The sequence below is a fragment of the Curtobacterium sp. PhB191 genome (assembly GCF_004346515.1).
In the GTDB taxonomy this organism is placed as follows: Bacteria; Actinomycetota; Actinomycetes; order Actinomycetales; family Microbacteriaceae; genus Curtobacterium.
Map to the genome: position 1 here is coordinate 230,687 of NZ_SMBV01000003.1, position 115,343 is coordinate 346,029.

Sequence of the window (115,343 nt, forward strand, 5' to 3'; positions counted from 1 at the left end):
GGTGCACGCGCTCTTCCGGGACCAGCTTCAGCACGGTCTCGTTGAGGGCCTGGGCGCTCGCGACGTCGGTGCCGAACGGCTTCTCGAAGGCGAGGGTGGTGCCAGCGGGGAGCTCGACCTGCTGCAGTGCCTCGCAGATGTCGGAGGCGATCTGCGGGGGCAGGGCGAAGTAGAGGATCGGCTCGGCCTCGGCCGCGTCGAGCAGTGCCGTGAGGTGCTCCGGGTCGGTGGGGTCGCCCTGGATGAACTGGGTCGACGCGAGCGTGGCGTCGACCTCGGGGCCCTTCACGTCCTGCGACGCGAAGGACTTCGTGACGATGTCCTTCCACTGCTCTTCGCTGCGGGCGCTGCGGCCCGTGCCGATGAGCTGGACGGGAACCGCTCGACCGCTCTGCAGGAACGTGCCGAGGCCCGGCAGCAGCAGGCGGGAGGCGAGGTCGCCCGTCGCGCCGAAGATGATGAGGGTGCGCTTGTCGGTCACCTGAGGTGACTCCTTTCGCTGTGGTGGGAGGTCCGCTCCAGTCAAGCCGCGGGCGGGCCCGTTTGTTCCGGATCGGGGACCGGAGATCGTGGGGCGCTGTGGTGTGCAGCGCCGGGTCGTGCGCTGCGTTGGCAGCGCCGGGTCGTGTGCTGTGGTCGTGCAGCGCCTGGACGCACTTCGGGCGGCACCGGATGTGGTGCCGCCCGAAGTGTCAGGTGCGTTGCAGCGTCAGGTCAGTGCCCGAAGTTGCCGCGGTAGTACTCGTAGACCCAGCCGACCAGGGTGACCGCCACCAGGGCGAGTCCGATCGGGACGATCCACAGCCCGGCTGCGACACCGAGGAAGCAGACGGCGACCGCTGCTGCCAGCAGGATGGGCCACCACGACCACGGGCTGAAGTGCCCGAGCTCGGCGTCGCCGTCCTCGATGTTGGCGTCAGGGCGGTCCTCGGGCAGCACGCCGCCCTGGGACGCCATGACCTTGCCGAGGTAGAAGGCGATGAACGCGGACATGATGCCGGTCAGGCCGATCGCCACGGTGCCGACCCACTCCGGGTGGCCGTAGTAGAGCAGCGCCCAGATCGTGTACGCGGCGTCCGCGAGGATGAAGAACCCGAAGAGGATCCAGAACAGGTTGGTGTTCGCGCGCATCGGCTTACTTCACCTCGCCCTTCGCGGCGTCGTAGGTCGGGGCATCCGGGGCGTCCTTCGCGGGGCCGACACCGATCGGCACACCTGCCTCGGGGTGGTTCAGGTCGAAGGCCGGGGACTCGGAACGGATCCGCGGGATCGACGTGAAGTTGTGGCGGGGCGGCGGGCAGCTGGTGGCCCACTCGAGCGAGCGGCCGTAGCCCCACGGGTCGTTCACGGCGACCTTCGGTGCGTTCCGGGCCGTCACGTAGACGTTGAAGATGAACGGCAGGAACGAGATCGCGAGGATCATCGAGCCGATCGTCGACAGCTGGTTCATCCAGGTGAAGCCGTCGTTCGGCAGGTAGGTCGCGTAACGACGCGGCATGCCGATGACGCCCAGCCAGTGCTGGATGAGGAACGTGGTGTGGAACCCGATGAACAGGAGCCAGAAGTGGATCTTGCCGAGACGCTCGTTGAGCATCTTGCCCGTCCACTTCGGCCACCAGAAGTAGAAGCCGGAGAACATCGCGAAGACGACGGTGCCGAAGACCACGTAGTGGAAGTGCGCCACGACGAAGTACGAGTCGGACACGTGGAAGTCGAGCGGCGGCGACGCCAGGATCACACCGGTGAGGCCACCGAACGTGAACGTGATGAGGAAGCCGACGGCCCACAGCAGCGGGGTCTCGAAGGTCACCGAGCCGCGCCACATGGTGCCGACCCAGTTGAAGATCTTCACGCCGGTCGGGACCGCGATGAGCATCGTCATGAGCGAGAACCAGGGCAGCAGGACGCCACCGGTGACGTACATGTGGTGCGCCCAGACCGTGACCGACAGGGCCGCGATCGCGATGGTCGCGTAGACGAGGGTCTTGTACCCGAAGATCGGCTTGCGGCTGAAGACCGGGAAGACCTCGGACACGATGCCGAAGAACGGCAGCGCGATGATGTACACCTCGGGGTGCCCGAAGAACCAGAACAGGTGCTGCCAGAGCAGGGCACCGCCGTTGGCCGGGTTGAAGATCTGCGCGTCGAACACCCGGTCGAGCCCGAGGCCGAACAGCGCGGTGGCGAGCACCGGGAAGGCCATCAGGACGAGCAGCGCCGTCACGAGGGTGTTCCACGTGAAGATCGACATGCGGAACATCGTCAGACCCGGGGCACGCATCGTGATGATGGTGGTGATGAAGTTCACCGCGCCGAGGATCGTCGAGAAGCCGGTCATGCCGAGTCCGAAGACCCAGAGTGTGCCGCCGAGCCCTGGTGTGAACGTCGTGTCACTCAGTGGCGCGTAGGCGAACCAGCCGAACGAGGCCGCACCCTGCGGGGTGAGGAAGCCGCCGACCGCGATGAGCGAGCCGAACAGGTAGAGCCAGAACGCGAAGCCGTTGAGTCGCGGGAAGGCAACGTCGGGAGCACCGATCTGGAGCGGCATGATCGCGTTCGCGAATCCCGAGAAGAGCGGCGTCGCGAACATCAGCAGCATGATCGTGCCGTGCATCGTGAAGAGCTGGTTGTACTGCTCCTTCGTCGCGACCACGTGCAGGCCGGGCTCGAACAGCTGGGCACGGATGACCAGGGCCATCACACCCGCGAGCAGGAAGAAGACGAACGACGCGATCAGGTACATGTACCCGATGGTCTTGTGGTCGGTGGAGGTGATCCACCGGACGATGATGTTGCCCTTCCGGCCCACCTTCGACGCCTGGAAGTCCGGCGAAGCAGTCTGGGTCGGTTGGCCGACGAAAGACGTTGTCATCTGACGAGCCCCTACTTGTTCTCGCTGGACGCCTCGACCGGCGCCTTGTTGTTCGGTTCGTTCGTGTTGGTGTTGTACTCGTCACCGAGGAGCCCGACCTTGCCCTGGTCCTTCAGGGTGTCGAGGTAGTCCTGGTACTGCGCCGGCGTGACGACCTTCACCTGGAAGAGCATCAGCGAGTGGTACTCACCGCAGAGCTCCGCGCACTTGCCCTGGTACGTCCCGAGCTTCTCCGGGATGAAGTACTCCCAGTTCGTCTTGCCGGGGAGCATGTCCTTCTTGTACAGGAAGTCGATGATCCAGAAGGAGTGGTCGACGTCGCGCGAGGAGAGCTCGATCGCGACCTTCTTGCCCTGCGGCAGGTAGAGGGTCGGCAGCTGCGACTCGTCGATGGCGCCCTTGGCGTTCTCTTCTTCCTGGGCCTGGATGCCCTGGTAGTAGACGCTGTCCTCGGGGTTGTCCTTGTTGATGTAGTTGAAGTCCCACGCCCAGCGCTTGCCGTACACGTGCACGGTGGCGTCGGGGTCGTCGAACGGCTTCTCGATCGCGGCCTGGTCCTTCGCGGTGAAGGCGAAGAAGCCGAGCACCAGGATGAGCGGCACGATCGTGTAGAAGATCTCGAGCGGCATGTTGTAGCGCATCTGCACGGGCAGGCCGGTCTGGCCCTTCCGGCGGCGGTACACGATGGCGGCCCAGATGATCAGGCCCCAGACGATGAGACCGACGGCGAGGAGCACCACCCAGCTGGTGGTCCACAGGCCGACGATGCGGCTCGTGTGGTTGGTGACGTCCTTCGTCTCCTCCGTGCCGGGGAGCCATCCGTTCATCTGCTGCTGCGTGCAGCCAGCCAGTGCGATGACCAGACCGACGGCCACCGGGACGGCCGCCCAACGTATACGGCGATTCGAACGCACTGTTACCTCTCGCAAAAGACGTGAGCCCGGAGCCGAACCCGCCGAGCCGCACGAAGGCGACACTTGGCTGGCTCCCAGCTTGATTGGAACACTCCTAGCTTACTCGCAGCTCGGTACCGCTCGCGCACACCCGACACGCTCATCGCCGCGATCCGCACTCCTGACCGGCCGTTTTCCCCGGTCACACTGCGACCGCATCCCCCGACGAACGCGAGCGGGGAGCGACCGTGTCGGTCGCTCCCCGCTCGCGTGTCGGATCGGCTGGTGATCAGTGGAAGCTGTCACCGCACGCGCAGCTGCCCTGCGCGTTCGGGTTGTCGATCGTGAAGCCCTGCTTCTGGATGGTGTCCTCGAAGTCGATCGTCGCGCCATCGAGGTACGGGACGCTCATCTTGTCGACGACGACCTCGACCCCATCGAACTCGGCGGTGACGTCACCGTCGAGCAGGCGCTCGTCGAAGTACAGCTGGTAGATCAGACCCGAGCAGCCCCCGGGCTGGACGGCGAGGCGCAGTCGCAGGTCGTCGCGGCCCTCCTGCTCGAGGAGACTCGCCACCTTGCCGGCCGCGGCGTCGCTCAGGAGGACGCCGTGCGAGGCCGCCTCGGTCACCGGTGCGTCGGTGGTGATGGTGTCGCTCATCGCGCGTCTCCCTCCGGGCGGTGCGGTTCACCGCGCCTGGCCTCGATTGTAAGCACCGTCAGCTGCGCGTCGCGAGCCTGGCGAGCAGGATCGCCTCGGACGCGATGGCCCGGTGCAGGACGCCGAGGTGCTGCGACTCGTTCGGGCTGTGGGCGCGGGTGTCCGGGTCCTCCACCCCGGTGACCAGGATCTGGGCCTCCGGGAACTCCGCGGCGAGGTCCGAGACGAACGGGATCGAGCCGCCGATGCCCTGTTCGACCGCCTCGGCACCCCAGCCCTCGCGCATGGCCGTGCGGGCCTCCTGGACGGCCCAGCCGGCCGTGTCGACGAGGAAGCCGTCGCCGCTGTCCGGCTCGGAGATCTCCATCCGGGCACCGAAGGGCACGTGTGCCCGCAGGTGCCGCTCGACGGCCGCGTACGCCTCCGTGGCGGGTTGGCCGGGTGCGACCCGCACCGACACGCGGGCGGAGACGGTCGGCAGCAGCGTGTTGGAGGCGTTCGCAACGCTCGGCACGTCCATGCCGGTCACGGTGATCGACGGCTGGAACCACATGCGCGACAGGACCTCGCCGGTGCCGATCGGTCGGACGCCCTCGACCAGGGCCGCGTCCACGGCGAGCTCGTCGTCGGTCCGTGCCGGGACGTCGGCATCGTACGAGGTGAGCCCGTCGACGGCGACCGAACCGGCGTCGTCGTGCAGCGACGCGAGCAGCTTGACCATCGGGATCATGGCGTCCGGCGCCGCTCCCCCGAACATCCCGCTGTGGCTGGCGTGCTCGAGGGTCGTCAGGGTGAGCTTGAAGGTGACGTTGCCGCGGAGCGAGACCGTGATCGACGGCACGTCCACCGACCAGTTGTCACTGTCGGCGACCACGATGACGTCGGCTGCCAGGCGCTCCTTCTGGTCGGCGAGGAAGGTGCGGAAGGACCGGGAGCCGAACTCCTCCTCGCCCTCGACGAACAGGACGACACCGAGGTCGAGGTCGTCGCCGAACTGCGCGTGGATCGCTCGGAGTGACGCGATGTGGGTCATCACACCGGCCTTGTCGTCCGAGGCGCCGCGACCGTACAGCCGGTCACCGCGGAGGGTCGGCTCGAACGGCGGCGTCTCCCACAGGGCGTCGTCGCCCTGCGGCTGCACGTCGTGGTGGGCGTAGAGCATGACGGTCGGCTTGCCGTTCCGGGCCGGGCGGACGGCGAGCACGGCGGGCTGACCGAGCTCGAGCGGCTCGTCGTCGCTGATGGCCGAACGGATGATCTCCACCTCGTCCTCGGCGAAGACACCGGTGCTCAGCGCCAGGTCCGCCACGGCACGCGCGCTCGCGAGCACGTGCGACTCGTCGAACGCCGACCACGACACCGACGGGATCCGCACCAGCGCGGACAGATCGGCGATCGTCGTGGGCAGTGCACCCTGCACCTGTTCGCGCAGGGCGTCGAGGAGAGCGGGGTCGGTCGCGGAGCTGGGCTGTGCGGTGTCGGTCATGCCCGGTAATCTAGAGGACGATCCCGCACGCACAACGCCGTTAGGAACGCACCGTGGCGAAGGCAGCCCCCAAGACCAACACGACCGTGAACCCCACCGAGGAAGAACTCCTCGAGCAGGGCAAGGGCCGCCCGACGCCGTCCCGCCGTGAGCGCGAGGCAGCGAACCGCCGCCCGCTCGTCGGCAACACGCCGGTCGACAAGAAGGCCGCCCGCGCGCGTCTCAACTCGGACCGCGAGCGTGCCCGCGTCGGCATGGCGAACGGCGAGGAGCGCTACCTGCCGGCGAAGGACCGCGGTGAGCAGCGTCGCTTCGTCCGCAACTGGATCGACGCACGCTGGAACGTCGGCGAGATCATGATGCCGGTGCTCGTGCTGTTCCTGATCGTCGGCTTCGCCGCCTCGCAGACCGCGATCGCCTCGTACTCGCTCCTGCTCGTGTGGGCGTTCGTGGCCCTGTTCGTGATCGACTGCGTGGTCCTCTGGCTGTCGATGCGTCGCAAGCTCACCACCAAGTTCGGCGAGATGCAGCGCGGCACGTTCCTCTACATCCTGACGCGCGCGTGGCAGCTGCGGTTCCTGCGTCTGCCGAAGCCCCAGGTCAAGCGCGGGCAGTACCCCGCCCTCTGACCCCAGGGTCGCTGTCCGAAGCGCCGTCCGGCCTCGCCGGGCGGCGCTTCGTCGTTCCGGCGTGCGCGCGCTGCCGAGGTTCCACGACTCGCCGCGTGCGCGTCGCCGAGGTTCCACAGACGGCCCGCCCGCGCGCCCAGGTTCCGAAATCTCGGACACTCAGCGGCCGCGGCCGGGCTTGGCCACGCACCGACGGACGGGAGGCCCGTGGCGGGACCGCACCGGGCCTCCCGTCCCAGGGGTGGCCGGCGAGGTTCCACGACTCGCCGCATGCACGCCGCCGAGGTTCCACAGACGGCCGCCGAGAGCCGCGAGATGCCGAGATTTCGGAACCTGGAGGGTGCCAGGCGGGACGGCCGGGAACGACGGGCGGGACGTCCGGGACGCGCCGGACGGCACGCGCCCGCCCGCCCGCCGGCTCAGCGCGCGGCGCGGCGCAACCGCTTGCGCCGCAAGCGGTTGATGCGCGTGGCCCAGCTCGGCCCCTCGTAGAGGAACGCCGTGTAGCCCTGCACGAGGGTGGCCCCGGCGTCGATGCGGTCCTGCACGTCCTGCTCGGTCGTCACCCCGCCGACGGCGATGACACAGAACTCGGCGGGCACCGCGGCACGGACCCGACGCAGCACCTCGAGCGAGCGCGCGGCCACGGGAGCGCCGGAGAGTCCCCCGGCACCCATTGCCTCGACGTCGGCCGGGTCCGCGGCGAGCCCCTCACGGGAGATCGTCGTGTTGTTGGCGATGATGCCCGACAGCCCGAGCGACACCGCGAGGCCGGCGATGGCGTCGACCTGCTCGTCGGTCAGGTCCGGCGCGATCTTCACCAGCACGGGCGTGTCACCGGCGGCGTCGCGGACGGCGGACAGCAGCGGTCGGAGCTGGTCGAGTTCCTGCAGGCCGCGCAGGCCGGGCGTGTTCGGGGAGCTGACGTTGACCGCCAGGTAGTCGGCGAACGGCGCGAGGCGTCGTGTCGACTCGAGGTAGTCGTCGATGGCGTCCTCGACGGCGACGACCCGGCTCTTGCCGATGTTCACGCCGATGACCGGGCGACCCGGGTTGCGTCGGGCGCGCTCGAGCCGTCGGGCAGCAGCACCGGCGCCGTGGTTGTTGAAGCCCATCCGGTTGATGAGGGCGCGGTCCTCGATGAGACGGAACAGGCGCGGACGCTCGTTGCCGGGCTGGGGCTTCGCCGTGATCGTGCCGACCTCGACGTGACCGAAGCCGAGCAGGCCGAGGCCGCCGATGCCGCGGGCGTCCTTGTCGAACCCGGCGGCGAGGCCGAAGCGCGACGGGAAGTGGATGCCCATCGTCGTGATGCCGTCAGCAGCTGCCGGGCGGGAGTACCGCTCGACCAGACCGCCGACGAACGGGACGTGGGGCAGCGCCTTGATGACGGCGAACGCCAGGTGATGGGCCCGCTCGGGGTCCATCTTGGCGAAGACCGACCGGAAGACGACGGCGTACCCGGACCGGACCAGGCCTTCCGCGACCCCGCTCACGCGCCGGCACCCGCCGGCGAGCCGGCGGCACCCGAAGGCGACGCGCCGGCACCCGAAGGCGACCCGGCACCCGCAACCCCAGCGGCCGCAGCACCGTGGTGGTCACGGCGGAGCTGGCTGATGGCGTCCTCGAAGTCCTCGAGCGAGTCGAAGGCCTGGTAGACGCTGGCGAACCGCAGGTACGCGACCTCGTCCAGCTCACGGAGCGGCGCGAGGATCGCGAGGCCGATGTCGTTCGCGTCGATCTGGCTCGAGCCGGACGACCGCACGGTCTCCTCGACGCGCTGCGCGAGCACGGCCAGGTCGCCGTCGGTGACCGGTCGCCCCTGGCAGGCCTTGCGCACGCCGGAGACGATCTTGTCGCGGCTGAAGGGTTCGGTGACGCCGTTGCGCTTGACGACGTTGAGCGACGCGGTCTCGGTGGTCGAGAAGCGTCGTCCGCAGTTCGGGCACTGTCGACGGCGGCGGATGGAGGTTCCGTCGTCGCTCGTCCGTGAGTCGACGACGCGGGAGTCCGGGTGGCGGCAGAAAGGGCAGAACATGTCGTCGCCCAGGCTATCGGTTCGTGCGCTCCGACACGGCGGCGCCGTGCGCGGGGAGCTGCTCCTCGGTCGACAGCGCGACGATGTGCGCGGCGACCTCGTCGAGCGCGGACGCCGAGTACCGGATGACCTGCTGCGGACGCAGGAACGTCGACGCGGACAGCCCGGAACCGAAGCGCGCCTGGCCGCCGGTGGGCAGCACGTGGTTCGACCCGGCCAGGTAGTCCCCCAGGCTGACGGGCGTGCTCGGCCCGACGAACACCGCTCCGGCGGCGTCGATGTCGGCGAGCACCGCGTCGTCGTCGGCCGTCTGGATCTCGAGGTGCTCCGGCCCGTACGCGTTGCTCACGGTCGCGGCGTCGGCGAGGGAGTCCACCAGCACGATCGCGGACTGCGGTCCGTCCAGGGCGGTCTGGAGGCGCGCAGCCGTCCCGAGCACCGCCGTGCGTTCCGGGATGGCGGCTTCGACTGCATCGGCGAACGTCGCCGACGTCGTCACCAGCACACTCCCGGCCTGCTCGTCGTGCTCGGCCTGGCTGATGAGGTCGGCGGCGACGAACCCGGGGTCGGCGGTCTCGTCGGCGATCACGAGGATCTCGGTCGCGCCGGCCTCGGCGTCGATGCCGACGACACCGCGCACCAGGCGCTTCGCGGCGGCGACGTAGTTGTTGCCAGGACCGGTGACCAGGTCGACGGGCTCGAGGTCGATCGCGGGGACGCCGTACGCCAGCGCGCCAATTGCGCCGGCGCCGCCCATCGCGTAGACCTCGTCGATGCCGAGCAGTCCGGCCGCGGCCAGGATCGTCGGGTGGACCGCACCGCCGTGGTCGCGCTGCGGCGGGGACACGAGCGCGATCGACCGGACCCCGGCGACCTGTGCGGGCACGACGTTCATGACGACGCTCGACGGGTAGACGGCCTTGCCGCCGGGCACGTAGAGGCCGACGCGGCGCATCGGCTGCCAGCGCTGGTGCACCTCGGCGCCGTCGGCGAGCGTGGTGACGGAGCCGGCCGGCACCTGTGCGGCGCTGGCGGCTCGGACGCGGCGGATGGCTTCGTCGAGCGCATCCCGCAGTTCGGGGGTCAGCCCGGCGACGGCTGCCGCGATCTCGGCGACCGGCACCCGGACGTTCGCCGGGGCGCCGCCGTCGAAGCGTTCGGCCTGGTCGTGCAGTGCGTCCGCTCCACGGTGTCGGACGTCCTCGACCAGCTCGCGGGCGGCGTCGACCGCGTGCGAGACGTCACCCACGGCGCGCGGCATGAGTCGGAGGAGTTCGGCACGGGCGGGCAGGCCGCCACGGAGGTCGATTCGCTGCATCATCAGGGGACAAGCCTACCGAGGTGCTCCCCCACGCCCAGTAACGTGAGGGTCGATGAACTTCGAGAAGGCACGGCGCCTCGTCAGCGACCTCGTCCGGGTGAACGAGCGGTACGCGCGGGACGGCCACTACCGCAACGACGTCCGCGAACGACTCGGGCGCACGGTGTCCCGCGTGGACGTCGGCGTGGCCCGGCGCGAGCGTGACCGCGCACCACTGGCTGCCCGACCGTTCGAGGGGCTGGTCGAGACGAGCCTCGCCCTGGCGGGCATCCGGACGGTCGGCCGGGAGCCCGAGGTGGTGCTCGTCGTCGACGAGCTCCGCGAGGGCGCGGCGTTCGCCGGGGTGCAGACGGCGCTGGCCGTCGCGATCGCGCTCGGTGCACGCCTGGGCCGGTCGGTCCGGGTCGTCATGGTCCGCTGGACCACGCCCGGCAACAGTGCGGCCGCGGCCGAGGCGCTCGTGGCGGACCGGTTCCCGGAGTCGCGGGTCGACGGCCGCCCGGGGGTCCGCGTGGTCCGACGCGAGGACGTCCTGGACACCGAGTTCGGCCGCGACGACGTCTGGATCGCCACGCACTGGAAGACCGCGCACCCGATCGACGTCGCCGTGACCGCCGGGGTCGTCCCGCGCGACCGGGTGGTGTACCTGGTGCAGGACTACGAGCCCGGCTTCAGCCCGTGGTCGACCGAGTACGCCGTCGCCGCCTCGACCTACCGCGCCGGCTTCCGGGTGCTCGTCAACTCGGAGCCCCTGCGGAAGTACCTGGCCGACGTCGAGGACCTGGACGTGCCGGCGGAGCGGACCTTCGCACCGCACCTGGACGTGGAGCTGCTCGAACGCGTCGCCACGGCCCGACGGCACGAGGACGTGGTCCGGGTGCTGTTCTACGGCCGCCCGAGCAAGCACCGCAACCTGTTCCGGCTCGGTGTCGCCGCCCTGCGCGTCGCGGTGCAGGAGCTCGCGGCCGACGGGATCCGGGTGGAGTTCCACTCGGCCGGCGAGCAGCACGGCGACGTCGAGCTCGACGGCGGCAGGGGCGACGTCAAGCTCGTGAGCCACGGCACGATGCCCTGGGACGACTACTTCCGCTTCATCGCCTCGACCAACGTCGTCCTCTCGCTGCAGCACAGTCCGCACCCGAGCCACCCGCCGTTCGACGGTGCGATCTCCGGCGCCCGCGTGGTCACGAACGAGTTCCGCGGCACCCGTGCGCACCTGCACCCCAACCTGACGGCCGTGCCCGCCGACGCCCGGTCGCTCGGCCTGGCCGTCGCCGACGCCGTCCGCCGCGCCGCGGCCGAGGGCCCCACCGGCTTCGCCCCGCTCGCCGAGCACGCGCTCGGCGGTCCGCTCGACGCGGCCGTCGACGCACTCGCGAACGCGCTCGAGCACGACAGTCGCGACAGCCACGACGACCAGCACGACCACGAGGAGTCCACCCGATGACCCGCACCACCCTCGTCGTCGTCCCCGTCTACGGAGACCTCGAGTCCCTGCTGCGCTGCGTGGACGGACTCGTCGAGCACCTCGACACGTTGGTGCACCGGGTGCTGCTCGTCAACGACTGCGGCCCCGACGCCGACGCGATCGAACGCGCCCTGCTCGAGCGGATCGACGGCCGGCCGGGGTTCCGGTACGAGCGCAACGACGGCAACCTCGGGTTCGTCGGCACGTGCAACCGTGCCGTCCTCGAGCTCGACCGCGGCACCGGCGACACCGGCACCGGCACCGGCACCGGCACCGGCACCACAGGAGAGGCCGTCCTGCTGCTCAACAGCGACGCCGTACCCACCGCGGGGTTCCTGGACGCCATGCTCGACGTGCTCGACGAGGACCGCACCGGCGTCGTCACGGCACGGAGCGACAACGCCACGATCGCGAGCATCCCGTACCGACTGACCAACCGGGGTGCCGCACGCACCGAGGAGCGCACGCGGGCCGTCTGGGGCGCGGTCGCCCCGCTGCTGCCGGTCTCGCAGGTCTTGCCCGTCGCGATGGGCTTCTGCTTCCTCACCCGCCGCGAGCTGATCACCGAGCACGGGTTGTTCGACGACGCGTTCGCCCCCGGGTACGGCGAGGAGAACGACTACTGCCTGCGCCTCGCCGAGCACGGCTGGACGTCGCGGATCGCCAACCGCGCGCTGGTCCTGCACGCCGGTGGCAAGAGCTTCTCCGGCAACCGCAACGCCCTCCGCGCTGCGCACCAGCGCGAACTCGAGCACCGCTACCCGTTCCTGCCGGACGCCGTCGCCGCCTACCAGCGGCACGGCTCGACGGCGACGGAACGCTTCGCCGACGCGCTGGTCCCCGCGGGTCCCCCGCCCCGCCTCGCCGTCGACCTGCGGCACGTCGAGGACGCCGGTGGTCTGGTCCGCGAGATCGACGCGGCCTTCGCGGACGGCTTCGACCTGGAGGCCCGGCTCGCCCCCGGCACGTCGGCCCCCGGTGAGTGGACGGTCACCTCCGACGCCCCGATCCCGGACGACCTCGTCACCGTCACGGTCCTCGTGGACCCCACACCCGCCGAGGTCGTCGCCGCCAACCGACGGTCGCTGGAGCTCGTGGTCGTGCGGTCCGCACCGACCGCCCTGCCGTGGTCATCACCCGCGCACCGAGCCGGAGCGGACCAGGTCGCCGTGCTGCTGGACCCGCACGTCGTCGCCACGACCCGCGGCGGACTCGTCGCGGCGCGCGAGCAACTCGACCGTCGCCTGACCGCGCCGCTCGCGTCGCGCTCCGAGGCCCTCGAGAGCCGATGGGCAGCGCTCCTCCCCCTCGACCTCACCGCCGCCGAGGTCGCGGTGGGGAACGCCTCCGACGAGGTCACCCGGCTCCGCCGCGAGCTCGACGACCTGCGCGCGAGCCGCTCGTTCCGCACCGGCCAGGCGATCGCCAAGGTCGCCGCACGGCTGCCGGGTCGCCGCTGATGGCCGAGGCGAAGGGCCTCGGCCGCGTCGCGCGACGCCTGGCGCGCCCGTTCCGTGGCCCCGAGAAGCCGTTGACCGTCACGGACCGGCTCGACCGCTGGGCCCGGCGGATCGCCGAGTTCGGTGTGCTCGACCGCGCGTACTTCGAGGCCCAGACCGGACGGACGTTCGACAGCGACGCCGACGCCATCGCGTTCTACGTGCACAACGACGGGCAGCGAGGGCTCTCGCTGCACCCGCTGATCGAGCACGAGTGGATGCGCGAGCACCAGCCCGTCCCGGCGATGTCCTGGTACGACGCCCTGCACCAGGAGGGCCCGGAGCTCTTCCAGACCGGACCGCTCTTCGACGCCGGCGTGTACGCCGCCTCGGTGCCGGAAGCCGACCGCCCGGCGTCCACGCTCGATGCGCTCCGCGACTTCCTGCGGAACGCGACCGACGCGACCACGCTCCCCGTGCCTCCCGGCCGCCGTGGCCACGCACCGACCTGGGGCGCCGCACGCGACGCAGCCGTCTCCGCTGCCCGCGCCTTCGCCGACGCGCAGCACCGGACCCGGCGCCGCTACCGGGCCACGTGGGACGGGCCCGACGTCGCCGAGGCGCTCGGCCGGTACCCGCGCGGTGTCGCGCGACGCGACGCGGAGCAACCGCTCGTGTCGATCGTGATGCCCGTGTACCGACGCGCCGACGTGGTCGGTGCGGCGATCGCCTCGGTGCGCGCGCAGCGGCACGCGAACTGGGAGCTCCTCGTCGTCGACGACGGGTCCGGCGACGAGACCGCCGAGGTCGTGCGTCGGATCGCCGCCGACGAGCCGCGCGTCCGCCTGGTCGAGCGGGAGAACGGCGGGGCGGGAGCCGCGCGCAACACCGGACTCGCGGCGGTGCGCGGCGACTTCGTCGCGTTCCTCGACGCCGACAACACCTGGCGACCCGAGCACCTGTCCGCCGCACTCGCCGGGCTGCTCGAGACGGACGGCCCCGGCGTGCACACCGGCGTCCGGATGATCGGCGCGAACAACGCCGACGACTCCACCGCCCCCGCCGAGACGTACCGCGGCGAGGACGGCACGCTCGACGACCTGCTCGCCGGCAACTTCATCGACCTGAACGCGCTCGTCGTCCGTCGTGACGTCGCCGCTGCCGTCGGGCCGTTCGACGAGACCCTGCGCCGCTGGATCGACTGGGAGTGGCTGCTGCGCATCGGGAAGCGCTCCGGCGTGCCCGCGTACGTGCCCGTGATCGGCGTCGACTACGACAACGTCCGCGACCCCCGACGCGTCTCCTCCGCACAGCCCGCGTCGTGGCAGGAGGTCGCGCTCGCCCGCCACCGCATCGACTGGGACGCCCTTGCCGAGGCAGCACCGGCGCGCGACGCCGGACTCGTCTCCGTCGTCGTGCCGGTGTTCCGCGACTGGACAATGACCCGGCGCGCCGTGGACGCCGTGCTGCACGCCGCCGACCACGAGGGCGACCGGGTCGAGGTGGTCCTGGTCGACAACGGCTCACCGCGCTCGGTCTCGGCCGTGCTCGGCGCCTGGTTCGGCGACGAGCCGCGAGTCCTGCTGCAGCGCGAGGACCGCAACCGGAACTTCGGACTGGGCAGCGACCTCGGCCTGGCCCGCTCCACCGGCGGCACCGTCGTCATGCTCAACAACGACACCGAGGTCACGACCGGGTGGCTGCGGCCGCTGGTCTCCGCGCTGGACGACCCGTCCGTGCTCGGCGCGCAACCGCTGCTCGTGTACCCGGACGGGGTCGTGCAGGCAGCGGGCACGGTGTTCGGCGGGGACAAGGTGCTGCCCTGGCACTTCCTCGGCGACCACCCGCGGCACGATGCTTCGCGGGCGTTGGCGGGTGCCGGGACCGCACGGCTGGGTGCTGCCGGTGGTCGCCGCTTCTCGGCGATCACTGCTGCTGCCGCTGCGTTCCGGGCCGTCGACCTGATCCGCTGGCACGGGTTCGACCCGGTGTTCGCGAACGGGCTCGAGGACGTCGACCTGTGCCTGCGGGCCCTCGATGCGTCGCCGGACGGCTCGGCGTTCGCCGTCGTGCCGTCGTCGGTCGTCGTGCACCACGAGAGCCGCACCCCCGGTCGCGACGACGCCCGGGTGGACAACCGGCGGGTGTTCGACGAGCGCTGGCGTGGGCGGTACCCGGCGGCGGACGCCGGAGCGCACTACGAGGCGGCCGGGCTGCGGTGGCTCGGTGTCGAGCCGGGGCTGCCGAAGGGGCACGCCGTGATGGTGCGGTCGTCGCGGCCGATCGTCGTCCGGGACTTCGCCGGGGCCGCTGGTCCTGCCGGCGCTGCCGGCGGTCCCGGTGCTGCCGGTCTTCGGGTCGCGGTGAAGCACGACGGGAGTCGGGTGGCAGACGTCACCGCGCTGGTGACCTCGCTCGAGGCTGCCGGTCACTCCGTGCAGATCGACCTGCCGACGTCCTGGTACCGGGGGTCGAGCGGACTCGACGACGTCACGGTGCTGGTCAGCGGCGGCGCGGGATCGGACGTCTCGTCGTTCGTGCCGCAGCCGGGCGCGCGGAACGTCGTGTGGCTCGCGGCGGGGCAGGTCGTGGCGGACGGGGACTTCGCCGCAGTGGTGCCGGCCGGTGCCGGTGCCGATCAGGTCGTCCGGACGCTCTGACCCGAGGCTTCGTCGCGTCCCAGGCGGATTCTTCGGGGTCGTTCACCCGCTTCCGAGGCGATCGCTCCCCGTTGTTCACCTTCGGCGCGCAGCATGGTCGCATGTCGCTCATCTCAGACGTCGTGCGGTCGACCTTCACGACCAAGTGCTCGGTGTGCGGTGCAGTCATCCTGAAGCGCGATGCGCTCGACCACGAGGGCCAGGCGTTCTGCTCGGTCCTGCACGAGGCCGAGTACATCGTCGCCACGCTCGACTGACGCCGCAGACCACGAACGGCAGGTGCGCTCCGCACCTGCCGTCACCCTCGCTCGATCCGTCACCGATCGTGCGCACGCGGGATCATCCGGCGCGCACAGGTGCCTCTCGTGCCTTCTGGTTGAGGCCGGACGTCGCGGCCGCCTGTCGGATGAACAAACGCATGCGAACTGCTGCCTCAGCGGAGACGTGCGGCAGCGGGTGTGTGCCGTCGTCACTCGACCCCCCACCCCACGAGTTGTTCGATGCTCGGGCGAAGGCGAAGGGGTCCGCGACGACCCACCCTCGCCGCGCGCCGAGGTCGAAGAGGTGCCGGTTGGCCACGACGCCGTTCGCTCGCTGGTTCACCGGCCCGTCGCTGTGGTTGCTCGGGGGAACCAGACACAAGAGTGCGGTCTGGCACTCGGCGAACCGGACGATCTTCTCGATGTTCGCCGTCATCTCCTCGAACGGGACGCTCTCGCGGACGTCGTTCATCCCGAGCATCACCACGAGGACGTCGGCCAACGATCGACGGACCTGCCCGAAAGCCCGTTCCGATGTCGCGCCGTCTTCTGCGAAGCCGCCCACCAACCGGAGACGGCGGTCTCCGAGCTGATCCCGCCACGAGTCCGGTCTGGCCGTCACGGAGTCTCCCGACACGGCGAAGGTCATCGATGAATCCGGGGTGATCTTGGCACGAGCTCTGAACATCCGACGATGCTATCCACCGCAGTGCCTCTGCGCCGTCCACGGACAGTGGAGACCGTCGCGCGATCACTCTGCGGCGAGCGTGATCGCCTCGTCGTCGTGCGCGCGCAGGATGAGTTCACGCATCGCGTCACCGAGCCGACGGTACTGGTCGGGCCCCGCCGGGTGCGTGCCGTCCGCACTGACCCCGTCGACCCAGGTGGACCCGTCGCGTGCGAACTTCCACGGGTCACCCCAGAGCCACCCCTCCGAGACCGCCAGCTCGCGCAGCGCTCGGTTGTACGCCGCAGCGGCATCGGGCTGCCAGTCGTACGGCGGGAGCGCCGCGATGATTACGGAGTGCGGGCGGATGGAACGCACGACGTCGCGGTAGGCGTCAGCTTCCTCGGCAAGGGTCCGGTGCAGGCGAACTGCGTTCGTTCCCGCGAGGATCACCAGGACGTCGACGTCCGGAACCGGTTGCACGTGCCGGGCCATCTGATCGGGCGTCGCCCCAGAGCGGGCCCAACCGCCCACGAACTCGATGTCGTCGCCCACCGCGGACGTGATCCACGTCCCGTCGTCGAGACCGTTGCCGAGGTACCGGGATGCTCCGGCACTGAGCGAGTCACCGACCACCGCGAGCCGGACCGGAGCGGACACCGCCGTCCCGACGGCCTGCGGCTGAGGGCCGTCGAGGGCCCGTGCCGACACCGCGAAGGCCGCGATCACGATCACCACGACCAAGAGGGCTCGAACCACACGCACACGTCCATCCTCCACGATCATTCGCCGACGACGTGTCCGAGGCCGACACGCAGCCCTCGTAGGATCGCTCTGTGGCAGCAACAGAGCGCTCGCGCCCTCGGGACGACGGGCGTCCCCCGCGACTCGCGGTCTTCCCCGTCTACCGCGACAACCCCTACGTGAACCTCATGCTCCTGGCGCCACGCGCCTCGGGGTGGGACGTGGTCGAGTCGGCGAGGCTCGAGCGCTTCGAGCGGGATCTCGAGCCCCTCGGCTCCGGCGACGTGGTGCACGTCCACTGGACTGCGCCGATCGTGCAACGGGCCGACGGGGCGGACGAGGCGGCCGAGCGACTCGATCGTTTCCGAGCAGCCGTGGACACGGCACGAAGGCGTGGAGCGAAGGTCGTCTGGACCGTCCACAACACGCTCCCCCACGACGTGCGACACGACGACCTGGAGATCACGCTCAACCGGTACCTGGCTTCGACGGCCGATGTGGTCCACGTGATGAACTCGAACACGAGCGACGTGGTCGCTCCGTACTACGACCTCTCCGGGCGATCCGTCTCGCACATCCCACACCCGAGCTACCGGGGCGTCTACGACGGCGTCGGCTCACGAGCGGATGCACGAGCACGATTCGGTCTCGGTGAGGACGATCTCGCGGTCCTCTTCTTCGGTCAGGTCCGCCCGTACAAGGGCGTCGACGTACTGATCGAGGCCCTGCAACAGGCTGAACGACCGGAACGTTTCGTCTTGTTGCTCGCGGGCAAGACATCTGCGGAGGACGTTGCGACCATCGATCGGTTGGTGCCGCCCGGCCTGCGGACGGTCCGACACCACGGCTACGTGGACGACGCGGACGTCAAGTCGTGGTTCGACGCGGCTGACGTCTCGGTGCTTCCGTACCGGCGGATCCTCAACTCCGGGAGTCTCCACCTCGCCGCGACGTTCGACGTGCCGACCGTGCTCCCCGACGAACCGCACCTGCGGGGTGACTTCGGGCACGAGCCGTGGGTTCGTTGGTTCGAGCCGGGCAACCCCGCTGCACTCGCGCACGTCCTGTCCCAGCCGTTGCCAGCTCGAGGAGCAGCGCACGACTTCAGCGCCAGGCTCGCCCCGTTCGCCGTCTCCAGACGCTACGACGCACTCCTCAGCGCGATCTCGAGCCTGCCGGAGCGGGTCGGGTCCGATCCTGAGGCATAATCGATCCTCGTCGTGCGCCTCGCTCGACTGGACGGAGAACAAGGTGTCACGGATCAAGGTCGGGATCATCGGCTCGTGCGTCACGCGAGAGGCCTTCATCACGCGGAACAACCCGCAGTACAAGGACGTCTACGACCTCGGCCCGCTCGCTTGGCAGACGGGTCTCGTGAGCTTCCTGTCGAAGCCGGTCGCCGGTGACGTCGCGGAGTCCATCGAGCCCGGGGCGAAGGTCAACGAGCACGGCGCCCGAACCATGGCGCGCGACATCGCGAAGACCGATCGGGCGGACCTCGAGGCGTTCGCTCCCGATTACCTGCTCTTCGACCTGTACTCCGACGTACGGTACGGGCTTGCGCGCATCGGGGACGCGACCATCACGAACAACCCGAACAGCTTCCGCAAGACCGACTACTTCGCCGCAGGCGAGGGCTTCACAACACTGCACATGGCGAACGCGAGTGCGGAGTACGTGCCGCTCGTCGAAGCTGCTGTCGACGACCTGGTCGAGTGGCAACGACGAACGCTCCCGCAGACGACCCTCGTCCTGAACTGCTTCCGGTACAGCTCCTACTACCGGACGAGCACCGGCGACCTCAACTTCGTGAAGTACCGCGGGGATCAGAAGCGGGACGACCTCTACCGCCGCCTCCTCCGGGAGAACGACCGCTACGACTCGCTGTACCGCTCGATCACGGCCCGACACGATCTCCGGACGATCGACAACCGGGATCGCTCGTACCACTCAGACGGAGACCACCCCTACGGCATCTCCCCTTGGCACTTCGGTCGTCCCTTCTTCCAGGACTTCATGGCCGATCTCGACCGCATGGTCCTCGACGACACGGTGGTCGGGACCCGTGCCGCCGCGGCCCTCGCGAGCGTCGGCTCCTGAGCTGATCGATCGCCTGTCGGTCACCTGCCGAGAGTGGCTCGCGCCGCTCGTAGGAGGCGTCGCGCGACTGACGGGTTCGGCGCACGTCGGTCGATGAGGAAACGCCAGCCGTCACTTCGATCAGCCAGGGGCTGGAGCCGCACGTCCTCCGCGACGGGCGGCAACGGCATCCGCGCGGTCACCACTGTGAACTCGAGGCGTTGGTCGCGGAACGCGATCCGGAACGCCGTGTGGTGCCGACCCGCGTGCACGTCGTCGTCCTCGACGCGGAGCCACCACCGAGCGTCGTCGTGGTCGAGTCCGAGCAGGATCTCGTCTCCGTCAGGGCCGGTGAGCGCCAACTCGAGGGAGGCTCCGTCGGGCACCGTCGCCCCCAACGGCCCAGCCAACGTCAGCAGTCCGACTCCGGGATCTGCTCGGTCCACGACGAGGGGCGCCAGGTGGCGTGCTCCCGACACGAGTTTCACGCCCACCGGGTCAAGCGCACGCACGGCTCCGGACACCGCCCGGAGGACCTCCGAACGGCCCTCGACGCCGGCAACCAGACCGACGAGGTCCGTCACGGCGGAGTCGAGGACCATCACGTCAGTGTGTTCGGCACGGTTGGCCAGGAGGACCAGCGGCCCGTCGTTCACGAGCTTCTCGCGATCGAGCGCGAACTCGGCCTCCTGACCGAGTTCGACGACCGTGCGGATCACCTCCGACCAGCCACGAACGATCGGCAGTGGAACGGCGTGGTCGTCCTGGCCCTCGTGCATCGCCGAAGCGAACCGCACGGCGACGTCCGCCGCTCCGTTCGCCAACAGGAACCAAAGTGCTCGACGTTCCGCGCGGACCGCCTCGCGATCGTCCCCTGGGATGACCCGCAACAAGCGACGCACCACGTCGATGACCGCGTCCAGCTCGTGCGCGGTCGGCTGCCCGCGGAGGAACCGATCGAGGTGGACGTACCCGTCGGCGCCGAGGACGACTTCGGCATGGGCACGGCGGACGTTCGGAGCGGCGTCCGCGAGCAGCGACGCCACCTCCATCTCCTGTCCGAGGTAGCTGGTCACGCCGTCGACGCTCGACGCTCGTGCGGTCATGGAGGACGTCCCCGGCCGTTCCCGGTAGAGGTAGACGACCTCAGACACGACAGCGATCCGGTCCGCCGCGACGTAGGCGCGGACCATCGGGACGATGTCGTTCGAGCGTGCCACGTCGGGAAACCGGATCCCCTCCGCACGCAGGAAGTCGGTCCGGAACACACGGTTCCAGCACGCCCGGTTGGCCACGAGTCTCGGCGTGGACTCGAGATCCGTGACGCCGCCGTCGTGAACGTCGTACCACGACGCCATCGGTTCCCACGTTGCCCCCGAGCTGAACTTGAGGTGCCGGCCCACCGCGATCGCCGCGTTGCTCGATTCAGCCGCCTCGACGAGGCATCGGTACGCACCGTCGGGCACGAGATCGTCCCCATCGGCGAACACCAGGTAGTCGCCCTGCGCGAGGTCGAGCCCCTGGTTGCGAGCGGCGCCGCCGCCCGCTGATCCGGACCGGTGGAGTCGCACCCGCTCGTCACGCAATGCGACTCGCTCCACCAGCGCGAAGGTGTCGTCGCTCGACCGGTCGTCGATGACGATGACCTCGAGATCGACGTCCTGACGCAGGACGCAGTCGAGTTGCTCCTCGATCCACGGAGCGACGTCGTGCACCGGCATGACGACGGAGAGCTGGACCGTCAACGGAGTCGCCCACTCCGCGCTCGGATGGCGTTCCTGACCCGGGTGATCCCCGACGGGGCCGCTGCGACCTCGACACGGTGCCGTCGACCACCGCTCAACGCGAACTCGACGGACCACAGGTCACCGGGGCGGGCGGACGACGCGACGACCGTGTCGGAGGACAGCATTCCCTGGTGGACGACCGTGGTCACCCCGTCGCGATCGCGGAGGATGCGCCCCTGTGCGGAGCCCTCGAGGCCCTCGAAGCTGATCCTGAGTGCGCCGAGGCGGCGATCGGCGACTGGGTGGACACGCCGGTTCCGACGCAGGAACGCGACATCCTCCACTGCTCCGTCGCGCAGAGCCGAGAGGACCCGCTGTTCGTTGTCGTCCAACCCGCCACCCACAAACGCCTCCCAGAACTCCACGACGCTCTCAGGGCGGATCGGGAGCACCTCACGCCGCTGCGCCGCGTCGAGGACCGGCCGGAACATGCGCTCACGCCAGAGGTCGGCAGCCAAGTCGCCACCGGATGCGATCGCGCGGCCGACTTCGGGGGCAAGGCGGCGCCATCGCTCGACGGCGTCGTCCGCGGGTTGGTCGAACGCCCTGACGAAAGCAGCGACGAGGTGGGTCTCGCGCTGCCGGAGCAGCGCGTACGCGGTCCCGGGGAACGCGCTGAGCTGCTCGAACTCGGTCGGCTCTGCCCACGATCCGATCCAGGCCACGAAGTCAGCGAGCACCTGTGCATCCGATGGGCTGAGCGCATCGATCGCCCGGACCCGTGTCCAGGCTTCTCGGCGGATCAACCGCCTGCCCAGTGCAGCGCAGGCTTCACGTGCACCGTGCGCTTCGTACGTCTCGACGGCTGCTCTGGTCTGCACGACCCAGTCGCTCAGGTCGTCACCACGACCGATGCCCGCCGTCACCGAAGCGTCGTGTCGACGATGGCGGTAGACGACCTCCGGAACGACGTCGACCGTCGCGCGCACCACGAGCTGCGCCCACCACGAGACGTCTTCGCACGTGGTGCGTGTGGCGAACTCGACGCCGGTGTCGAGCAACCACGTCCGCTTGAAGACCTTGTTCCACGGCGTGTGGTCGAACGCGAGGACTGGAGTGTCCGACAGGCGGAGACCGCGTCCACCCGTGGCCCAGAGTGCGTCGTCGACCGTCCAGTAGGTCGTCTCCCGGCCGTCCGAGGTGAACTGCTCTGCCCGTCCGCTCACCACGTCGGGGGCGGCCTGAGCGAAGGCGGCGAGCAGTCGCCGGTACGCGTCCGTCGGCACGACATCGTCGGCGTCCGCGAACGCGACGTACTCGCCGGTCGCCGCGCGCAGCCCGACGTTGCGCGCATTGCCCGCGCCGAGCCGCTCGTCGTTCTCGACCACGACCACCCGAGGGTCACGGGCCGCAACGCCGTGAACGGTGGTCCGCGCCGCGAGGTCGAGCCCGTCGAGCACCAGGATGATCTCGAGCTGCATGTGAGTCTGCGACCGCAGCGCCTCGAGCGCGAGGTCGAACCGGTTGTCGACTGTTCCCACCGGCACGACGACCGACAGCACGGGGAGGGGTCCGGTCACAGGTCTGTTCTCCAGGAGTTCAACACGTTCGAGTTGCAGAGTCCGCGACGAGCAGCCCTCGACTTCCGCCCTAAACTATCGCAGCACGTGCCACACGAAGACAGGAAGCTGATCCACCCCATGGCCTCAGGGACCCGGACAACACCACTCATCTCCGTCGTCGTCGCTGCGTACGACGTCGAACGGTACCTGCCCACACTCCTCCGCTCGTTCGAACGACAGACAGTGGACCGGGACCTGCTGCAGTTCGTGTTCGTGGACGACGGTTCGACGGACTCGACGAGCTCGCTCCTGGACGAGTGGAGTCGGTCCGCCGGCTCCGACGTGACCGTGATCCACCAGAGCAACGCCTGGATCGCCAGCGCGAGGAACGTGGGACTGGCGCAGTCCACCGGACAGTGGGTCACCTTCGTCGACGCGGACGACGAGCTGGACGAGCGCTACTTCGAAGAGGTCGCCAAGTTCATCGACCTGCACGCCTCCGACGAGGTGGCCCTCCTCGCCGCCCACCTGCTCCTCCTGGACGACGACGGCAACGTGACCGACGGCCACCCGTCGCGCAAGCGTTTCGAGAAGGGCTCGCGCATCGTCGACATGCGCTTGGACCCGATCGTGCAGACCGGGGTGAACGCGGCGTTCATGCGTCGCGATCTCATCGAGGCATCCGGGCTCGAGTTCGACGAGCGGGTCCGCCCGACGTTCGAGGACGCGCACTTCGTGGCCCGTTACCTGCTGCGGAACCACCTGCACAAGATCGGCCTGATGGCCTCTGCGAAGTACCGGTACCGGCAGCGCGGTGACGGCAGCTCCACCATGCAGACGAGCCACGACGACCGCAGGAAGTACACCGACGTACTCCGACACGGTCACCTCGGGCTCCTCGAGGAGGCTTCGGCGATGGGGGCGGTCGATCGTTGGGTCGCCAACACGGTCCTCTACGACCTCGTCGGGTACTTCCGGCGCGAACGTGCGATCCGCTCCCCCTCTGCGCTTGCTCCGGTCGACGCCTTCGACGAGTTCCACGAACTGGCGGCAGCAGTCCTCGACAGAGTCGGCTCCGAGGCCGTTCGCTCCTTCGACCTCCTCCCGGTCGAGTTCGCCGTCCGCCGCGCGATGCTCGTGGGGTACCGGACCGATGCCGATCGTCCGAGCACCGTCAACCTTGCCCAGGTCGACGAATCCCATCAGCTCGTCCAGCTGCAGTACTGGTTCACCCGCGACATCCCCGTCGAACGGATCACGGTCGACGGTCACGAGGTCACCCCCGAGTTCGAGACCGTCCAGGACTTCGTCTTCTACGGGCGCCCCTTGGTCCGCCGACGTGTCCTGTGGATCCCTCGCGGCTTCGTCACCGAGATGCACGTCGACGATCAGCAGGTCGTCTTCGCGCGGGGTGAGGTGCCGAACCACTACGCAACGCTGACCAGACGTCAGCTCGAACCCCAGATCCTCGCGCAGCGTCGAAGGGTGGTCGATCCGAACGAGGTGGAGCTGACGAACAAACAACACGTCTGGCGGGCCGTGCGCGAGCGCGCGATCAGCACCAGGAACTCCCTGCGGAAGACCGCCATCCGGAACGCCGTCGCGCCGGCACTCGCCCGCTCGCGGCGAGCCCGCGACAAGTTCGAAGGCGCGTGGGTGTTCATCGACCGGGACACGGATGCGAACGACAACGCGGAGCACGCGTACCGGTACGTGCGACGGCACCGTCCGGACATCAACGCCTTCTTCGTGCTGAACCGCGACTCCAGGGACTGGGACCGCCTGCAGCGCGAGGGGTTCCGGATGGTCGCGTTCCGCTCGCTCGAGTGGGTGCAGCTCATGCTCCACGCTGAACACGTCGCCTCGTCGCACATCGCGGACTTCGTCACGAAGCCCCTGCCGGTGTCGAAGTTCGGCCATCCTCGCTTCCACTTCACGTTCCTCCAGCACGGCGTGATCAACTACGACCTGTCGCGGTGGCTCAACTCGAAGCGACCGGACCTCTTCGTGGTCTCGACGCCGCAGGAGCGGGACGCGATCGCGGGCCACGGCCAGTGGATCTTCTCCGAGCACGAGGTCGTCCTCACCGGCTTGCCGCGCTTCGATGCCCTGCTCGAGAAGAGCCGGTCGAAGCACGAAGCCGAGCGCGATCTCATCCTCGTGATGCCGACGTGGCGCCACTACCTCGTCGGCGCGCAGGTCGCGGGTTCCGGCGCCTGGGAGCGTGACGACCGGTTCATGGAGAGCCGTTTCGCGAAGGAGTACACGGCGCTGATGTCGTCGCCAGAGCTCCGCGCGTTGGCGAAGCGGACCGGCAAGCGCCTCGCACTCATGCCGCACCCGCTCCTCCGCCCGTACCTGACGGACTTCAACCTGCCCGACGACGTGGAGATCCTCGACTTCGCCGTGGACGGTGTACAGGACGTCCTCGCGCGGAGCGCTGCCTTCGTGACCGACTTCTCGTCGCTGGCGTTCGACGCCGCCTTCATCGACGTCCCCGTCGTGTACTTCCACTTCGACCTCCGCGAGTTCTTCGGCGGATCGCACAGCGGTCGTCGCGGCTACTTCGACTACGACGACGCCGGGTTCGGCGAGGTCACCGGCTCCGTGCAGGAGGTCGAACGTGCGATCGAGCGGATCGCCGAGGCCGACTTCCGTCCGTCGGCGACGTTCCGGGAGCGTGCACGGCGGACGTTCGTCACACGCGATGGCCGCAACTCCGAGCGCGTGATCCAGATGATGGAGTGGCTGACGGGGGGACCGCGGGCGGACGAGCCTCAGGCGGAGCCGATCGCCGACGCTCAGTCGTCGGGGTCCGTCAGCTCCCAGAACGGCGAACGCTCGACGGTCGACGCGTCCGGCTTGTAGAAGGGTTCCTTCAGCGACAGGTGCGGTCGCTCCCAGGCGACGTCCCGTCGGACGACCTTGGCCGGGGTCCCGACGGCTATGCAGTTGTTCGGGACCTGGTTGGTGACGATCGACCCGGTGCCGATGACCGATCCCCGTCCGATCGTGGTCCCGCCGAGGACCGTCACCCCGAGGGCGAGCCACACGTGGTCACCGATCTCGATCGACTTCGAGACGTTGACCCGCTTGCCCGTGCGCACGTCGAAGATCGGGTGCGCGTCGTCCGCCCGGATCTGCACGTGCGAGGCGATCATGACGTCATCGCCGATCCGCACGGTCGTCCCCTCGGTTGCCGAGATGACGCAGTTCGCGGTCGTCGAGGAGTTCGCCCCGACGAGCACGGACGAGTCCTGGCCGATCCGGATGTTCGCGACGAACGCCGGAGCGCCGTGGTTCTCAGCGATCTCGAACACGCCGTTGTCGCAGTCCATGCTCAGCACGATCCGCCCGAGGCGAGCACGTTCGTGGACCCTGATGACGTTGTTCGAGCCGCGGAACGTGATCTTCACGTTGCCCCGCTTCGGGCCGCTGTACTCGATCCGGTTGCCCCGCTCGTCCGAGTACGCCGACAGCTCCTCAACATCCGTTTGCACGGATCAACCTTAGGGGCAGCGCGGGGTCAGACGGTGGCCTCGTAGGCCGACACGACCTTCTTCGTCGGACCGATCATCTTGAGCTCGCCTTCGTTGAGCCAGGCGACCTGATCGCACATGTCCTTGACGGTTCCCATCGAGTGGGAGACGAGGATGACGGTGCGGCCCTCGTCCTTCATCTCCTTGAACTTCGTCTGGCACCGCTTGCGGAACGTCGCGTCGCCCACGGCCAGCACCTCGTCCACGACGAGGATGTCCGGGGTGACGGCGACGGCGACCGAGAACCCGAGGCGGACGTACATGCCCGACGAGTAGTTCTTCACCGGCTGGTCGATGAAGTTGCCGACACCGGAGAAGGACACGATGTCGTCGAACTTCCGCGCCACCTCCTTGCGGCTCATCCCGAGGATCGAGCCGTTCAGGAAGACGTTCTCGCGACCGGAGAGCTCGGGGTGGAACCCGGAACCGACCTCGAGCAGCGACGCCTGCTTGCCGCGGGCGGTGATCGAGCCCTCTTCGGGCCAGAGGATCTTGGCCAGGCACTTCAGCAGCGTGGACTTGCCGGACCCGTTCTTGCCGATGAGTCCGAACGTCGACCCGTGCGGCACCTCGAACGACACGTCCTTGAGCGCCCAGAAGTCCTCGTGCACGGACTTCTTGCCACGCATGACCATGCTCTTCAGCGAGTCGTTCCGCTCGTGGTACATGCGGAACCGCTTGGAGATGTGTTCGACAGAGACGGCAGCATCGGTCACAGCAGTTCAGCCAGTTTCTTCTCGTTGCGGGAGAACACGAAGTAGCCGAGTGCGAGCGACACGCATCCTGCGAGGGCGCACGCGACCAGGTCGGTCCAGTTCGGGAGACGGTTGTCGTACATGAGGTTCCGGAAGACCTCGGAGAACCGCTCGATCGGGTTGAGCTTGTAGACGTGGATGATCCACGGGTGTCCGGCCTTGTTCGCGGCGTCCTCGACGAGCGAGAGCGGGTAGATGATCGGCGACAGGTACATCCACATCTGCAGGCCGATGCCGACGAGGTGCTGCATGTCGCGGAAGTGCACGTTGATGATCGACAGGATCAGTCCGAGACCGGCGGCGAACATGGCGAGGAACACCATCGTCAACGCGATCAACGGAAGGTAGATCCAGAAGTTCGACCCCGCGATCGCGAGGGCGATCAACAGCACACCCATCTCGACGAGCCAGGTGAAGCCGAACGACCCGACGGCCGCGAGCGGCAGCGTCATCCGCGGGAAGTAGACCTTCTTGATCAGCGAGCCGTTGGCCACGATCGAGGTCATGCCCGAGTTGATGACGTTGCGCGCGAAGATCCACGGCAGCAGGCCGCACATCAGCCACAGCGGGTAGATGTTCAGTCCGCTGGGGTCACCGACCTCGAGACGCGCCCGGAAGATGAACGAGTACACGATCGTGTAGATCAGCATCGTCGCGAGCGGGTTGATCAGGGACCACAGCTGCCCGAAGACCGTGCGGCGGTACTTGCCCTTGACCTCGCGCGCAGTGAGGTTCGCCAGCAGCTCGCGCGACGACATGAGCTCGTTCAGGTACGTCATGCTTCGGGTGCAGGCTCCTCCGGGGCGCAACGGAGCGCTCCTCACAGGGATTCGGGGACGAGACATTCTCGCACAAAGGTTGCACAACGCATGTTCGACGCGGTGACTTCTGCCCGCGGCGGGTGGCCGGAGCACGAACACTCCGCAAAATCTCAGTAGAGTTGGTGGGTGATCGTCAGCTTCGCCAACCACTCGACGGCGCCCGTCAACCTCGGCGGCGCGGAGCGGTCCCTCCTCCGGTTCGTCGAGGACTGGCTGGCGATCGACCCGACGATGACCCCGACCTTCGTCACGAAGGCCCCGAAGGGCAAGTTCATCGAGGCGCTCGACGACCGCGGCTGGTCCTACGACGCCCTGCGGTTCCGCGGGTGGGCGCTGCCGAGCCCGCAGCCGGCTCCGGCGGCGGAACGTGCTGCGTTCGCCACCGTCGACTACGCCGCGGTGAACGCGATCATCCGTCTGTACGAGCGGCAGCGCCCGGACCTGGTGGTCACGAACACCCTCGTCGCACCGTGGGCGTCGTTCGCCGCCGCGGTCCTCGGGATCCCGCAGGCGTGGTTCGTCCGTGAGTACGGCGACCTCGACCACGGGCTGCAGTTCCAGACCGGGCGCGCGGGTGTCCTCGGCGACATCGGCCTGCTGTCCGGCGCCGTCGTCACCAACTCCGAGGCGATGCGCGAGCACCTGGCGCAGTACATCCCCGCCGACAAGCTCTCCGTCGCGTACCCGACGGTCGACACCGAGCGGCTCCTGGCCACGAAGGACGACGAGCCGGCGGTCGCACCGTTCCCGCAGGCCGAGCCCGGCCTCCGGATCACGGTCCTCGGCCGTGTCGAGGAGTCGAAGGGGCAGCACCGGGTCGTGGACGCCCTCGGCGCGCTGCACGAGCGTGGCGTCGCCGCGAGCGTCTGCTTCGTCGGCAGCTGGAAGCACCCCGGCGAGGACCAGCGCCTGACCGAGCGCGCCCGCGCGCTCGGCGTCGCCGACCGTGTCGTGTTCGCGGGCGAGCAGCACACGCCCGCTCCGTTCATCCAGGCGGCGGACGCCTGCATCACGCCGTCGACGATCGAGGCCTTCGGCCGCACGACGGCCGAGTACATGACCCTGGGCAAGGCGGTCGTCGCGACCCGCCAGGGCGGGAGCGCGGAGCTGGTCGACGACGGTGTCACCGGCGTGCTCGTGGACGCCGACGACGTCTCGGCCCTCGCGGACGCGCTCGCGTCGTACGCGGCCGACCCGGACACGGCCAGGAGGCACGGTGCGGCTGCTCCGGACCGGCTCGCCTCGGTCACGGGCGCAGGCCACGACAACGCGGCAGCGATCGCACGCCTCGTCGCGCTGGTCGGCACCGAGGGCTACCGCCTCCCCCAGGCCGCGCGGTACTGGTTCGAGCTCCCGGGCGCGTACGCGTCGCTCGGTGCCACGAGTGCGCGCGCCGCGCTCGGCCTGCTCGCGAACCGGGTGCGCGCCCGCTCCGGAACGGTCGGCCGACTGCTCGCCCGACCGGGTGTGGTCGCACGGAAGCTGGCGCGACGATGAGCCGCGACCGACGTCCGGTGACGATCGTCGTCCCGATCTACGACGACCTCCCGGGCCTCGAGCGCTGCATCCAGGCGCTGCTGGAGACCGTCGACTTCTCGGTCGACCGGGTCCTGCTGGCCAACGACGTCGGGCCCCACGTCGACACGATCGAAGCCCGCGTCCTCGAGCTCGTCGGCGAGCACGCCGGTTTCGAGTACACCCGCAACCCGCGCAACCTCGGGTTCGTCGGCAACTGCAACCGCGCCGTGCTCGAACTCGACCGGACCGGCAACGACGTCCTGCTGCTCAACAGCGACACGGTGCCGATGCCCGGGTTCCTCGACGAGATGACCGCGGTGCTGGCGTCCGACGACGCGATCGGCGTCGTGTGTGCGCGGAGCGACAACGCGACCATCGCGTCGTTCCCGTACGCCCGGCGCAACCCGCGTGCGACGCTGCCGCCGCGCCGGACGCGCGAGCTGCACGGCCGCACGAAGTACCTGCTCCCACGCTCGACCGTGTCGCCGGTGGCGATGGGGTTCTGCTTCCTGATCCGGCGCGAGATGGTCGACCGCTTCGGCCTGTTCGACGAGGTGTTCTCCCCCGGCTACGGCGAGGAGAACGACTTCTGCCTGCGCATCAACGAGCACGGTTTCACGTCGGTCCTGGCGAACCGCGCGCTCGTCCTGCACACCGGCTCGACGAGCTTCAGCGGTGACCGCGGCCCGTCGCTCCGGCTGGAGCACGAGCGCATCCTGCTCGAGCGGTACCCGTTCTACGCCGGCGCCGTCGCCCTGTTCCTCGCTCGCTACCGCGACGCCGTCGACGTGTTCGCCGACGCGTTCCTGCCCGACGACGACGTGGTCCGCGTCGCACTGCACGTGCCGGCGGACCTGACGAACGAAGTCGTCGCTCGAGTCCTCAACACCCTCGAAGCCGCTCCGGACGACGTGGTCGTGACGGTCATCGTCGCGAAGTCGCAGATCCGGACCGCGCGGCAGGCCTTCCCCGGGGCCGCCATCGCCGTGGGCGGTCGCCCGCGGCAGATCTTCGACGTCGCGATCGCCCTCGGCACCCTGACGACGTTCGCACAGCTCTCGGCGCTCAACGCGAACGCCCCCCGCTGGATCCTCGTCGACCCGGTGTCGCAGGACGTGCGCTGGTCGCACGCCGTCGCGAACCACCGTGCCTCGGCGATCGACCGCATCCTGCGCCGCTTCGAGAACCAGAGCACCTCCTGGCGTGGCGGCGAGGGGCTCGTCGAGCTGATCCGGATGGCGGCCGCCACCGAGATCGACCCGGCATCGCTCCGTGCCCGGTGGCACGCCGTCTCCGACATCGCCGAGGCGACGGGCCTGCTCGTCCACCGCGCGACCGTGTCGCTCCGCCGGCTCACCGCGCTGAGCTTCGGGGCGCGCAACCCCCGCGTCGTCGCGCGGATCCGCGCGATCACCGGGCGCGGCGCCTGACACGACGCACCTGCTGACGGGAGGCCCGTGGCGGCCCCGCCACGGGCCTCCCGTCAGACGGCGACCACGTCGACTACCGGACGGTGGCGTGCGACGCACGTCGCGTCCCACGCGCCCAGCTGGTGGAGCGACGCGATGCGGAACACGAGCGCCCGGACCAGCAGCTGACGCCACTCCGGCTCGTCGTCGCCGAGCGCGTCGAGCCGACCGACCGGGACCCCGTGCCAGCACACCGCGTCGACGGCCGCGATCGCGGTGCCGAACCCCGCCGGACGCCAGTACGGCGGCCAGTCGATGATCGTCGGTGGCTGCCCGTCGGCGAACAGCACGTTGCCGAGCAGGTCCCCGTGGACCAGCTGCGACGGTGCTCGGACCGGGCGGAACGCCGCGGCGAGCCGGTCGAGGGTCGGGTCCGACGGCAGCGGTTCCTCGCCCCACGCCATCCGGTCGGCACGTGCCCACGGGTCGGTAGCGGCGCTGGATGCGGTGACGGCCGTGCCGGCGCCGGGATCCGTACCGAGGAACGCGGGTCGCTCCAGGCCGGCGATCGCGCGGTGGAAGGCACGACCCGCCCGGATCACGTCCTCGACGCGGGACTCGTGAGCCGCGCCGGGCACGAACTCCCACGCCTCCCAGTCCCCCGACCGCCAGCTGCCGTCGCGGGTGGCCACGGGTCGGGGTGTGCGGAACTCGGCCGGGTACTCGGAGCCCGCTGCGTGGTCGAGTTCCGCCAGGACGCCGGCACGCCAGTCGGTCACCGCAACGCCGTCGTGCGGCCGGAGGACGATGCCCCCGGCACGCCAGGTCAGCCCGCGCCCACCCGCGAGCGGCACGGGCGTGGACCCGGCGACCCCGAAGGCACGCAGCACCTCGGCGCCGGGAACACTCCCGCCGGCTCCGGTCACGCGGTCCGCAACACCTTCGCCATCGGACGGCCCTTCGCGACCTCGTCGACGAGCTTGTCGAGGTACCGGATCTGCCGCATGAGCGGGTCGTCGATCTCCTCGATCCGGACGCCGCAGATCACGCCCGTGATGAGCGGCGCGTTCGGGTGCAGCTGCGCGGCGGCGAAGAAGCCCTCGAACGTGGTCTCGTCCGCCAGGTGCCGTGCAAGCGCTGCATCGTCGAACCCGGTCAGCCACGTGATGACGGCGTCGAGCTCGCCCTTCGTGTGGCCCTTCCGCTCCACCTTCGCCAGGTAGTGCGGGTAGACCCCCGCGAAGGGCGTCCCGAAGATCCGGTGTCCGGCCACGGTCACGCCCCCGCTACACCAGGCAGCGCGGCCCGAGCAGGCTCTTCAGCTCGCCGAACAGGTCGGGTGTCAGGTTCACCGGGAACGGCAGCTCGAACGTGCGCGCGACGTCGTCCTTCAGCAGCTTCAGGCGGACCTCGGTCTCACCCTGGTGCCGTCCGAGCACGGCCGCGAGCTCCGTCACCGTGGACGTGGTGGCCTGCCGCTCCGGCAGCGACAACGTGAGCGGGCCAGAGCCCATCGCGTCGCCGATCGCCGGCTGGAACATGCTCACTGCGTGCAGGGCCTTGCCGTCGTCGCGGACGTTCACACGACCGCGCAGGACCACGATCGAGTCGGCCACGAGCGACGGACCGAACTCCTGGTAGGTCTTGCCGAGGAACATCACGCCGATCTGGCCGCCGAAGTCCTCGATGTCGACGATGCCGTACGGGTTGCCGCTCGTCTTCGCCACCCGGTGTTGCACGCTCGTCAGCAGACCCGCGACCGTGACGGTCTCGCCCTCGACCGAGTCGTCGGCCGCGATGAGGTCGGCGATGGTGATCGACTGGTGCTTCGCGAGCTCGATCTCGAGCCCGGCGAGCGGGTGGTCGGAGACGTAGAGGCCGAGCATGTCGCGCTCGAACGCGAGCTTGTCGCGCTTGGACCATTCCGGACGGTCAGGCACCTGTGACACCGGACCGGTGGCCGGCGATTCCTCGGCGACCTCGGCGAACAGCGAGTCGAAGTCGAAGCCGACGTTGCCGTGGGCCTCGTCACGCTTGACCTTGACGGCGCCTTCGACCGCGCCCTCGTGGATCTCGACCAGGGCGCGGCGGGAGTCGCCGAACTCGTCGAAGGCACCCGCCTTGATGAGCGACTCGACGGTCCGCTTGTTCGCCGACGAGATCGGGATCTTGCGCAGGAAGTCGTGGAACGACTCGAACGCGCCCTTGTCGGTGCGGGCATTCACGATGTCGTCGACGACGTTGAACCCGACGTTGCGGATCGCGCCCATGCCGAACCGGATGTCCTCACCGACAGCGGCGAAGAAGCCGATCGACTCGTTGACGTCCGGCGGCATGACCTTGATGCCCATGCGGCGGCACTCGTTCAGGTACAGCGCGAGCTTGTCGCGGGCGTCACCCACCGAGGTGAGCAGCGCCGCCATGTACTCGGCCGGGTAGTGCGCCTTCAGGTAGGCGGTCCAGAACGAGACCACGCCGTACGCGGCGGAGTGCGCCTTGTTGAACGCGTAGTCGGAGAACGGCAGCAGGATGTCCCACAGCATCTTGATCGCCGCGGCCGAGTAGCCGTTGTCCAGCATGCCCTTCTCGAAGCCCGCGTACTGCTTGTCGAGCTCGGACTTCTTCTTCTTGCCCATCGCGCGGCGGAGGATGTCCGCCTGGCCGAGGGAGAACCCCGCGACCTTCTGCGCGATGGCCATGACCTGCTCCTGGTAGATGATCAGGCCGTAGGTCCCGCCGAGGATCTCCGCCAGGGGCTCTTCGAGCTCCGGGTGGATCGGCGTGATCGCCTGCTCGCCGTTCTTGCGGAGCGCGTAGTTCGTGTGCGAGTTCGCACCCATGGGGCCCGGACGGTACAGGGCGATGAGCGCGGAGATGTCCTCGAAGTTGTCGGGCTTCATCAGGCGCAGCAGGCCGCGCATCGGTCCACCGTCGAGCTGGAAGACGCCGAGTGTGTCACCGCGTTGCAGGAGCGCGTACGCCTCGGGGTCCTCGAGCCCCATGGTCTCGAGGTCGAGCTCGATGCCACGGTTGTTCTTGATGTTGTCGAGGGCGTCACTGATGATCGTGAGGTTGCGGAGCCCCAGGAAGTCCATCTTGATCAGGCCGAGCGACTCCGCTGCCGGGTAGTCGAACTGCGTGACGACCTGGCCGTCCTGCTCCCGCTTCATGATCGGGATGATGTCGATGAGCGGGTCGCTCGACATGATGACGCCGGCCGCGTGCACGCCCCACTGGCGCTTCAGCCCCTCGAGCCCGAGCGCGGTGTCGAAGACGGTCTTCGCCTCGGGGTCGGTCTCGACCACGGTGCGGACGTCGACGGCTTCCTTGTAGCGCGGGTGGTCCTTGTCGAAGATCCCGGTGAGCGGGATGTCCTTGCCCATCACGGGCGGCGGCATCGCCTTGGTGAGCTTCTCGCCCATGCCGAACGGGAACCCGAGGACGCGCGAGGAGTCCTTCAGCGCCTGCTTCGCCTTGATCGTGCCGTAGGTGACGATCTGCGCGACGCGCTCCGACCCGTACTTCTCGGTGACGTACTTGATCGCCTCACCGCGGCGCCGGTCGTCGAAGTCGACGTCGAAGTCGGGCATCGAGACGCGGTCCGGGTTCAGGAACCGCTCGAAGATCAGGCCGTGCCGGATCGGGTCGAGGTCGGTGATACGCATCGCGTACGCGACCATCGAGCCGGCACCGGAACCACGGCCGGGGCCGACGCGGATGCCGTTGTTCTTCGACCACAGGATGAAGTCGGAGACCACGAGGAAGTACCCCGGGAACCCCATCTGGTTGATGATGCCGACCTCGTAGTCGGCACGCTCCTGCACCTCGGCCGGGATGCCGTCCGGGTACCGGTAGTCCAGCCCCTTCGCGACCTCCTTCTCGAACCAGGAGTGCTCGGTCTCGCCCGCCGGCACCGGGAACTTCGGCATGTAGTTCGCCGAGGTGTCGAACTCGACGTTGCACCGCTCGGCGATGAGCAGCGTGTTGTCGCAGGCCTCGGGGTTGTCGCGGAAGACGTGCCGCATCTGCTGCGGGGACTTCAGGTAGAACTCGTCGGCGTCGAACTTGAACCGGTTCGGGTCGTTCAGCGTCGAACCCGACTGCACGCACAGCAGGGCGGCGTGCGACTTGGCGTCGTGCGAGTGTGTGTAGTGCAGGTCGTTCGTGCCGACCAGCGGGATGTCGAGGTCCTTCGCCAGCCGGATCAGGTCGCTCATGATCCGACGCTCGATCTCGAGTCCGTGGTCCATGACCTCGGCGAAGTAGTTCTCCTTGCCGAAGATGTCGCGGTAGTCGGCGGCGGCCTTGACGGCTTCGTCGTACTGGCCGAGGCGCAGGCGCGTCTGGACCTCGCCCGACGGGCACCCCGTCGTGGCGATGATGCCCTCGTGGTACTCCTCGAGCAGCTCGATGTCCATGCGCGGCTTGAAGTAGTAGCCCTCGAGCGACGCCTTCGACGACAGCCGGAACAGGTTGTGCATGCCCGTCGTGTTCTCGGCGAACATCGTCATGTGCGTGTACGAACCGGCACCGGAGACGTCGTCCCCACCGCCGTCGCCCCACCGCACACGGGTCTTGTCCGTGCGGTGGGTCCGGGGCGTGATGTAAGCCTCGGTCCCGATGATCGGCTTGACGCCGCCGGCCTTGGCGGCCTTCCAGAACTCGAAGGCGCCGAACATGTTGCCGTGGTCGGTCACCGCCACAGCCGGCATGCCCTGCGCAGCGGTCTCCTGCACGAGGTCGCCGAGCCTGGCCGCGCCGTCGAGCATCGAGTACTCGCTGTGCACGTGCAGGTGGACGAAGGAGTCGGAATCCGCCACGGAACCTCCGGTCGAACGAGCTGCTTGCGGGACGCGAACAGCCTAACCGCGACCGCGGACAAACCCGCGCGTGTCCGAGCGGTCCGACGCCGAGGTCGCACGACACGCCGCGCGTAGCCCGGCGAGGGTGCAGGAACCGTCGCTCGGCGGGCCCGAAGCCAGCAGATCGTGTCCCCACGGCGGTGGAGCCCGCGCGTGGCGGACGGCAGGCACGGGGCGGCGTTGCCACGGGCCTCCCGGCCGATTCTGGACGTACGGATGCGGCACGGCCATCGTTCGCCCGTCGCTCCCCCGTCGCTCCCCCCTCGAGGTTCCACAACACGCCGCGTGCGCTCCGCCGAGGTTCCACAGACCGACGCACAGCGCGCCCAGATGCCGAGATTTCGGAACCTCAGCGGGACGACGCGACCGACGCGACGACGCACGACGCACGACGCACGACGCGACACGCGCGCCCGTCAGGACGAAGCGGCTCGGATGCGGTCGAGCGCGAGGCGCAGGTCGTCGGGGTACTCCGCCTGGAACGACACCCACTCGCCGGTGCGCGGGTGGTCGAAACCGAGTCGCACGGCGTCGAGCCACTGGCGGGTCAGCCCGAGCTCCTGCGCCAGGACCGGGTCGGCGCCGTACATCGTGTCGCCGACCAGCGGGTGGCGGGTCGCGGCCATGTGCACGCGGATCTGGTGGGTGCGCCCGGTCTCGAGGTGCACCTCGAGCAGGGTCGCCGACCGGAACGCCTCGAGGGTCTCGTAGTGGGTGACGCTCGGCTTGCCGTCGGCGGTGACCGCGAACTTCCAGTCGCTCGACGGGTGCCGGCCGATCGGGGCGTCGACGGTGCCGGAGGTCGGGTCGGGGTGCCCCTGCGCGAGTGCGTGGTAGACCTTCTCGACCGTGCGCTCCTTGAACGCCCGCTTGAGGTGGGTGTACGCGAGCTCGGTCTTCGCGACGACCATGAGTCCCGACGTGCCGACGTCGAGGCGGTGCACGATGCCCGCACGCTCGGCGGCGCCCGAGGTCGCGATGGTGAACCCAGCTGCGGCGAGGCCCCCGGGCACGGTCGGACCGTCCCAACCGGGCGAGGGGTGCGCGGCGACGCCGATGGGCTTGTCTACGACCACGATGTCCTCGTCGTCGTGCACGATCGTCATCCCGGGCACGGCCGCCGGCACGATGCGCGGCGGCTCCTTCGGGGACCACTCGACCTCGAGCCACGAGTCGGCGTGCAGGCGGTCGGACTTGTCGACGGGGACGCCGTCGACCCGGACCCCACCGGCGGCGACCACGTCGGCCGCGAACGACCGGCTGAACCCGAGGAGCTTCGCGATGGCGGCGTCGACACGCTCACCGGCGAGCCCGTCGGGGACGGGAAGGGAACGCGACTCGCTCACGTGGCGTCGTGCCCCAGCGCGTCGCGTCGGTCGCCGTCGTTCGGCCTGGAGGCGCGGGTCGGCTCGTCGACAGCAGCGTCAGCTGACGAGAACGCGGCCCCGCCGTCGAGCGGCTCCGTCGTGTCCGCCTGCGCAGCGCCGCGCTTGGCGGACACCGTGCGGGACCCGTCGAGGTTCACCCCGAGGATCACCAGCAGCACGAAGACCACCATGCTGATGCAGATGAACGAATCGGCGACGTTGTAGATCGCCGGCATCATCCACGGCGTCGAGATGAAGTCGACCACGTGGCCCCGGCCGAAGCCGGGCTCACGGAAGAGTCGGTCGATCAAGTTGCCGAGCGCGCCGCCGAGCAGCATGCCGAGCACGACGGCCCACCACATCGACCGGATCCGACGCGAGTAGATGATGATCGCGACGACGACGGCCGCCGAGATGATCGAGAACACCCACGTCATGTTCACCGCGAAGGAGAACGCCGCCCCGGGGTTCCGGACGTACAGGAACTGGAGCGCCCCGCCCAGGATCGGGACGGGGGTGCCGTACGGCAGGTTCGCGACGACCAGTGCCTTCGCGACCTGGTCGAACGCCACCACCACGACAGCGGCGAAGGCCAGTGCCGCGATAGCGCGGACACTGACCTTCGCTCGTGATGCTGGTCGCGACAACGTCAGTTGCCGAAGCCCTGCGCCGATGCCGGCGCCGGGGTGAGACCGGACTGCTCGTTCGAGGAGTCGAGCTCGGAGAGCTGCCCCTGGATGTAGCTCTTGAGCTGGGCGCGGTAGTCGCGCTCGAACGTCCGGAGCTCGTCGATCTTGCCCTCGAGCTGGCGCTGCTCCTGCTCGAGCACCTGGACACGCTGACGGTTCGTGTTCTCGGTGTCGGCGATGATCTGGCGCTGCTTGGCCTCGGCCTCGGAGACGAGACGCGCTGCCTGGGCGGTGCCCTCGGCGATGAGCGCGTCGCGCTTCTCGACGCCTTCGCGGACGTGCTCCTCGTGGAGACGACGCGCGAGCGTCAGGAGGTTCGTGGTGCCCTCGGTGTCCTTGTCCGCCGGGACCGTGGTCGCCGGGGCGGCCGCTGCGACCGGAGCGGGCTCGGGAGCCGCCTCGACCGGGGCCGGCACGGGCTCCGGCTCGGGTTCTGCCGCGGGAGCGGGCTGCTCGGCCTGCGCCGACTGCGGGGCCGACTCGGCCGCCTGCAGGCGCTGACGGAGCTCGTCGTTCTCCGCGGTCAGGCGACGCAGCTCGACCACGACCTCGTCGAGGAAGTCGTCGACCTCGTCCTGGTCGTAGCCCTCGCGGAACTTCGTCGGCTGGAACCGCTTGTTGACTACGTCTTCCGGCGTCAAAGCCATTGCCGTCACCTCAATAGAACTGCTGAACGTGTGGAACCACTTGCGTCGTGACCGAACCTACCAGTCACCACGTGTGGTGCGGATGCCGCGCCGGAGGCGAGCATCGATCCCGACCACCGTACACCGACGACGGGGAGGAACGACGACCACTGCATCGGCGCGGCGCGTGTCGCGGACCTGGATCGACCCTGGATCGGGTCAGACCGCGACGGCGATGCCGTTGACGACGACCCGGGCGATGATCACGACGAGCATGACGATCGTCCAGCCGAAGTCGAGTGCCACCGGCCCCATGCGGAGCGGCGGCAGGACCCGCCGAACCGCGCGGATCGGCGGATCGGTGATCGTGTAGACGAACTCGGAGACCACGAGCAGTCCCCCGCGCGGCCGCCAGGACCGGTTGAAGTTCTGCACGAGGTCGAGCGCGAACCGCCCCCACATGACGAAGAAGTACAGCAGGAGGGCGAGGGAGATGATCCCTAGGATCACGGACACGATGGGGCTCGCTCGTCTCGGGCGAGTGCCGTCATGCGACGACGCTCACGGGCGGGTGGCCGGGGGACGGCTCAGGACTGGGCGAAGAAGTTCGCCTCGATGTCGGACTCTACCTCAGCCGGCTCACCGCTCACTGCGACGTGTGCGGGCGACAGCAGGAAGACCTTGTTGGTGACGCGCTCGATCTTGCCGTACAGGCCGAGCGACAGGCCGGAGGCGAAGTCGATCATGCGTCGGGCGTCGTTCTCGGTCATCTGCGAGAGGTTGATGATGACGGGGATCCCGTCGCGGAAGCTCTCGGCGATGGACTGGGCGTCCTTGTACTCGCGCGGGTGGACGGTGAGGATCTCGTTCATTTCCTGGACCGGGGTCGCCTTCTGTGCGGTCGTGTGCGAGCGGCGGAGCGGAGTGACCTGGGCGCCGCGCTGGTGGGTGTGCGTCTTCGCGGGAGCGGCGGCCGGGGCCGCTGCCGGAGCTGCGGCGGCCGCGGGAGCGTCCGCCGGGGCGGGGGCATCCTGCGGTGCTGCGGCCGGAGTGGCGGGAGCCTGCTGGCGCGCGGGCGCGGCCTGCTGCGGCTGCTCGTCCTCGTAGTCGAGTTCCTCGTCGGCGAGGCCGAGGTAGACCATCGTCTTCTTCAGCGGGTTGGCCATGGTTCCTCCGGAGGTTGGTGCACGTGGATGCCCTGCAACGAGGCTAGGGTGCCGCCGGCCGATTTCGCGTGATTGCGGTACCGATCCGCAGGTGTGTCGCGCCCTCGAGCACGGCGTCGGCGTAGTCGCCGCTCATGCCGGCCGAGATGTCGGTGGCGCCGGGCTCGAGCGCCACGACCCGGTCCGAGATCGCCCGCAGCCGAGCGAACGCCGCACGGGGCTCCTCGTCCAGCGGCGCGACGGCCATGACCCCGCGCAACCGGATGGTGCCGGTCTCGAGCACGCGTGCGGCCATCGCCTCGACGTCGTCCGGTTGCACGCCGCCGCGGCCGGGGTCGTCGGTCAGGTTGACCTGCACGAACCCGTCGATGAACGGTGGATCCGGCTCGGCCTCGGTCGGTGCGAAGGCATCCACGACCGACGTGCGGTCGAGGGACTGCACGACGTGCGCGTAGCGACGGACCTGCCGGGCCTTCTTCGACTGCAGCTGCCCGATGAAGTGCCAGGTCAGGTCGAGGTCGGCGAGCTCCGCGGCCTTGACCTGTGCCTCTTGGTGGCGGTTCTCCCCCACGTCGGTGACGCCGAGTGACGCCAGCGCACGGACGAGTGACGCCGGGTGGTACTTCGTGACGACGATCAGCGTGAGGTCGTCGGCCGAGCGCCCTGCGGCGCGCGCCGCGTCGGCGATGCCGCTCCGGACGGACGCGAGACGCGCCTCCAGTCCGTCGTCGTGGGACGAGGCGGACGGGAGGCGCGGATCACCTGCCATGGAGGGGTTACTTCAGGAAGTCGGGGACGTCGAGCTCGTCGTCGTCGTCGAACGCCGGGTCGGCGGCGCGCTGCACCGGCGGCTGGTGTTCCTGCGAGGCCCAGGAGGGGCTCGACGTGCTGGAGTCCTCGATCGCACCGGTCGAGGCGGCGACGGGGGCCGTCGCGCTCGACTCGGGGTCGACGTAGCTCGAGCGACGCTCCTTCTGCTGCTGCGCCGGCTCGCCGCCGTCGAAGCCCGCGGCGATGACGGTCACGCGGACCTCGTCGCCGAGGGTGTCGTCGATGACCGCACCGAAGATGATGTTCGCCTCCGGGTGCACGGCTTCCTGCACCAGACGCGCGGCGTCGTTGATCTCGAAGATGCCGAGGTTCGAGCCACCCTGGATCGAGAGCAGCACACCGTGCGCTCCGTCGATCGAGGCCTCGAGCAGCGGCGACGCCACGGCGAGCTCCGCGGCCTTGATGGCGCGGTCGGCACCCCGGGACGAACCGATGCCCATGAGCGCGGAACCCGCACCCTGCATGACGGACTTGACGTCGGCGAAGTCGAGGTTGATGAGGCCCGGGGTGGTGATGAGGTCGGTGATGCCCTGCACGCCGGCGAGGAGCACCTGGTCGGCGGTGGCGAAGGCCTCGACCATCGAGATGCCGCGGTCGCTGATCTCGAGCAAGCGGTCGTTCGGCACGACGATGAGCGTGTCGACCTCGTCCTTGAGCCCGGCGACGCCGTTCTCGGCCTGCGACTGACGACGCTTGCCCTCGAAGCTGAACGGCTTCGTGACGACGCCGATGGTGAGCGCGCCGATGGACTTGGCGATGCGGGCGACGACGGGCGCACCACCCGTGCCGGTCCCACCGCCTTCACCGGCGGTGACGAAGACCATGTCGGCACCCGCGAGGGCCTCTTCGATCTCTTCGGCGTGGTCCTCGGCGGCACGACGGCCGACCTCGGGGTCCGCGCCGGCGCCGAGACCGCGGGTGATCTCGCGGCCGACGTCGAGCTTGACGTCGGCGTCGCTGAGCAGCAGCGCCTGGGCGTCGGTGTTGATCGCGATGAACTCGACGCCACGGAGGCCGAGTTCGATCATCCGGTTGACGGCGTTGACGCCGCCGCCGCCGACACCGACGACCTTGATGACGGCGAGGTAGTTGTGGTTCGTGGTCACGTCAGTCAGGCCTCCGGTTGAACCCTCAACCTCTACTTGAAGTTCAGGGGCAATGCTGGTAGATGTGGTGCTGGCTCCGACGCTACGGGTGGGTTCCGCGCACTGTCGCCCCGCCACGCCGCGTGTCGCCGATCAGGTCGGCAATTCAGTCCTTCGCGCGGATCACGCCGTTGTCCGGTGCCGACACGTCGTACTCGACGACGACGCCCGGGTTCCGCGCCGCGTGGTCCTTCACCAGGGCGGCGAGCAGCGCGGCCTTCGTGTCGGAGTCGTCGGGGCTCCCCCACACGACGGTCGAGCCGTCCTTGAGGGTCAGGGTCACGTCGTCGGCGGTGGACCCGGCGACCCGCGTGACCTGCGACCGCACCGTCGAGGGCAGCGCCAGCACGACCTCGGTCATGGTGCGGAAGCTCGAGGACCCGAGGCGCGCGCGCGCGATGTCGGCGAGCGGCATCGTGGCCGGACGCTTCGGCGACGACTGCACGACGATGCCGGCCGGGTCGACGAGGTCGAACGAGCTGCCGGACTTCACCGCGACGACGGGCGTGCGCTCGGTCACCGTCACGACGAGGGTGTGCGGCGGGGCCTCTTCGGTCACGTAGCTCTCGATGAGCGGGAAGCCGGCGATGTCCTGCTTGATCTCGTCGAAGTCGAGCCGCGCGAGCGGGGTGCCGATCTGGTCGGACAGGGCCTGCCGCAGCGCGGTCTCGTCGACGCGGTTGGTGCCCTTGACCTCGATCGTCTGCAGGGCCATCAGCGGCGAGAACACCGCCACCAGGATCGAGACGCCGAGCACGAGCACGATGCCGGCCGCGGTGATCCACGCGGCGCGACGGTGGCGACTGCGCCGGGTGAACCGCCGCACCTCGGCCCGCTCGAGCAGGCGACGGCGACGCTTCGCGATGCGCGCCTCACGCGCGGTCTCGGCAGCGCGGACGCCGGCACCGATGGGTGCGTCGTCGTACTGGACCGGCCGGGAGGCACTCCCCGCGTCGAGCACGTCGGTCACGGTCGCGTCGTGGTTCCGTGCACTGCCCGCCGCGCCCCCGGACGGTCGTCGCGCCCCGTCTCCTCGGGGCGCGTTGCCCGCGTCGGGGCGCGGGTCGCGGTGCTCCTCGTCCGGTGTGTACTCGCGCAGGCGGTCGGCGACGGCGCCGAAGCCGGCGCCGACGCGGCGGCCGGCCGCGCCCGCGAGGGCGCCGACGCGGTCGCGCGTCGAGTCTGCGGCATCGGTGGTCGGTTCCGCGCCCGCGGACGGCCGTCGCGCCCCGGTGCTCGGGGGCGCACCGACCGCTGGGGGGCGCGATCCGGAGGAACCGGGTGCGGGAGTGGCGGCCGGGGCCTCGTCGACCGCAGCCGACTCGTCGGGCGCGGGACGGGCCTCCCGGTCGTCGGGTGTGCGCCCGCGGAACGGGAGCCGCGGCATCGAGGGGCCACGACGCTGCCGGGGCGCGTCGGCGCCCTCGACCGGGGCGTCCCTGCGGGCGTCCCCCTCGTCGAACCCCTCGGGTCGCCTCACCGGCCCAACGCTCCCAGCACCTGCGGGATGATCCGGTACACGTCACCGCAGCTGAGCGTCATGATGATGTCGCCGTCGCGGGCGACCGCGGCGGCACGGGCGGCGGCCTCGTCCCAGTCCGGCAGAAACTCCACGCGGGTCTGGTCGGCGAAGCGCTCCTGCACCAGGGCGCCGGTGACGCCTGGCTCCGGGTCCTCGCGCGCGCCGTAGACGTCGAGGACGACCGTGTGGTCGGCGAGCTCCTCGTAGACCCGCGCGAAGTCACCGGCCATCAGACGGGTGCGGGAGTACAGGTGGGGCTGGTGGATCGCGATGATGCGGCCGTCGCCGACGACGTTGCGGGCGGCCTTGAGCGCCGCGGCGACCTCGGTCGGGTGGTGCGCGTAGTCGTCGTAGACCGACACCCCGCGCTCGACACCGTGCAGCTCGAAGCGGCGCTGGGTGCCGCCGAAGGCCTCGAGCCCGCGGATCGCGTCGGCGGCGCTCACGCCCAGGCCGGTCAGGACCGCGAAGGCACCGACGGCGTTGATCGCGTTGTGCCGGCCCGGCACGCGGAGGGTCAGGTGGTGTGCCTCGCCCGCCGCACGGAAGTCGACCTCGACGCCCGCGGCCTCGATGATCCGCTCGATGCGCACGTCGGCGTCGACGGCCTCGCCGAAGGTGACGACCTCGGGGGCGTCGGCGCGCGCGCGGATGCCTGCCGTGACGGTCTTCGCACCGGCGTCGTCGCTCGAGATGACGACGCGCTCGCTCGCCTTCGCGGCGAACTCGACGAACGCCTCGGTGAAGGCCTCCTCGCTGCCGTAGTGGTCGAGGTGGTCGGCGTCGACGTTCGTGATCAGGGCCACGGCGACGTCGTAGAGCAGGAACGAACCGTCGGACTCGTCGGCCTCGACCACGAACAGGTCGCTCGAGCCCGGCGCCGAGCTCGTGCCGAGCGACTGGATGACGCCGCCGTTGACGAAGCTCGGGTCGAGGCCGAGCTCGACCATCGCGGTGACGATCATGCCGGTCGAGGTGGTCTTGCCGTGCGCGCCGGCGACCGCGACGAGGCGGTGCTCGGCGATGAGGGCGGCGAGGGCCTGTGACCGGTGCAGCACCGGCAGGCCGCGGCGCTGCGCCTCGAGCAGTTCGGGGTTGTCCGGCCAGAGCGCGCTCGTGACGACGATCGTGTCCGCATCACCGACGTTCGCGGCGTCGTGGCCGATGTGCACCGCGGCGCCGAGGTCGCGCATGATGCCCGTCGTCTCGGTCTCGCGGGAGTCGCTGCCCGTCACGCGGTGGCCGGCGGCGAGGAACATCCGGGCGATGCCGCTCATGCCGGCGCCGCCGATGCCGACGAAGTGCACGGTGCCGAGGTCGTCCGGGATCGGCTGCGTCAGGTCCGGCTTGATGGTCATGGTTCCTCCGTGGTGCTGGCGGCGCCGTTGCCTCGTGCGGTTCCTCGTGCGGTACCTCGTTCGGTGCCTCGTGCTGCGTCCAGGACGAGGTCGGTCATCCGGTCCGCGCCGTCGCGGTGTCCGACGCTGCCTGCCCGGACCGTCATGTCCGCGATGCGGGCCCGGTCCTGCAGGATGGTCAGGAGCTGGAACGTCACCCAGTCGGGGTCGAATTCCCCGTCCGCCACGAGCACTGCTCCCCCGGCGTCGACGACGTCCTTCGCGTTGTGCCGCTGCTCGCCGTTGCCGACAGGGTACGGCACGAGCACGCTCGGCAGCCCGACCGCGGTGAGCTCGCAGACCATGCCGGCGCCGGAGCGGGACACGACGAAGTCGCTCGCCGCGTACGCCAGGTCCATCCGGTCGCAGTAGGCGAGCACGTGGTAGCTGTCGAGGTCGCTCGGACCGATGTCCGACGCGGCACCGACGACGTGCAGGACCTGCCAGCCGGCGCCCACGATGGTCGCCGCGGACTTGTTGATCGTGCGGTTGATGCTGCGGGCGCCCGAGGAACCACCCGTGACGAGGAGCACCGGGCGAGTCGGGTCGAGCCCGAACTCGGCGAGGGCCTCGGCACGACTGGCACGGCGGTCGAGCGACTCGATCTCGCGCCGGAGCGGCATGCCGACCACCCGGCCGTGCCGCAGTCGGGTGTTCGAGAAGGTCAGGCCGACGTGCTCGGTGAGGAACGCGGCGAGGCGGTTCGCCAACCCCGGCTTCGCGTTCTGCTCGTGCACGACGATCGGGGTGCCGGTGCGTCGGGCCGCGATGTACGCCGGCGCCGCCGCGTAGCCGCCGACGCCGAGGACGACCTCGACCTCGCGCTCGCGGATGATCTGCTCGGTGCGCTTGACGGCCGCGGCGAAGCGCTGGGGGAAGCGCAGGGCCGCGCCGTTCAGCTTCCGGGGGAACGGCAGGCGCGGGATCGTCAGGAGCTCGTAGCCGCGCATCGGCACCAGGCGGGACTCGAGGCCCTCGGCGGTGCCCAGGACGAGCACCTCGGCATCCGGCTCGCGCTCGGTCAGCCGGTCGGCGACCGCGAGCAGGGGGTTGACGTGTCCGGCGGTGCCCCCGCCGGCGAAGAGGTACTTGCTCACCGGAGTCGTCCGTTCGTGGTGGCGCTGTCGAGGGGCGGGTTCGTGGTGCGCGGGTCGTTCTTCCCGGGCAGGTCTCGGGCGAACGACAGCACGACGCCGATCGCCACCAGGGTCATGATGAGCGCGGACCCGCCGGCCGAGATCAGCGGCAGTGGGACGCCGAGGACCGGCAGCAGGCCGAGCACCACGGCGATGTTCACGAGCGCCTGGCCGATGATCCACGCCAGGATGCCGCCCGTGACGGTCTTCACGAACGGGTCGCGGGACTGCCGGATGATCTTGATCATGCCGACGGCGAGCACGACGAACAGTGCGAGCACGACGACGGCACCGATCAGGCCGAGTTCCTCGCCGATGATCGCGAAGATGTAGTCGTTGTCCGCCTCGGGCAGCCACGACCACTTCGCCTTGGAGTTGCCGAGTCCGACGCCGAACACGCCACCGGACGCCAGCGCCCACATGCCGTGCACGGGCTGCCAGCACAGGTCGGCGTACTGGTTCGAGTCGGTGCAGCCGGACAGCCACGCGCTGATGCGCACCTGACGGGACGACGACGCCATCGTGACGAACGGCAGCATGACCGCCATCGCCGCCAGGCCGACGAGCAGGTGCCGGGCGCGGGCCCCGCCGACGTAGAGCGCGCCGAGGACCAGGATGAGCATGATCATCGCGGTGCCCTGGTCGCCACCGAGGATCACGAGGCCGAGCGACAGGAGCGAGGCGATCCCGATCGGGATGAACACCTCTTTCCAGTCGTCGAGCTTGTCGCGCTTGACGTACATGATCGCGCCGATGCCGAGCACCAGGCCGAGCTTCACGACCTCGGACGGCTGCGCGGTGAACGAGCCGATGCCGATCCAGTTCCGGTTGCCCTGGACGTCGATGCCGAGCGGTGTGTACACGAGCAGCTGCAGGACGAGGGCGGCACCGAGCAGCCGCATCGCCCACTTCCGCCACAGCCGTGTCGGGATCCGGCTCGCGACGAGCATGAGCGGGACGCCGAGGACGGCGTACAGCCCCTGGCGGGACGCTGCGCCGAAGAAGTCGTGCGTCGCGGCGTACTGCTCGACGCTCGACGACGACAGGACCATCACGACGCCGAAGACGACCAGGAAGAGCGTGACGCCGAGGATCGTGTAGAAGGTGCTGGACTCGGCGACGAAGACGTTCTTGACGGCGACGAGGGCGCCGTTCGTGCGACGCGGGTTGCCCGTCGCCGGCGTGCTACGACTGTTCGGAAGATCCGTCGTCGCCATCGGCGTTGCCTCCCAGGTGCTCGTGGACCGCCGCCGCGAAACGACGCCCCCGGTCGGCGTAGGAGCCGAACTGGTCGAACGACGCAGCCGCCGGGGCGAGGAGGACCGTGTCGCCCGGCCTCGCGACCGATGCGGCATGCCGGACCGCCTCGGGCATGACCTGATCAGTGTCCGTCGTCTCCACCTGGAGCACCGGCACCCCGGACGCGTGTCGCGCGAATGCCTCCAGGACGGGGGTCCGGTCGGTGCCGATCACGACGACGGCACGGACCTCGGGGCCGAAGCGTGCGACGAGCCCGTCGACGTCGACGCCCTTGAACAGACCGCCGACGATCCACACCACGGTGTCGAACGAGGCGAGCGAGGCGGTGGCGGCGTGCGGGTTCGTGGCCTTCGAGTCGTCCACCCACGCGACGCCGGCCGACTCGGCCACGAGCTCCGTGCGGTGGTGGTCGGCGCGGAAGGCCCGGACGGCGGACTGGATCGCACTCGGCTGGACGGTGCCGGCACGGGCGAGGGCCGCGGCGGCCAGGACGTTCATCGTCATGTGCGGGCTGGCGAGCCCGGCGACCTCGAGGTCGGCGAGGGTCGACAGCTCGAGCGCGCTGTTCCGACGGTCCTCGTTGAAGGCGCGGTCGCACAGGACGTCCTCGACGATGCCGACGTCACCGGGCGCGGGCACCCCCGGCGTGAAGCCGACGGCACGGCAGCCCTCGACGACGTCGGCGTCCTGCACCATGTCGCGCGTGACGTCGTCGGCGGTGTTGTAGACGCACGCCATCACGGTGCGCTCGTAGACCTTGGCCTTCGCGGCGCGGTACGCCGCGGCGGAGCCGTGCCACTCGAGGTGGTCGTCGGCGATGTTCAGGCAGGCGCTCGCGAGCGGCACGACCGCGCCGTCGCCCGAGGTCGCCATGTAGTGCAGCTGGTGGCTGGAGAGCTCGACGACGAGCACGTCGTAGCCGTCCGGGTCGCGGACGACGTCGAGCACCGGCACGCCGATGTTGCCGCAGGCCACGGCACGCAGGCCGCCGGCCTCGTACATCGCGGTCGTGAGCTGCGTCGTGGTGGTCTTGCCGTTCGTGCCCGTGATCGTGATCCACGGTGCGGCGACGGGGCCGCGCACGACCTTGTCGCGCACGCGCCAGGCGAGCTCGATGTCGCCCCAGACCGTGCTGTTCCGGACGGACCACTCGACGGTCGCGTTGTGCGGCGGCAGGCCGGGCGACACGATGACGACGTCCGGTGCCTGCTCCTGCAGCGCGGCCGGCACGGCGTCGAGCGGCGTCTGCACGAAGCGCGCGCCGATGACGTCGAGCAGGTCGACGTTGTCCGACGGCGCGTCGGACGAGTAGACCGTCACCGCACTGCCGAGCTCCACCAGGGTGTCGGCGACCGAGAACCCGGTCGCGCCGAGCCCGAGGACGGCGACGTTCAGGCCCTTCCACCCCTCGGAGTACCAGCTGTCGAGGGACTGGAGGCGGGAGGACGTGGACACCGGGTCAACCAACGCGTGCGATCCATTCGAGGTAGAAGAGGCCGACCCCCGCGGCGACGAAGAGCCCCGCGATGATCCAGAACCGGACGACGACCGTCACCTCGGCCCACCCCTTCAGCTCGAAGTGGTGGTGCAGCGGACTCATCCGGAAGATCCGCTTGCCGTGGGTGATCTTGAAGTACGCCCGCTGCAGGATGACCGAGCCGGTGACGATGAAGAACAGGCCACCGATCAGGATGAGCAGGAGCTCGGTGCGGCTGAGGATCGCGAGACCCGCCAGCGCCCCACCGAGGCCCAGCGAACCGGTGTCGCCGAGGAAGATCTGCGCCGGCGAGGTGTTGTACCAGAGGAACCCGATGAGCCCACCGCAGACCGCGGCCGCGACGACCGCCAGGTCGAGCGGGTTGCTCACGGTGTAGCAGGCGTGCTCCGTGCTCGCGTCGAGACGGGCACCACCGCAGATCTGGTTGGACTGCCAGAAGCCGATGATGACGTACGAGCCGATCGCCAGGATGCTCGAGCCGGTCGCGAGACCGTCGAGCCCGTCCGCGACGTTGACGCCGTTCGACGTCGACACCGTGAGCAGCACGATCCAGGCCAGGAACAGCACGGTGCCGATGACCGTGCCGAGCGCCATGAAGTCGAGCCACGGGATGTCCCGGATCGCCGAGATCATGGTCGACGCCGGGGGCTTGCCGTTCGACGTCGGCACCACCAGGGCGACCGTGGCGAAGATGACGCCGACGATGACCTGGCCGAGGACCTTGGCCCACCCGCCGAGCCCGAGGCTCCGCTGGCGCCGGACCTTGAGGAAGTCGTCGATGAAGCCGACGAAGCCCAGCCCCACCATGAGGAACAGCACGAGCAGGCCGGACAGGGTGATCGAGTCACGTCCGACCAGGTGGCCGACGAAGTACCCGATCACGGCGCCGATGATGAGGACGATGCCGCCCATCGTCGCGGTGCCGCGCTTGGTGTGGTGCGACTGCGGACCGTCGTCACGGATGAACTGCCCCCACCCGAGACGGTGGAAGAGCTTGATGAAGAACGGGGTGAGCAGCAACGTGAACACCAGCGACGTAGCGCCGGCGATGAGGAGCGCGATCATTCGGTGACACCTCCGAGGCGGTCGCCGAGGAATCGCAGTTCGGCCGACTTCGAGGACTTGACCAGGACCACGTCGCCGGGGCGGAGCATGTCCTGGAGTGACCGGACGGCGTCGTCGACGTCCTCGATGAACACCGATTCGCCGTCCCACGATCCCTCGAGGGTGGCTGCCTGGTGGATGGGCATCGCGCCGCGGCCGACGACCACGAGCTGTCCGATGCCGAGACGGACGACGAGCCGACCGATGCGGTCGTGCTCCTCGGTCGAGAACTCGCCGAGCTCGGCCATCTCGCCGAGCACGGCGACGGTCCGCTCCCCCGGGCGCACGATCTGCGCCAGGGTCCGCAGCGCCGCTGCGGTCGAGTCCGGCGACGCGTTGTAGGCGTCGTTGATCACGGTGACGCCCTCGGGGCCGCCCTGCAGCAGCTCCATGCGCCAGCGCTCGGCGCGCGTCATCGACGCGAGCGCCGCGGCGCCGTCGGCGAGCGGGACGCCCCAGCGGTGGGCGACCGTCAGGGCGGCGGCCGCGTTCATCGCGTGGTGCTCACCCAGGATCGCGAGGCGCACGTCCACGTGATCCGGGCCTCCCGGTCGGCCTCCGTCTGCAGACGGGTCGCCTACGGGGACGGGAGGCGCGGTGAGGGTGAAGCGGGTGCCGCTGCGGTCCGTCTCGATGCCGGTGATGCGGTAGTCGGCATCCGCCGACGTACCGAAGCCGACCACCTGCGCGGCAGTCAGCTCGCGCATCGACGCGACCCGGTCGTCGTCGACGTTGAGCAGCGCGGTCGCGGAGGCGGGCAGGTCGGTGACCATCTCGGACTTCGCGCGCTGCGTCGCCTCGATGCCGCCGAACTCGCCGGCGTGCGCGAGGCCCACCTTGAGCACGACACCGACGTCCGGCTCGGCGATGCGCACGAGTGCGGCGATGTGGCCGACGCCGCTCGCACCCATCTCGACGACCAGGAACCGCGTTTCGTACGCGACCCGGAGCATCGAGATCGGTGCTCCGACGTGATTGTTGAAGGACCCCTGGGGCGCGACGGTCTCGCCGTGCTGCTCGAGGATCGTCCGGAGCATGTTCTTCGTGCTCGTCTTGCCGTTCGAGCCGGTGATGCCGACGACCTTGAGCGGTGCGGGACGCCCCTCGGCGTCGACGCGGTCGGCGGATGCCATCCGGACCCGGGTGACGACCTCGTGCGCGAGCGCGGCGAGTGCTGCGTAGCCGTCCGCGACGACGATCTGCGGCGCGGTGGTCTCGACGCGCTCGGGCGTGATGACCAGCGCGGCACCCGCCTCGGTCGCGGCGGGCACGAAGCGGCGCCCGTCCGTGACCTCGCCAGGCAGGGCGAAGAAGACACTGCCGGGGCCGACCAGGCGCGAGTCGGTCTCGACCGAGCCCTCCACCACCAGGTCGCCGGGCTCGGCGACGTCGGTCGCCTGGGCACCACCGATCAGCTCGCCGCCGACCGCGGTGGCGATCTCGGCGAGGGTGAGCGCGATCATCGGAGGTCCTCGGCCGGACCGGAGTTCGGCTCCCAACCGGCTTCGCGCAGGGCCTGACGGGCCTCGTCGCGTGCCGAGTAGGGGGTGCGGACACCGGCGATGTCGCGGTAGTCCTGGTGGCCGGGGCCGGCCCAGAGGATGGAGTCGCCTTCGCCGAGCAGACCGACGGCCAAGCGGATGGCGGCCTCGGGCGGGCTCACCTCGTGCAGCTCGTGGTCCGGGAACGCCTCGCGCGCAGCGTCGACCAGGGTCTTCCGGATCGACGCGGCGTCCTCGAAGCGGGGGTGGTGGTCGGTGACGACGAGGATGTCGCTACCGGCCGCCGCGACGCGGGCCATGTCGCCGCGCTTCGTGGTGTCGCGGTCGCCGTCGGCGCCGAACAGCATGAGGACCTTGCCGGACGTGAACTGGCGGACGGCCGCGAGGGTGTTCTCGAACGCGTCGGCGCTGTGGCCGAAGTCGACGTAGACGCTCGGGCCGTGCTCGCCCGAGACACGCTCGGTCCGGCCGGGCAGGTAGCACTCGATGGCGGACACGCGGCGCACGGCGCCGTCGCGGTCGCTTCGGGCCTCGTGCTCGTCGCGGTCGTCTTCGTCCGGGTAGCGGCGGTGGTTGCTGTCGAGCGCGTGCGCGATGGCACCGAGCTCGAAACCGCCCTCGACCAGCATGACGATCGCCAGTGCGGCGTTCGCGGCCATGTGCCAGCCGATCAGGGGCACACGGGTCGTGAGCTCGCGGCCCTCGGGACCGGTCAGGCGGAACTCGGTGTACGCGGCGTGCGCCTCGACGATGTCGACGTGCCACTCGGCCTCGACGTCCGGGTGCACGGTGATCGTCGTGACCGGGATGCGGGAGTCCTGCACCACGCGGTGGCCCCAGTCGGTGTCCAGCGAGACGACGCCGCGACGGGCGTGCTCGGGCTGGAACAGCGGGAGCTTCGCCTGGTAGTACTCCTCCATGTCGGCGTAGTCGTCGAGGTGGTCGTGCGACAGGTTGGTGAAGGCCGCGACGTCGAAGACGATGCCGTCGACCCGGTGGCGGCTGAGGGCCTGCGCGCTCACCTCGACGGCGACCGCGCGCACCTCGCTCTCGCGCATCCGGGCGAGGAGCGCGTGCATCTCGCTGGCCTCGGGCGTGGTGAGGCGGCTCGTCACGCTGAGCGTGCCGATGTGGCGCTCGGCGGTCGAGCTCAGGCCGGTGACCAGGCCGAGCTGCTTGAGGATCCCCTCGAGGATGTACGACGTGCTCGTCTTGCCGTTCGTGCCGGTGACGGCGAACAGCTGCGGCAGGTCGGTGGCCTCGTCCGGGTGGGTGCGGTAGACCCAGGCGGACACATCGCCCAGGGCTGCACGGGGGTCGTCCACGACGAGGACCGGCAGGCCGGCCGCTCGTGCGCTCTCCACGCCCGCGTCGTCGGTCAGGACGGCGACGGCACCGCGCTCGGCGGCCTCGGTGGAGAACTCCGCGCCGTGCCGGTTCGCACCGTGCACGCCGACGAAGACGTCACCCGGCTGCACCTCGGCGGCGCTCAGCGTGACACCGGTCGTCTCGACGGCGTCGAGGGAACCGACGACGCGGAGGCCGAACGCGTTCGCGAGTTCGGCGACCGCCCTCGGGGTCGGGTGTTCGGGCCGGAGGACCGGGGGGATCCGTGCGGACAAGTGTTCCTTCTTCCTCACCACGTGGACGGGTAGAGCTTCGCCTCGGACGCGGAGGGGGCTACTCGGTACTTCTCGAGCACCTGGGACATGAGTGTGCGGAACGCCGGAGCCGCTCCGCTCGACCACTTGTTGGTCTGCGGCTTCGTGAACGTCACCGTGACAACATACTGGGGGTCTTCGGCGGGTGCCATTCCGGCCACCGAGGTGATGCGCTGACCGCCGTAGCCCTTCGAGCCCTCGGCCACCTCGGCGGTACCGGTCTTCGCGGCGATGTTGTAGCCCGAGATCGGCTTCATGCCCACGAGCGTGCCGCCCGTGACCACGCTCTGGAGCATGTCGGTGACCTGGGTCGCAGCGTCGGCGGACACGACGCGCTGCTTCTGCACGTCGGGCGCGTCGATGGTCTTGCCGTCCGAGGTGGTGCAGCCCTTGACGAAGTGCAGCGGGATCCGGACACCGTCGTTCGCGATGGTCTGGAACACGCTGGCGACCTGGACCGCGGTCGTCGAGATGCCCTGGCCGAACATCGAGTTGATGTTCGTCTGCTGGTCCCAGTTCGGGCTCGAGCCGTAGTCCATCGACGGCTGGCCCGGGTAGTCGATCGCCGACTCCGGTTCGAACAGCCCGAACTTCTGCATGTAGTCGTACCGCTGCTGCGCGGTGAGGCGCGACCCGAGCTCGGTGATGCCGACGTTCGACGAGTTCTGCAGGATGCCCGTCAGCGTCAGGTTCTCGGTCTCGTGGAACTCGGAGTCGTGGATCGTGCCGCCCCAGGGGAAGGTGCGCGAGTACGGCACGACCGCCTGGTCGGTGGGACTCGACTTGCCCTGGTCGATCAGGGCCGCGGCGATGGCGGCCTTGATCGTCGATCCGGGCTCGTAGCTCGCCGTGAGCGCCCGGGAACCGTATGCACCCTTGTCGGTGGTGGCGTCCACGTCGTTCGGGTCGACGGTGGGGTAGTCGGCGACCGCGAGCAGCTCACCCGTCTTGACGTTCGTGACCGTGGCCGTCGCGGACTCGGCCTGCAGGGTCTTCGAGGCAGAGGCGATGGTCTGCAACGCCATGTACTGCAGGTCGCTGTCGATCGTCGTGACGAGCGTGCCGCCGTCCTTGGCCTGCTTCTTCGTCACGGTGCTGCCCGGCAGCTGGACGCCGTCCTCACCGCGCTCGTACGTCTCCGAGCCGTTCGTGCCCGCGAGGCACTTGTTGTAGGCGTACTCCAGGCCGGCCTGTGCGCCGTCGGTGCCCATGAAGCCGGTGACGTTGCCCGTGGTCGCACCCGTCGGGTAGACCCGCGACGCCTGCTGCTCCTTGTAGATCCAGGGGATGCCGAGGTCGGTGACCGCCTCGTAGTGCTTCACGTCGAGGCCCTTGACCAGGTAGGCGAAGTCCGACTTCGGGTTCGCGGCGATGTTCTTCCGCATGGTCGCGACGTCGCCACCCGAGGCCTTCGCCAGGGCGGTGAGCGCCGTCGACACGCTGATGTCCTTGACCCGGGTCCCGCCGAGCTTGCCCTTGAACTTCTTGACCAGGCGCGGGGCGGTGGTGATGTTGTACCGGGTGACGCTGTCGGCGAGTTCCGTGCCGTTGCGGTCGACGATCGACCCGCGGGTGCCGTAGATCGTCACCGGGATGCTGCGCTTCTGGGTCGACTGCTCGTTGAGGGCCGAGGCCTGCACGACCTGGATGTCGACGAGGCGGACCACGAAGACACCCACCAGGGCGATCACGGCGATCATCACGATGCTGTAGCGCAGTCGGCGGTTGCGGATCGTCTTCGTCACGCGGTGCGGTCCTTCCCGGATGGTGCTGAGGGTGGTTCAGACCCGCAGGTCACCGGGTGGAGGGCGCCTGGAGCTGGTTCGCGTCGGACTCTACGGAGGACTTCGAGGAACCCCCGTCCGACGCGCTGGCGCCGCTCGTCTTCTCAGACGCGGCGCTGCCGGCCGTGCTGCTCGTCGCGCTGTCGGCGGCGTCATCGGCCTTCGCGTCGGCGCTGCCGGCGGTGCTGGCGCTGCCGGTGGTCGAGCCCGTCTCCTTGCTCGTCGACGTGTCGCCCTGCTTCGCGGCGAGGGGGACGTCGTTCAGCAGGGAGTTCGGCACCTGGTTCTCCGTGCTCGCCGTGGCCGGGTCGGCGACCGCGGGCGTCGGCGTGCCGTACACCCGGCCCGTCTTGGGGTCGAGGTACACCGGCGTGGAGTTGGCGATCATCCCGAGCGACTGCGCGTTGCGGGCCAGGTTCTGCGGCGAGTCGAGCACCCGGAGTTCCTCGGAGAGCGACTGCTGCGTGCGGGAGAGGTTCGTCTGCTCCGTGCCGAGGGCGCTCAGCGTGTAGGCCCCCTGGCTGAGCACCATGCTGATGCCGAGCTGGGCGAGCAGCAGGACGCCGAGGGCGACGACCGCGGTGACGGCGTAGCCGATGCGGGGCCGCGCACGGCGCTGGGCCGCGGTCGGTGTGGCCTCGACGAGCTCCGGTCGGCTCTGGCGGTCCGGGCGCGGGGCGCGGGACGGGACGACGGCGGGGTCGACGAGTGCGAGGTTCGTGCTCATGTCACTTCCGGATCCGCTCGGCCGCGCGCAGGCGCACGGGTGTTGCTCGGGGGTTGGCGGCGCGCTCGGCCTCGTCGGCCAGCTCGGCGCCCTTGACGATCAGGGAGAAGGTGGGGGCGTGCTCGGGGAGCTCGACCGGCAGCCCGGCAGGGGCGCTCGACTTCGTGCGCGCCACCAGTGCCCGCTTGACGATGCGGTCCTCGAGCGACTGGTACGACTCCACGACGATGCGACCGCCGACCGCGATGGCGTCGAGCGCCGCCGGGATCGCGCGTTCGAGGACGCTGAGTTCGGCGTTCACCTCGATGCGGAGCGCCTGGAACACGCGCTTCGCGGGGTGGCCCTGGCGCTGGATCGCGACCGGGGTCGCGTCGTGGAGCACCTGCACCAGGTCGCCCGACATCTCGAACGGCACGCTCGCGCGGCGGTCGACGATGGCCCGGGCGTAGCGGCCGGCGAGCTTCTCCTCGCCGTAGCGCTGGAAGATGCGGCGCAGTTCGCCCTCGTCGTAGGTGGCCAGGACGTCGGCAGCGGTCTGCCCCTCGGTCCGGTCCATCCGCATGTCGAGCGGGGCGTCCTGGCTGTACGCGAAGCCGCGCTCGGCCCGGTCGAGCTGCAGCGAGCTGACCCCGAGGTCGAACAGCACGCCGTCGACCTGACGGAAGCCCTCGCCCTCGATCGCGTCGACGATGCCGTCGTACACGGTGTGCACCAGGCGGACGCGGTCGCCGAAGCGGGCCAGGCGCTCCCCCGCGATGCCGAGGGCGTCGGTGTCACGGTCGAGACCGATCAGCGTCAGGTCCGGGAACCGCTCGAGCAGCCCCTCGGAGTGTCCGCCCATGCCGAGCGTGGCGTCGACGACGACCTTGCCCGGTCCGTCGAGCGTCGGCGTGAACAGGTCGACGATGCGCTCGAGCATCACCGGCGTGTGCGGGAAGCGTGGTGTCCCGTTGTCGTTGTCGGCCATGTGCAGCCCCTCGTCTTCCGGGCCGCGGGTCCGGATCCCCATCCATGCGACCTGACATCGGGGAAGTGATGTCAGGGCTTCACGGCTGGGAGTCCCGATCCACGGATCAGAAGATCCCCGGGATCACCTCCTCGTCGTTGTCGGCGAACGCCTCTTCGGCTTCGGCGTAGTAGGCCTCCCACGCGGTGGTCGACCAGATCTCGGCACGGTCACCGCTGCCGATGACCGTCAGGTCCCGCTCGAGCCCCGCGTACTCACGGAGGTTCTGCGGGATCGTCACGCGGTTCTGCTTGTCGGGCTGTTCGGCGCTGGCCCCCGAGAGGAACAGGCGCATGTAGTCCCTGGTGCGCTTCGACGTCATCGGTGCGGTCCGGATGCGTTCGTGGAGTTCCTCGAACGTCCGGGCGCTGAAGACCACGACGCAGCGTTCCTGGCCGCGGGTCATCACGAGTCCCCCGGACAGTTCGTCCCGGAACTTGGCGGGGAGGATCACGCGACCCTTCTCGTCGAGCTTCGGGGCATGAGTACCGAGCAGCACGTCGGGCCTCCCCTCCGCTCCACCGGACCGTTGCAAGCCCCACTTTACTCCACTGCCCTCCCCCCGGCCAGGATTCCGCTCCCTTTTCGCCCCGTGGCACCCCTTTTGGGGCCGTTTCGGCAGCTTTAGGAGCCGCACAGCTGTGGCGGATGCCCGTCGTGCCGGGGATCCGGGCGGGTGTGGCGGCCGTGGAGGAAAGTGGAGGACTTTCGCAGCCAGTGGAGCGTCCCGTGGCGCGCCGAGGCTCACGGTCGGCTCCACCACGGCCAGCCGCCGGTCAGCGCACGGTCACGACGCGCTGCCGCCCCGACGCCGAGAGGTCACGAACCGTCGCTCGCGCGGACTGCAGCCGACAGTTCGTGGCCCCCGGGCAACCACCGCGCGGCATGTCGTGACCACTCGCGCGCACACGCGGCGACGGTTCACCCCCGGCCTGGAGGCCCACCCCACCTCCGCCACGTTGCTCACGTGGGCCAGCGGTCGGCTCCACCACGGCCGGCCGCCGGTCAGCGCACGGTCACGACGCGCTGCCGCCGCGACGCCGAGTGGTCACGAACCGCCGCTCGCGCGGACCACAGCCGACAGTTCGTGGCCCCCGGGCAACCACCGCGCGGCATGTCGTGACCACTCGCGCGCACACGAACCTGCCCCGCCCGATCCTGCCCGCCCCGGGAACGCGAAACGGGGCCGGCCCGAAGGCCGGCCCCGTCACGAGGGAGGAGTGTGGAGGGCTGCTACTGCCCCTGGTCGTTCCGCTTGTCCCAGCGGTCGTTCATGCGGTCCATGAAAGACCCGCCGCCACCGCCGCCGTTGGCCGGACGAGCCGAACCACCGGACGCCGGAGCACCCGGCCGAGCGGGCTTCGCCTTCGGGGCACGCATGCCCGGGCGCAACGCGAAGAGGACACCGGCGAGCATCACGACGAAGCCGAGGATGCCCAGCAGCGGGGCCTTGATCACGAGACCGACGATCACGATCGCGACGCCCGCGAGTGCACCGAGCACTCCGAGCGTGATGGCTGTGTACGTCGGACGACCCTGTCGACGTGTGACACGCGCCACGAAATCGGAATCGTTCTGGTAGAGGCTGCGCTCCATCTCTTCGAGAAGGCGCTGCTCCTGTTCCGAGAGCGGCATCTTGGTTCCCTCTGTTCCTGGGATCGACGCGGGGTTGAACAACCGGGCTGGAAAACACTCGGTTGAGTGGACCGATTCTATGTCCCAACCGCTCCACTAGGGTAGGGACTGTGGCTGAGAGTACGCGATTAGTGGACCTCGTATCGGCGCGTATCGACCGGGCACTCGACGAGCAGCGTGAACGGCTCCTCGCGATCAGCCCCGATCTCGCCCCGTTCGACCTGTACGCCCGAGATCTGCTGTCCGGCGGCAAGCGCTTCCGGGCGCTGTTCTGCTACTGGGGGTGGCAGTCGGTGGCGGGCCGATCGGGCTCGTTCGACCCGCTGGCGGAGGGCTCCCGCCAGACCACGGCCGAGGCGATCGTCACGGTCGCCGCAGCGCTCGAGGTCTTCCACGCAGCGGCCCTGGTGCACGACGACATCATGGACCGCTCCGACACCCGCCGTGGGCGTCCCGCAGCACACCGCCGGTTCGAGTCCCTCCACCAGGAGTCCGGCTTCGTCGGCGACCGCGGGCAGTACGGCACGAACTCGGCACTGCTGCTCGGCGACCTGCTGCTGTCCCTCAGCGACTCGGTGTTCGACGAGGGCCTCGCGCTCCTCGACCCGGTACGAGCCCGCATCGTGCGCCAGGAGTTCCACGCGATGCGCCTCGACGTCACCGCGGGCCAGTACCTCGACGTGCACGAAGAGACCGCCTGGCCCGTCATCGACGAGTCCGAGCACCTGCTCCGCGCCCAGCGCGTCATCGTCTTCAAGTCCGCGAAGTACTCGATCGAAGCACCGCTCGTCATCGGCGCGCTGGTGGCCGGCGCGAGCGACTCGCAGCTCGAGGGCCTCCGCGCCTTCGGGCTCCCCCTCGGCGTCGCCTACCAGCTGCGCGACGACATGCTCGGCGTGTTCGGTGACCCCGAGGTCACCGGCAAGCCCGCCGGCGACGACCTGCGCGAGGGCAAGCGGACCGTGCTCATCGCCTCGGCCCGCAAGGCGCTGGCCAGTGGCCCGCGGCAGCTGCTCGACGAGCTCCTCGGCGACCCCGACCTCGACGAGGAGCAGGTGCAGATGCTCCGCGCCACCCTCACCGAGTCCGGTGCGGTCGCCGCGGTCGAGCGTTCCATCGACCGGCACGTGCAGCGTGCGAAGGCGGCGCTCGACGCGTCGCCGTTGACGCCGTCGGCACGCGAGCAGCTCGCGTCGCTGGCCGACACGGTCAGCCGCCGGTCGTCCTAGACGCGACACCAGGACAGACGGGAGGCCCGGTGCCAGCTGGCACCGGGCCTCCCGTCTGCTCGGAACGCGTCTAGAGCAGCGACTGGGCCACGCGACGCACCTCGGCCTTGCGCCCGGCGCGCAGCGCCGCGATGGGCGAGACGCCCATCGAGTCGTCGACGGTGAGCATCCAGCGGACGGCCTCGTCGTCGGTGAAGCCGTTGTCGCTGAGCACGGTCAGGGTGCCACGCAGCTCGGGCATGGGCTCACGGTCCTCGAGGAACTCGCTCGGCACGCGCAGGACACCACCGACGCGGGCCGCCAGCAGGGTCTTCTCCTCGAACAGGCGGTGGATCCGGCCGGGGCTGGTGCTGAACAGGTCCACCAGTTCGGGGACGGTCAGCCAGCGCTCGGAGAGGGAGAGGTCGTCGACGGGTGCAGCACTCACACGCCCATGGTGCCAGAGCGGGGCACCGAGTGAGTACGCACCGTTCGTCACATTCGTCACACGCACCACATCCGGCTCTCTGGTTGACTTGGGAATCACACCATGCCAGCGTTGTGCCACCTGTGAGTGCGCGCATGCACGCGCACGGGACAGTCGAGATCAGGAGAAACCGTGGACAACGCTGCAGACGAAGCCGCCCGGCGCGCACGATCCGCCCGGTTCGCGACCATGCCCATCGTCCTCGCGGGCACGATCGCGGTGACCGCCGGCCTGACCGGCCCCATCGCGCACGCCGAACCGCGACACGACGACGCGGACTCGAACCACAAGCGTCACGTCGACCAGGACCGCAACGTCGGCAACCGTCCGGTCTTCGGCACCGCGGTCGCACGTCCGTCGCAGACCGTCGTCACGACGGTCGCCGCGACGACGAAGGCAGCCGCCCCCACGACCTACACCGTCCGTCAGGGCGACACGGTCTCGGGCATCGCCGCCCGCTTCGGCCTGTCGGCGCAGGAGGTCCTGGTGCGGAACGGCCTCGGCTGGAACACGATCATCCACCCCGGGCAGACGCTGCACCTGGCGTCGACGCCCGCGGTGACCACGGCGCGCACGACCACGAGCGCCGGATCGACGTCCGGGTCCGGGTCGGGGTCGAGCACCTCGAGCTACCACGTGAAGTCGGGCGACACCGTGTCCGGCATCGCATCGCGGGTCGGCGTGTCGACCACGGCGCTCCTCAGCGCCAACAAGCTCTCGCAGCGCAGCGTGATCTACCCCGGTCAGACGCTCCGGGTGCCGCACGGCTCGTCCGGAGGCGGCTCGGTGTCCACGGCCGCAGCGTCGTCCGGTTCGTCGGGCTCGTCGGGTTCGTCGAAGTCGAGTGTGAGGATCTCCTCGGGCGACACGATCGGCTCGATCGCCGCGTCCCACCACGTCTCCGTCGCCTCGCTGCTGTCGGCGAACGGCCTGACCTACACGAGCACGATCTACGCGGGCAAGACCCTCGTCATCCCGTCGTCGAGCACTGCGGCGACGACCGCCGCCGCCCCGTCGCGCGCCGCGGTGAGCGCCGCCGTCGGACTGAGTGCCGAGCAGCGCCAGAACGCGGCCACCATCGTCGCCGTCGGCCGCTCCCTCGGGGTGTCCGACCGCGGCATCGTGGTGGCCCTGGCCGCCGCGATGCAGGAGTCGAGCCTGCGCAACCTGCCCCACGGCGACCGCGACTCGGTCGGCCTGTTCCAGCAGCGGCCGAGCCAGGGCTGGGGCAGTGCGGCGAAGCTGCAGGACCCCGCGTACGCGACGAAGCTGTTCTTCGGCGGTCGCAGCAACCCGAACGTCGGCAAGACCCGCGGGCTGCTCGACGTGCCCGGGTGGTCGTCGATGAGCATCACCGACGCCGCCCAGGCCGTGCAGCTCTCCGCCTACCCCAAGGCCTACGCCAACTGGGCGAGCGCCGCCCAGGGCTGGCTGGCCACCCTCTGAGTCTCATCCGGAAGATCGAGATTGGGTCACGACCGGTGCGCCGGTGCGGTCCCGTGCAGTCTCGATTCGTAGAATGCCGCCGATGACCACCAACGCCGCCACGGATCCGATGATCGGTCGCATGATCGATCAGCGGTACCGCGTCCGCTCCCGCATCGCGCGCGGGGGCATGGCGACCGTGTACCTCGCGACCGACGTCCGCCTCGAGCGACGCGTCGCGATCAAGATCATGCACGGGCACCTGGCCGACGACCAGGCCTTCCGTGAGCGCTTCATCCAAGAGGCGAGGTCCGCCGCGCGGCTGTCCCACCCGAACCTGGTCGGCGTCTACGACCAGGGCGCCGAGGACGACACCGCGTACATCGTCATGGAGTACATCCCGGGCATCACGCTGCGGGACCTGCTGCAGGAGCACCACGCCCTGACGCCCGAGCAGGCGACCGACATCCTGCGCGCCGTGCTGGCCGGACTCGCCTCGGCCCACCGCGCCGGCATCGTGCACCGCGACCTGAAGCCCGAGAACGTCCTGCTCGCCGACGACGGCCGCATCAAGCTCGGCGACTTCGGCCTGGCCCGGGCGACGACGGCGAACACCGCGACCGGGGCCGCCCTGCTCGGCACGATCGCGTACCTCTCCCCCGAGCTCGTGACCCGTGGCGCTGCCGACTCACGCAGCGACATCTACGCGCTCGGCATCATGCTCTACGAGATGCTCACCGGCGAACAGCCCTACAAGGGCGAGCAGCCGATGCAGATCGCCTACCAGCACGCGAACGACACGGTGCCCGTCCCGAGTGCCGCGGTGTCCGGCGTCCCGCCCGAGCTCGACGAGCTCGTCGCCTGGTCGACCGCCCGCGACCCCGAGGACCGACCGCGCGACGCCCGCGAGATGCTCGACCACATGGCGGGCAACCAGCAGCGTGCCACGGGCCAGTACCGGACCGCCGTGCTGCGGCCCGAGAACGCAACCGCCATCCTGCCGTCCGGCGGCGGGACCGCTGCCGGTGTCGGCGCTGCTGCCGCTGGTGCCCGTGCTGCTGCCGCCGACGCACCGGCGGCCACCGATGCCACGGCGATCATCGACAGCCCCGACCGCGGGCGTCCCACGACCCGGAACCGCAACACCGGTCCGGGCCCGCGCCGCACGGGTGCGCAGCCCGGGGTGCTCTCGCCCGCGGGACAGCGCCTGGCCGACCTCTCCGCGAAGCGTCGCAAGCGCGGCTGGATCGCGCTGTCGGTCTTCGTCGTGCTCCTGCTCATCGGCGCGGGCTTCGGCTGGTACTTCGGGCCGGGGCCGGGTGGCAACGTGCGCATCCCCGAAGTGACGGGCAAGTCGGTCTCGCAGGCCCGGCAGCTGCTCGAAGCCCAGGGCCTGCACGCGGCGTCGAAGACCGGAACCCGGTTCGACGCCGTCGTCGCGAAGGGACAGGTGTCCATCACCAAGCCGGCCGCGAAGCGCGAGGTGCAGAAGGGCACGTCGGTGCAGCTCGTCGTGTCGAACGGGCCGAAGATGATCGCGCTTCCGACGATCGTCGGGCAGCCGATCTCCACCGTCACCGCCGCGCTCGACGACGACTTCGAGCTGCAGGACAACCGGTACGAGTTCTCGGCCGACGCCGCGAAGGACACCGTCATCGCGGCGACCGGCCGCGCGTCCGGCGGCAAAGCGCTCGACCTGACGTCGGTCAAGGCCTACGGCGAGACCGGCCCGGTCACGCTCACGGTGTCCCTCGGCGCCGTGCCGGACGTCGTGGGCAAGACCGTCGACCAGGCCTCCGCGGAGCTCGACGCGGTCGGCCTCATCCTCGGAGCCCGCACCGAGGAGTTCAGCGAGGACGTCCCCTCCGGGCAGATCGTCTCCGCCGAGGTGCAGGACTCCCCCGCCGTGCGCGGCACCGCGATCGACGTCGTCGTGTCGAAGGGCCCGACGCCGATCACCCTGCCCGAGGACGGCGTCGTCGGCTCGACCATCAACGAGGCCACCGCGACCCTCGAGGGCCTCGGGCTCAAGGTCTCCGTGCCCGACTGCACGAACATCCTGTGCGGGTTCTACGACTGGAAGTCGTCGCTGCCGGTGACCGGCACCGACCCGGGTGCCGGAGCCACGGTGTACCGCGGCGACACGGTCACGCTCTCCTACGACCAGTAGGCGGTCGGGCAGCCCGGCCGGTCCGGTCCGGTCCGCCGAAGCGACACCTGTCCGCACGGTCCCGCCGAAGGTCCCGCGAAAGCGACAGTGTGCCGCCGAACATCGGCGGCACACTGTCGCTTTGGCGGACCGGCGCGGGAAACGCGTCGCGGGGCGCGGGGTGGACGCAACCGGCACGGCGGACGGGAGGCGCGGGGCAGGGCCGCCACGGGCCTCCCGTCCGGCACGCGGAAGCGACAGAACCCCGCGAACGGTTCGCGGGGTTCTGTCGCTCTGGCGGGACTGACCCGACCGCTGCGCGCTACGCGCGCACGTGCGGGTGCGCGCCGAGCTCCTCGGCCACGAGGAACGCGAGCTCGAGCGACTGCATGTGGTTCAGCCGCGGGTCGCACAGCGACTCGTAGCGGGTGGCGAGGGTGGCCTCGTCGATGTGCTCCGACCCGCCGAGGCACTCCGTGACGTCGTCACCGGTGAGCTCGACGTGCATGCCACCCGGGTAGGTGCCGACCTGGCGGTGCGCCTCGAAGAAGCCGAGGACCTCGTCCACGACGTCGTCGAACCGACGGGTCTTGTAGCCCGTGGGCGTGGTCAGGCCGTTGCCGTGCATCGGGTCGGTGACCCACAGCGGATTGGCGTCCATGCCCTTGATCGCCTCGAGCAGCTTGGGCAGCTCGTCGCGGATCTTGCCGGCACCCATGCGCGTGATGAACGTCAGGCGGCCGGGCTCGCGGTTCGGGTCGAGCTTGTCGACCAGGGCCTTCATGTCGTCGACGCTCGTGGTCGGGCCGAGCTTCACGCCGATCGGGTTCCGCACCCGCGACAGGAAGTCCACGTGGGCACCGTCGAGATCACGCGTGCGCTCCCCGATCCAGATGAAGTGGCCGGAGGTGTCGTACGCCAGACCAGACCGCGAGTCGATGCGGGTCATCGGGCGCTCGTAGTCCATGAGCAGACCCTCGTGCGACGCGTAGAACTCGACGTGCTTGAGCGCCTCGAAGTCGGCACCGCAGGCGTCCATGAAGCGGATCGCGCGGTCGATCTCCTTGGCGAGGTGCTCGTAGCGGGCGTTCGCCGGGTTCGACGCGAAGCCCTTGTTCCACGAGTGCACCTGACGCAGGTCGGCGAAGCCACCCTGTGTGAAGGCGCGGACGAGGTTCAGCGTCGACGCGGCCGTGTGGTACCCCTGCACCAGGCGGCGCGGGTCGGCCGTCCGGCTCTCCGGCGTGAAGTCGTAGCCGTTCACGATGTCGCCGCGGTAGGCGGGCAGCGTGACGTCGCCGCGGGTCTCGAAGTCGCTCGAACGCGGCTTGGCGAACTGCCCGGCCATGCGGCCCATCTTGATGACGGGCATCGACGCACCGTAGGTCAGGACGACGGCCATCTGCAGGATCGTCTTGACGCGGTCGCGGATGGAGTCGGCGGTCGCGCCGGCGAAGGTCTCGGCGCAGTCACCGCCCTGCAGCAGGAACGCCTTGCCCTGTGCGGCGGCGGCGAGCCGCTCGCGGAGCTTGTCGACCTCGCCCGCGAAGACGAGGGGCGGCAGCGTGGCGATCTCTGCCGAGGCGGCCTCGGCCGCCGCAGCGTCGGGCCACGTGGGCTGCTGCTTGATGGGGAGGGTGCGCCAATAGTCGAGGCCCTCGATGACGTCCGGATCCTGCAGGGCGACGAAGTCGGTCGACTCGAACAAGGGCGTTACCTCGGTGTTCTGTGCGGGCGGCCCGCCTGTCCGCCGGAGGGCGGCAGAACGGGCGTCCTGGCGGAGTGCCGGGACCATCAGAGCCTAACGTGCGGGCGACGACTTCCGTTCCCGCATGACTGCCTCGCGCGCGGAGCTCGCGCGTTCCTTGACGCTCGTCGCGTAGACGTCGACGTACTCCTGACGGCTCAGCCCCGCGAGCTCGTGCATGACCTCGTCGGTGACGCTGCGCAGGATGAACCGGTCGGTCTCGAATCCCTGGAAGCGCGAGAAGTCGAGCGGCTTGCCGAACACCACGCCGACGCGCTTGATCTTCGGGAAGCGCTGCCCGATCTGCTGCACCTCACGCGTGCCGACCATGGCGACGGGGACGACGAGCACCCGGCCCTCGAGGATCATCCGCGCGATGCCGGTGCGACCGCGGTAGAGCTTGCCGTCGGGGCTGCGGGTGCCCTCCGGGTAGATGCCGAGCTGCTCACCGCGGGCCAGGACCTGCAGGCCGGTGCGGAGCGAGGCCTCGGACGCCTTGCCGCCGGAGCGGTCGATCGGCAGCTGGCCGATGGCGTTGAAGAACGTCTTCGTCGCCCAGCCCTTGAGCCCCCGCCCGGTGAAGTAGTCGCTCTTCGCCAGGAAGGACAGCCGCCGGTCGAGCACGGCCGGCAGGATCACCGAGTCGATGAACGAGATGTGGTTGGACGCGAAGATGACCGGGCCCTTGGCGGGGACGTTCTCACGGCCGACCACCCACGGGCGGAACAGGGTGAGGATGAGCGGGCCGAGCAGGAAGTTCTTCAGCAGCCAGTAGGTCATCGACGACTCCAGGTGGTGGGGTGGGCCTGAGCGACCCTACGCCGTGCGGGCCGGTACGCGGTTACGCCGTGCGGGCGTGGATGCGGGCCAGGTCGGCGGCGCCGACGACTCCGGCGTCGTTCACCAGCTCGGCGATCACGAAGTCCGGCTCGGGGTGGTAGCCACGCGCCGGCAGGTTGTTGAGGTACGCCTGCTTGATCGGGTCGAGCAGCCGGTCCCCCGCGCTGGCGACCCCGCCGCCGAACACGAACAGCTGCGGGTCGAGCACCGCGGACAGCGAGGCGCAGGCCTCACCGAGGTGACGGCCGAGGCGACGGAGCGCCGCGAGGGCACCCGGGTCGTCGGCCAGGATCAGGTCGCCCACGATGTGTCCGTCGAGCTCGCCGCCGTTGGCTTCGCGCGCGTCGGCCAGCGCGGATCCGATGCCGCCGGCGTCGGCGACGTCGTTCGCCATCCGCTGCAGGGCACGGCCGGAACCGTACTGCTCGATGCAGCCACGCGCGCCGCAGCCGCACGGCAGACCGTTCGGCACGATGCGCAGGTGGCCGATCTCGCCGCCGGTGCCGAACCCGCCGCGGAACAGGCGGTCCTCGGTCACGATGGCGCCGCCCACACCGGTGCCGATGGTGAGCATCGTCATGTCGGAGACGAGCCGGCCGGCGCCGAAGCGGAACTCGGCCCACCCGGCGGCGTTGGCGTCGTTGTCGACCGTGATGTGCAGGTCGCCGAGGCGCTGCTGCAGCTTCTGGCGCAGGGGCTCGTTCCGCCACCGGATGTTCGGCGTGTAGTAGACGATCGACTGCGAGGCGTCGATGAAGCCCGGGGCCGCGACGCCGACCGCGCCGACCTCGTGGCCTGAGCTGAGTCGCTCGACCATCGAGACGACGTCGTCGAGCATGGCGTTCGGGTCCGCAGCGTTGGTGGCCACGCGGTCCTCGGCGATGATCTCGCCGAGTTCCGTCACGACCGCTCCCGCGATCTTGGTGCCCCCGATGTCGATTCCGATGGCGTGCACGGTCCAAGAGCCTACCGGTTCACCGCGAACTCACGGAACGCCCGGTGACGCGTCCTATGCTGGCTGTGTCGCCTCGCAGGATGAGGCGCCCTCGAATCGAACCGGCAGACAAGGGAGTCACCGTGAACGATCAGCGACCCGAACGCGCCAGTCAGGTCCCGACCGGGAGGCACGCCTCGCGTCCGACGAGCGGCCCCGTCGCTCCTGACCACGGCTCCGCAGCGCGGCTGCTCGGCGACCGCGCCCGTCTGACGCCGTCGCGTCCGATCCTGGCCCAGCGCCACGGCGACACGTGGACGACGATCACCGCCGGCGAGGTGCTCGCACGGGTCCGCGGCATCGCGAAGGGCTTCGTCGCCGCCGGCCTCGAGCCCGGCGCCCACGTCGCGATCCTGTCCCGCACCCGCCTGGAGTGGACCCTCGTCGACTTCGCGGTGTGGACGGCGGGCCTGGTCTCCGTGCCCGTCTACGAGACGAGCTCCCCCGACCAGGTCCGGTGGATCCTCTCCGACTCCGAGGCCGTCGCGATCGTCGTCGAGCAGGAGGAGCACGCGCGTCGGGTCGCCTCGATCGCCCCGGACCTGCCGCACCTCGGGCAGCACTGGACGATCGACGGCGGCGGACTCGACGACCTGACCCGGCTCGGCGAGGACGTCACCGACGACGAACTCGACGCGCGGACGGCATCGGTGCACGGCCACGACGATGCGACGATCATCTACACCTCCGGTTCGACCGGACGCCCGAAGGGGTGCGTCCTGCGGCACGACAACTTCACCGCGACGGTCGAGAACGCCAGTGTCGCGATGCCCGAGGTCGTCGCGGACGGCGCCTCGACCCTGCTCTTCATCCCGATGGCCCACGTGTTCGCCCGCTTCATCGCGGCGATGTCCGTGTCGGCCGGGGTGCTGGTCGGCCACGAGCCGGACACGAAGGACCTCATGCACGCCGTGTCGTCGTTCAAGCCGTCCTTCCTGCTGGCGGTCCCCCGGGTGTTCGAGAAGATCTACAACGCCTCCGAGCAGAAGGCCGACCTCGGCGGCAAGGGGAAGGTCTTCCGGGCCGCTGCGGACACCGCGGTCGCCCACTCCGAGGCCTTGGCCGCCGGTCGGGTCCCGCTCGTGCTCGGCCTGAAGTTCAAGCTGTTCGACAAGCTCGTCTACGCGAAGCTCCGGAACGCCCTCGGTGGCCGCACCGAGTACGCGGTCAGCGGCTCTGCGCCGCTCTCGCCGCGGCTGTCGCACTTCTTCCGCTCGATCGGGGTGCTCATCCTCGAGGGCTACGGGCTCACCGAGACGACGGCCCCCGCGACCGTGAACCGTGCGGCGGACCTGCGCATCGGGACGGTCGGACCGGCACTCCCCGGGGTCGAGATCCGGATCGCCGACGACCAGGAGATCCTGATCCGCGGCGTCGACGTGTTCGACCGCTACTGGCGGAACGACGAGGCCACCGAGCGGGCGTTCACCGACGACGGCTGGTTCCGCACGGGCGACCTCGGACGGCTCGACGACGACGGCATCCTGACGGTGACCGGACGCGCCAAGGAACTCATCGTCACCGCGAGCGGCAAGAACGTCGCACCGGCACCGCTCGAGGACGGCGTCCGCGAACACCCGCTCATCGGGCAGGTCGTGGTCGTCGGCGAGGGCAAGCCCTTCATCGCCGCCCTCGTCACGCTCGACCGCGAGATGCTCCCGGGGTGGTGCGAGAGCCGCGGGATCACGCCGGCGCTCTCCGCGCGCGAGGCCGCGTACGACGAACGCGTGCTCACCGCCGTGCAAGAGGCGATCGACACCGCGAACGGCCGGGTCTCACGAGCCGAGTCGGTCCGGTCGTTCACGATCCTGGACACCGAGCTGACGGAGGGATCCGGACACCTGACGCCGAAGCTGACGATCAAGCGGTCGGTCATCCTGCACGACTTCGCGGCCGACATCGACCACATCTACTCGGGGTCGAAGGTGCAGACGACCGCGACGCCCGTCATCGAGGAGCGTCGCGCGCGCCGCGGGTAGCGCTCCGCCGTCTCGGCGTACCGGGGCGTTTCGGGCGTACCGGGTCGTTTCTTCCGACCAGGTACGCCCGATTCCGCCAGGTGCGCGCGGGGTGCGTGCGCGCGGCGTGCAGGTGCGCGCGGGGCTCAGGCCTCCGGCGACTGCTCCGTCGCGGGGGCGTCGAGGACGGCGGTCGAACCGGTGGCGACCGTGGTGTCGGCCGGACGACGGTTGGTGCGGGTGCGGTGCGAGCTGAGCTCGTCAGTCTGACTGGTCATGCGGGAGTCCTGGGGGGATGGGATGGTCGTCGGTGGGAGGCCGACGCGGATACGGTACCTCTTCGTCAGGACAAAGCGACAATCCCCCGTGGGGGTGTCATGAGCAGGCACTCATGACCAACGGATCAGTGGAACCACTCCTGCGCCCGGATGTCCCGCAGCGCCTGCCGTCGGACCTCTGGTTCGAGCGTCATCACGTAGACGGTCCCGTCCAGGTGGTCGACCTCGTGCTGCAGCGCCTCGGCCATCAGCCCGGTGCCCTCGAGCACCACCTCGGCGCCGTCGACGTCGACGCCACGGACCTTGGCGTACGGGTGCCGCCGGGTCGGGTAGCCGAGCCCGGGAACGGACAGGCACCCTTCCTCCATGAGTTCGGGCTCCCCCGAGACCTCGACGACCTCGGGGTTCAGGACGTACCCGACCTCGCCGTCGACGTTGTACGAGAACGCGCGGAGTCCGACACCGATCTGCGGCGCGGCCACACCGGCGCGGCCGGGCTCCTTGACGGTGTCGATCAGGTCCTGCACGAGGTCGCGGACCCCGCTCGACCCGAGTGCCGCCGGAGCGATCGGGTCCGCAGGCGAACGGAGGACGGGGTCGCCGAACAGGCGGATGGGACGGACGGTCAATTTACTGCAGCACCACCAGGAGGTCGCCGGCGTCCACCTGCTGGGTCGCCGGGATCGCGAGACGGCCGACGGTGCCCGCCACGGGCGCCGTGATGGCCGCTTCCATCTTCATCGCCTCGATGCTCGCCACGGCCGCTCCGGCCTCGACGACGTCACCGACGGCGACCTTGAGCGTCACCACACCGGAGAACGGCGCAGCGACGTGCTTCGGGTCGGACTTGTCGGCCTGCTCGGCGACCTTCGTCTCGACCTCGATCGACCGGTCGCGGACCGAGACCGGGCGGAGCTGCCCATTCATCGTGGCCATGACCGTGCGGATGCCCTTGTCGTCGACCTCGCCGATCGCCTCGAGCCCGACGAACAGGTTGACGCCCTTGCCGAGCGGCACGACGTGCTCCTGCCCGGGGCGCAGCCCGTACAGGTAGTCGACGGTCGGCACCACGGACAGGTCGCCGTACTGCTCGCGCACCCGCTCGAACTGGGCCGTGGGCTGCGGGAACAGCAGTCGGTTCAACGCCTGCTGGCGCTCGGGCCCCTGGGCGTCGAGGTGCGCGCGCTCGGCGTCCGGCACCGGGGTGATCTCGAGGCGGACGTCGCGGCCCGCCAGGACCTTCGTCCGGAACGGCTCCGGCCAGCCACCCGGCAGGTCACCGAGCTCGCCGGCCATGAACCCGACGACGGAGTCCGGGATGTCGTACTTGTCCGGGTTCTGCTCGAAGTCGGCCGGGTCGGCGTTCACCGCGGCGAGCTGCAGCGCGAGGTCACCGACCACCTTCGACGACGGCGTGACCTTCGTCGGGCGTCCGAGGATCCGGTTCGCCTCGGCGTACCAGTCCTCGACCTGCTCGAACCGGTCGCCCAGGCCGAGCGCGATCGCCTGCTGGCGGAGGTTCGACAGCTGACCACCGGGGATCTCGTGCTTGTAGACCCGACCGGTCGGACCCGGCAGCCCGGACTCGAACGGGGCGTAGGCCCGACGGACCGCCTCCCAGTAGGGCTCGAGGTCGCCGACCGCGTCGAGGGACAGTCCGGTGTCGCGCTCCGTGTGGGCCAGGGCGGCGACCAGCGCGGACATGCTCGGCTGGCTCGTCGTGCCGGCCATCGGCGCCGAGGCGACGTCCACCGCGTCCGCACCGGCACGCGCGGCGGCGAGGAGCGTCGCGAGCTGCCCACCGGCGGTGTCGTGCGTGTGCACGTGCACGGGCTGGTCGAAGCGCTCGCGCAGCGCGCCGACGAGCTTCTCGGCGGCGCCGGCGCGGAGCAGGCCGGCCATGTCCTTGATGCCGATGACGTGCGCGCCGGCCTCGACCATCTGCTCCGCAAGGCGGAGGTAGTAGTCCAACGTGTACAGGTCCTCGGCAGGATCGAGGAGGTCGGCGGTGTAGCAGAGCGCCGCTTCGGCGACGGCCGTGCCGGTCGCGAGCACTGCCTCCAGGGCCGGTCGCAACTGGCTGACGTCGTTGAGCGCGTCGAACACGCGGAAGACGTCGACGCCCGTGGCGGCGCCCTCGGCGACGAACGCGTCCGTCACCTCGGTCGGGTACGGGGTGTAGCCGACCGTGTTGCGGCCGCGCAGCAGCATCTGGATCGGGATGTTCGGCATCGCCTCGCGCAGCGAGGCCAGGCGCTCCCACGGGTCCTCGCCGAGGAACCGGAGGGCGACGTCGTACGTCGCTCCGCCCCAGGCCTCGACGCTCAGCAGCTGCGGCGTGAGCCGCGCGACGTACGGTGCGACGGCGACGAGGTCCTTCGTGCGGACACGGGTGGCGAGCAGCGACTGGTGCGCGTCCCGCATCGTCGTCTCCGTCACGGCGAGCCGGGTCTGGGCACGGAGCGCCTTCGCCCACTCGGCCGGACCCTGCGCCAGCAGCAGGTCGCGCTGGCCCTCGGGCACCGGGGCGCTGAGGTCGAGGGCGGGGAGCTTGGCGCTCGGGTCGGTGACCAGCGGCGACCGGTCACCGTTCGGCTTGTTCACCGTGACGTCGGCCAGCCAGTTCAGGACCTTGGTGCCGCGGTCCTTCGACACGTGGCCGCTGAACAGCTGCGGACGCTCCTCGATGAACTTCGTCGAGACGTCGCCGCGGGCGAAGTCCGGGTCCTCGAGCACGGCCTGCAGGAACGGGATGTTCGTGCTGACGCCGCGGATGCGGAACTCGGCGAGGGCACGCTTCGCACGGGCGACGGCCGTCGGGAAGTCGCGTCCGCGGCACGTCATCTTGGCGAGCATCGAGTCGAAGTGCGGGCTGATCTGCGCACCGGTGGCGACCGTGCCGCCGTCCAGGCGCACGCCGGCGCCGCCCGGGCTGCGGTAGGTGGTGATGCGGCCGGTGTCCGGCCGGAAGCCCTGCGTGGGGTCCTCGGTCGTGATGCGGGTCTGCAGCGCGGCCCCGTGCACGGAGACGGTGTCCTGCGACAGGCCGAGGTCGGCGAGCGACTCGCCCGAGGCGATCCGCATCTGCGACTGCACCAGGTCGACGTCGGTGACCTCTTCGGTGACGGTGTGCTCGACCTGGATGCGCGGGTTCATCTCGATGAAGACGTGCTGACCCTCGCGCTCGCCCTCGGTGTCGAGCAGGAACTCGACGGTGCCGGCGTTCACGTAACCGATCGAGCGGGCGAAGGCGACCGCGTCGCGGTGCAGAGCCCGGGCGATTGCGGGGTCGAGGTTCGGCGCCGGGGCGATCTCGACGACCTTCTGGTTGCGACGCTGCACGGAGCAGTCCCGCTCGAACAGGTGGATCGTCCCCGCTTCGGTGCCCGTCGCGTCGGCGAGGATCTGCACCTCGATGTGCCGCGGCCGGATCACCGCCTGCTCGAGGAACATGGTCGGGTCGCCGAACGCACTGTCGGCCTCGCGCATCGCTGCTTCGAGCGCTGCACGGAGTTCGGGCTTGGTCTCGACCCGGCGCATGCCACGACCGCCACCACCGGCGACGGCCTTGGCGAACACCGGGAAACCGATGGCGTCGGAGCCGGCGATGAGCTCCTCGATGTCGCGACTCGCCGGGGTGCTCGCGAGGACCGGGACGCCGGCCGCGATCGCGTGCTCCTTCGCGGTCACCTTGTTGCCGGCCATCTCGAGCACGTGTTCGCCCGGACCGATGAACGTGATGCCGGCTGCCGCGGCCGCGGCGGCGAGCTCCGGGTTCTCGGACAGGAAGCCGTACCCGGGGTAGATCGCGTCCGCGCCCGACTCGCGCGCCACGCGGATGATCTCGGAGACGTCCAGGTACGCCCGGACCGGGTGGCCCCGTTCACCGATCAGGTAGGCCTCGTCGGCCTTCAGGCGGTGCAGGGAGTTCCGGTCTTCGTAGGGGTAGACGGCGACGGTGCGCGCCCCCAGTTCGTACGCGGCGCGGAATGCGCGGATGGCGATCTCACCACGGTTCGCCACGAGGATCTTGCTGAACACGACGTCCCTTTCAGCCCGGGTTGAGGTGAGACAACCCTAGTGGCGGTAACGTTGCTGATCGTGCATGTACTCAGCGTGAGCTCCCTCAAGGGCGGTGTCGGCAAGACGACGGTGACGCTCGGCCTGACTTCGGCCGCCTTCGCCAAGGGACTGCGCACGCTGGTGGTGGATCTCGACCCGCAGTCCGACGTCTCCACCGGCCTCGACATCAACCTCGCCGGACACCTCAACGTGGCCGACGTCCTCGAGAACCCGAAGGAGAAGATCGTCCGTCAGGCGATCGCCCCCTCCGGGTGGACGAAGGGCTCGCAGGGCAAGATCGACGTCATGGTCGGGTCGCCCTCGGCGATCAACTTCGACGGGCCGCACCCCTCCATCCGCGACATCTGGAAGCTCGAAGAGGCCCTGGCCAACGTCGAGCAGGACTACGAGCTCGTGCTCATCGACTGCGCGCCGTCGCTGAACGCGCTGACCCGCACCGCGTGGGCAGCGTCCGACCGCGTCACCGTCGTCACCGAGCCCGGCCTGTTCTCCGTCGCCGCCGCCGACCGCGCGCTGCGAGCCATCGAGGAGATCCGCCGCGGACTCTCGCCCCGCCTGCAGCCGCTCGGCATCATCGTGAACCGTGCCCGCGTCCAGTCGCTCGAGCACCAGTTCCGCATCAAGGAACTCCGCGACATGTTCGGGCCGCTCGTCCTGTCGCCGCAGCTGCCCGAGCGCACCTCGCTGCAGCAGGCGCAGGGTGCCGCGAAGCCCCTGCACGTGTGGCCCGGCGAGTCCGCGCAGGAGATGGCGAAGAACTTCGACCAGCTGCTCGAGCGCATCATGCGGACCGGCAAGATCGGCCCCTACGCCGACGGTTCGGGTGCCGTAGGCGCGTAGGGCGCTGCCGCGCGGGCGCGACGCGCTGCTCACGTCCGCCGAGCGGTCACCAACTGTCGGCCGGCGGCCGCGCGGACGACGGTTCGTGACCACTCGGCGACGCGCACACGACGGTTCGTGACCACGCGCCGACTGCCAGGAGGCCCGTCTCTGCCCCGGCAGACACGCCCGGCCCCGGCTCGCCCAGCGGTCACAACATCCCGCTCACGTCCGCCGAGCGGTCACCAACTGTCGGGCGACGGCCGCGCGGACGACGGTTCGTGACCACTCGGCGACGCTCACACGACGGCGCGTGACCACTCGGGACGATCCGCGGGACGAGAACCGCGAGAACCTGGTCAGGAAGCGCGGGAAGCGCGACGCGCGGCGAGCTCGTCGGACGGGTCGGCCGCCGCGGAGGCGTCGAGCTCGACCAAGGAGGTCTCGACCTCGCGCAGGACCTTGCCGACCGCGATGCCGAAGACACCCTGACCGCGGGACACCAGGTCGATGACCTCGTCGTCCGAGGTGCACAGGTACACCGAGGCTCCGTCGGACATCAGGGTGGTCTGGGCGAGGTCGGACACGCCCGACTCGCGGAGCTGGTTCACGGCGGTGCGGATCTGCTGCAGCGAGATGCCGGTGTCGAGCAGGCGCTTCACGAGCTTGAGCACGAGGATGTCGCGGAAGCCGTACAGGCGCTGGGAACCGGAGCCGGCAGCGCCGCGGATGGTGGGCTGCACGAGTTCGGTGCGTGCCCAGTAGTCGAGCTGTCGGTACGAGATGCCGGCTGCACGTGCGGCGACGGTGCCGCGGTAGCCGTTCTGCTCGTCGTGCTCGGGGAGGCCGTCGGTGAAGAGCAGCCCGAGGTCGTACCGCGTCGTGTCCGACCCGGTGCCTGGGGTGTCGTTCCCACTCATGCGCTTGCCTTCCACGACGATCGAGCTCCCACCCGAAGGTTCAACGACGGGTTGAGAGTTGTTCCGAGGTCAACGGTAGCGACTCCGACCGCTCCCGCGCGGGACATCCGACTCGGCGCGTCCGGCGTGTCGAGGATACGCCCCACCCACTGACGCACAAGCCCCCGCGGAGCACCGGAACGGATCATGCGTCGAGACGACCGATCGCCGCGCGGATGAGGCTCGAGCGGATGACCTCGAGCTGGACGGCGATCTCGCGTGCGAGTTCCGTGGCCTTCGCCCGTGACGTCGCATCGCCCCGGCGGGACACGGGCATGAGCGCGGATTCGATGAGTCCGACCTCGCGCTCGGCGGTGCTGCGGAGCGTGCGCAGGTGCCGCGGCTCGATGCCGGTCCGCTGCAGCTCGACGAGTGCCTTGAGGACCGACACGCTGTCCTCGCCGTAGGTCTCGGTGGCGGGGAGCAGTGATGCGGAGACCGCGTCGGCCAGGAGCATCGGGGACGCGCCGGCCGCTCGGGCCGTTTCGTCACGGGTGTACCGACGCTCGCGCCCGAGGATCGAGGGACGTGGGGCGTCCCCACCGCCCGGCAGTACGGGCTCGCGCCCGGCGTCGAGGTCGGCGAGGTAGTCCTTGATGACCTTGAGCGGCAGGTAGTGGTCGCGCTGCAGGCCGAGGATCACCCGGAGGCGGTCGACGTCGGCCGCCGAGAACTTGCGGTACCCACTGGCCGTGCGGATCGGCGTGACGAGCTCACGCTCTTCGAGGAAGCGCAGCTTGGAACTCGACAGGTCCGCGAACTCGGGCTTGAGGCGAGCGAGGACCTGCCCGATCGTGAGCAGGTCCGGTGCCGCTGACCCCGCCCGGGCCGCAGCGGACCGTGCGGCCACTACGCGTTCGCCAGGCGCGCCAGGTCGACCCGGGACGCGTAGAACGTCAGACGGAACTTGCCGACCTGGACCTCTGCCCCGTCGGTGAGCGGTGCTTCGTCGATGCGGTCACCGTCGAAGTACGTGCCGTTGAGCGAACCGTTGTCCTTGACGGTGAACGCCGTGCCGTGGCGCAGGAACTGCGCGTGCTTGCGCGACACGGTGACGTCGTCGAGGAAGATGTCGGCGTCGGGGTGTCGGCCGGCGGTCGTGACGTCGGAGTCGAGGAGGAACCGCGCACCCACGTTCGGACCGCGGCGCACGACGAGCAGCGCCGATCCGGACGGCAGGGCGTTGACCGCCTCGCGCTCTTCCGCTGAGACACCGGACTCGGCGGTGAGCGCCGCGCCCATGTCCATGCTGAAGGTCAACGTGGTGTCGACCAGCCGCTGCTCCGGGGTCTTCTGACCGTCCGGCTGCGGGACCACTGGATCTGGCATCGGTGGACCTCCTCCTCTTGGCCCACCAGCGTATCGGAAAGGAGGGCTCCAGCGGCAGCCCCGAACTGGGCCTGTGGACGATCGTCCGCGGTGCGCGAACGCGCGGTCCGGGTTCAGCGACCGCGCGCGAGCAACCAGAGCAGGTACGGGGCGCCGACGACACCCGTCACGACGCCGACGGGCAGGGCGTTGCCGGGGATCGCGAACTGGGCGATGAGGTCGCTGCCGAGGGTGATCGCCGCTCCCACCGCGGCGGCCGGCCCGAGGGCGACGCGGCCGCCGCCGACGAGCCGACGGGCGATCGGCGCCGCCATCAGTGCGACGAACGACACCGGCCCCGCCGTGGCGACCGCAGCGGCGGTGAGGCACACGGCGGTGAGGAGCAGCAGCACCTTCGCGCGGTCCGGCCGGAGCCCGAGGGCCGCCGAGACCTCGTCGCCGAGCGTCAGGACGGTCAGGCGCGACGACTGCAGCAGGGCCAGCAGGAACAGCACGACGAACGCGACGCCGAGCACGCCGACCAGGTTCCGGTCGACGGCGTTCAGGCTGCCGGACAACCACAGCAACGCGGTGCCGGCCTGGGTGACGGTGCCGCTGGTGAGCATCCACCCCGTGATGCTCAGGCAGATCGCCGAGACGCCGATCCCGACGAGCACGACCCGGTTGCCGGTGATCCCCCGCCGCCAGGCCAGTCCGGCGATCACGATCGACACCACGACCGCGCCGACGAGCACGACCGAGAACAGGGTGCCGCCGGACGCCCCGAACAGCACGATCGCGGTGAGACCCGCAGCACTGGCACCCGAGGTGATGCCGATGACGTCCGGGCTCGCGATCGGGTTGCGGACGACGCTCTGCACGATGGCGCCCGCGACCCCCAGGCTGGCGCCGACCAGGACCGCACCGAGCACCCGGGGGCCGCGCAGCTGTCCGATGACGAAGTCCGAGATGCGGTCGCCCTGGCCGAACAGCGCGCCGACCACCTGCGCCGGGGTGAGCGGGATCGAGCCGACCCCGAGACCGACGAGCACCAGCGCGACGAGCACGACGACGACGGCCGCCAGGACCACGAGCTCGCGCCGGGCACCGACGAGCGCACCCCGAAGGGACGTCGACACCGTCACAGGCCCCGCACCGCCCTCGACCGCACGAGCGCGATGAACACCGGCGCACCGATGAGGGCCGTGACGATGCCGACCTGCAGCTCCCCCGGGTACGCCACGACGCGACCGATGACGTCGGCCACCAGCAGCAGCGCCGGCGCGACGATCGCGGACAGCAGGATGGTCCACCGGTGGTCGGGGCCGCTCAGCCGACGGACGGCGTGCGGCACGGCGAGCCCGACGAAGGCGATCGGCCCCGCTGCGGCCACGGCCGAGCCGGCGAGCAGCACGGTCACGAGCCCGCCGACGGCCCGGACGAGCACCACGCGTTGTCCGAGCGACGCCGCGAGCTCGTCGCCGAGGGCGAGGGTGTTGAGCGAGCGGCCCAGGCCGAACGCGATCGCGAGACCGATCAGCACCGGCGCCGTGATGATGCCGGCGGTGCCGAGGTCCTTGCCGGCGAGGGCGCCCACCTGCCAGAACCGCAGCTGGTCGAGCAGGCTCGCGTTCGTGACGAGCACCGCCGTCGTGATCGACGACAGCGCGGCGGCGACCACGGCACCGGACAGCGCGAGGCCGACCGGCGACAGTCCGCGCCGGGCGACGGCGGCGATCCCGTAGACGAGCAGTGCGGCCAGGGCAGCACCGAGGAAGGCGAACGGCAGGTAGGCGGCCGTGCCGCTCACCCCGAAGAGCGCGATGCCGGCGACCACGGCGAGGGCCGCCCCGGAGTTGATGCCGAGGACGCTCGGGTCGGCGAGCGGGTTGCGGGTCACGCCCTGCATCACCGCGCCGGCGACACCGAGGGCGGCACCTGCGAGGAGCCCGACGACGGTGCGCGGGACACGGTTGCCGAGCACGATCAGCCCGATCTCGTCGTTCCGCCCCGGGTGCAGGACGGTGTCGAGCACGGTGTGGAGCGGGATCGGACGGGATCCGAAGGCGATCGACAGCGCGCACGCCACGGCGAGGACGACGACGGCCAGCACGGTCGCCCCGACCAGACGGGAGACGGAGGCGGGCGCCGGTGGCGCGGACGTGGAGGAGCGCATGGGAAGTAAGGCAACCCTAACGCTCGAACCCCACTCGGCGTCCCCCGAGCAAGCCCGGAGCAGTCGCTGGGTCCGTTCATAGGCTCGTCATTGGATCGCCGCCTGTACTGGTCTCCATCGACACCCGCCCGGGTCGTCGAGGGACGACCGGAGAGCACCGATGAACGAGACCCCGAACCCCGCCGCCGACGCCGACCGCGAGCACGACGAGCAGGGCACCGCCCGGACCGACGGCACGCAGCAGCAGCGGCAGCAGCAGGCGTACGGGATGAGCTGGGAGGCACCCCACGCCGACCCCGCCACCCTCCGTCCGGCCTACGCCTTCGACGGCTCCGGCCCGTACCTGTACGGCCCGGACGGCTCCGGCCCCTACGCGTACTCCCCCGACGGCCGCGGCCCGTACCTGATCGGCAGCCCGGCGCTCACCGGCACCCACCACGCCTGGGCGCACACCGCGGCGACGGCGAACCACCCGGGAGCGGGCACGAAGCGCCCGCGTCGCCTCGGGCTGATGATCGGCTCCGGCATCGCGGCCCTCGCGATCGTCGGCGCCGCCGGCGGCACGGCCCTCGGCCTGTCCTCGCAGAGCACGACCACGACGTCGAGCCAGTCGCAGGGCACCACGACGCGGCCCGACACCGGCAGCGGCACGGGCAGCAGCGACGGCACGAACGGCTTCACCGTCCCCGGAGACGGCAGCGGCACCGGCAGCGGCACCGGCAACGGGACCGACGGCAGCGGCACCACCGGCAACGGCACCGACGGCAGCACCGGCACGAGCACCGAGTCCGCCGCCACCGCAGCGACCGCCGCCCAGAAGAAGGGCGTCGTGACGATCAACACCGTCCTGAACTACGACGAGTCCTCGCAGGCGGCCGGCACCGGCATGATCCTCAGCTCGAACGGCACGGTCCTGACGAACAACCACGTCATCCAGGGCGCCACGAGCATCACCGTCACCGACGAGACCACCGGCAAGGAGTACAAGGCGGACGTGGTCGGCACCGACGCCACGAACGACGTCGCCGTGCTGAAGCTCGAGGATGCCTCCGGCCTGTCCACCGTCACGCTCGACGACGACGGCGAGCCGAGCACCGGCGACACCGTCACCGACGTCGGCAACGCCGAGGGCACGGGCAACCTCGTCGCCGCCGAGGGCACCGTCACGGCCACCGACCAAGACATCCAGGTGCAGAGCGAGTCCGGCACCGGGACCGAGTCGCTGTCCGGTCTGATCGAGATCGCGGCGAACATCGTCTCCGGCGACTCCGGCGGCCCCGTCGTCGACAGCGAGGGCGAGGTCGTCGGCATGGCGACCGCAGCGTCCTCGGGCACCGCGGACGTCACCGGCTACGCCATCCCGATCACCACCGCGAAGGCGATCGCCGAGAAGATCCTGGCCGGCGAGTCCTCGAGCACGATCACCATCGGCCTGCCCGCGTTCCTCGGGGTCCAGGTCAGCAGCACCGCGAGCGCCACGGGCGGCGTCGCCGTCGCCGGCACGGTCGAGGGTTCCGGTGCCGCGAGCGCCGGCCTGGCCGAGGGCGACACGATCACGAGCCTCGGCGGCAAGACGGTCACGACCTCGGACGAGCTCACCGCGGCCGTGCAGTCGCACTCCGTCGGCGACAAGGTCGTGGTCGGCTACACCGACAGCACCGGCGCCGCCAAGACCGTCACCGTCACCCTGACCGCCGGCCCGGCCGCCTAAGCGGAAGGCAGCAGCGCCCGCACCACCGACCGGTACACGTTCGCCGGGGAGTCCGTCTGGAAGACGGTCTCCCCGGCTTCCGTCTTGCCCACACGGGCGAAGCCGATCCCCTCGGCACGCACGATCGTCACGGGCTTCGGCTTGCCCGGTCGACGCAGGTACGACACCGTCCACGGCGCCGCCCAGAAGCGTGCGAGCCGCGGGTCCGCCTCGACGAGGGCCTCCGGCAGGTCCGGTGCGTCGGAGCCGCCGGCCAGCCGGCGGCCGAGCAGATGCCCTGGGAGCGACCCCGTGCGGAACGGGAAGGTCCACGTCGGGCCGATGCCGAGCCTCCCGGCCGTCAGCGCGACCGCGCGGTCCGGCGTGACGGACGCGACCACCGCGCCCGCCTCGGCGGTCCCGTCCACGACGGTCTGCGACCAGGCCTGGAGGCGCGACTCGCCACCGTCTGGCAGGTGCTGTTCCAGCGTGACCGGCTGGGCATCGCCCTGCCACGGCTCGAGCAGGGTCTGGGTCGACTCCGGCAGCGTGCCGAGTCGGCCGACGAGGCCCGCTTCGATGAGTTCGCGGCCCGCCGCGGTGCGGAGGAGCGTCGGGTTCCACCGGCGTCCGGCGAGGCTCTTGAGCGTGCCGACCGCGTCGGCGCTCAGGCGGGGGCCGTCGAGCTCTGGGCCGGGCGCCGGGGTGGGCAGCGGCTCGAGGTCGCGCTCGGGGCGGACCGGGGACGGCTCGGTGGCGCGGACGCTCTCGAGGACCGCGAACACGAGCTCGTCGGTCTCGAGCAGTCGTGCCAGGGGGCGTTCGATCGTCAGGTCGACGCGGTGCCGCCCGGTGACGAACAGCAGGTGCGCACCCGCGACGTCGCCGTGTTCGTCGGGACGGACGTACTCGACCAGGCGCGCGGGAGCCCCGGCGGCGGTCCAGGTGTCGCACCCGACGAGCAGCAGCCCTTCGACGGAACCGGGCAGTCTCGCGAGGAGCCCCGTGTTCTCGTCGCCGATCGCGCGGTCGCTGGGTCGGGATCGGACGGTGAGGACGATGTCGTCGCCGGTGACGCGCAGGTCCGCCTGGGCAGAGTCCTCGCGGCGCCACTGGTCGGGGCGGCGGAGGGTGAGGCGGGCGGTGCGGTCCTCGGTGCCGAGCGGGACGGGGACTGCCATGGCACGAGGCTACGTCGGGTGCGGGCTGCGGAGGGGTGCGGCTCGCCGTGCGCGCGCGTCAGCGGCGGGGGCGCTGCGCGTGGCGTGCGCTGCGCGTGGTGCGAAGTTGACCACTCCGTGCCGCGCAACAACCTCGCACCGGGCGGACAACCTCGCACCGAGCCGCCACTCGCGCGCGTCAGCGGCGGGGCGCGCGCGGGGGTGGGGGCGGTGGGACGGGCTTCGCGGCGACGACGTCGTCGAGCCGGACGTCGACCGGGCCGCGGCGGGTGGCGATCGTCACGGTGTCGGGGGTGCGGGCGACGAGGTCCCCGAGGGCGTCCTGTGCGCCGTCGCCGTGGTGCGCCCGGACCACGAGCCGGTCCCCGATCACGGCATCGTGCAGCACGCCGAGCGCACGGGCCCGCGCGATCGCTGCCTGTTCCCCGGTGCTCACCCGCCCAGCGTAGGGGCCGCCTAGAGTGAGGGGATGGCCAAGGCTCGCGTGGACAGCTGGATCTGGGCGGTGCGGATCACCAAGACCCGCTCCGCTGCGACCGCCGCGTGCAAGGCCGGGCACGTCCGGGTGAACGGGGAGCGCGCGAAGCCCGCGCAGCCGATCGGCCCCGGCGACGAGGTCCGGGTGCGGCAGAACGGCTTCGACCGGATCGTCGTCGTCACGGGCATCATCCTGAAGCGGACGAGCGCCCCCGAGGCCGCGAAGCACTTCGAGGACAAGACCCCGCCGCGGCTGTCCAAGGAAGAGGCGGGGTTCGTGCCGATGCGCGACCGCGGTGCCGGGCGTCCGAGCAAGCGGGAGCGCCGCGACCTCGAGAAGCTCCGCGGCTACTGACGCCCGTCACTAGACGAAGCGGACGGTCTGCTGCAGTCGGTCGCGGATCTCGAACACGTCGACCGATCCGGGCGGGGACCACACGCCGTTCAGCACCTGCCCGAGCGCACTGCGGCGGACGACCAGGGCGGTCGGCTTCTTCGGGGAGCCGACGAGCTGCACGTCGACCTCGACCGCGGAGTCCGGCACGACGAGCAGCCGGCCGGTGAACCGCACCCGGGTCTGCTTCTGCACGGCGCGGGCGGCGCGGACGAGTTCCTTCACCGGACGCTCGCCGGGCGCCAGGGTCTCCCCGACGATGTCGCCGTGCTCGATCCGGACGGGTGCTCCCCAGTCGATCGACTCGACGGCCCAGAGCCCGCTCGGGGTCAGGACGGCGTGGTCGAGCTTGCCCTCGGCTCCGGCGTCGAGGTCGTGCCAGACGGTGACGCCGATGCCCATGTCCGAGACGATCGAGGCGGTGGCCTCTTCGGCGAGCGCTTCGCCGAGCAGCCGTCGGATGTGTCGGGGCGCCGAGCGGATGAGGGTGGGGTCGTAGGGGTCCTCGATGGGGTCGCCGAGTCCGACCCATTCGCGTTCTGCCTGCAGGAAGACCTCGCGGGAGCGTCCGCCGGGGTGTCCGTGGGACCGGGCGCGGGGGCGGGTGTCGCGACGGGCTGAAGGGGGTGCGTAGGCGTCGCGACCGGTGTCGGGCCTCCCGGTCGACGAACCGGACGCACCGGACGTGCTGAACGGGCCGGCGCCGCTGCTGCTGAACGAGCCGCGAGAGCCGGCGTCGTAGGCGCGGCGTGCTGCGGGCGTGCCGATGCGTTCCCAGGCGAGCTGGACGCGGCGGAAGTGCTGGGCGTCGCCGCCGAGGTCGGGGTGGGATTCGCGGGCGGCGCGCCGGTAGGCGCGGCGGAGCGCGTCGTCGTCGGCGGTCGCGGGGACGCCGAGGACTTCGTACGGGGTGGCGTCGGCCGGGCTGTCGGTCATGGCCCTGCGACATTACCCGAGGCAGGGTACGAGTCCGCCGCGTGGTTGCTGGGGACGGCCTGGAGGAACGGATGGACTCGACCCCACCGGCTGCGGTCAGCGGCTGGTCGCCTCCACCACCCCGAACGCGACTGGCGCGTCGAGGAACCGCGCGTACCGGGCGGCGGCCGCCTCGAGCGCGCGCACCGAGGCGACGTCGAGTGCCGCGAAGGGTGTGACGGTGACGGCCACCCCGCTGGCGCGCTCGGTCCGCTTCCAGGTGCCGACGACCCGCCCGCGGACGACGGCCATCGGCAGGAACATCCCGTTGGCCCCCGGGACGACCCGGTCGGCGTGTGCGGGGTCGAGCTGGGCGGAGCGGTCGGCGTACCCGAGCAGGTACTCGTCGAACCCGGGCAGCAGGTGGCCGGTGGGTGTGCCGCCGGTGGTGGGTCGGTCGGCGAGCGCGAGGAGTCCGTCGCCGAGGTCCTCGACGGCGGCGCCGGCGGCGGCTCGGGCACGGCGGAGGTCGCCGAGCGGGAGCTTCGTCCAGCTGGCGGCGTCGGCCTCGGTGGCGGGGCCCCGGCCGCGCAGGTACCCGAGCAGGACCCGGCGGAGTGCTTCGTCGCGGTCGGGGACCTCGGCGAGCGCCGGTGCCCACTCGTCGAGGAGCACGAGTCCCTGGCCGACGCGGGCGGTGGGCCCCCAGGCGACGAGTCCTTCTTGCGAGAGCTGCAGCAGCAGGTGGTAGCCGCGGCCGGCGGTGGGGTCGATGCCGGCGGCGCGGTACTCGTCGAAGAGTTCGTCGCGGACGAGGGCGCGGCCGCCGGACAGTGCGGCGACGGTGGTGTCCCGTGCTCGGTCGAGCAGGGGCTGGTCGATGCCGAGTTCGGTGGCGCGTCGGGCGATGCTGCGCAGGGTCCGTTCGGCGGTCAGGGAGAGCAGGAGCCGGAGGTCGTCGGGTCGCATGGCGTGCAGGGTGCCCCGCATCGGCCAGGAGCGGACGAGCTCGCCGCGGTCGAAGGCGGCGCGGACGTCGTCACGGGTGGCTCCGGGTGTGCGGACCCCGATGGCCCAGAGGACCTGGCCGAGGTCCTGCCCCTGCACGGCGACCATGCGTTCGACCGCACCGGTGGGGCTGAGGCCGGGGAGGGCGATCCCCTGCGCGGCGAGCCGCAGCGTGCGGAGCTGCGCAGGGGTCGGGGTCACGCGACGGCGGCGGCGATGGCGTCGGCGTGCTGTTCGATGTAGGCGACGTCGGCCCGGTACAGGTCGGCGTGCCCGTGCGCCAGGTCGCTGACGAACTTCGGGTTGCCGGCGGCGGCCTCGGTCTCCATGGTGGTGACCATCGCGACGAGGGACGCGGCCATCGTCTCGGCGAGGACGCTGCGGGAGCGGTCGTCGAGGTCGTAGGCGCGGCAGAACTCGGCTGCGCGGGCGAGCCGGTCGTCGAGGTCCGGGGCGGTCATGCCCTCGACGGCGCCGGTGGTGAACGGGGCGAACCGGTACACGGCACTCGCGACGTCCCAGACCCGGGGGCCGGGGTGTGCGGTGTCGAAGTCGATGAGCCCCACGGCCTGGATGCCGTCGTAGACGCAGTTGTAGGGGGCGAAGTCGCCGTGCACGATCGTCTCGACGGGGGTGCGTTCGGCCTGTGACCAGCAGTCGCGCGCCCCGTCACGCGGGAACGTGGTCGCGGCGTCGTGGAAGTGCCGGAGCAGTCGTGCGCTCGTGACGAGGGCGGCTTCGCTCGCGACGTCCTCGGTCCACGGGTACTCCCCCGCGACCCCGGGGACGAACGACACCGTCTCGAGGGTGTCGCCGTGCTCGATCGGTTCCGGTGCCGCGACGAACCCCTGTTCGTGCAGGTGTGCGAGCAGCCGGTGGACGGTCGGTGTCCACGGTCCGGCCGGGCGGTGGACTCGGTCGTCGGCCCTGGTGATCCGCTCCATGGGGAACCTCCTGTGTGTGCGTCTCCGTTGACGTCCGGCCAGCGTATCGACGTGCGCCGCCGCGTGTGACCCGGTGGTGTGAACAACACGTCACGTGACGGCATGCAGCGTTGCATGCAAGGGCGTACGATCGTTCACCGTGGAGCAGCACACGACGACCCAGGGCGCATCCGACCGCGCGTACGACCACGTCAAGCGGGCGATCATCCGCGGCGACCTCCCCGGTGGGACCGCGATCAGCGAGAACGCCCTGTGCCAGGAGATCGGGGTGTCCCGCACCCCCGTGCACGAGGCCTTCCTGCGCCTGGCCGCCGAGGACCTGCTCACCCTGGAGTCCCGCAAGGGTGCGGTGGTGCGCCCGATGTCCCCGAACGAGGCGGCGGACGTACTGGAGATGCGCGAGGCGATCGAGGCCACGGCGGCGACCCGCGTCGTGACCGACGGCCGCGTGGCGGACGTCACCCCGGGCCTCCAGGCCATGCTGGCGGAGCAGGAGCAGGCGGTCGCGACGGGCGACGTCGACCGGTTCATCGAGGTCGACGCGGCGTTCCACGGTGCGGTGATCGGCGCGTCGCGGAACGCGATCGCGGTGCGCTTCGCACAGACGCTCCGTGACCGGCAGAACCGGCTCCGACACCAGCTGATGCGGGTGCAGCCGTCGCAGCTGCAGGCCTCGCTCGACGACCACCGAGCCCTCGCGGCAGCCCTGGCAGCAGGCGACGCGGCCCGCTACGCCGAGGTCCTGCACGACCACGTCGCCTCGCACCGGGGTGCCCTGTGAGCGCGACGGGGAGCATCCCCACCACCGGCTCGCTGTCCGTCCCCTCGGCGCGCGTGATGCCCTGGGTCGCGGTGTGGGGCGCGGTGTTCGTCTGCTCGTGGGGCGGCAACCAGTTCTCGCCCCTGCTGCTCATGTACGAGGGCCGCGAGCACTACTCGTCGGTCGTCGTCAACGTCTTCCTGGGCGTCTACGTGCTCGGGCTCGCGCCGGCGCTGCTCGTCGCCGGGTCGCTGTCCGACCGGCACGGCCGCAAGCCCCTCATGCTCGCCGCCATCGTGTCCGCCGTCGTCGGCAGCGGACTGCTCGCACTCGGACCGCTCGGCCCCGGGTTCCTGGCAGCCGGACGACTGTTCTCCGGCATCACCGTCGGCATCGCGATGGCCGTCGGCAACAGCTGGGTGAAGGAGCTGTCGCAGGGACGCTTCGACCCCGCCGCCGACGCCGGGTCCGGTGCCCGCCGGGCCTCGCTGGCGTTCACGCTCGGTTCGGCCTCCGGCGCGCTGGTGGCCGGGCTCATCGCACAGTGGGGCCCGATCCCCGAGGTGCTGCCCTTCCTGGTCCACATCGTCGTCGCGCTGCCCTTCGCCGTCGTCGTCTGGCGCACCCCCGAGACCAACCGCTCCGGCGGGGTCCCCGGTCCGTGGTGGCGCCAGCTGCGGGTGCCGAGCGCCGGGCAACGACGGTTCACCCGGGTGGTGCTCGTCACCGCCCCGTGGATCTTCGGCTCGGCGGCGATCGGGTACGGCTACCTGCCGACCCGGCTCACCGGAGCCACCGGCGCGTGGGGCCTGCTGTTCGCCACCGCCGCGACCGTCGTCGCCCTCGGGGTGTCCAGTGCGGTCCAACCCCTCGCGCGGCGCGTGCACTCGCTGACCTCGGCCCGCGGGCTCACGACGGCCCTCGCGTGCATGACGGCCGGCATCGCCGTGGTCGTCGTCGCGATCGAGCTGCAGTCCGTCGTGGTCGGACTCGTCGCGAACGTCGTCATCGGCGTCGGGATCGGGCTCGCCCTGGTGTCGTCGCTGCTCGAGGTGCAGCGGATCGCCGGGTCCCGCGACCTGGCCGGACTCACCGGGGTGTTCTACGCGGCGGCGTACGCGGGGTTCCTGGCGCCGGCCGTGATCGCGGCGATCGCGAACGTGGTGGCGCTGCCGGTCGTCCTCTGGGTGATCGTCGGACTCGGCGTTGTGTCGTGGGGCGCGGTGCTCGTGTCGTCGCGGCGGTACCTGCCGACGGCGTAGGGGCGCGGGGGCGCGGGGGCACGTGGGCGGGCGTGCGGGGGCACGGGGGCGCGCCGCACCGTGCGCGGTGCGTCAGTCCGTGCGACACCGGCCGCTCGGTGCGAGGTTGATGCGGCGCACGGAGCGATCAAGCCAGCACCGAACGAACGACCTCGCACCGTGCGCCGGACGCCGGACGCCATGCACCGTGCGCCGAACGACCTCGCACCGTGCGCCGACGGCGTACCGCCGCTAGAACTGGTCGCGCAGCCAGGACGGCCCGTGCACCACGGCACCGAGCGCCTCGACGCGGGCACGGAGCTCGCGATCAGCCGTGACGACCACGACGGGACCGTCGCCGGCCTCGACCGCGGCACGAGCGGCGTCCACGATGGCGTCGTCCCCCGAACCCGGCGCTGCGACGACGTCGAGTGCACGGGGCAGTGCGCCGTCCGACGACCCGGAAGCACCCCGGGCCTCGCCCTCGAGCACCACGGTCCACCGCGGCCACCAGCGGGCGAACGGCAGCGCCAGCACGTCGGCGGTCACCCCGGACTCGGCGAGCGCCGTCACCGACGACAGCAGGCGTGCAGCGGCTCCCGCCCGGTCCTTCCACCAGCCGTCGGGCACGCTGCCGACGACGTTCGCCGCGTCGACGACGACGTGCGGGGTGGTGGTGAGGGACGCGCGGAGCGCCGGCCACGACCTCCCGAACCCGGGGTGGAGCGGCAGGTCGTCGACCTCGTCGACGGGGATCCAGGACAGGGCGAGGCTCTCGCGGTCCGCGATCACCGGTTCGAACGGCCGAGCGGCACGCCCCACCACGGTCGTGTAGGTCCAGAACCCGAGGTCGAGGAGTGCCGTGTGGCGCAGGTCGACGCCGTCGTGGGGCACACCGGCTTCCTCGGCGGACTCGCGGAGCGCACCGGTGACGGCCTCCTCGCCCTGGTGGCGTGCGCCCCCGGGGATTCCCCAGGTGCCGCCGTGGTGGCTCCACTCGACGCGGTGCTGCAGGAGCACGCGTCCGGCGCCGTCGTCGACGAGCAGGCCTGCGGCGCCGAAGAGTCCCCAGGCCTTGGTGCCGTCGGGACCGACCGCCCAGGCGTCGCCGGGGTCGCGGGGGCCCGGTGGCGGTCCGGGAGGCGTGGAGTCTGGCACACACCAACCCTGTCACACGGTGCAGGGCATGTGACCGGAGACGACGGGGCCGGAGACGACGACGCCGGAGACGACGGGCCGTGGCAGGGCACGGCTGCTCGTGTACGGTGTCGATCGAGACACGGGGTGCCGCAACCAGCGGCTGAGATCACACCCGTCGAACCTGCTCGAGCTCGTACTCGCGAAGGGATCGTCCATGGAAACCGCTGCGCCCTCCCCTGCCTGGGCCCACCGAACCGCCGAACTGCTCGAGGCCGTCCGGGCCCGGAGCCCGTTGGTGCAGTGCATCACGAACACCGTGGTGCAGAACGTCACCGCGAACGTGCTGCTCGCCCTCGGGGCCTCGCCCGCGATGGTCGACGTGGCGACCGAGGCGGGACCGTTCGCCCGGGTCGCCGACGCTCTGCTGGTGAACACCGGCACCCCGCACGCCGAACCCCGGGTCGCGGCGCTCGAGGCCGCGCACGCCGCCCGCGACACCGGTACCCCCTGGGTGCTCGACCCCGTCGCGGTCGGCTCGTTGCCGGTGCGCACCGCCCTGGCCCGCGACCTGCTCGCGCTGCACCCGACGGTGCTGCGCGGCAACGCCTCCGAGGTCCTCGCCCTGCTCGGCACGTCGGCCGGTGGCCGCGGTGTCGACAGCACGGTGGGCACCGAGGACGCCCGTGCGGCTGCGGTCGACGCCGTGTCCGGTCAGGCGGCCGGGAGGCTCGTGGCCGCGGTGGCCGTGTCGGGTCCCGTCGACCTGCTGGTCGCGCCGGGCACCGGTGTGGTCCGGGTCGCGAACGGCACCGAGCTGTTGACGCGGATCACCGGGGGCGGGTGCGCCCTCGGTGCAGTCGTCGCCGCGTTCACGTCGGTCGCGCCCGACGACGCCGGTGTGGCCGCCGTCGCGGCGACCGCGGTGCACACGATCGCCGCGGAGCTCGCCGCCCGCGAGGCCGGCGGCCCCGGCACCTTCCAGCCGCTGTTCCTGGACCGGTTGGCGTCGCTCACCCCGGAGGACGTCGTCCGCGAGGCCCGGATCACGGTCGAGGCCGAGCCTGCGTCCCTGGTGGTGCCGGCATGAGCGGGCTGCCGGAGGACTTCGGCGTGTACCTGGTCACCGACGGCGCCCTGGCCGACCGGCACGGTGTCGGTGTGCTCGGGGTGGTGCGCGCCGCGGTGCACGCCGGGGTCCGGATCGTGCAGGTGCGGGACAAGGACGCCTCGGCGCGCGACCTGCTGGCCTTGAGCGCTGCCGTGGCCGATGCCGTGGGCGACCGCGCCGCCGTGGTGGTCGACGACCGGCTCGACGTCGCCCTCGCCGCTCGGCACGCGGGACACCGGGTCGCCGGGGTGCACCTCGGCCAGTCGGACGTGCCGGTGACCGCTGCTCGTGCCCTGCTCGGGCCGGACGCGCACGTCGGGTTGACCGCGAACACCCCGGAGCACCTGGCGGTCGTCGCCCGCCTGCCCCGCGGCACCGTGGACCTGCTCGGCGTCGGGGTCGTGCACCCCACCGCGACGAAGGCCGACCACCCGCCGGCGCTCGGGCACGACGGCTTCGCCCGGCTCGCGGCGGCGACGGACGTGCCGTGCGTGGCGATCGGCGGGGTGACCCTCGACGACGTCGCGCCGCTCCGGGCAGCGGGCGCAGCCGGGGTCGCGATCGTGTCGGGCATCTGCGCCGCGGCCGATCCCGGGTCCGCAGCGGCCGCGTACGTGGCCGCGTGGAGCTCTGGACCCGGCCACGGGGCGGAGGCGAGGGGACCCGGTCAGGGTGATCCGGGCCTCCCGGCCGGGGCCTGGTCGTGAGCGTCCCGCGCGTCCTGGCCATCGCCGGGACCGATCCGACGGGCGGTGCTGGGTTGCAGGCCGACCTCAAGGCGATCGCGGCGCACGACGGGTACGGCATGGGCGTGGTCACCGCCCTCGTCGCGCAGAACACGCACGGGGTGCGGTCGGTGCACGTGCCGGACATCGCGTTCCTGCGGGAACAGCTCGACGCGGTGTCGGACGACGTCACGATCGATGCCGTGAAGATCGGGATGCTCGGCACAGCACCGGTCGTCCGCGTCGTGACGGACTGGTTGCGGGAGCACCGGCCGCCCGTGGTCGTCGTGGACCCGGTGATGGTGGCGACGAGTGGTGACCGGTTGCTCGACGAGGACGCCGCCGCGGCGATGGGGGCGCTGTTCGGGCTGGCTGACCTGGTGACGCCGAACCGGGCCGAGTTGCAGGTGTTGGCGGAGCTGGCCGGGGCTGGGGCTGGTGGTGCTCGTGCTGGTGCCGCTGGTTCTGCGGCTGGTGCGGCGCCTGCGTCGTTGTCGACGCTCGACGCTGCGCGGCTCGTGGCGTCGACGTGGGACGTGCTCGTGCTGGCGAAGGGCGGGCACGACGAGGGGCCGACCTCCGACGACGTGCTCGTGTCGCCGTCGGGGTCTACTCGGCGGTTCACCGGTCCCCGCGTCGCGACGGCCAACACGCACGGCACCGGGTGCTCCCTGTCGAGTGCGATCGCGACGCTCGCTGCGCGGCACGGGGACTGGGAACTCGCGGTCGGGGTGGCGAAGCCCTGGCTGACGGCAGCGCTGCGGGGAGCCGATGCCCTGGAGGTCGGGTCCGGCAACGGGCCCATCGACCACGGCGCCGTGGTCCGCGCGTTGCTGCCCGTGGTCCCCTTCACCGACGTGTGGTGGTCCGACGTCGACTCCGTGCTGCAGGCCACGATCGAGTGCGGGTTCCTGGTCGGGCTGCGCGACGGGACGCTCGACGCGGACGTGTTCGCCGGGTACCTCGCGCAGGACGTGCACTACCTGCGGGCCTACGAGCAGCACCTGGCGGCGTTGGCGGCGAGCGCTGGCGGCGCTGCGGGCGCTGGTGCCGGCGCTGCGGCTGCCGGCGCTGCGGCTCCCGGCGCTGCGGCCGCTGGCGCTGGTCGTGGTCCTGCGGCTGCCGCCTTCTGGACGGCGGCGTCCGAGGGGTGCGCCGCCGAGGCCCGCGACCTGCACCACCGACGCCTCGCCGGCACCCACGCCGACGACCCCGTCCACCCGACGTGCGCCGGGTACCTCGCACACCTGCAACAGGCAGCGGACTCCGGGTCGGCGGCCGTGCTCACCGCGGCGGTGCTCCCCTGCTTCCGGGTCTACGCGTGGGTGGGGGCGCAGCTCGGCGCGGCGCCGGACGGCCATCCGTTCGCCGACTGGATCACGGCCTACGGCGACCCGGGCTTCGCAGCGTCGAGTGCCGAGGCGACCCGTCTGGTCGAGGAGATGGCGGCGGCCGCGACCCCGTCGGAGCGGGGGCGGATGGCGCGCGCGTTCCGCCGCTCGACCGAGTGGGAGCTGGCGTTCTTCGCGATGCCGCTGGTGGTTCCGGGGGCGGGGGCTGCTGGCGCCGCTCCCGCGATCCCCGCGGATGCCGGCGCCGCGGTCAGTGCCGCGGAAGCGACACTTCCGCGCTGACGGGCGCCGACCCTCCCGCGAAAGCGACAGATGTCCGCCGATGTTCCGCGGGGATCTGTCGCTTTCGCGAACGGGCCAGGTCGCGTGGCCTCAGCGGGCCGGCGGCGGCAGGCGCACCAACTCGACGGCCAGGTCGGCGCCGGTCACCGTCCCGCGCATCCACGTGAAGTCCGGCTGCCGACGGCGATCGGTCGGCGAGCCGGGGTTGAGGAGCCGCAGCCCGGACGGTGCGACGGTGTCCCACGGGATGTGGGAGTGCCCGAAGACGAGCACGTCGACGTCGGGGTACTCGGCGGCCGCCCGGCGCTCCCGGCCTGTCGCGGCACCGGTCTCGTGCACGAGCGCGAACCGCAGGTCCTCGACCGCGAAGTGCGCGACGAGTGGCAGCCGGTCGTCGAACTCGGGGCCGTCGTTGTTGCCGCGCACGCCCTCGAACCGGTGGGATCGGGCCTGCACGGCGTCGAGGGTGGCGAGGTCGACCCAGTCCCCCGCGTGCACCACCAGGTCGGCGGCGTCGACGTCCGCCCAGAGCGCCGCGGGCAGGTCCTTCGCCCGCTTCGGCAGGTGCGTGTCGGAGAGCAGGACGAACGACGTGGTCACGTCGAGGATCGTCCGGGCATCGGCAGCCCGGCCTCGTCCGAGGCACCGAGCCGTTCGAGCAGTCCGGCGAGCAGGGCGATGTCGTCGTCGGACCAGCCGGCGAGCCGTTCCTCCAGCGCATCCCGGTGCAGCTGCACGGAGCGTTCGAGCGCGGTGCGACCGGCGTCCGTCGCCACGAGGGGCTTCGCGTTGCCGGTACCGCCGTCGGTCGTCTCGATCAGCTTCGTGGCGAGGAGCCCGGACAGCTGGCGCGAGATCGTCGAGCGGTTCAGGCGCAGGTACCGGGCGATGTCGATGGCCATGCAGCCGGGGTGCTGCACCACGAAGTCGACGAGGGACTGGTCGACGACGCTCAGTGCCTGGTCGGATCCGCGGGCACGGATGCTCGCACGTCGGGTGATCCGGGCGAGCTCGGTGTACGCCCGGCCGATCTCGCTGTTCCGGATCCCGGAGCTCGGGTGGTCCATCGTGGCTCCAGCCTTTCGGTGCCGGCGCCGGCCGGCGGTCTTCTGTGCCGACACCATACCGGTCGGTACGCGAGATTCGGGCTCAGTGACCTGCAGCTGCGGCACGGAGCGCGGGGATGTCGAGCTTCTGCATCGTCATCATCGCCTGGAAGACACGGGCGTTCGCCTCGGGGTCGCCCGACCCGGTCATGAGCTCACCCATCATCGACGGGGTCACCTGCCACGCGACACCCCAGCGGTCGAACAACCAGCCGCACATGCTCGGCTTCCCGCCGTCGGCGAGCAGGGTGTCCCAGATGCGGTCGAGTTCGTCCTGCGTGTCGACGTCGACCTGGAACGAGACAGCATCGGTGTGCGGGTGTCCGGGGCCGCCGTTCATCGCCCGGTACGGCTGCCCGAGCAACGTGAACTCGACGACCAGGGTCGCGCCGTCCGGGGTCTTCGCCACGCTGTCGACCGAACTACCGGGGAACAGGTCGACGTAGTACCGGGCGGCCTGCTCGGCTTGGTCGTCGTACCAGAGGAAGGGGGTGATGGTGGGCATGGGGCGCTCTTCTCGCGTCGGCTCAGTCCGCGGCACTGCGGATGAGCAGGTCTGACTTCTCGGGGTGCTCGTCGAACCACTTGCCGACGAACCAGCACATCGGCACGACCCGCTTCGTCGAGTTCGTCTCGACGTCGGCGACCGCGTACTCGACGAGCTCGGCCGCGTAGCCGTGCCCGCGGTGCTTCGGCACCGTGTACGTGTGCGGGAACGCGATCGCGTCGCCGTTCTCGCGGTAGTCGAGCACGCTCACGAGCTCGCCGCCGACGTACATCGCGTAGCGGTCCTGGTCGATCTCGTCGCGGAACTCGTGGTCCATGCCGCCATCATGCTCCGCCCGGGGCGCACGTGCCCCACCGGGAATGCTCGTGGCCGCCGAGCGTTGGATGGACACCATGACAACGATCGGCATCATCGGCGCAGGCAACATCGGATCCCAACTGGCACGGCTCGCGGTGCAGCACGGCCACCAGGTCGTGATCGCGAACTCACGCGGCCCCGAGACCCTGGCCGACCTGGTGGCCGAGCTCGGCGACCAGGCCCGTGCGGCCACCCGTGACGAGGCCGCCGCCGCGGGCGAGGTCGTCGTCGTGACGGTGCCGCTCGCGGCCATCGAGACGATCCCGGCGGAGCCGCTCGTCGGCAAGGTCGTCATCGACACGAACAACTACTACTGGGAGCGCGACGGCCACATCCCTGCGCTCGACGACCAGTCGACGACGACGGCCGAGCTGCTGCAGGACCACCTGCCCGGCGCCCGGGTCGTCAAGGCGTTCAACCACATCCGTGCCGCGGACCTGACCGGCCACGCCACCCCGACCGGCACGCCCGAACGCCGTGCCCTCGTGGTCGCAGGCGACGACGCCGAGGCGAAGCAGGTCGCCGCGGACCTCATCGACGAGTTCGGCTTCGACGTCGTCGACGCCGGACCCCTCGCCGAGGGCTGGCGCATCCAGCGGGACACCCCCGGCTACGGCCCGCGCCTGACCGCCGACCAGCTGCGCGAAGCACTCTCCGCCGCCACCCGCTGACGCGCGCGGTTTCGCGCTGAGCGACACATCACGGACTGCGGAGTCCGCGAACTGTCGTCCAGCGCGAAACCCGGCGCCGGGCCCGCCGACGGCCCGCCTACGCCCGGTCGAAGATCACCGTCATGTCGGCGATGTCGTCCTCGGTCGGCTCCCACGTGGTGCCGGCCTCGACGTTCTGCGTGATCTGCTCCGGCTTCGTCGCCCCCGCGATGACGCTCGACAGCCCCGGCTGCGCGAGCAACCACGCGAAGGTCGCCTGCAGCATCGTGACGCCGCGGTGGTCGCAGAAGCGCTGGTAGTCGTCGAGCACGTCCCACGGGGCGTCCTCGAGCAGCTGCGGCTTCGACGTCGACAGACGCCCGTCGGCCGGACCCCCGGCCTTCGTGTACTTGCCGGTCAGCAGCCCGTTGTAGAGCGGGAAGAACGGCAGGAACCCGAGGGCGTAGGCGCGGACGGCCGGCAGCACCTCGGCCTCGGCGGCTCGGGCGAGCGGGCTGTACTCGTTCTGCGCGGACACGAACGCCGTCGTGCCGGCGATCGACGCGGTCAGCTCGGCCTCGGCGATCTGCCAGCCCGCGAAGTTCGAGTGCCCGATGTAGCGGATCTTGCCCTCGCGGACCAGGTCGTCGAGGACCGACAGCGTCTCCTCGATCGGGGTCACGTCGTCGGGACGGTGCATCTGGTACAGGTCGATCCAGTCCGTGCCGAGGCGACGGAGCGACGACTCGACGGCCAACCGGACGTACCGCCGCGACCCGCGCACACCCCAGTCCGGGCCGTTCGCGCCCTGCATGTCCATACCGAACTTCGTCGCGAGCACGATCTCGTCACGCCGCCCAGCGATCGACCGGCCGAGCATCTCCTCGGACATGCCGGGCCGCCCGCCGTAGATGTCGGCCGTGTCGAAGAGCGTGACCCCGGCGTCGAGTGCCGCCCGCACGACGGCGTCCGTGCCCTCCTGCGACTCGGAGGCGGTCCCCGGCCGCCCGAAGTTGTTGCAGCCGAGGCCGACGGTGGAGACGACGAGCCCCGAGGGACCCAGTGGACGGTGTTCGATTCCGGTCATGCCCCGAACGTACCGGCGACCCCGGAACTGGGGCTGCGACATCCGCGACCGTTGCCGCTAGAACTGACGATGGATCAGTCGACGAAGGGAGCACCGCAGTGGCGTCGCATCGCATGCAGGATTCGGAACGGCCGCGCCGTCCCGTCCCGTCCTGGGTGACCGCACCGGTCGTCGAACCGGCCGCGTCCGCCGGGCGGGTCGCGTCCGACTCCGCAGCGAGCTCCGGCCAGGAGGCCCGTCCCACCCCCGCCACGTCGCGCGCCGCCCACGGTGCGCCGGCTCCCACCACCGTGGTCGGCTCCGCCCCGCGGCCGACGGCCACGCTCGACCCGACGGCAGCGCCGACGCCGGAGCCCGCGTCCATCGCCACCCTGGTCGAGGACGACGTCACGGTCCCCGACTACCCGCCGCAGCAGGACCTCCTGCCGCCGGCCCCGACCTCACCGACCGTGCACACCGTGCCGTTCGACACCGCCGCCGTGGCCTCCGCACCGGCCCCGGTCTCACCGATCGACGCCGCTCCCCGCACCGCACCGGCCTCCGCACCGTCGCCCGTGCCCTCCGCCGGACAGCCCCGGTTCTCCGTGCCCGGCCTGGAGCACGTCGTCGTCGAGGGCACCGAGCCCGAACCCGTCGGTCCGATCGGCTTCCGCACGCCCCGCCGCTTCGCCCACCAGCAGGCCGCCGCCACCGCCGTGACCCCGGCACCGACCCCGGCGTCCGCCCACGTGCGCTCCTTCGACGCGGTCCTGCAGGCGCCGTCGGTACCGACCGCCTCGTCGACCGCACCGGTGGCGCCGAACCCGGTCGTGCCCGTGACCGCACCCGTGGCGGAGGCGAGCGCGTCCGTCGGGGCCGAGCCGGGCCTCCCGACCGAACTGCTCGACCAGCCCGTGGCCGCAGCCGCCCAGCCGGAGCCGCGCCGTGCACTCGGTGCGACGCCCGGGGCGGTCCTGGGCGCCGTGGCGGGCATCGCGACACTCGGACTCGCGGCGTGGTGGTTCACCGCGCCGGCGACCGTGCACGGTGTCGGCATCGTGCTCGGACTCCTCGCGCTGGTGGTGTCGCTCGCGACCCTGCGCCACCGCGCGGCGACGTGGCAGCGGCCGGTCGCGCTGCTCGGCGCCGTGCTCGGTGGCGTCGGAACGCTCGTGCTGCTGTGGGCCGTCGCGTCGGCGCTGCTGCCGCTCGCCGGCGTGACGCTGCCCGACCTGACCGGGACCGGGACGACCCCGACCCTCGCGCCGTAGCGGGCTCGGTCTCCGGTTCGGCCCCTCGGCTGGCGGTCAGACGGCGCGGACGACCCCGCGCGACAGGATCGCGTTCGTCAGGGCGTCGATCGGCTCGCGCTGCACCGTCGGGTTGGCGATGAGGACGTAGTCGACCGCCGGCAGGTCCGGCAACCCGAGCCGCTGCGACACCTTCACCAGGTCCGCAGGGATGAGCGAGTGCGGGAACACCGCCACGCCGATCCCCGCCCGCACCGCCGCCAGCACGCCGTTCACGTCGCGGGTGTTGCAGGTGATCCGCCAGGTGCGGCCCGCTGCCTCGAGGGCGTCGATCGCCATCTGCCGGCTGATGCTCGGCGCCTGGTACGCGATGAGCGGCACGGGCTCGTCGCGTTCGACCGCGATGCCGTCCTGCGCCATCCACACCATCTGGTCGGTCGCGACCCGGGTCCCCTCGGCGGACTCCCCCGCGGTCTGCTTGATGAACACCAGGTCGAGCTGCCCGGCGTGCACCCGGCGCAGGAGCGGTGACGACTGGTTCACCGTCAGCTCGAGGTTCACCTGCGGGTGCAGCCGCCGGAAGTCCCGGAGGATGCGCGGCAACTGCGTGATCGCGAGGTCGTCGGCCGCACCGAACCGGAGGCGCCCACGGGTCGCCGACCCCGAGAAGTACGCATCCGCGGTGGCGTGGGCCGCGAGGATCGTCCGGGCGAAGCCGGCCATCGCGTCGCCGTTGTCCGTGAGGGTGACGCCACGGGTGTCGCGGGCGACGAGCGTGCGGGACACCGCGGTCTCGAGCCGCCGGACGTGCTGGGAGACGGTGGGCTGGCTGATGCCGAGGCGGGCTCCGGCCTGCGTGAAGCTCTGCGTCTCGGCGACGGCCAGGAAGGTCTGCAGCAGGACCGGATCGAGCACGGGCACCTCGTTCGTTCGCGCGGTCGTTCGCGCGGTCATTCGACATCGCAATGGATTGATAGCCACCATAGGGGTGTCGAATGGCCCGCGGCCACGTAGTTTCGTTGGGGTACCAGATCCGCAACGACGTCCGGAGAACCCCTCACCGTGAGTGCGTCATCGACGACCCTCCCCCCGCCCACCGAACCACTCCCGATCCAGGCCACCCGCCCGCCCTGGCGGCACACCCTCATCGCCCTGTCCGTGCCGAACTTCCGGCTGTTCACGGCCACCAACCTCGTCGCGATGACCGCCGGGTGGATGCAGCGCATCGCCCAGGACTGGCTCGTCCTGCAGCTGACCGGCTCGGTCGCGCAGGTCGGCATCACCGTCGCCTGCCAGTTCGCGCCGATGCTGCTGTTCGGGCTGCTCGGCGGCGTGCTCGTCGACCGGTTCTCGAAGCGCGCGCTGATGATGATCACGCAGGGCGCCTTCGCGGTGCTGTCCGCACTGCTCGCCGTGCTGACGCTCGCCGGTGTGGTCGAGGCCTGGCACATCTGGGTGATCGCGTTCCTGGTCGGCATGGTCACCGTGATCGACAACCCGGCTCGCCAGGTGTTCGTCACCGAGATCGTCGGACACCAGCACCTCCGCAACGCGATCAGCGTGAACTCGTCGGTGTTCCAGCTCGGCGGCATGATCGGCCCGGCGCTGTCCGGCGCGCTGCTCGTCGCCGTCGGGGCCGGGTGGTCGTTCGGCGTGAACGCGATCGCCTGCGTCGCCGTCGTCGTGACGCTCGGGTTCCTGAAGGTGTCGGAGCTGCACCGGACGCCCCCGGCGCCCCGCGGCAAGGGACAGCTGATCGAGGGGCTCCGCTACGCCGTGAACAAGCCGACGATCATCGTGCCGGTGATCCTCGTCGCGTTCTTCTCGGTGTTCGCCCTGACGATGCCCGTGCTGCTGTCGGCCTTCGCGTCACAGGTGTACGACGTCGGCGCCGCCGGGTACGGCGTGTTCAACTCGGCCGTGGCGATCGGTGCGCTCGTCGGCGCCCTGCTCTCCACGCGGCGGGCGGTCGTGCGGCTCCGGACCATCGTCGGCGGGGTGTTCTGGACCGGGGTGCTGCTCGTGGTCTCCGGGTCCATCCCCGTGATCGCGCCGTTCACCGTGGCGCTCGTCGCCGTCGGGATGTCGCAGCTGTTGTTCCAGACCGCGTCGAACTCGCTCGTGCAGCTGTCGTCGAACGTGGCGATCCGCGGCCGGGTGATGTCGCTCTACGTGCTCGTGCTGCTCGGCGGCCAGGCGATCGGCGGGCCGCTGATGGGCCAGGTCGTCGACCACTTCGGGGCGCACGTCGGGATGATGGTCGCCGGTGGGGTGCCCGCGGCGGCCGCTGCCGTGATCGCGCTCGTCCTCGCCCGCCGAGGTGGCCTGCACCTCGCCGTGCGCATGCGCCACCACGTGCCGCTGCCGGCCATCGTCGCCCACTGAGCGGGGCGGTGGACGCACCGGCGCGCCGACCGGGAGGCGCGTGGCGGCGTCGCCACGGGCCTCCCGTCCGCCGCGCGCCAAGGCGTTGCGCCCTGTTGCGGGCGTCGCGCCCCGACACACAGGGGCGCAATGCCCGCAACAGGGCGCGGACGCGGTCCCGGACGGACGGGAGGCACGGGGCGGCCCCGCCACGCGCCTCCCGTCCGGTGAGCGGTTGCCTCAGTAAGCCACGCCGAAACGGGCCTGGTGGTGCGCCGGGTTCGCGATCTCGTCGACGAAGGCCAGGCCGAAGTCGTCGCCGGAGATGTCCGAGTTGCCCTCGGAGTCGGTCAGCAGGACCTCGTCGGTCGTGCGGTACGTGCCACGACGCTCGCCCGGGTTGTAGCTGCCGTAGCCGGCGGCCGGGCTGACGTAGAACCAGTCGACGTCGGTGTCCGAGGCACGGAGCGCGTCGAGGATCTGCGCGTGGCTCTTCGCCTCGCCCTTGAACGCGTCCGGGAACTCGGCCGAGTCGAACAGGCGCGGTCCACCGTCGGCGACGAGCAGCGAACCGGCGCCGCCCACGATGCCGAGACGCGCACCGGCGCTGGCCGCAGCGTCGACGAAGTGCTGGAACTCGTCCTTGAGCTCACTGCCGTCGGCCTGGACCGCGTGCAGTGCGACGACGATGACGTCGGCGTCCTTCGTGACCTCGGCCACGAAGTCGGCGTCGAAGGCATCGCCCTGCGCCAGGGTCAGGCCCTCGGCGGCGTCGAGCTTGCTCGTGTCGCGCGCGACGGCGGTGACGGCGATGCCACGGGAGAGGGCTTCGCTGGTGATGGCGGAGCCGGCGTAGCCGGTGCCTCCGAAGACGACGATGCTGGTCATGCTGTTCCTTTCGTGGGGCTGGTGCAGCTCACCGTACAAGAGTTACTCTCTTTGAGTAAGTAGGCACCTCACGGTGCGTATCGGAGCGCGTTCGTCACGGAGGCCAGGCCAGATGTCAGCACTCGAGTACAGCCCCTACGCGGCCGACTGCCCCAGTCGCCAGCTGCTCGACCGCATCGGCGACCGGTGGAGCGTGCTGACGATCGGCACCCTCGCCGACGGGCCGCAACGGTACTCGGCGATCGCGAACCGGGTGCAGGGCGTGTCGCAGAAGATGCTCACGCAGACCCTCCGGGCACTCGAGCGGGACGGACTCGTCACCCGCACGGTGTTCCCCGAGATCCCGCCGCACGTCGAGTACGAGCTCACCGATCGCGGGCGGTCGCTCCGCCGGGTGCTCGAGCCGCTCGAGGCGTGGGCCACTTCGCACATGGACGACGTCGCGGTGTCGCGCGTGGAGTACGACGCGCGCTGACCTGGCGCGGCGGGCGCGGGCGGGGCGGGGGGCGCTTCGTGAGCAGAAATGGTCGGGTCCGCCGAACGCACCCGACCATTTCTGCTCACGAAGTGCCGCCACGCCCACACTCGGAATCCCCGACGGCGGCGAGTGGTTGCCTGGGGACATGCGATCGATCGTCTACACGAAGCCCGGTGACAGCAGCGTCCTCGAACTCGTCGAGCGGGACGTCCCCGAACCCGGCGCCGGCGAGGTCCGCGTCCGCGTCGTCGTCTCCGGCGTGAACCCGACGGACTGGAAGGCCCGGGCGGGCGGTACCTACGGCGACGGACTGCCCTTCCCCGAGATCACCCCGAACCAGGACGGCGCCGGTGTCGTCGACGCGGTCGGCCCGGGTGTCGAGGACCTCGCCGTCGGTGACCGCGTGTGGCTCTTCATGGCCGCCGCCTCGCGCCCGACCGGGACTGCTCAGGAGTACACCGTCGTGCCGGAGACCCGAGCGGTCCGCCTGCCCGACGAGACGAGCTTCGACATCGGTGCTTCGCTCGGTGTCCCGGCGATGACCGCGCACCGCGCCCTCACGACGCACGAGGACGGCCCCGCACGACTCGGCCCCGGTGCGCTCGACGGCGTCACGGTGCTCGTCGCCGGTGGTGCCGGAGCGGTGGGGCACGCGGCGATCCAGCTCGCCCGTTGGGCCGGCGCGACGGTGATCACGACGATCAGCTCGGACGACAAGGCCGCACTCGCCACCGCGGCGGGTGCCCACCACGTCGTGAACTACCGGCAGGACGACGCCGCGGCTCGCATCCGCGAGATCGCGCGGGACGGCGTCGACATCGTCGTCGAGGTGTCGATCCCCCAGAACGCCGAACTGGTCGCCGAAGTCCTCGCGAACCACGGCGTCGTGTCGATCTACGCGAACAACGGCGGCGACGAGGCCACGCTGCCGATCCGCCCGAACATGAGCGTGAACGCGCGCTACCAGTTCCTGCTGCTCTACACGATCGGTGACGAGGCCCTGGCCGCAGCAGCCGAGGACGTCACCGAGGCGCTGCACGACGGCGTGCTGCCGGTCGGCGCGGACGCGGGACTGCCGCTCACCCGCTTCGACCTCGCCCGCACCGCGGACGCGCACGACGCCGTCGAGCAGGACACCGTCGGCAAGGTGCTGATCGACGTGCCCCAGGCGTAGTAGCCCCGACGCCCAGACGACGAACGGCTCCCACACCCGTGGGAGCCGTTCGTGGTGGACGATGCGGGAAGGGTCAGCGACCCAGGCGCGCGGCGATGGCTGCGGCGACCCGGATCCGGGCTGCTTCGCGCTCGCGCTCGATGTTGGCGGCGATGACGTCGAGGTCTTCGTAGTCGGCGTCGGTGGTGGTGTCGTTCCAGTTCGGCGATGAGATCCGGGCACGCCCGAACGACGGCGGAGCAGGGTTCACGGTCGTCATGAGGGCATCGTACGTCGAGCGTCCGACAGAGCGTGTGAGCATCACGGGCCTTTCCTTGGATTGCGGTCGCGCTCGGGGAACGAGTAGGTCAACGAGAACGCCACGGCCATGAACGACGCCATCATCGCGATGTTCTTGGCGTCGAGTTCGGTGAAGGCGTCGGGGACCGGGGAGTCGACGGTGAGCATGCCGAACGAGTACTGGTCGGACCGGATCACCACCGAGACGTACGACGAGTAGCGCGGTTCGAAGCCCGGCACGTCCTGGTCCACGTCGACGTCGGCCGAGCGGTCGCCGACGATCCGGGGTGATCCCCCGACCAGCACCCACTCGAGGTTGCGGTCGCCGTAGGGCGTGCCCGCGCGGAAGACCCCGGCGGTGTCGCCGGCACCCCCGTGACCGATCGGCTCGAGCGCACGCAGATCGGTGGACAGCTGGTACACGTTGGCCCGGACGTCGGGCACCTTCGGCAGCAGGTAGAACGCCAGGGCCACGGCGACGCGGTCAGCGACGACGGAGAGTTCGCCGTGGCGCTCGGAACGGGGTAGTTCGGTGAAGCGGACGAGCCGAGTGGCGATCTGGCCGAACGCGTACCGGACCGCCGTCGACTGTTCGAGTTCGGCCCCGGTCGCGTTCTCCTCGGCCACCGCCCGCGCAGCGTCGCTGCGTCGGGTCCGGACCACCTGCACCGCCACGGCACCGGCCAGCACGACGAGCCCGAACACGACGAGCGACAGTCGGACCGCCGGGGTGACGAACAGGTTCGGCAGCTGGAACGCCGCAGTGGGCGCGGCCGCCACCACGATCGGCCACCCGACCGTGCCGACCCGTCCTGAACGCTGTTGCCCCATGACCACGACGCTAGGTCACGCCACCGACGCAGACGGAGTTGTCCACAGGTCGGTTCTCCACAGGATCTGTCGGCCTCCACCGGCCCGTCGCACGCACCTGGTAAGCAAGACCCATGACCGATGCCAGCACGCCAGTTCCCGGATCCAGAGCCCTCGTCCTGGGTGGCGGAGGTGTCGCCGGCATCGCCTGGGAGGTCGGCGTCCTCACCGCCCTGCAGGACGCCGGCGTCGACCTCGACGCCGCAGACCTGGTCGTCGGCACGAGCGCCGGCAGCGTCGTCGGCGCCTTCGTCCGGAACGGCGCGGTGCAGCAGGCGTACGACCAGCAGCACACCCCCGCACCGACGACCTACGTCGAGCCGCCGGCCATCGACACCGACGCCGTCCAGCAGCGGATCGGTGCCGCGCTCGAGGGCGCGACCGGCGAGCAGGACGCCCGCGCCCGCCTCGGCCTCGCCGCCCAGCAGGTCACCGACGGACAGTCCGACGACGAGCGCGCGGCGACCTTCACCGAGACCCTGCCGTCCACCGACTGGCCGGCGAAGCCGCTCGCGATCACCGCGGTCGACGCCACCGACGGCACGTTCCGACTGCTGACCGCGGCCGACGGCGTCCCGCTCCCCCGTGCGGTCGCCGCGAGCTGCTCCGTGCCCTTCGTGTGGTCGCCCGTCGGCATCGAGGGCCGACCGTACGTCGACGGCGGGGTCCGCTCCGGCACGAACGCCGACGCCGCCGCCGGACACGAGCGTGTCCTCGTGATCGCCTGCGGTCCCGAGGGTCCGTCGCCGGTCGGCCCGTGGCTCGACGTCGCGGTCGAGTCGCTCCGCGCCGGCGGCAGCTCGGTCGAGGTCGTCGTGGCGGACAGCACCGCGCAGGAAGCCTTCGGCACGAACTCGCTCTCGCTGGCCACCCAGGCGCCCTCGGCCGAGGCCGGCCGCGCCCAGGGCACGGCGGTCGCCGAGCAGATCGCCGCCTTCTGGGCCGATGACCTGGTGAGCGTGGTCGCATGACGACGCCGTTCTCCGACCTCGACCAGTACATCGCGCTCCCCCGGGTCGACGGGATCGCTATCAGCCCGAACGGTGAGCGCGTCGCCCTGACTGTCAGTGCGCTCGACCCGGACCGCACCGGGTACCGGCGCTCGATCTGGCAGGTGCCCGCCGGCAACGACACCGAAACGAACGCCGATGCCGACGCAGCGGGCAGCGCCGCAGCCGGTACCGCGGTCCGCCTCACCCGTTCCGCCAAGGGCGAGGGCGGCATCGCCTTCACCCGCACCGGCGACCTGCTCTTCGTCTCCGCCCGCCCCGACGCCGATGCCACCGACATCGAGGCCGCGCAGCTCTGGGTCCTCCCGGCGGCCGGTGGTGAAGCCCGCCCCCTGACGCGGCTCACCGGCGGGGTCGGCGGCGTCCTGGCGACCGCTGCGGCCGCCGACACCGTCGCGCTCACCGCCGACCTGCTGCCCGGCGCCGGTACCGACCCGGCCACCGTGATCGACGCCGACGCCCAGCTCCGGAAGGCCCGCACGGACACGAAGGTCCGCGCGATCCTGCACGAGACGTACCCGGTCCGGTACTGGGACCACGACCTCGGCCCCGACCAGACGCACGTCCTCACGCTCGACCTGGCCGAAGGCCTCACCGAAGACCACGCCGAGGACGCAGCCGCGATCCCCCGCCTCACCGACCGCACGCCGGCTCCCGGCCGGTCGCTGGACCACGTCGCCGGGGCACTCACGCCCGATGGTTCCGTCCTGTTGGCAGCCGTGGGTGTCCGGGAGGCCCGTGGGGACCGCTCGACGCTCGTCACGATCGACTGCACCAGCGGCCACCGCTCGGTGCTGTTCGACGACGCCGACGTCGACCACGAGATGCCCGCGCTGAGCCACGACGGTCGCACGATCGCCTGGGTCCGGACGGTGCGCTCCACCCCCGCCGGTGCGAACCAGCAAGAGGTCTGGACGGCCGGCATCGACGGGTCGGACCCGCGCCGCATCGCCACCGACTGGGACCGCTGGCCGAGCGAGCTCGTGTTCGAGCACGGCGACCGAGCGCTGCTCGCCGTGGCCGACCAGGACGGCCGGGCACCCGTGTTCCGCATCCCGCTCGACGGCGCAGCCGTCGAACAGCTGACCCACGACGACTGGGCGTACTCGAGCCTGCGCGTGGCGGAGGCGACGGGCGCGGTCGTGGCGCTCCGGGCCTCCTGGGCGGCACCGCTGCACCCCGTGCGGATCGCGACGGACGGCGAGGTGACCCCGCTCGCGACGCCTGCGCCCCTGCCCGAGGTCCCCGCGCACCTGGAAGAGGTCGAGACGACCGCGGCCGACGGCGCGCGCGTGCGCGGCTGGCTGGTCGTGCCGGAGGGTGACGGGCCGCACCCGCTGCTGCTCTGGATCCACGGCGGACCGCTCAACTCGTGGAACCAGTGGTCGTGGCGGTGGAACCCGATGCTCCTGGCGGCGCGCGGGTACGCCGTGCTGCTGCCGGACCCGGCACTGTCGACCGGCTACGGGCTCGACTTCGTGAACCGTGGGTGGAACGCGTGGGGGCAGGCGCCGTACACCGACCTGCTGGCGATCACGGACGTGGTCGAGGCCCGAGCGGACATCGACGAGACCCGCACGGCGGCGATGGGCGGCTCGTTCGGCGGCTACATGGCGAACTGGGTCGCCGGGCACACCGACCGCTTCCGCGCGATCGTCACGCACGCGAGCCTGTGGGCGCTCGACCAGTTCAACGGCACCACGGACTCGTCGCAGTACTGGTCGTCGATCTTCGACGCCGCCGGCATCGAGGCCAACGACCCGCACCGGTTCGTGGCGGACATCACGTCACCGATGCTCGTGGTCCACGGCGACAAGGACTACCGGGTGCCGATCGGCGAGGGGCTGCGACTGTGGTCCGAGCTCGCCGAGCACCACGCGGCCGACGACGGCACGATGCCGCACCGGTTCCTGTACTTCCCGGACGAGAACCACTGGGTGCTCTCGCCGCAGCACGCCGTGGTCTGGTACGAGACGGTGTTCGCGTTCCTCGGGCAGCACGTGCTCGGCCAGGAGTGGGAGCGGCCGGAGCTGCTCGGGTAGCGCGGGCGTGGCGGTCGACCCGGAACGACACGATCGACGTCGCACGACATCGAGAACGTCGTTCCGGGTCGGATCCACCCGACCGACCCGATCCGGGCGGGCTGCTAGACGAACGCGGCCTGCCCGGTGATCGCCCGACCGACGATGAGCGTGTTCACCTCGCGCGTGCCCTCGTACGAGTAGATCGCCTCGGCGTCCGCGAAGAACCGGGCGACACCCTTGTCGAGCACGATGCCGTTGCCGCCCTGCACCTCGCGACACCAGCCCACGGTCTCGCGCATCTTCGCGGTCGCGAACGCCTTCGCCAGGGCGGAGTGCTCGTCGCCCCCGACGCCGGCGTCCTGCATGGCCGAGGCCTGCGTGCAGAGCGCGATCGAAGCGGTGATGTTCGACAGCGACTTCACGAGCAGGTCCTGCACGAGCTGGTGCGACGCGATCGGCTTACCGAACTGGATCCGCTCGCGGGCGTACGCGAGCGCCGCGTCGTAAGCGCCGACCGCGATGCCGACGGCCTGCCAGGCCACCTCGGTGCGGGTCAGGCGGAGCACCTCCGCCGTCGACCGGAACGAGTCCGCACGCTGCAGTCGACGCGACTCGGGCACGCGGACGCCCTGCATGACGATGTCGGCGTTCTGCACCCCGCGCAGCGCGATCTTGTCCTCGATCTTCGTGGCGGTGAAGCCGGGGGTGTCCGTGGTGACCAGGAAGCCCTTCACCTGTTCGTCGGCGACGTCCTTCGCCCAGATGACGACGACGTCGGCGAAGGTGGCGTTGCCGATCCAGCGCTTCTCACCGTCGAGCACCCACGTGTCGCCGTCGCGGCGGGCGGTGGTGCGCAGGCCACGGGCGGAGTCGCTGCCGGACAGCGGTTCGGTCAGGCCGAACGCACCGATGAGCTCGCCGGCCGCCATGCGCGGCAGCCACTCGCGCTGCTGTTCCTCGCTGCCGGCGACGGCGATCGAGTTCATCGCCAGACCCGACTGCACGCCGATGAACGTCGCGACGCTGGCGTCGACGCGTCCGAGCTCGAGCGCAGCCCACCCGCGGTACACGGCCGAGTTCTCGAACTGGCGCACGAGCGGGATCCCCGGCCCGTACATCCCGAGCTCGGCGAGCGGGGCGATCACCTGCATCGGGAACTCGGCACGTGCCCAGTACCCGTCGGCGATGGGCGCGACCTCGCGCTCGAGGTACTCGCGGAGTCGCCCGATCGACGCGCGCTCCGGCTCGGTCAGCTGCTGTTGGAAGCCGTAGAAGTCCGATTCGAGGAGGCCCGTCGTGGGCGTCAGCGTTGACATGGAACCAACGATGCATCATTCTCGAAAACGTTGCAAGGGAGGACCGCGTGTACACATCGGATTCTGCGCTGCGCGCCTTCCGGGAGGCCCGCCACACGTTCATCGACGGCTCGCGGATCGACATGGGCGCGTTGGCTGCCGCACTCGGCGTGGACCGTACGTCGCTGTTCCGGTGGGTGGGCAACCGTGACCGGTTGCTGTCCGAGATCCTGTGGTCCCTTGCAGTCCCGACGCTCGACCGGGCGTCCCGCGCTGCCGACACGATCGGGTCGTCAGGAGCGGCGCGCATCGTCGACGTGCTCGACCGGTTCACCGCCGACCTCATCGAGGCCACCTACTTCCGCGCCTTCCTGACCCGCGAACCCGCGCGGGCGATGCGCCTGCTGACCACCTCGGAGAGCGACGTCCAGAGCCGGTTCGTCGAGCGGGTCACCGCGCTCGTGGTCGAGGAGCAGTCGTCCGGCGAGTTCGATCCGGCCCCGCTGTCCGCCGAAGAGCTCGCCCGGCTGCTCGTCCGGATCTCAGAGTCGTTCACCTACGCTGAGTTCATCTCCGGTGAGGCCCCCGACCCCGTCCGGGCACGCGCCGCGTTCGAGTACGTGCTGCGCCCCGCCGCCGATCACGCCACACCCGCACCTCCGATCGGAGACCGATGACCATCGACGAGTACCCGTTCCGCCGCCTCTACCCCACACGGTGGAACGACAACGACATGTTCGGGCACGTCAACAACACGATCTACTACTCGGCGATGGACAACGCGTCGACGTACTGGTTCCGCGAGGAAGCGGGCCTCGACCCCTTCACGTCGGATTGGATCGCGGTGCTGGTGTCGTCGAGCTGCCGGTTCGTCGAGTCCGCCGTGTGGCCGGACGTCATCGAGGTCGGGATGCGGTCCAAGCACCTCGGCAACACCAGCCTGTCGTGGGAGTTCGGCCTGTTCCGGCAATCCGACGGCGCACTGCTCGCCACCGGTGAGTTCGCGCACGTCATCATCGACCGCGAGGGCGCCCGCCGACCGATCCCCCTGCCGGAGTCGCTGCGCGCGCTCGTGACCGGCACGATGGTCGCCCAGGAGCCCGCAGTCGCCGATTGACCGCGCGCACGACGCCCGGTCAGGGGCGGTAGTCGTCGCGACGGGGCTGGTTCAGCCGCACAGCGAGGTCGTCACCCGCGGGCTTTGCGCCGTTCAGAGTCCCGAGCACCTTCGCCGCCGTCGACAACACGAAGCCGATCCCCCGGCCGATGGCTTGAATGAAGCGCATGACGTCCCCTCTCGTCACCCCATGCTAGCCCGCGGCCCGAGGACTGCTCAGGACTGCTCAGGACTTGAGGGCAGCGAGCTCGAGGTTGATGTCGTCGGGGTCCTGCACGGACAGGATCACCATGCCGGCGTCGCCGAGGTCGGTGACCTCGCCGTGCTCGACCCCCGCGGCGTCGAGGCGTGCAGCCGCCTGGTGCAGCTCGTCGACCGACCCCACGACGAAGCTCACGTGGTCGAGCCCGACGGCATCCGGGTCGAACGTCTGCCCTGCCGGGGCGACCGGGCGGAGACCGAAGACCTGGTCGCCGAGCCGGAACACGGAGCCGCCGTAGAAGCGCTCACGGTCCTCGCGCACGCCGGGCTCGTCGACCTGGTCGCTGAAGTCGATCGCCGGGTCGGTGCCGAGCAGCTGCTGGTAGAACGCCTTGCTGCGGTGGATGTCGGTCACGGTGACGCGGACGTGGGCGAGGGCGGTCGGACGTGCGAACGGTTCGGTCATGGTGGGGCTCCTCCGGGTTCGACCCGACGCCAGTGCTGTCGGGTGCGCGCCGTGGTTGCGACGCGCACCCGAGGCAACGCTCTGCCCCTCCGAAGCACCCGACACCGTGCGGCGACCGGACAGCGGCGCTGGACCCGAACGCCAGCGCCGCGATCCGGTCAGATGAGCTCGTCGGTCAGGTGGTTCGGCGTACCGAAGCGGTGCGCCGTGATCGACACCGCCTGCTCGCGGACGAACGGCAGGATCTCGAGCCGACCGGCCTCGGTCACGGGGCCGCCGTACACCGCGACGTCGGGACGCCCACCGATCGCCGAGTACAGCGCCGACGTGTCACCGCCGATGAGCCGGACACGCGTCGACGGACCCGCCGCGATCGACGACGCGAAGGACTCGTCGGAGACCGACTGCGACACGGAGCGCACGTTGGGCAACGATCGGATCGCCGCGGCGACGGACGACGGCAGCGCTCCGACCGTCGACACCTCGATCGTCGTGCCGGCTCGGAGTGCAGCGGCGACGACGCGCACGAGCTCGACCACCGAGGCGTCAGCGTCGGAGTCGGCAACCGCAGCGAGCCGCACCTGCACCGACGGGAACGGCAGGTACCGCGCGATGTTCCGCTCGGCGCTCAGGGCCGAGACGTCGGTCGCGGTGCCGAACAGCGTCGACCAGGCCTGCTCGTCCGACGCCAGCGACCGGTCGAGCACCGGCGAGGTGACCCCGGCCGCACGGACGAAGGCGCTGACCGGAGCGGAAGGAACGGACGCAGCAGTCGACGCAGCAGGCGCCCACGACCCGAGCCCGAGCAGGTAGTTCAGCCCGCCGGCCTTCGTGCCCGCGCCGACGGCCGACTTCTTCCAGCCACCGAACGGCTGCCGACGGACGATGGCGCCCGTGATGCCGCGGTTGACGTAGAGGTTGCCCGCCTGGATCCGCCCGAGCCAGGTGCCGATCTCGGCCGGGTCGAGCGAGTGCAGGCCCGAGGTCAGGCCGTAGTCGACCTCGTTGACGATGTCGATCGCTTCGTCGAGGGTGTCGGCGGTCATCATGCCGAGGATCGGGCCGAAGTACTCGGTGCGGTGGAACTCCGAGCCGCGGCGGATGCCCTGGCGGACACCCGGGCTCCAGAGCTTGCCGGTCTCGTCGAGCTGCTTCGGCTCGACGGCCCAGGTCTCCCCCGCACCGAGCGTCGTCAGGCCGGCGAGCAGCTTGCCCGACGCCGGCTCGATGATCGGGCCCATCTGCGTCGCGGCGTCGGTCGGGTAGCCGACGGTGAGCGAGGACACGGCGTCCAGGAGCTGGTTGCGGAAGCGCTTCGACTTCGCGACCGAGCCGACCATCACCACGAGCGACGCGGCCGAGCACTTCTGGCCGGCGTGCCCGAAGGCCGAGGCGACGACGTCCTTCACCGCGAGGTCGAGGTCCGACGACGGGGTGACGATCACGGCGTTCTTGCCCGAGGTCTCGGCGAGCAGCGGCAGGTCCGGGCGGAACGAGCGGAACAGCTCGGCGGTCTCGTAGGCACCGGTGAGGATCACCTGGTCGACCATCGGCGAGGCGATGAGCTGCTGGCCGAGCTCGTTCTCGGACACCTGCAGGAACGCGAGCACGTCGGCCGGGGCCCCGAGGGCGTCGAGCGCGGTCTCGATGATCGAAGCGAGGACGGCTCCGGAGCGCTCGGCGGGCGGCGCCGGCTTGAGGACGACGGCGGACCCGGCAGCGAGTGCGGCCAGGGTCGAGCCGGCGGGGATCGCGACCGGGAAGTTCCACGGCGGCGCGACGAGGGTCAGCGTGGCCGGGGTGAAGGTCGCACCGTCGAGGTCGTCGAGCTGCGACGCGAGGGAGCCGTAGAAGTGTGCGAAGTCGATCGCTTCGGACACCTCGGGGTCGGCCTGGTCGATGGTCTTGCCGGTCTCCGCGGCCATGACCTCGATGAGTGCTGCGCGGTTCGCCTCGAGTGCGTCGCCGACGGCGTGCAGCACCGCGCCACGAGCGGCACCGGACCAGGTCCCCCAGACCGCACCGGCGGCCTGGACGCGAGCGAGCGCCGAGTCGAGCGACGCGGCGGAGTCGACCCGGGCCTCCTGGACGGCGCGGACGCCGAGCGTCGACGACGCGATCCGGTCCGTGATGGCCGAACCCCACTGGCGCACCGACGCGACCGACGGGTCGCTGTCCGGCGTGTTCTCGAACCGGCCGGGTCCGGGGCGCCCAACGGCCGCGTAGCGGTCGGCGACGCGGTGGGACGCGGGAGCGGCGAGGCCCTCGGGTGTGGCGAGCGGCACGAGCGAGGCGCGGAAGCGTTCTTCTTCGCGGGCGAACAGCGGCGACGACGACACCAGCGAGAAGACCGCGGACATGAAGTTGTCCTGCGAGGCGCCTTCTTCGAGGCGGCGGATCAGGTACGCGATCGCGACGTCGAACTCGCCGGGGTGGACGACCGGCGTGTAGAGCAGGAGGGAACCGACTGTGTTCTTCACTGCCGACGCCTGGCCCTGCGCCATGCCGAGCAGCATCTCGAACTCGATGCCGTCCCGCACGCCCCGTTCGCCGGCGAGCAGCCAGGCGTGCGCGACGTCGAACAGGTTGTGCCCGGCGACACCGACGCGGACGTTCTCGACGCGCGACGGGGTGAGCGCCCAGTCGAGCACGCGCTTGTAGTTGGTGTCGGAGTCCTGCTTGGTGTGCCAGGTGGCGAGCGGCCAGCCGTGCACCGAGGCCTCGACCTGCTCCATCGGCAGGTTCGCGCCCTTGACCAGGCGGACCTTGATGCCGGCACCACCTCGGGCGCGGCGGGCGGCGGACCACTCCTGCAGCTGCTCCATCGCGGCGAGCGCGTCAGGCAGGTACGCCTGCAGCACGATGCCGGCTTCGAGCCCGAGGAACGCGGGCTCGTCGAGGAGCTTCGTGAAGACCGCGATCGTCAGGTCGAGGTCCTTGTACTCCTCCATGTCGAGGTTGATGAACTTCGCCGGGGTCGAGGCCGCGGCGCGCTCGAACAGCGGGCGGAGCTGCTCGACGATGTCGTCGACGGCGTGGTCGAACGCCCACGGCGAGTGCGGGTGCACGGTCGACGAGACCTTGATCGACACGTAGTCGACGTCGTCGCGTGCCAGGAGCTTGTGCGTGCCCTCGAGCCGGCGCGCGGCCTCGCGCTCGCCCAGCACGGCCTCGCCGAGCAGGTTCACGTTGAGGCGGACGCCGTCCCGCTTGATCTTCGCGATCGCCGGGCCGAGCTTCGAGTCGGTCGCGTCGACGATGAGGTGGCCGACCATGCCCCGCAGCACTCGGCGAGCGATGGGCACGACGACGCCCGGAAGCACCGGTGCCATGCCGCCACCGAGGCGCACGAGTCCGCGCATCGCGGCGGGCAGGAACCCGGGGGCACCGGGCGCGATCTGCCGGAGCTTGCGCGCGGCGACGGCGAGGTCTTCCGGGCGGACGACGCCGTCCACGAAGCCGACGGCGAAGTCCAGACCTGCGGGGTCGGCGAGCACCCCGGCGAGCTGCTTGGCGGAGCCGTCCACCGGGAACGACTCGGCCTCGGCCAGCCACTGTCGGACGAGTGCGACGGACTGGTCCGCCAGCGCGTCGTGGTCGGTGGCGGGGTGCTCCTGCAGGGTCGTCATGGGATCAGTGTGGAGGCCCGGGATACGGTAGCGGAAGCGACCGTTCCTGATGGGTACCGTTCAGTTGCACTACCGAATCTACGGCGGCCCCGCTACCGTCAGACCATGCTCGATGTCCGCCGCCTGGTCCTGCTCCGCGAGCTGTCGATCCGCGGCACCATCGCGGCCGTCGCCGAGGCCATGAACTTCACGCCGTCGGCGGTCTCGCAGCAGCTCAGCGCCCTGGAACGCGAGGCAGGGGTGCAGCTCCTCCGCAAGGCCGGCCGACGGTTGCAGCTCACCCCGCAGGCCGAGGTGCTCGTCGCCGCCGCCGGCCACGTGCAGGACGTGCTCGAGCAGGCCCAGGCGCAGGTCGAGGACACCCTGCCGTCGGTCCAGGGGCGAGTGCGCGTCGCCGTGTTCCAGTCCGCCGCCCTCGCGCTGATGCCCAACGCCCTGCACGAGATGGCCACCGAACACCCCGACGTCCGGGTCGAGATGGTGCAGCGCGAGCCGGAGACCGCCCTGAACGAGACGTGGGCGCGGGACTTCGACATGGTCATCGCCGAGCAGTACCCGGCGCACGCCGCCCCGCACCTGTCCGGGCTCGACCGCTCGGACCTGACCACCGATGCGGTCCGGCTGGCGCTGCCGCCGCTCGACACGGCGCTGTTACCGGTCTCGAGCCTCGAGGACGCCGAGGCCCTGCCGTGGGTGATGGAACCCCGCGGGACGGCGTCGCGGCACTTCGCGGAGCAGGTGTGCCGACGCTGGGGCTTCGAGCCGGACGTCCGCTACGAGACCGCCGACCTGCAGACCCAGATCCGACTGGTCGAGTCCGGCAACGCCGTCAGCCTGATGCCGGACCTGATGTGGACCGGACGCACGACGACCTGCCGCCTGCTCGAACTGCCCGAGCAGCCCCGCCGCACGATCTTCACCGTCGTGCGCGCCGCCGGGGCGTCCTCGCCCGCGGTCCGTGCGCTGCGCGCCGCCCTCGAACGCGCCGCGGCGGCCGTCGGCGACTGACGGGCCCCGTCCCCGATCCGGCTGACTGCACCGAGACCGAACCGAGACCTGACGGGCCGTCAGGATCGCGGGATCGACGACATCTCCTGGGTGAGGGCACTTCTCGGTGCCCCGTCCGGTATCCGAGGGGGATCCCATGAGTCAGCCCTGCACGTCCACTACGCGTCGCGTCGCCGCGATCGGCGCCGCCGTCGCCATCGTCGCCGCCTCGTCGGCCCTCGGCATCGGCGCCACGACCGCCGTCGCCGCCGAGGAACCGACCGCGACCAGCACCGTGACACCGGTGGCGACGAGCGCCGCGACACCCGCTGCGTCCGCCTCGCCCGAGGCGCCCGAGACGCCCGTCCCGACCGACGCCCCCGACGAGCAGCCGGGAGGCACGACTCCCGATCCGACGCCGGCTCCCGCCGACGAGTCGGAGACCCCACTGCCCGCTGCGCCCGCCGCCGACGACGGCAGCGACCTGGCGTTCACGGAGCCGTCGACCGCGGACGCCCCGCTCGTCCTCACCGCGACCGCCGGCACCCCGTTCTCGCACACCTTCGAGACCACCGGCGGCAACGGCACCGTGGGCTACGCCATCCAGGACGCCCCGTCAGCGGCGTACAGCGTCAACGTGGAGACCGGTGTCCTGAGCGGCACCCCGACAGAGGCCGGCACGTTCGACTTCGAGGTCGTCGCGTTGAGCGGCTCGACCCAGATCACCGAGTACGTGGAGCTCACCGTCTCCCCCGGTGCCCCCGTGGGCGTGACGTTCGGGGTCGCGACGCCGGACTACGACGGCCTCTGGCAGGTCGAAGCCGACGGCACGATCTGGGAGCAGGCCGCCGGGCAGGGCCGAGTCCGCATCGTGCCGGACATCCCCGTCGCCGAGGACACCCCGCTCACCCTCGCCGGGCTCGCCGTCGACGCCTACGGCAACCGGACCACCCCCGGCGGTGACGACGACTACCCGCGGTCGACGGTCACCAGCACGGACGACTCCGACGTGGCCACGTGGAACGACGGAGACTCCTCGACGACCGTGACCTTCGGCGGGACCGGTACCCGGACCGTGACGGTCTCGGAGGGCGGCGTCTCCACGGCGTTCGACGTGGTGGTCGGCGCCGAGGGCACCGGCGAACCCGCGGCTCCGGACACCATCATGTTCGACGAGCAGTCGACGCCGGAGTCCCCGATCCGCATCGAGACGATCGCGGGCGAGCAGGTCGAACGCACCTTCACCGCCACCGGGTCCTCGAGCGAGCTCCACTACGTGCTGCTGACCGGCGCGACCGCGTTCCCCGTCCCGGGCAACGAAGCCCCGATCGCGCCGCTCGGGATCGCCGTCGGTGACACGAGCGGGGTCCTGAGCGGCGCCCCGACGGTGGCCGGTGAGTACGACTTCCAGGTCATGGCGATGAACGGCTCCCGGGCGGCCACGCAGTACGTCCACCTGTCCATCCGTCCGGCCGCCACCGAGGAACTCAGCCTGCTCGTCGGGACGATCGGGTCCCCCAGGGGCTGGCTCCGCGACGGCCGGGGGCTGCGCGAGGTCTTCGCGGAGAGCGGGGAGTCGATCCCGTTCGACGCGGTCCCGGTGGCCCAGGGCTCGACGATGGCCATCCGTGTGACGGCGCTCGACGCGTTCGGGAACAGCACGCAGGAGTCGGACGGCGCACAGCCCGTCGTCACGAGCACGGTGTCGAGCGACGAGGTCTTGCTCCCCCACGGCCCGTGGGAGCCCCGCGTCGCGTTCCCGCACGCGTCGCCGCACACGATCACGGTCGCACTCGGTGACGTCTCGACCTCGTTCGACGTGGACGTGCAGCCCGCGGCCGCCACCGTCGGCACCACGCCCCCGACGGCCGGTACCGGCACCCTCGCGTTCACGGGCGCGGAGACGTCCGGCACGCTCGCCTGGGCGCTCGGCCTGCTGGCCGCCGGCGGCGGCCTGCTCGTCCACCGCCTGCGTCGCCGACGCGCCTGACGCGGTGCACCGCACCGGATGACGGACGGGAGGCCCGTGGCGGATCCGCCACGGGCCTCCCGTCCGACGCGGGTTTCCGCACGGACCCCCAACCATGGTCACATTCCGGTCACCGACGCCTGAACGGCCACGCAGCCGCACTACGATCCGAGCAGGCCGAAACTCTCGGCAGATTCTTACGATCCGGCCACCCAGCCGGACCTGAACATGGGGGGAACCCGTGCACCGCAGCACCTCCGCCGTTCGTCGCGCTTGCGCCGTCGGCACCACCGTCGCACTCGTCGGTCTGACCACCGGTCTCGGCATCATGTCGGCGACCGCCGCCAGCGCCGTCGAGCCGACCGACTCGACGCAGCCCGTCTCCTCGAACGAGACAACGGCCCCCGTCGCGACGGAGACGCCCGCACCGACCGACGAGCCGTCTGTCCCCGCGGACGAGACCACGGAGACCCCGGCCCCGGCACCCGCCGAGGAGACCCCGGCCCCCACCCCGAGCGACGACGCGACCACCCCGGCCGAC

At 71.0% G+C, this 115,343-nt stretch carries 104 protein-coding genes and 1 riboswitch (2 of these 105 running past the window's edge); of the genes, 34 read left to right on the forward strand and 70 right to left on the reverse strand.

The window, feature by feature from the left end:
• The 6 genes from EDF48_RS06805 to EDF48_RS06830 form a co-directional block, all read right to left on the reverse strand.
• A protein-coding gene (locus tag EDF48_RS06805; protein WP_123292491.1) for a glucose-6-phosphate dehydrogenase crosses the window boundary here: on the reverse strand, positions 1–481 show its 5' portion. It extends 893 nt beyond the left edge of the window; the window shows 481 of its 1,374 coding nt (coding positions 1–481); the start codon lies at positions 479–481; its stop codon lies off the left edge, out of view.
• Between the two features lie 233 nt (positions 482–714).
• Positions 715–1,131, reverse strand: coding sequence for a cytochrome c oxidase subunit 4 (locus tag EDF48_RS06810; RefSeq protein WP_111085768.1), 417 nt, complete (start codon positions 1,129–1,131; stop codon positions 715–717).
• Positions 1,132–1,135: 4 nt separating this feature from the next.
• Positions 1,136–2,872, reverse strand: a complete 1,737-nt coding sequence (gene ctaD / locus EDF48_RS06815; RefSeq protein WP_173168381.1) for a cytochrome c oxidase subunit I — start codon at positions 2,870–2,872, stop codon at positions 1,136–1,138.
• 11 nt (positions 2,873–2,883) lie between these two features.
• A complete protein-coding gene (gene coxB, locus EDF48_RS06820; RefSeq protein WP_111085770.1) occupies positions 2,884–3,786 on the reverse strand; it encodes a cytochrome c oxidase subunit II in 903 nt (300 codons plus the stop codon).
• 268 nt (positions 3,787–4,054) lie between these two features.
• Positions 4,055–4,426 (reverse strand): iron-sulfur cluster assembly accessory protein, encoded by a 372-nt coding sequence (locus EDF48_RS06825; protein WP_111085771.1) that lies wholly within the window; start codon positions 4,424–4,426, stop codon positions 4,055–4,057.
• 58 nt (positions 4,427–4,484) lie between these two features.
• Positions 4,485–5,912: a dipeptidase gene (locus EDF48_RS06830; RefSeq protein ID WP_131878960.1), complete on the reverse strand. Its 1,428-nt coding sequence runs from the start codon at positions 5,910–5,912 to the stop codon at positions 4,485–4,487.
• A gap of 53 nt (positions 5,913–5,965) precedes the next feature.
• Between EDF48_RS06830 and EDF48_RS06835 the strand changes: the two genes are divergently transcribed.
• The gene (locus EDF48_RS06835; protein WP_235035956.1) at positions 5,966–6,541 is read left to right on the forward strand and encodes a DUF3043 domain-containing protein; all 576 of its coding nucleotides are present in this window, start codon (positions 5,966–5,968) and stop codon (positions 6,539–6,541) included.
• Positions 6,542–6,960: 419 nt separating this feature from the next.
• Here the strand turns inward: EDF48_RS06835 and EDF48_RS06840 are convergent, their stop codons facing one another.
• The 3 genes from EDF48_RS06840 to hisD are packed head-to-tail and all read right to left on the reverse strand — an operon-like array spanning position 6,961 to position 9,900.
• A complete protein-coding gene (locus EDF48_RS06840; protein WP_131878962.1) occupies positions 6,961–8,037 on the reverse strand; it encodes a quinone-dependent dihydroorotate dehydrogenase in 1,077 nt (358 codons plus the stop codon).
• Positions 8,034–8,579, reverse strand: coding sequence for a transcriptional regulator NrdR (nrdR, locus tag EDF48_RS06845; protein WP_131878964.1), 546 nt, complete (start codon positions 8,577–8,579; stop codon positions 8,034–8,036). The genes EDF48_RS06840 and nrdR overlap by 4 nt, the downstream gene beginning before the upstream one ends.
• A gap of 13 nt (positions 8,580–8,592) precedes the next feature.
• Positions 8,593–9,900 (reverse strand): histidinol dehydrogenase, encoded by a 1,308-nt coding sequence (hisD, locus tag EDF48_RS06850; RefSeq protein ID WP_131878966.1) that lies wholly within the window; start codon positions 9,898–9,900, stop codon positions 8,593–8,595.
• A 52-nt stretch (positions 9,901–9,952) separates the two neighbouring features.
• Between hisD and EDF48_RS06855 the strand changes: the two genes are divergently transcribed.
• The 4 genes from EDF48_RS06855 to EDF48_RS19030 all read left to right on the forward strand — a co-directional run bounded on the left by EDF48_RS06855 (position 9,953) and on the right by EDF48_RS19030 (position 15,724).
• Positions 9,953–11,347, forward strand: coding sequence for a hypothetical protein (locus EDF48_RS06855; protein WP_131878968.1), 1,395 nt, complete (start codon positions 9,953–9,955; stop codon positions 11,345–11,347).
• Positions 11,344–12,828 (forward strand): glycosyltransferase family 2 protein, encoded by a 1,485-nt coding sequence (locus EDF48_RS06860; RefSeq protein WP_131878970.1) that lies wholly within the window; start codon positions 11,344–11,346, stop codon positions 12,826–12,828. The genes EDF48_RS06855 and EDF48_RS06860 overlap by 4 nt, the downstream gene beginning before the upstream one ends.
• Positions 12,828–15,467 carry a glycosyltransferase gene (locus EDF48_RS06865; protein WP_131878972.1) on the forward strand — a complete coding sequence of 880 codons (2,640 nt, stop codon included), beginning with the start codon at positions 12,828–12,830 and terminating at the stop codon, positions 15,465–15,467. Before EDF48_RS06860 ends, EDF48_RS06865 begins: the two co-directional genes overlap by 1 nt.
• 101 nt (positions 15,468–15,568) lie before the next feature.
• Positions 15,569–15,724: a hypothetical protein gene (locus EDF48_RS19030; protein ID WP_165900991.1), complete on the forward strand. Its 156-nt coding sequence runs from the start codon at positions 15,569–15,571 to the stop codon at positions 15,722–15,724.
• 82 nt (positions 15,725–15,806) lie between these two features.
• Here EDF48_RS19030 and EDF48_RS06870 read toward each other — a convergent pair whose 3' ends face one another.
• On the reverse strand, positions 15,807–16,415 hold the full coding sequence (locus EDF48_RS06870) for an SGNH/GDSL hydrolase family protein (protein WP_131878974.1): 609 nt from the start codon (positions 16,413–16,415) through the stop codon (positions 15,807–15,809).
• A 63-nt stretch (positions 16,416–16,478) separates the two neighbouring features.
• Positions 16,479–17,159, reverse strand: a complete 681-nt coding sequence (locus EDF48_RS06875; RefSeq protein ID WP_165932338.1) for an SGNH/GDSL hydrolase family protein — start codon at positions 17,157–17,159, stop codon at positions 16,479–16,481.
• A 71-nt stretch (positions 17,160–17,230) separates the two neighbouring features.
• Between EDF48_RS06875 and EDF48_RS06880 the strand changes: the two genes are divergently transcribed.
• Both EDF48_RS06880 and EDF48_RS06885 read left to right on the forward strand, forming a co-directional pair.
• Positions 17,231–18,346 carry a glycosyltransferase gene (locus EDF48_RS06880; RefSeq protein ID WP_131878978.1) on the forward strand — a complete coding sequence of 372 codons (1,116 nt, stop codon included), beginning with the start codon at positions 17,231–17,233 and terminating at the stop codon, positions 18,344–18,346.
• Positions 18,347–18,389: 43 nt separating this feature from the next.
• Positions 18,390–19,238, forward strand: a complete 849-nt coding sequence (locus EDF48_RS06885; protein ID WP_131878979.1) for a DUF6270 domain-containing protein — start codon at positions 18,390–18,392, stop codon at positions 19,236–19,238.
• Positions 19,239–19,258: 20 nt separating this feature from the next.
• Here the strand turns inward: EDF48_RS06885 and EDF48_RS06890 are convergent, their stop codons facing one another.
• Positions 19,259–20,962, reverse strand: coding sequence for a glycosyltransferase family A protein (locus EDF48_RS06890; RefSeq protein ID WP_131878980.1), 1,704 nt, complete (start codon positions 20,960–20,962; stop codon positions 19,259–19,261).
• On the reverse strand, positions 20,959–22,524 hold the full coding sequence (locus EDF48_RS06895) for a glycosyltransferase family 2 protein (RefSeq protein WP_131878981.1): 1,566 nt from the start codon (positions 22,522–22,524) through the stop codon (positions 20,959–20,961). The genes EDF48_RS06890 and EDF48_RS06895 overlap by 4 nt, the downstream gene beginning before the upstream one ends.
• Positions 22,525–22,644: 120 nt before the next feature.
• Between EDF48_RS06895 and EDF48_RS06900 the strand changes: the two genes are divergently transcribed.
• Positions 22,645–25,374, forward strand: coding sequence for a CDP-glycerol glycerophosphotransferase family protein (locus tag EDF48_RS06900; protein WP_131878982.1), 2,730 nt, complete (start codon positions 22,645–22,647; stop codon positions 25,372–25,374).
• Here EDF48_RS06900 and EDF48_RS06905 read toward each other — a convergent pair.
• The 3 genes from EDF48_RS06905 to EDF48_RS06915 are packed head-to-tail and all read right to left on the reverse strand — an operon-like array spanning position 25,308 to position 27,579.
• A complete protein-coding gene (locus tag EDF48_RS06905) occupies positions 25,308–26,006 on the reverse strand; it encodes an acyltransferase (protein WP_243698055.1) in 699 nt (232 codons plus the stop codon). The genes EDF48_RS06900 and EDF48_RS06905 overlap by 67 nt on opposite strands.
• A 26-nt stretch (positions 26,007–26,032) precedes the next feature.
• Positions 26,033–26,713: an ABC transporter ATP-binding protein gene (locus EDF48_RS06910; protein ID WP_110892815.1), complete on the reverse strand. Its 681-nt coding sequence runs from the start codon at positions 26,711–26,713 to the stop codon at positions 26,033–26,035.
• A 44-nt stretch (positions 26,714–26,757) separates the two neighbouring features.
• Positions 26,758–27,579, reverse strand: coding sequence for an ABC transporter permease (locus tag EDF48_RS06915; RefSeq protein WP_111103526.1), 822 nt, complete (start codon positions 27,577–27,579; stop codon positions 26,758–26,760).
• 168 nt (positions 27,580–27,747) lie between these two features.
• Between EDF48_RS06915 and EDF48_RS06920 the strand changes: the two genes are divergently transcribed.
• On the forward strand, positions 27,748–29,118 hold the full coding sequence (locus EDF48_RS06920; RefSeq protein ID WP_131878983.1) for a glycosyltransferase family 4 protein: 1,371 nt from the start codon (positions 27,748–27,750) through the stop codon (positions 29,116–29,118).
• The gene (locus EDF48_RS06925; RefSeq protein ID WP_131878984.1) at positions 29,115–30,569 is read left to right on the forward strand and encodes a glycosyltransferase family 2 protein; all 1,455 of its coding nucleotides are present in this window, start codon (positions 29,115–29,117) and stop codon (positions 30,567–30,569) included. Before EDF48_RS06920 ends, EDF48_RS06925 begins: the two co-directional genes overlap by 4 nt.
• Positions 30,570–30,622: 53 nt before the next feature.
• On the opposite strand, the gene EDF48_RS06930 is transcribed toward EDF48_RS06925, so the two are convergent.
• The 23 genes from EDF48_RS06930 to EDF48_RS07040 form a co-directional block, all read right to left on the reverse strand.
• A complete protein-coding gene (locus tag EDF48_RS06930) occupies positions 30,623–31,474 on the reverse strand; it encodes a hypothetical protein (RefSeq protein WP_131878985.1) in 852 nt (283 codons plus the stop codon).
• Positions 31,471–31,821 carry a DUF2200 domain-containing protein gene (locus tag EDF48_RS06935; protein ID WP_131879175.1) on the reverse strand — a complete coding sequence of 117 codons (351 nt, stop codon included), beginning with the start codon at positions 31,819–31,821 and terminating at the stop codon, positions 31,471–31,473. Before EDF48_RS06935 ends, EDF48_RS06930 begins: the two co-directional genes overlap by 4 nt.
• Before the next feature lie 13 nt (positions 31,822–31,834).
• The gene (gene dnaE, locus EDF48_RS06940) at positions 31,835–35,368 is read right to left on the reverse strand and encodes a DNA polymerase III subunit alpha (protein ID WP_131878986.1); all 3,534 of its coding nucleotides are present in this window, start codon (positions 35,366–35,368) and stop codon (positions 31,835–31,837) included.
• 458 nt (positions 35,369–35,826) lie between these two features.
• A complete protein-coding gene (locus EDF48_RS06945; RefSeq protein WP_123938308.1) occupies positions 35,827–36,756 on the reverse strand; it encodes an RluA family pseudouridine synthase in 930 nt (309 codons plus the stop codon).
• Positions 36,753–37,424, reverse strand: coding sequence for a signal peptidase II (gene lspA / locus EDF48_RS06950; RefSeq protein WP_279387365.1), 672 nt, complete (start codon positions 37,422–37,424; stop codon positions 36,753–36,755). The genes EDF48_RS06945 and lspA overlap by 4 nt, the downstream gene beginning before the upstream one ends.
• 2 nt (positions 37,425–37,426) lie before the next feature.
• Positions 37,427–38,113 (reverse strand): DivIVA domain-containing protein, encoded by a 687-nt coding sequence (locus EDF48_RS06955; RefSeq protein WP_165932339.1) that lies wholly within the window; start codon positions 38,111–38,113, stop codon positions 37,427–37,429.
• Between the two features lie 198 nt (positions 38,114–38,311).
• The gene (locus EDF48_RS06960; protein ID WP_111085780.1) at positions 38,312–38,608 is read right to left on the reverse strand and encodes a YggT family protein; all 297 of its coding nucleotides are present in this window, start codon (positions 38,606–38,608) and stop codon (positions 38,312–38,314) included.
• A gap of 71 nt (positions 38,609–38,679) precedes the next feature.
• Complete coding sequence (gene sepF / locus EDF48_RS06965; protein WP_123292468.1) at positions 38,680–39,258, reverse strand: cell division protein SepF; 579 nt, start codon at positions 39,256–39,258, stop codon at positions 38,680–38,682.
• Positions 39,259–39,301: 43 nt separating this feature from the next.
• Positions 39,302–40,027, reverse strand: coding sequence for a YggS family pyridoxal phosphate-dependent enzyme (locus tag EDF48_RS06970; RefSeq protein WP_131878987.1), 726 nt, complete (start codon positions 40,025–40,027; stop codon positions 39,302–39,304).
• A gap of 7 nt (positions 40,028–40,034) precedes the next feature.
• A complete protein-coding gene (ftsZ, locus tag EDF48_RS06975; RefSeq protein ID WP_111085783.1) occupies positions 40,035–41,195 on the reverse strand; it encodes a cell division protein FtsZ in 1,161 nt (386 codons plus the stop codon).
• Between the two features lie 145 nt (positions 41,196–41,340).
• Positions 41,341–42,714 (reverse strand): FtsQ-type POTRA domain-containing protein, encoded by a 1,374-nt coding sequence (locus EDF48_RS06980; protein ID WP_131878989.1) that lies wholly within the window; start codon positions 42,712–42,714, stop codon positions 41,341–41,343.
• On the reverse strand, positions 42,711–44,114 hold the full coding sequence (murC, locus tag EDF48_RS06985; protein ID WP_131878991.1) for a UDP-N-acetylmuramate--L-alanine ligase: 1,404 nt from the start codon (positions 44,112–44,114) through the stop codon (positions 42,711–42,713). The genes EDF48_RS06980 and murC overlap by 4 nt, the downstream gene beginning before the upstream one ends.
• A complete protein-coding gene (gene murG, locus EDF48_RS06990; RefSeq protein WP_243698056.1) occupies positions 44,111–45,250 on the reverse strand; it encodes an undecaprenyldiphospho-muramoylpentapeptide beta-N-acetylglucosaminyltransferase in 1,140 nt (379 codons plus the stop codon). The genes murC and murG overlap by 4 nt, the downstream gene beginning before the upstream one ends.
• Positions 45,247–46,506, reverse strand: a complete 1,260-nt coding sequence (ftsW, locus tag EDF48_RS06995; RefSeq protein WP_131878993.1) for a putative lipid II flippase FtsW — start codon at positions 46,504–46,506, stop codon at positions 45,247–45,249. The genes murG and ftsW overlap by 4 nt, the downstream gene beginning before the upstream one ends.
• Positions 46,475–48,004, reverse strand: a complete 1,530-nt coding sequence (gene murD / locus EDF48_RS07000) for a UDP-N-acetylmuramoyl-L-alanine--D-glutamate ligase (protein ID WP_131878995.1) — start codon at positions 48,002–48,004, stop codon at positions 46,475–46,477. The genes ftsW and murD overlap by 32 nt, the downstream gene beginning before the upstream one ends.
• A gap of 4 nt (positions 48,005–48,008) precedes the next feature.
• Entirely contained in the window at positions 48,009–49,112 is a 1,104-nt protein-coding gene (gene mraY / locus EDF48_RS07005) for a phospho-N-acetylmuramoyl-pentapeptide-transferase (RefSeq protein ID WP_123938314.1), read from the reverse strand.
• Positions 49,109–50,614, reverse strand: a complete 1,506-nt coding sequence (gene murF, locus EDF48_RS07010; RefSeq protein WP_131878997.1) for a UDP-N-acetylmuramoyl-tripeptide--D-alanyl-D-alanine ligase — start codon at positions 50,612–50,614, stop codon at positions 49,109–49,111. Before murF ends, mraY begins: the two co-directional genes overlap by 4 nt.
• On the reverse strand, positions 50,611–52,275 hold the full coding sequence (locus EDF48_RS07015) for a UDP-N-acetylmuramoyl-L-alanyl-D-glutamate--2,6-diaminopimelate ligase (RefSeq protein WP_131878999.1): 1,665 nt from the start codon (positions 52,273–52,275) through the stop codon (positions 50,611–50,613). The genes murF and EDF48_RS07015 overlap by 4 nt, the downstream gene beginning before the upstream one ends.
• 14 nt (positions 52,276–52,289) lie before the next feature.
• Complete coding sequence (locus EDF48_RS07020; RefSeq protein WP_123292460.1) at positions 52,290–54,059, reverse strand: penicillin-binding protein 2; 1,770 nt, start codon at positions 54,057–54,059, stop codon at positions 52,290–52,292.
• Positions 54,060–54,108: 49 nt separating this feature from the next.
• Positions 54,109–54,825 carry a hypothetical protein gene (locus tag EDF48_RS07025; RefSeq protein ID WP_131879001.1) on the reverse strand — a complete coding sequence of 239 codons (717 nt, stop codon included), beginning with the start codon at positions 54,823–54,825 and terminating at the stop codon, positions 54,109–54,111.
• Between the two features lies 1 nt (position 54,826).
• On the reverse strand, positions 54,827–55,792 hold the full coding sequence (gene rsmH / locus EDF48_RS07030) for a 16S rRNA (cytosine(1402)-N(4))-methyltransferase RsmH (protein WP_123292832.1): 966 nt from the start codon (positions 55,790–55,792) through the stop codon (positions 54,827–54,829).
• 106 nt (positions 55,793–55,898) lie between these two features.
• Positions 55,899–56,330, reverse strand: coding sequence for a division/cell wall cluster transcriptional repressor MraZ (mraZ, locus tag EDF48_RS07035; protein WP_071254530.1), 432 nt, complete (start codon positions 56,328–56,330; stop codon positions 55,899–55,901).
• A 734-nt stretch (positions 56,331–57,064) separates the two neighbouring features.
• Complete coding sequence (locus EDF48_RS07040; RefSeq protein WP_123292458.1) at positions 57,065–57,466, reverse strand: DUF3040 domain-containing protein; 402 nt, start codon at positions 57,464–57,466, stop codon at positions 57,065–57,067.
• Between the two features lie 131 nt (positions 57,467–57,597).
• Between EDF48_RS07040 and EDF48_RS07045 the strand changes: the two genes are divergently transcribed.
• A complete protein-coding gene (locus tag EDF48_RS07045) occupies positions 57,598–58,695 on the forward strand; it encodes a polyprenyl synthetase family protein (RefSeq protein ID WP_235036036.1) in 1,098 nt (365 codons plus the stop codon).
• Positions 58,696–58,765: 70 nt separating this feature from the next.
• On the opposite strand, the gene EDF48_RS07050 is transcribed toward EDF48_RS07045, so the two are convergent.
• Positions 58,766–59,122 (reverse strand): Rv2175c family DNA-binding protein, encoded by a 357-nt coding sequence (locus EDF48_RS07050; RefSeq protein ID WP_111085815.1) that lies wholly within the window; start codon positions 59,120–59,122, stop codon positions 58,766–58,768.
• Positions 59,123–59,293: 171 nt separating this feature from the next.
• On the opposite strand from EDF48_RS07050, the gene EDF48_RS07055 reads away from it, so the two are divergent.
• Both EDF48_RS07055 and pknB read left to right on the forward strand, forming a co-directional pair.
• Positions 59,294–60,607 carry a LysM peptidoglycan-binding domain-containing protein gene (locus EDF48_RS07055; protein ID WP_131879003.1) on the forward strand — a complete coding sequence of 438 codons (1,314 nt, stop codon included), beginning with the start codon at positions 59,294–59,296 and terminating at the stop codon, positions 60,605–60,607.
• 82 nt (positions 60,608–60,689) lie between these two features.
• Positions 60,690–62,756: a Stk1 family PASTA domain-containing Ser/Thr kinase gene (pknB, locus tag EDF48_RS07060; RefSeq protein WP_123939174.1), complete on the forward strand. Its 2,067-nt coding sequence runs from the start codon at positions 60,690–60,692 to the stop codon at positions 62,754–62,756.
• A gap of 301 nt (positions 62,757–63,057) precedes the next feature.
• Here the strand turns inward: pknB and EDF48_RS07065 are convergent, their stop codons facing one another.
• The 3 genes from EDF48_RS07065 to EDF48_RS07075 all read right to left on the reverse strand — a co-directional run bounded on the left by EDF48_RS07065 (position 63,058) and on the right by EDF48_RS07075 (position 66,277).
• Positions 63,058–64,443, reverse strand: a complete 1,386-nt coding sequence (locus EDF48_RS07065; RefSeq protein WP_123340362.1) for a 3-deoxy-7-phosphoheptulonate synthase class II — start codon at positions 64,441–64,443, stop codon at positions 63,058–63,060.
• Between the two features lie 93 nt (positions 64,444–64,536).
• Complete coding sequence (locus tag EDF48_RS07070; RefSeq protein ID WP_123292455.1) at positions 64,537–65,262, reverse strand: lysophospholipid acyltransferase family protein; 726 nt, start codon at positions 65,260–65,262, stop codon at positions 64,537–64,539.
• Between the two features lie 61 nt (positions 65,263–65,323).
• Positions 65,324–66,277: an ROK family glucokinase gene (locus EDF48_RS07075; RefSeq protein ID WP_111085799.1), complete on the reverse strand. Its 954-nt coding sequence runs from the start codon at positions 66,275–66,277 to the stop codon at positions 65,324–65,326.
• A 122-nt stretch (positions 66,278–66,399) separates the two neighbouring features.
• Between EDF48_RS07075 and EDF48_RS07080 the strand changes: the two genes are divergently transcribed.
• A complete protein-coding gene (locus EDF48_RS07080) occupies positions 66,400–68,295 on the forward strand; it encodes a long-chain fatty acid--CoA ligase (protein WP_243698057.1) in 1,896 nt (631 codons plus the stop codon).
• Between the two features lie 125 nt (positions 68,296–68,420).
• Here EDF48_RS07080 and EDF48_RS19540 read toward each other — a convergent pair whose 3' ends face one another.
• The 3 genes from EDF48_RS19540 to EDF48_RS07090 form a co-directional block, all read right to left on the reverse strand.
• Positions 68,421–68,552, reverse strand: a complete 132-nt coding sequence (locus EDF48_RS19540; protein WP_260095359.1) for a hypothetical protein — start codon at positions 68,550–68,552, stop codon at positions 68,421–68,423.
• A gap of 125 nt (positions 68,553–68,677) precedes the next feature.
• Positions 68,678–69,181 (reverse strand): peptide deformylase, encoded by a 504-nt coding sequence (locus tag EDF48_RS07085; protein WP_123292453.1) that lies wholly within the window; start codon positions 69,179–69,181, stop codon positions 68,678–68,680.
• 1 nt (position 69,182) lies between these two features.
• Complete coding sequence (locus EDF48_RS07090; RefSeq protein WP_131879005.1) at positions 69,183–72,593, reverse strand: pyruvate carboxylase; 3,411 nt, start codon at positions 72,591–72,593, stop codon at positions 69,183–69,185.
• Positions 72,594–72,653: 60 nt separating this feature from the next.
• On the opposite strand from EDF48_RS07090, the gene EDF48_RS07095 reads away from it, so the two are divergent.
• On the forward strand, positions 72,654–73,475 hold the full coding sequence (locus tag EDF48_RS07095) for a ParA family protein (protein WP_123292451.1): 822 nt from the start codon (positions 72,654–72,656) through the stop codon (positions 73,473–73,475).
• Between the two features lie 338 nt (positions 73,476–73,813).
• On the opposite strand, the gene EDF48_RS07100 is transcribed toward EDF48_RS07095, so the two are convergent.
• The 5 genes from EDF48_RS07100 to EDF48_RS07120 form a co-directional block, all read right to left on the reverse strand.
• The gene (locus EDF48_RS07100; RefSeq protein ID WP_131879007.1) at positions 73,814–74,374 is read right to left on the reverse strand and encodes a MerR family transcriptional regulator; all 561 of its coding nucleotides are present in this window, start codon (positions 74,372–74,374) and stop codon (positions 73,814–73,816) included.
• A gap of 184 nt (positions 74,375–74,558) precedes the next feature.
• Complete coding sequence (locus EDF48_RS07105; protein WP_123312968.1) at positions 74,559–75,263, reverse strand: MerR family transcriptional regulator; 705 nt, start codon at positions 75,261–75,263, stop codon at positions 74,559–74,561.
• Positions 75,263–75,742 carry an FHA domain-containing protein gene (locus EDF48_RS07110; RefSeq protein ID WP_123292449.1) on the reverse strand — a complete coding sequence of 160 codons (480 nt, stop codon included), beginning with the start codon at positions 75,740–75,742 and terminating at the stop codon, positions 75,263–75,265. The genes EDF48_RS07105 and EDF48_RS07110 overlap by 1 nt, the downstream gene beginning before the upstream one ends.
• Before the next feature lie 113 nt (positions 75,743–75,855).
• The gene (locus EDF48_RS07115; RefSeq protein ID WP_131879009.1) at positions 75,856–76,860 is read right to left on the reverse strand and encodes an iron chelate uptake ABC transporter family permease subunit; all 1,005 of its coding nucleotides are present in this window, start codon (positions 76,858–76,860) and stop codon (positions 75,856–75,858) included.
• Between the two features lie 2 nt (positions 76,861–76,862).
• Positions 76,863–77,897 (reverse strand): iron chelate uptake ABC transporter family permease subunit, encoded by a 1,035-nt coding sequence (locus tag EDF48_RS07120; protein WP_131879011.1) that lies wholly within the window; start codon positions 77,895–77,897, stop codon positions 76,863–76,865.
• 160 nt (positions 77,898–78,057) lie between these two features.
• On the opposite strand from EDF48_RS07120, the gene EDF48_RS07125 reads away from it, so the two are divergent.
• Positions 78,058–79,608: a trypsin-like peptidase domain-containing protein gene (locus EDF48_RS07125; RefSeq protein ID WP_243698058.1), complete on the forward strand. Its 1,551-nt coding sequence runs from the start codon at positions 78,058–78,060 to the stop codon at positions 79,606–79,608.
• On the opposite strand, the gene EDF48_RS07130 is transcribed toward EDF48_RS07125, so the two are convergent.
• Both EDF48_RS07130 and EDF48_RS07135 read right to left on the reverse strand, forming a co-directional pair.
• Positions 79,605–80,768: a hypothetical protein gene (locus tag EDF48_RS07130; RefSeq protein ID WP_123939179.1), complete on the reverse strand. Its 1,164-nt coding sequence runs from the start codon at positions 80,766–80,768 to the stop codon at positions 79,605–79,607. The two genes, EDF48_RS07125 and EDF48_RS07130, sit on opposite strands and share 4 nt — an antisense overlap.
• Positions 80,769–80,946: 178 nt before the next feature.
• Positions 80,947–81,204, reverse strand: a complete 258-nt coding sequence (locus EDF48_RS07135; protein ID WP_181437685.1) for a hypothetical protein — start codon at positions 81,202–81,204, stop codon at positions 80,947–80,949.
• A 33-nt stretch (positions 81,205–81,237) separates the two neighbouring features.
• Here EDF48_RS07135 and EDF48_RS07140 point away from each other — a divergent pair, with 33 nt between their 5' ends.
• The gene (locus EDF48_RS07140; protein WP_123292446.1) at positions 81,238–81,600 is read left to right on the forward strand and encodes an RNA-binding S4 domain-containing protein; all 363 of its coding nucleotides are present in this window, start codon (positions 81,238–81,240) and stop codon (positions 81,598–81,600) included.
• Positions 81,601–81,609: 9 nt separating this feature from the next.
• Here EDF48_RS07140 and EDF48_RS07145 read toward each other — a convergent pair whose 3' ends face one another.
• The 3 genes from EDF48_RS07145 to EDF48_RS07155 all read right to left on the reverse strand — a co-directional run bounded on the left by EDF48_RS07145 (position 81,610) and on the right by EDF48_RS07155 (position 84,506).
• Positions 81,610–82,575, reverse strand: a complete 966-nt coding sequence (locus tag EDF48_RS07145; RefSeq protein ID WP_131879013.1) for a DnaJ domain-containing protein — start codon at positions 82,573–82,575, stop codon at positions 81,610–81,612.
• A 96-nt stretch (positions 82,576–82,671) separates the two neighbouring features.
• Positions 82,672–83,763, reverse strand: coding sequence for a winged helix DNA-binding domain-containing protein (locus EDF48_RS07150; RefSeq protein WP_131879015.1), 1,092 nt, complete (start codon positions 83,761–83,763; stop codon positions 82,672–82,674).
• Positions 83,760–84,506 (reverse strand): aminoglycoside phosphotransferase family protein, encoded by a 747-nt coding sequence (locus EDF48_RS07155; RefSeq protein ID WP_123292443.1) that lies wholly within the window; start codon positions 84,504–84,506, stop codon positions 83,760–83,762. The genes EDF48_RS07150 and EDF48_RS07155 overlap by 4 nt, the downstream gene beginning before the upstream one ends.
• Before the next feature lie 139 nt (positions 84,507–84,645).
• On the opposite strand from EDF48_RS07155, the gene EDF48_RS07160 reads away from it, so the two are divergent.
• Together EDF48_RS07160 and EDF48_RS07165 are read left to right on the forward strand one after the other, a co-directional pair.
• On the forward strand, positions 84,646–85,287 hold the full coding sequence (locus EDF48_RS07160) for a GntR family transcriptional regulator (RefSeq protein ID WP_131879017.1): 642 nt from the start codon (positions 84,646–84,648) through the stop codon (positions 85,285–85,287).
• On the forward strand, positions 85,284–86,528 hold the full coding sequence (locus EDF48_RS07165) for an MFS transporter (protein WP_207913228.1): 1,245 nt from the start codon (positions 85,284–85,286) through the stop codon (positions 86,526–86,528). Before EDF48_RS07160 ends, EDF48_RS07165 begins: the two co-directional genes overlap by 4 nt.
• Positions 86,529–86,759: 231 nt before the next feature.
• Here EDF48_RS07165 and EDF48_RS07170 read toward each other — a convergent pair whose 3' ends face one another.
• Entirely contained in the window at positions 86,760–87,665 is a 906-nt protein-coding gene (locus EDF48_RS07170; RefSeq protein WP_123292441.1) for an NUDIX hydrolase, read from the reverse strand.
• A 112-nt stretch (positions 87,666–87,777) separates the two neighbouring features.
• A riboswitch (TPP riboswitch) is annotated at positions 87,778–87,873 on the forward strand.
• Between EDF48_RS07170 and thiM the strand changes: the two genes are divergently transcribed.
• The 3 genes from thiM (at position 87,862) to EDF48_RS07185 (ending at position 91,114) form a co-directional block, all read left to right on the forward strand.
• The gene (gene thiM / locus EDF48_RS07175; protein ID WP_207913229.1) at positions 87,862–88,734 is read left to right on the forward strand and encodes a hydroxyethylthiazole kinase; all 873 of its coding nucleotides are present in this window, start codon (positions 87,862–87,864) and stop codon (positions 88,732–88,734) included. (Overlaps the previous riboswitch by 12 nt.)
• The gene (gene thiE, locus EDF48_RS07180; RefSeq protein ID WP_131879019.1) at positions 88,731–89,462 is read left to right on the forward strand and encodes a thiamine phosphate synthase; all 732 of its coding nucleotides are present in this window, start codon (positions 88,731–88,733) and stop codon (positions 89,460–89,462) included. The genes thiM and thiE overlap by 4 nt, the downstream gene beginning before the upstream one ends.
• Entirely contained in the window at positions 89,459–91,114 is a 1,656-nt protein-coding gene (locus tag EDF48_RS07185) for a bifunctional hydroxymethylpyrimidine kinase/phosphomethylpyrimidine kinase (protein ID WP_243698059.1), read from the forward strand. Before thiE ends, EDF48_RS07185 begins: the two co-directional genes overlap by 4 nt.
• Positions 91,115–91,204: 90 nt before the next feature.
• Here EDF48_RS07185 and EDF48_RS07190 read toward each other — a convergent pair whose 3' ends face one another.
• From EDF48_RS07190 to EDF48_RS07205, 4 genes are all read right to left on the reverse strand, one after another.
• Positions 91,205–91,714: a YfcE family phosphodiesterase gene (locus EDF48_RS07190; protein ID WP_131879022.1), complete on the reverse strand. Its 510-nt coding sequence runs from the start codon at positions 91,712–91,714 to the stop codon at positions 91,205–91,207.
• On the reverse strand, positions 91,711–92,181 hold the full coding sequence (locus EDF48_RS07195) for a MarR family winged helix-turn-helix transcriptional regulator (protein WP_123939187.1): 471 nt from the start codon (positions 92,179–92,181) through the stop codon (positions 91,711–91,713). Before EDF48_RS07195 ends, EDF48_RS07190 begins: the two co-directional genes overlap by 4 nt.
• An 82-nt stretch (positions 92,182–92,263) precedes the next feature.
• On the reverse strand, positions 92,264–92,725 hold the full coding sequence (locus EDF48_RS07200) for a VOC family protein (protein ID WP_131879024.1): 462 nt from the start codon (positions 92,723–92,725) through the stop codon (positions 92,264–92,266).
• 22 nt (positions 92,726–92,747) lie between these two features.
• Positions 92,748–93,044 (reverse strand): GNAT family N-acetyltransferase, encoded by a 297-nt coding sequence (locus EDF48_RS07205; RefSeq protein ID WP_131879026.1) that lies wholly within the window; start codon positions 93,042–93,044, stop codon positions 92,748–92,750.
• A 76-nt stretch (positions 93,045–93,120) separates the two neighbouring features.
• On the opposite strand from EDF48_RS07205, the gene EDF48_RS07210 reads away from it, so the two are divergent.
• A complete protein-coding gene (locus EDF48_RS07210; protein ID WP_131879028.1) occupies positions 93,121–93,756 on the forward strand; it encodes an NAD(P)-binding domain-containing protein in 636 nt (211 codons plus the stop codon).
• 97 nt (positions 93,757–93,853) lie between these two features.
• Here EDF48_RS07210 and EDF48_RS07215 read toward each other — a convergent pair whose 3' ends face one another.
• A complete protein-coding gene (locus EDF48_RS07215; protein ID WP_131846278.1) occupies positions 93,854–94,822 on the reverse strand; it encodes an aldo/keto reductase in 969 nt (322 codons plus the stop codon).
• A 155-nt stretch (positions 94,823–94,977) separates the two neighbouring features.
• Between EDF48_RS07215 and EDF48_RS07220 the strand changes: the two genes are divergently transcribed.
• The gene (locus EDF48_RS07220; RefSeq protein ID WP_131879030.1) at positions 94,978–96,072 is read left to right on the forward strand and encodes an ABC transporter permease; all 1,095 of its coding nucleotides are present in this window, start codon (positions 94,978–94,980) and stop codon (positions 96,070–96,072) included.
• Positions 96,073–96,108: 36 nt separating this feature from the next.
• On the opposite strand, the gene EDF48_RS07225 is transcribed toward EDF48_RS07220, so the two are convergent.
• The gene (locus EDF48_RS07225; RefSeq protein ID WP_123292823.1) at positions 96,109–96,966 is read right to left on the reverse strand and encodes a LysR substrate-binding domain-containing protein; all 858 of its coding nucleotides are present in this window, start codon (positions 96,964–96,966) and stop codon (positions 96,109–96,111) included.
• A gap of 147 nt (positions 96,967–97,113) precedes the next feature.
• Here EDF48_RS07225 and EDF48_RS07230 point away from each other — a divergent pair, with 147 nt between their 5' ends.
• Complete coding sequence (locus EDF48_RS07230; protein WP_123292432.1) at positions 97,114–98,436, forward strand: MFS transporter; 1,323 nt, start codon at positions 97,114–97,116, stop codon at positions 98,434–98,436.
• Between the two features lie 219 nt (positions 98,437–98,655).
• On the opposite strand, the gene EDF48_RS07235 is transcribed toward EDF48_RS07230, so the two are convergent.
• Entirely contained in the window at positions 98,656–99,303 is a 648-nt protein-coding gene (locus EDF48_RS07235; protein ID WP_131846280.1) for an NAD(P)H-binding protein, read from the reverse strand.
• 112 nt (positions 99,304–99,415) lie between these two features.
• On the opposite strand from EDF48_RS07235, the gene EDF48_RS07240 reads away from it, so the two are divergent.
• Together EDF48_RS07240 and EDF48_RS07245 are read left to right on the forward strand one after the other, a co-directional pair.
• The gene (locus EDF48_RS07240; protein ID WP_111086871.1) at positions 99,416–99,778 is read left to right on the forward strand and encodes a helix-turn-helix domain-containing protein; all 363 of its coding nucleotides are present in this window, start codon (positions 99,416–99,418) and stop codon (positions 99,776–99,778) included.
• A 148-nt stretch (positions 99,779–99,926) separates the two neighbouring features.
• Positions 99,927–100,955: an NADPH:quinone reductase gene (locus EDF48_RS07245; protein ID WP_131879032.1), complete on the forward strand. Its 1,029-nt coding sequence runs from the start codon at positions 99,927–99,929 to the stop codon at positions 100,953–100,955.
• 73 nt (positions 100,956–101,028) lie between these two features.
• Here EDF48_RS07245 and EDF48_RS07250 read toward each other — a convergent pair whose 3' ends face one another.
• Together EDF48_RS07250 and EDF48_RS07255 are read right to left on the reverse strand one after the other, a co-directional pair.
• Positions 101,029–101,214, reverse strand: a complete 186-nt coding sequence (locus tag EDF48_RS07250; protein WP_123312988.1) for a hypothetical protein — start codon at positions 101,212–101,214, stop codon at positions 101,029–101,031.
• A gap of 41 nt (positions 101,215–101,255) precedes the next feature.
• On the reverse strand, positions 101,256–102,065 hold the full coding sequence (locus EDF48_RS07255; protein WP_123939195.1) for a GAF domain-containing protein: 810 nt from the start codon (positions 102,063–102,065) through the stop codon (positions 101,256–101,258).
• 113 nt (positions 102,066–102,178) lie between these two features.
• Between EDF48_RS07255 and EDF48_RS07260 the strand changes: the two genes are divergently transcribed.
• Together EDF48_RS07260 and EDF48_RS07265 are read left to right on the forward strand one after the other, a co-directional pair.
• Positions 102,179–103,075: a patatin-like phospholipase family protein gene (locus EDF48_RS07260; protein ID WP_131846283.1), complete on the forward strand. Its 897-nt coding sequence runs from the start codon at positions 102,179–102,181 to the stop codon at positions 103,073–103,075.
• On the forward strand, positions 103,072–105,156 hold the full coding sequence (locus tag EDF48_RS07265) for an alpha/beta fold hydrolase (RefSeq protein WP_131879034.1): 2,085 nt from the start codon (positions 103,072–103,074) through the stop codon (positions 105,154–105,156). The genes EDF48_RS07260 and EDF48_RS07265 overlap by 4 nt, the downstream gene beginning before the upstream one ends.
• Positions 105,157–105,260: 104 nt before the next feature.
• Here EDF48_RS07265 and EDF48_RS07270 read toward each other — a convergent pair whose 3' ends face one another.
• Entirely contained in the window at positions 105,261–106,454 is a 1,194-nt protein-coding gene (locus EDF48_RS07270) for an acyl-CoA dehydrogenase family protein (RefSeq protein ID WP_131879036.1), read from the reverse strand.
• 47 nt (positions 106,455–106,501) lie between these two features.
• Here EDF48_RS07270 and EDF48_RS07275 point away from each other — a divergent pair, with 47 nt between their 5' ends.
• Both EDF48_RS07275 and EDF48_RS07280 read left to right on the forward strand, forming a co-directional pair.
• Positions 106,502–107,110 carry a QsdR family transcriptional regulator gene (locus EDF48_RS07275; RefSeq protein WP_123292424.1) on the forward strand — a complete coding sequence of 203 codons (609 nt, stop codon included), beginning with the start codon at positions 106,502–106,504 and terminating at the stop codon, positions 107,108–107,110.
• Positions 107,107–107,550: a thioesterase family protein gene (locus EDF48_RS07280; RefSeq protein WP_131879038.1), complete on the forward strand. Its 444-nt coding sequence runs from the start codon at positions 107,107–107,109 to the stop codon at positions 107,548–107,550. Before EDF48_RS07275 ends, EDF48_RS07280 begins: the two co-directional genes overlap by 4 nt.
• A 19-nt stretch (positions 107,551–107,569) precedes the next feature.
• Here EDF48_RS07280 and EDF48_RS19035 read toward each other — a convergent pair whose 3' ends face one another.
• From EDF48_RS19035 to EDF48_RS07290, 3 genes are all read right to left on the reverse strand, one after another.
• Entirely contained in the window at positions 107,570–107,719 is a 150-nt protein-coding gene (locus tag EDF48_RS19035; protein WP_159574076.1) for a hypothetical protein, read from the reverse strand.
• Positions 107,720–107,776: 57 nt separating this feature from the next.
• Positions 107,777–108,217 carry a VOC family protein gene (locus EDF48_RS07285; protein WP_131879040.1) on the reverse strand — a complete coding sequence of 147 codons (441 nt, stop codon included), beginning with the start codon at positions 108,215–108,217 and terminating at the stop codon, positions 107,777–107,779.
• Positions 108,218–108,375: 158 nt separating this feature from the next.
• Positions 108,376–111,846, reverse strand: coding sequence for a bifunctional proline dehydrogenase/L-glutamate gamma-semialdehyde dehydrogenase (locus EDF48_RS07290; RefSeq protein WP_131879042.1), 3,471 nt, complete (start codon positions 111,844–111,846; stop codon positions 108,376–108,378).
• 105 nt (positions 111,847–111,951) lie between these two features.
• Between EDF48_RS07290 and EDF48_RS07295 the strand changes: the two genes are divergently transcribed.
• The 3 genes from EDF48_RS07295 to EDF48_RS07305 all read left to right on the forward strand — a co-directional run.
• Positions 111,952–112,854 (forward strand): LysR substrate-binding domain-containing protein, encoded by a 903-nt coding sequence (locus tag EDF48_RS07295; protein WP_111086860.1) that lies wholly within the window; start codon positions 111,952–111,954, stop codon positions 112,852–112,854.
• 136 nt (positions 112,855–112,990) lie between these two features.
• Positions 112,991–114,823, forward strand: coding sequence for a hypothetical protein (locus EDF48_RS07300; RefSeq protein ID WP_131846288.1), 1,833 nt, complete (start codon positions 112,991–112,993; stop codon positions 114,821–114,823).
• Positions 114,824–115,043: 220 nt separating this feature from the next.
• Positions 115,044–115,343, forward strand: the 5' portion of a protein-coding gene (locus EDF48_RS07305) for a putative Ig domain-containing protein (protein WP_131879044.1). It continues 1,362 nt past the right edge of the window; 300 of the gene's 1,662 nt are visible here — the first part of the coding sequence; the start codon lies at positions 115,044–115,046; its stop codon lies beyond the right edge, outside the window.

Coding starts and splice junctions, on each gene's coding strand:
- EDF48_RS07290 (WP_131879042.1), bottom strand. CDS start 111,846: ATGACGACCCTGCAGGAGCACCCCGCCACCGACCACGACGCGCTGGCG.
- EDF48_RS07205 (WP_131879026.1), bottom strand. CDS start 93,044: ATGGACCACGAGTTCCGCGACGAGATCGACCAGGACCGCTACGCGATG.
- EDF48_RS07245 (WP_131879032.1), top strand. CDS start 99,927: ATGCGATCGATCGTCTACACGAAGCCCGGTGACAGCAGCGTCCTCGAA.
- EDF48_RS07040 (WP_123292458.1), bottom strand. CDS start 57,466: ATGCCGCTCTCGGAACAGGAGCAGCGCCTTCTCGAAGAGATGGAGCGC.
- nrdR (WP_131878964.1), bottom strand. CDS start 8,579: ATGTTCTGCCCTTTCTGCCGCCACCCGGACTCCCGCGTCGTCGACTCA.
- EDF48_RS07300 (WP_131846288.1), top strand. CDS start 112,991: ATGAGTCAGCCCTGCACGTCCACTACGCGTCGCGTCGCCGCGATCGGC.
- EDF48_RS07145 (WP_131879013.1), bottom strand. CDS start 82,575: ATGACCGACAGCCCGGCCGACGCCACCCCGTACGAAGTCCTCGGCGTC.
- hisD (WP_131878966.1), bottom strand. CDS start 9,900: ATGATGCAGCGAATCGACCTCCGTGGCGGCCTGCCCGCCCGTGCCGAA.
- EDF48_RS07255 (WP_123939195.1), bottom strand. CDS start 102,065: ATGGGGCAACAGCGTTCAGGACGGGTCGGCACGGTCGGGTGGCCGATC.
- EDF48_RS19035 (WP_159574076.1), bottom strand. CDS start 107,719: ATGCGCTTCATTCAAGCCATCGGCCGGGGGATCGGCTTCGTGTTGTCG.
- EDF48_RS07285 (WP_131879040.1), bottom strand. CDS start 108,217: ATGACCGAACCGTTCGCACGTCCGACCGCCCTCGCCCACGTCCGCGTC.
- thiE (WP_131879019.1), top strand. CDS start 88,731: ATGAGCGGGCTGCCGGAGGACTTCGGCGTGTACCTGGTCACCGACGGC.
- EDF48_RS07130 (WP_123939179.1), bottom strand. CDS start 80,768: ATGGCAGTCCCCGTCCCGCTCGGCACCGAGGACCGCACCGCCCGCCTC.
- EDF48_RS07235 (WP_131846280.1), bottom strand. CDS start 99,303: ATGACCAGCATCGTCGTCTTCGGAGGCACCGGCTACGCCGGCTCCGCC.
- EDF48_RS06915 (WP_111103526.1), bottom strand. CDS start 27,579: ATGACGTACCTGAACGAGCTCATGTCGTCGCGCGAGCTGCTGGCGAAC.
- EDF48_RS07215 (WP_131846278.1), bottom strand. CDS start 94,822: ATGACCGGAATCGAACACCGTCCACTGGGTCCCTCGGGGCTCGTCGTC.
- EDF48_RS06855 (WP_131878968.1), top strand. CDS start 9,953: ATGAACTTCGAGAAGGCACGGCGCCTCGTCAGCGACCTCGTCCGGGTG.
- EDF48_RS07110 (WP_123292449.1), bottom strand. CDS start 75,742: ATGCCAGATCCAGTGGTCCCGCAGCCGGACGGTCAGAAGACCCCGGAG.
- EDF48_RS07025 (WP_131879001.1), bottom strand. CDS start 54,825: ATGAGCACGAACCTCGCACTCGTCGACCCCGCCGTCGTCCCGTCCCGC.
- EDF48_RS07200 (WP_131879024.1), bottom strand. CDS start 92,725: ATGCCCACCATCACCCCCTTCCTCTGGTACGACGACCAAGCCGAGCAG.
- murC (WP_131878991.1), bottom strand. CDS start 44,114: ATGACCATCAAGCCGGACCTGACGCAGCCGATCCCGGACGACCTCGGC.
- EDF48_RS07260 (WP_131846283.1), top strand. CDS start 102,179: ATGACCGATGCCAGCACGCCAGTTCCCGGATCCAGAGCCCTCGTCCTG.
- EDF48_RS07195 (WP_123939187.1), bottom strand. CDS start 92,181: ATGGACCACCCGAGCTCCGGGATCCGGAACAGCGAGATCGGCCGGGCG.
- EDF48_RS07280 (WP_131879038.1), top strand. CDS start 107,107: ATGACCATCGACGAGTACCCGTTCCGCCGCCTCTACCCCACACGGTGG.
- EDF48_RS06900 (WP_131878982.1), top strand. CDS start 22,645: ATGGCCTCAGGGACCCGGACAACACCACTCATCTCCGTCGTCGTCGCT.
- EDF48_RS06830 (WP_131878960.1), bottom strand. CDS start 5,912: ATGACCGACACCGCACAGCCCAGCTCCGCGACCGACCCCGCTCTCCTC.
- EDF48_RS07295 (WP_111086860.1), top strand. CDS start 111,952: ATGCTCGATGTCCGCCGCCTGGTCCTGCTCCGCGAGCTGTCGATCCGC.
- ftsW (WP_131878993.1), bottom strand. CDS start 46,506: ATGGCGACGACGGATCTTCCGAACAGTCGTAGCACGCCGGCGACGGGC.
- EDF48_RS06955 (WP_165932339.1), bottom strand. CDS start 38,113: ATGGCTTTGACGCCGGAAGACGTAGTCAACAAGCGGTTCCAGCCGACG.
- EDF48_RS07070 (WP_123292455.1), bottom strand. CDS start 65,262: ATGACCTACTGGCTGCTGAAGAACTTCCTGCTCGGCCCGCTCATCCTC.
- EDF48_RS06865 (WP_131878972.1), top strand. CDS start 12,828: ATGGCCGAGGCGAAGGGCCTCGGCCGCGTCGCGCGACGCCTGGCGCGC.
- EDF48_RS07250 (WP_123312988.1), bottom strand. CDS start 101,214: ATGACGACCGTGAACCCTGCTCCGCCGTCGTTCGGGCGTGCCCGGATC.
- EDF48_RS07240 (WP_111086871.1), top strand. CDS start 99,416: ATGTCAGCACTCGAGTACAGCCCCTACGCGGCCGACTGCCCCAGTCGC.
- pknB (WP_123939174.1), top strand. CDS start 60,690: ATGACCACCAACGCCGCCACGGATCCGATGATCGGTCGCATGATCGAT.
- EDF48_RS07120 (WP_131879011.1), bottom strand. CDS start 77,897: ATGCGCTCCTCCACGTCCGCGCCACCGGCGCCCGCCTCCGTCTCCCGT.
- EDF48_RS07270 (WP_131879036.1), bottom strand. CDS start 106,454: ATGTCAACGCTGACGCCCACGACGGGCCTCCTCGAATCGGACTTCTAC.
- ctaD (WP_173168381.1), bottom strand. CDS start 2,872: ATGACAACGTCTTTCGTCGGCCAACCGACCCAGACTGCTTCGCCGGAC.
- EDF48_RS19540 (WP_260095359.1), bottom strand. CDS start 68,552: ATGACCAGTCAGACTGACGAGCTCAGCTCGCACCGCACCCGCACCAAC.
- EDF48_RS06925 (WP_131878984.1), top strand. CDS start 29,115: ATGAGCCGCGACCGACGTCCGGTGACGATCGTCGTCCCGATCTACGAC.
- EDF48_RS07210 (WP_131879028.1), top strand. CDS start 93,121: ATGACAACGATCGGCATCATCGGCGCAGGCAACATCGGATCCCAACTG.
- sepF (WP_123292468.1), bottom strand. CDS start 39,258: ATGGCCAACCCGCTGAAGAAGACGATGGTCTACCTCGGCCTCGCCGAC.
- EDF48_RS06810 (WP_111085768.1), bottom strand. CDS start 1,131: ATGCGCGCGAACACCAACCTGTTCTGGATCCTCTTCGGGTTCTTCATC.
- EDF48_RS06970 (WP_131878987.1), bottom strand. CDS start 40,027: ATGGCAGGTGATCCGCGCCTCCCGTCCGCCTCGTCCCACGACGACGGA.
- EDF48_RS19030 (WP_165900991.1), top strand. CDS start 15,569: ATGTCGCTCATCTCAGACGTCGTGCGGTCGACCTTCACGACCAAGTGC.
- EDF48_RS07125 (WP_243698058.1), top strand. CDS start 78,058: ATGAACGAGACCCCGAACCCCGCCGCCGACGCCGACCGCGAGCACGAC.
- EDF48_RS06910 (WP_110892815.1), bottom strand. CDS start 26,713: ATGTACCACGAGCGGAACGACTCGCTGAAGAGCATGGTCATGCGTGGC.
- EDF48_RS06825 (WP_111085771.1), bottom strand. CDS start 4,426: ATGAGCGACACCATCACCACCGACGCACCGGTGACCGAGGCGGCCTCG.
- EDF48_RS06870 (WP_131878974.1), bottom strand. CDS start 16,415: ATGTTCAGAGCTCGTGCCAAGATCACCCCGGATTCATCGATGACCTTC.
- EDF48_RS07140 (WP_123292446.1), top strand. CDS start 81,238: ATGGCCAAGGCTCGCGTGGACAGCTGGATCTGGGCGGTGCGGATCACC.
- EDF48_RS07155 (WP_123292443.1), bottom strand. CDS start 84,506: ATGGAGCGGATCACCAGGGCCGACGACCGAGTCCACCGCCCGGCCGGA.
- murF (WP_131878997.1), bottom strand. CDS start 50,614: ATGATCGCGCTCACCCTCGCCGAGATCGCCACCGCGGTCGGCGGCGAG.
- rsmH (WP_123292832.1), bottom strand. CDS start 55,792: ATGGCCGACAACGACAACGGGACACCACGCTTCCCGCACACGCCGGTG.
- thiM (WP_207913229.1), top strand. CDS start 87,862: ATGGAAACCGCTGCGCCCTCCCCTGCCTGGGCCCACCGAACCGCCGAA.
- EDF48_RS06860 (WP_131878970.1), top strand. CDS start 11,344: ATGACCCGCACCACCCTCGTCGTCGTCCCCGTCTACGGAGACCTCGAG.
- EDF48_RS07100 (WP_131879007.1), bottom strand. CDS start 74,374: ATGAGTGGGAACGACACCCCAGGCACCGGGTCGGACACGACGCGGTAC.
- mraY (WP_123938314.1), bottom strand. CDS start 49,112: ATGATCGCGCTCCTCATCGCCGGCGCTACGTCGCTGGTGTTCACGTTG.
- EDF48_RS07265 (WP_131879034.1), top strand. CDS start 103,072: ATGACGACGCCGTTCTCCGACCTCGACCAGTACATCGCGCTCCCCCGG.